Annotated in this window: 106 protein-coding genes and 1 pseudogene (1 of these 107 only partly in view); 60 read left to right on the top strand and 47 right to left on the bottom strand. The window is 70.6% G+C overall.

Translation table 11 applies throughout. From position 1 onward, the window contains the following. From ACXNSR_RS24570 to ACXNSR_RS24595, 6 genes are all read left to right on the top strand, one after another. Window positions 1-345, top strand: the end of a protein-coding gene (locus ACXNSR_RS24570) for a DUF5936 domain-containing protein (RefSeq protein WP_458637628.1). Its footprint begins 549 nt before the window's first position; only the last 345 of its 894 coding nucleotides appear in the window; its start codon lies beyond the left edge, outside the window; its stop codon occupies window positions 343-345. A gap of 3 nt (window positions 346-348) precedes the next feature. Further along, window positions 349-1035: a response regulator gene (locus ACXNSR_RS24575; protein ID WP_458637629.1), complete on the top strand. Its 687-nt coding sequence runs from the start codon at window positions 349-351 to the stop codon at window positions 1033-1035. A gap of 110 nt (window positions 1036-1145) precedes the next feature. Beyond that, complete coding sequence (locus tag ACXNSR_RS24580) at window positions 1146-1394, top strand: hypothetical protein (protein ID WP_458637630.1); 249 nt, start codon at window positions 1146-1148, stop codon at window positions 1392-1394. Beyond that, window positions 1391-2017, top strand: a complete 627-nt coding sequence (locus tag ACXNSR_RS24585) for a pilus assembly protein TadG-related protein (RefSeq protein ID WP_458637631.1) — start codon at window positions 1391-1393, stop codon at window positions 2015-2017. The genes ACXNSR_RS24580 and ACXNSR_RS24585 overlap by 4 nt, the downstream gene beginning before the upstream one ends. 27 nt (window positions 2018-2044) lie before the next feature. Continuing rightward, complete coding sequence (locus ACXNSR_RS24590) at window positions 2045-2629, top strand: hypothetical protein (RefSeq protein WP_458637632.1); 585 nt, start codon at window positions 2045-2047, stop codon at window positions 2627-2629. A gap of 4 nt (window positions 2630-2633) precedes the next feature. After that, complete coding sequence (locus tag ACXNSR_RS24595) at window positions 2634-3269, top strand: OmpA family protein (RefSeq protein ID WP_458637633.1); 636 nt, start codon at window positions 2634-2636, stop codon at window positions 3267-3269. Here ACXNSR_RS24595 and ACXNSR_RS24600 read toward each other — a convergent pair. From ACXNSR_RS24600 to ACXNSR_RS24610, 3 genes are all read right to left on the bottom strand, one after another. Next, the gene (locus tag ACXNSR_RS24600; protein WP_458637634.1) at window positions 3244-3582 is read right to left on the bottom strand and encodes an SCO4225 family membrane protein; all 339 of its coding nucleotides are present in this window, start codon (window positions 3580-3582) and stop codon (window positions 3244-3246) included. The genes ACXNSR_RS24595 and ACXNSR_RS24600 overlap by 26 nt on opposite strands. Before the next feature lie 165 nt (window positions 3583-3747). Next, window positions 3748-4221 (bottom strand): carboxymuconolactone decarboxylase family protein, encoded by a 474-nt coding sequence (locus ACXNSR_RS24605; RefSeq protein ID WP_150258987.1) that lies wholly within the window; start codon window positions 4219-4221, stop codon window positions 3748-3750. A gap of 94 nt (window positions 4222-4315) precedes the next feature. Beyond that, a complete protein-coding gene (locus ACXNSR_RS24610; RefSeq protein ID WP_458637635.1) occupies window positions 4316-4891 on the bottom strand; it encodes a TetR/AcrR family transcriptional regulator in 576 nt (191 codons plus the stop codon). A 107-nt stretch (window positions 4892-4998) separates the two neighbouring features. On the opposite strand from ACXNSR_RS24610, the gene ACXNSR_RS24615 reads away from it, so the two are divergent. Beyond that, window positions 4999-5409: a nuclear transport factor 2 family protein gene (locus ACXNSR_RS24615; RefSeq protein ID WP_458637636.1), complete on the top strand. Its 411-nt coding sequence runs from the start codon at window positions 4999-5001 to the stop codon at window positions 5407-5409. A gap of 36 nt (window positions 5410-5445) precedes the next feature. Here ACXNSR_RS24615 and ACXNSR_RS24620 read toward each other — a convergent pair whose 3' ends face one another. Continuing rightward, window positions 5446-6027 carry a TetR/AcrR family transcriptional regulator gene (locus ACXNSR_RS24620; RefSeq protein WP_458637637.1) on the bottom strand — a complete coding sequence of 194 codons (582 nt, stop codon included), beginning with the start codon at window positions 6025-6027 and terminating at the stop codon, window positions 5446-5448. Window positions 6028-6158: 131 nt separating this feature from the next. On the opposite strand from ACXNSR_RS24620, the gene ACXNSR_RS24625 reads away from it, so the two are divergent. After that, window positions 6159-7745, top strand: a complete 1587-nt coding sequence (locus ACXNSR_RS24625) for an MDR family MFS transporter (RefSeq protein WP_458637638.1) — start codon at window positions 6159-6161, stop codon at window positions 7743-7745. Between the two features lie 77 nt (window positions 7746-7822). Here ACXNSR_RS24625 and ACXNSR_RS24630 read toward each other — a convergent pair whose 3' ends face one another. Then, a complete protein-coding gene (locus ACXNSR_RS24630; protein WP_458637639.1) occupies window positions 7823-8131 on the bottom strand; it encodes a hypothetical protein in 309 nt (102 codons plus the stop codon). A 253-nt stretch (window positions 8132-8384) separates the two neighbouring features. Between ACXNSR_RS24630 and ACXNSR_RS24635 the strand changes: the two genes are divergently transcribed. The 3 genes from ACXNSR_RS24635 (at window position 8385) to ACXNSR_RS24645 (ending at window position 10400) form a co-directional block, all read left to right on the top strand. Next, entirely contained in the window at window positions 8385-9269 is an 885-nt protein-coding gene (locus ACXNSR_RS24635; RefSeq protein ID WP_458637640.1) for a polysaccharide deacetylase family protein, read from the top strand. A gap of 103 nt (window positions 9270-9372) precedes the next feature. Continuing rightward, on the top strand, window positions 9373-9702 hold the full coding sequence (locus ACXNSR_RS24640; RefSeq protein ID WP_030011500.1) for a hypothetical protein: 330 nt from the start codon (window positions 9373-9375) through the stop codon (window positions 9700-9702). 71 nt (window positions 9703-9773) lie between these two features. After that, window positions 9774-10400 carry a hypothetical protein gene (locus tag ACXNSR_RS24645; RefSeq protein WP_458637641.1) on the top strand — a complete coding sequence of 209 codons (627 nt, stop codon included), beginning with the start codon at window positions 9774-9776 and terminating at the stop codon, window positions 10398-10400. Between the two features lie 178 nt (window positions 10401-10578). On the opposite strand, the gene ACXNSR_RS24650 is transcribed toward ACXNSR_RS24645, so the two are convergent. The 3 genes from ACXNSR_RS24650 to ACXNSR_RS24660 all read right to left on the bottom strand — a co-directional run bounded on the left by ACXNSR_RS24650 (window position 10579) and on the right by ACXNSR_RS24660 (window position 13184). Continuing rightward, window positions 10579-11865, bottom strand: a complete 1287-nt coding sequence (locus ACXNSR_RS24650) for an extracellular solute-binding protein (protein WP_458637642.1) — start codon at window positions 11863-11865, stop codon at window positions 10579-10581. Between the two features lie 267 nt (window positions 11866-12132). Then, complete coding sequence (locus tag ACXNSR_RS24655) at window positions 12133-12750, bottom strand: SMI1/KNR4 family protein (RefSeq protein ID WP_458637643.1); 618 nt, start codon at window positions 12748-12750, stop codon at window positions 12133-12135. Between the two features lie 59 nt (window positions 12751-12809). Then, the gene (locus ACXNSR_RS24660) at window positions 12810-13184 is read right to left on the bottom strand and encodes a DUF192 domain-containing protein (protein ID WP_458637644.1); all 375 of its coding nucleotides are present in this window, start codon (window positions 13182-13184) and stop codon (window positions 12810-12812) included. Window positions 13185-13213: 29 nt separating this feature from the next. On the opposite strand from ACXNSR_RS24660, the gene ACXNSR_RS24665 reads away from it, so the two are divergent. After that, entirely contained in the window at window positions 13214-13987 is a 774-nt protein-coding gene (locus ACXNSR_RS24665; protein ID WP_458637645.1) for a prepilin peptidase, read from the top strand. A 142-nt stretch (window positions 13988-14129) separates the two neighbouring features. Here the strand turns inward: ACXNSR_RS24665 and mgrA are convergent, their stop codons facing one another. Then, window positions 14130-15167 (bottom strand): L-glyceraldehyde 3-phosphate reductase, encoded by a 1038-nt coding sequence (gene mgrA, locus ACXNSR_RS24670; protein ID WP_202199943.1) that lies wholly within the window; start codon window positions 15165-15167, stop codon window positions 14130-14132. Between the two features lie 129 nt (window positions 15168-15296). Here mgrA and ACXNSR_RS24675 point away from each other — a divergent pair, with 129 nt between their 5' ends. From ACXNSR_RS24675 to ACXNSR_RS24700, 6 genes are all read left to right on the top strand, one after another. Continuing rightward, window positions 15297-16058, top strand: coding sequence for an isoprenyl transferase (locus ACXNSR_RS24675; protein WP_150259000.1), 762 nt, complete (start codon window positions 15297-15299; stop codon window positions 16056-16058). Window positions 16059-16380: 322 nt separating this feature from the next. Beyond that, a complete protein-coding gene (locus ACXNSR_RS24680) occupies window positions 16381-17697 on the top strand; it encodes a PhoH family protein (RefSeq protein ID WP_030011185.1) in 1317 nt (438 codons plus the stop codon). 414 nt (window positions 17698-18111) lie between these two features. Beyond that, complete coding sequence (locus ACXNSR_RS24685; protein WP_458637646.1) at window positions 18112-18816, top strand: aggregation-promoting factor C-terminal-like domain-containing protein; 705 nt, start codon at window positions 18112-18114, stop codon at window positions 18814-18816. 136 nt (window positions 18817-18952) lie between these two features. Then, on the top strand, window positions 18953-20362 hold the full coding sequence (locus tag ACXNSR_RS24690) for an AI-2E family transporter (protein WP_458637647.1): 1410 nt from the start codon (window positions 18953-18955) through the stop codon (window positions 20360-20362). 103 nt (window positions 20363-20465) lie between these two features. Beyond that, entirely contained in the window at window positions 20466-21155 is a 690-nt protein-coding gene (locus tag ACXNSR_RS24695; protein WP_458637648.1) for a hypothetical protein, read from the top strand. An 8-nt stretch (window positions 21156-21163) separates the two neighbouring features. Beyond that, a complete protein-coding gene (locus tag ACXNSR_RS24700; RefSeq protein WP_458637649.1) occupies window positions 21164-21865 on the top strand; it encodes a hypothetical protein in 702 nt (233 codons plus the stop codon). Between the two features lie 61 nt (window positions 21866-21926). Here ACXNSR_RS24700 and ACXNSR_RS24705 read toward each other — a convergent pair whose 3' ends face one another. Together ACXNSR_RS24705 and ACXNSR_RS24710 are read right to left on the bottom strand one after the other, a co-directional pair. Next, on the bottom strand, window positions 21927-22463 hold the full coding sequence (locus ACXNSR_RS24705) for an alkyl hydroperoxide reductase (protein ID WP_382518461.1): 537 nt from the start codon (window positions 22461-22463) through the stop codon (window positions 21927-21929). Window positions 22464-22466: 3 nt separating this feature from the next. Beyond that, window positions 22467-23021 carry a peroxiredoxin gene (locus ACXNSR_RS24710; protein ID WP_458637650.1) on the bottom strand — a complete coding sequence of 185 codons (555 nt, stop codon included), beginning with the start codon at window positions 23019-23021 and terminating at the stop codon, window positions 22467-22469. Between the two features lie 135 nt (window positions 23022-23156). On the opposite strand from ACXNSR_RS24710, the gene ACXNSR_RS24715 reads away from it, so the two are divergent. After that, complete coding sequence (locus ACXNSR_RS24715) at window positions 23157-24104, top strand: hydrogen peroxide-inducible genes activator (RefSeq protein WP_458637651.1); 948 nt, start codon at window positions 23157-23159, stop codon at window positions 24102-24104. A gap of 54 nt (window positions 24105-24158) precedes the next feature. Here ACXNSR_RS24715 and ACXNSR_RS24720 read toward each other — a convergent pair whose 3' ends face one another. From ACXNSR_RS24720 to ACXNSR_RS24740, 5 genes are all read right to left on the bottom strand, one after another. Then, a complete protein-coding gene (locus ACXNSR_RS24720; protein WP_458637652.1) occupies window positions 24159-26543 on the bottom strand; it encodes an ABC transporter permease in 2385 nt (794 codons plus the stop codon). Beyond that, window positions 26540-27229, bottom strand: a complete 690-nt coding sequence (locus ACXNSR_RS24725) for an ABC transporter ATP-binding protein (RefSeq protein ID WP_458637653.1) — start codon at window positions 27227-27229, stop codon at window positions 26540-26542. Before ACXNSR_RS24725 ends, ACXNSR_RS24720 begins: the two co-directional genes overlap by 4 nt. Next, window positions 27226-27750: a PadR family transcriptional regulator gene (locus tag ACXNSR_RS24730; RefSeq protein WP_458637654.1), complete on the bottom strand. Its 525-nt coding sequence runs from the start codon at window positions 27748-27750 to the stop codon at window positions 27226-27228. The genes ACXNSR_RS24725 and ACXNSR_RS24730 overlap by 4 nt, the downstream gene beginning before the upstream one ends. A 135-nt stretch (window positions 27751-27885) precedes the next feature. Next, window positions 27886-28119: a type II toxin-antitoxin system antitoxin gene (locus tag ACXNSR_RS24735; RefSeq protein ID WP_030010967.1), complete on the bottom strand. Its 234-nt coding sequence runs from the start codon at window positions 28117-28119 to the stop codon at window positions 27886-27888. Further along, entirely contained in the window at window positions 28116-29024 is a 909-nt protein-coding gene (locus tag ACXNSR_RS24740) for an SPFH domain-containing protein (RefSeq protein WP_458643381.1), read from the bottom strand. The genes ACXNSR_RS24735 and ACXNSR_RS24740 overlap by 4 nt, the downstream gene beginning before the upstream one ends. 232 nt (window positions 29025-29256) lie before the next feature. On the opposite strand from ACXNSR_RS24740, the gene ACXNSR_RS24745 reads away from it, so the two are divergent. After that, window positions 29257-31527: a transglycosylase domain-containing protein gene (locus tag ACXNSR_RS24745; RefSeq protein ID WP_458637655.1), complete on the top strand. Its 2271-nt coding sequence runs from the start codon at window positions 29257-29259 to the stop codon at window positions 31525-31527. An 81-nt stretch (window positions 31528-31608) separates the two neighbouring features. On the opposite strand, the gene ACXNSR_RS24750 is transcribed toward ACXNSR_RS24745, so the two are convergent. The 3 genes from ACXNSR_RS24750 to ACXNSR_RS24760 form a co-directional block, all read right to left on the bottom strand. After that, the gene (locus tag ACXNSR_RS24750) at window positions 31609-33873 is read right to left on the bottom strand and encodes a SpoIIE family protein phosphatase (protein WP_458637656.1); all 2265 of its coding nucleotides are present in this window, start codon (window positions 33871-33873) and stop codon (window positions 31609-31611) included. Window positions 33874-34180: 307 nt separating this feature from the next. Further along, window positions 34181-34900, bottom strand: a complete 720-nt coding sequence (gene fomD, locus ACXNSR_RS24755) for a cytidylyl-2-hydroxypropylphosphonate hydrolase (protein WP_458637657.1) — start codon at window positions 34898-34900, stop codon at window positions 34181-34183. Window positions 34901-35012: 112 nt separating this feature from the next. Next, window positions 35013-36416, bottom strand: a complete 1404-nt coding sequence (locus tag ACXNSR_RS24760) for a class II fumarate hydratase (RefSeq protein ID WP_458637658.1) — start codon at window positions 36414-36416, stop codon at window positions 35013-35015. 133 nt (window positions 36417-36549) lie between these two features. Here ACXNSR_RS24760 and ACXNSR_RS24765 point away from each other — a divergent pair, with 133 nt between their 5' ends. Next, on the top strand, window positions 36550-38055 hold the full coding sequence (locus tag ACXNSR_RS24765) for a ricin-type beta-trefoil lectin domain protein (protein ID WP_458637659.1): 1506 nt from the start codon (window positions 36550-36552) through the stop codon (window positions 38053-38055). A gap of 89 nt (window positions 38056-38144) precedes the next feature. Here the strand turns inward: ACXNSR_RS24765 and ACXNSR_RS24770 are convergent, their stop codons facing one another. Further along, on the bottom strand, window positions 38145-38912 hold the full coding sequence (locus ACXNSR_RS24770; protein WP_458637660.1) for a glycerophosphodiester phosphodiesterase: 768 nt from the start codon (window positions 38910-38912) through the stop codon (window positions 38145-38147). A gap of 52 nt (window positions 38913-38964) precedes the next feature. On the opposite strand from ACXNSR_RS24770, the gene ACXNSR_RS24775 reads away from it, so the two are divergent. Then, a complete protein-coding gene (locus ACXNSR_RS24775) occupies window positions 38965-39381 on the top strand; it encodes a hypothetical protein (protein WP_458637661.1) in 417 nt (138 codons plus the stop codon). Here ACXNSR_RS24775 and ACXNSR_RS24780 read toward each other — a convergent pair. Then, window positions 39338-39961 (bottom strand): hypothetical protein, encoded by a 624-nt coding sequence (locus ACXNSR_RS24780; protein ID WP_458637662.1) that lies wholly within the window; start codon window positions 39959-39961, stop codon window positions 39338-39340. The genes ACXNSR_RS24775 and ACXNSR_RS24780 overlap by 44 nt on opposite strands. Before the next feature lie 148 nt (window positions 39962-40109). Then, entirely contained in the window at window positions 40110-41774 is a 1665-nt protein-coding gene (locus ACXNSR_RS24785) for a fumarate hydratase (RefSeq protein ID WP_458637663.1), read from the bottom strand. 150 nt (window positions 41775-41924) lie between these two features. Between ACXNSR_RS24785 and ACXNSR_RS24790 the strand changes: the two genes are divergently transcribed. From ACXNSR_RS24790 to ACXNSR_RS24800, 3 genes are all read left to right on the top strand, one after another. Further along, window positions 41925-42620: a DUF1707 SHOCT-like domain-containing protein gene (locus tag ACXNSR_RS24790; protein ID WP_458637664.1), complete on the top strand. Its 696-nt coding sequence runs from the start codon at window positions 41925-41927 to the stop codon at window positions 42618-42620. 78 nt (window positions 42621-42698) lie between these two features. Continuing rightward, the gene (locus ACXNSR_RS24795; RefSeq protein WP_458637665.1) at window positions 42699-43298 is read left to right on the top strand and encodes a TIGR03086 family metal-binding protein; all 600 of its coding nucleotides are present in this window, start codon (window positions 42699-42701) and stop codon (window positions 43296-43298) included. 132 nt (window positions 43299-43430) lie between these two features. After that, window positions 43431-43829: a WhiB family transcriptional regulator gene (locus ACXNSR_RS24800; protein WP_375137951.1), complete on the top strand. Its 399-nt coding sequence runs from the start codon at window positions 43431-43433 to the stop codon at window positions 43827-43829. 114 nt (window positions 43830-43943) lie between these two features. Here ACXNSR_RS24800 and glpX read toward each other — a convergent pair whose 3' ends face one another. Further along, window positions 43944-44975: a class II fructose-bisphosphatase gene (gene glpX, locus ACXNSR_RS24805; RefSeq protein WP_030011229.1), complete on the bottom strand. Its 1032-nt coding sequence runs from the start codon at window positions 44973-44975 to the stop codon at window positions 43944-43946. Between the two features lie 305 nt (window positions 44976-45280). On the opposite strand from glpX, the gene ACXNSR_RS24810 reads away from it, so the two are divergent. Then, window positions 45281-45799, top strand: a complete 519-nt coding sequence (locus ACXNSR_RS24810) for a DUF4245 domain-containing protein (RefSeq protein WP_458643382.1) — start codon at window positions 45281-45283, stop codon at window positions 45797-45799. A gap of 176 nt (window positions 45800-45975) precedes the next feature. Here ACXNSR_RS24810 and ACXNSR_RS24815 read toward each other — a convergent pair whose 3' ends face one another. From ACXNSR_RS24815 to ACXNSR_RS24830, 4 genes are all read right to left on the bottom strand, one after another. Continuing rightward, entirely contained in the window at window positions 45976-46569 is a 594-nt protein-coding gene (locus tag ACXNSR_RS24815) for a malonic semialdehyde reductase (protein WP_458637666.1), read from the bottom strand. A gap of 149 nt (window positions 46570-46718) precedes the next feature. Then, window positions 46719-46937, bottom strand: coding sequence for an exodeoxyribonuclease VII small subunit (locus ACXNSR_RS24820; protein ID WP_030385819.1), 219 nt, complete (start codon window positions 46935-46937; stop codon window positions 46719-46721). Between the two features lie 54 nt (window positions 46938-46991). Then, window positions 46992-48263, bottom strand: coding sequence for an exodeoxyribonuclease VII large subunit (gene xseA / locus ACXNSR_RS24825; protein ID WP_458637667.1), 1272 nt, complete (start codon window positions 48261-48263; stop codon window positions 46992-46994). Window positions 48264-48296: 33 nt separating this feature from the next. Further along, on the bottom strand, window positions 48297-49676 hold the full coding sequence (locus tag ACXNSR_RS24830; protein WP_458637668.1) for an APC family permease: 1380 nt from the start codon (window positions 49674-49676) through the stop codon (window positions 48297-48299). A gap of 96 nt (window positions 49677-49772) precedes the next feature. On the opposite strand from ACXNSR_RS24830, the gene ACXNSR_RS24835 reads away from it, so the two are divergent. Together ACXNSR_RS24835 and ppgK are read left to right on the top strand one after the other, a co-directional pair. After that, window positions 49773-50777 (top strand): 4-hydroxy-3-methylbut-2-enyl diphosphate reductase, encoded by a 1005-nt coding sequence (locus tag ACXNSR_RS24835; RefSeq protein ID WP_046775937.1) that lies wholly within the window; start codon window positions 49773-49775, stop codon window positions 50775-50777. Between the two features lie 21 nt (window positions 50778-50798). Beyond that, window positions 50799-51554 (top strand): polyphosphate--glucose phosphotransferase, encoded by a 756-nt coding sequence (gene ppgK, locus ACXNSR_RS24840; RefSeq protein WP_458637669.1) that lies wholly within the window; start codon window positions 50799-50801, stop codon window positions 51552-51554. Window positions 51555-51563: 9 nt separating this feature from the next. Here ppgK and ACXNSR_RS24845 read toward each other — a convergent pair whose 3' ends face one another. Continuing rightward, a complete protein-coding gene (locus ACXNSR_RS24845) occupies window positions 51564-52007 on the bottom strand; it encodes a DUF6542 domain-containing protein (protein WP_458637670.1) in 444 nt (147 codons plus the stop codon). Between the two features lie 213 nt (window positions 52008-52220). Here ACXNSR_RS24845 and ychF point away from each other — a divergent pair, with 213 nt between their 5' ends. Beyond that, window positions 52221-53309, top strand: coding sequence for a redox-regulated ATPase YchF (ychF, locus tag ACXNSR_RS24850; protein ID WP_458637671.1), 1089 nt, complete (start codon window positions 52221-52223; stop codon window positions 53307-53309). 108 nt (window positions 53310-53417) lie between these two features. Here ychF and ACXNSR_RS24855 read toward each other — a convergent pair whose 3' ends face one another. Together ACXNSR_RS24855 and ACXNSR_RS24860 are read right to left on the bottom strand one after the other, a co-directional pair. Then, the gene (locus ACXNSR_RS24855; RefSeq protein WP_392721549.1) at window positions 53418-54536 is read right to left on the bottom strand and encodes a tyrosine-type recombinase/integrase; all 1119 of its coding nucleotides are present in this window, start codon (window positions 54534-54536) and stop codon (window positions 53418-53420) included. Between the two features lie 24 nt (window positions 54537-54560). Then, window positions 54561-55061 (bottom strand): helix-turn-helix transcriptional regulator, encoded by a 501-nt coding sequence (locus ACXNSR_RS24860; RefSeq protein ID WP_403312047.1) that lies wholly within the window; start codon window positions 55059-55061, stop codon window positions 54561-54563. 121 nt (window positions 55062-55182) lie between these two features. On the opposite strand from ACXNSR_RS24860, the gene ACXNSR_RS24865 reads away from it, so the two are divergent. From ACXNSR_RS24865 to ACXNSR_RS24880, 4 genes are all read left to right on the top strand, one after another. Continuing rightward, window positions 55183-55377 carry a helix-turn-helix transcriptional regulator gene (locus ACXNSR_RS24865; RefSeq protein WP_123974439.1) on the top strand — a complete coding sequence of 65 codons (195 nt, stop codon included), beginning with the start codon at window positions 55183-55185 and terminating at the stop codon, window positions 55375-55377. Between the two features lie 520 nt (window positions 55378-55897). Continuing rightward, window positions 55898-57178 (top strand): DUF3631 domain-containing protein, encoded by a 1281-nt coding sequence (locus ACXNSR_RS24870; RefSeq protein WP_392721552.1) that lies wholly within the window; start codon window positions 55898-55900, stop codon window positions 57176-57178. 312 nt (window positions 57179-57490) lie between these two features. Next, on the top strand, window positions 57491-58066 hold the full coding sequence (locus ACXNSR_RS24875) for a MobC domain-containing protein (protein WP_458643383.1): 576 nt from the start codon (window positions 57491-57493) through the stop codon (window positions 58064-58066). Then, window positions 58056-59753, top strand: coding sequence for a relaxase/mobilization nuclease domain-containing protein (locus ACXNSR_RS24880; protein WP_458637672.1), 1698 nt, complete (start codon window positions 58056-58058; stop codon window positions 59751-59753). The genes ACXNSR_RS24875 and ACXNSR_RS24880 overlap by 11 nt, the downstream gene beginning before the upstream one ends. A 319-nt stretch (window positions 59754-60072) precedes the next feature. On the opposite strand, the gene ACXNSR_RS24885 is transcribed toward ACXNSR_RS24880, so the two are convergent. The 4 genes from ACXNSR_RS24885 to ACXNSR_RS24900 are packed head-to-tail and all read right to left on the bottom strand — an operon-like array spanning window position 60073 to window position 66806. After that, complete coding sequence (locus ACXNSR_RS24885) at window positions 60073-63183, bottom strand: type I restriction endonuclease subunit R (protein WP_458637673.1); 3111 nt, start codon at window positions 63181-63183, stop codon at window positions 60073-60075. After that, entirely contained in the window at window positions 63180-64433 is a 1254-nt protein-coding gene (locus ACXNSR_RS24890) for a restriction endonuclease subunit S (protein WP_458637674.1), read from the bottom strand. The genes ACXNSR_RS24885 and ACXNSR_RS24890 overlap by 4 nt, the downstream gene beginning before the upstream one ends. Next, the gene (locus ACXNSR_RS24895) at window positions 64430-65203 is read right to left on the bottom strand and encodes a hypothetical protein (RefSeq protein WP_458637675.1); all 774 of its coding nucleotides are present in this window, start codon (window positions 65201-65203) and stop codon (window positions 64430-64432) included. Before ACXNSR_RS24895 ends, ACXNSR_RS24890 begins: the two co-directional genes overlap by 4 nt. A gap of 22 nt (window positions 65204-65225) precedes the next feature. After that, complete coding sequence (locus tag ACXNSR_RS24900; RefSeq protein WP_458637676.1) at window positions 65226-66806, bottom strand: type I restriction-modification system subunit M; 1581 nt, start codon at window positions 66804-66806, stop codon at window positions 65226-65228. Between the two features lie 307 nt (window positions 66807-67113). Between ACXNSR_RS24900 and ACXNSR_RS24905 the strand changes: the two are divergent. Beyond that, window positions 67114-67500: pseudogene (locus tag ACXNSR_RS24905) on the top strand (cytochrome P450); the annotation flags it as partial. Between the two features lie 277 nt (window positions 67501-67777). On the opposite strand, the gene ACXNSR_RS24910 reads toward ACXNSR_RS24905, so the two are convergent. The 4 genes from ACXNSR_RS24910 to ACXNSR_RS24925 form a co-directional block, all read right to left on the bottom strand. Next, complete coding sequence (locus ACXNSR_RS24910) at window positions 67778-68323, bottom strand: HAD domain-containing protein (RefSeq protein WP_458637677.1); 546 nt, start codon at window positions 68321-68323, stop codon at window positions 67778-67780. A 33-nt stretch (window positions 68324-68356) separates the two neighbouring features. After that, on the bottom strand, window positions 68357-69049 hold the full coding sequence (locus ACXNSR_RS24915; RefSeq protein ID WP_458637678.1) for a class I SAM-dependent methyltransferase: 693 nt from the start codon (window positions 69047-69049) through the stop codon (window positions 68357-68359). Between the two features lies 1 nt (window position 69050). Continuing rightward, complete coding sequence (locus ACXNSR_RS24920) at window positions 69051-69962, bottom strand: phosphotransferase family protein (protein ID WP_458637679.1); 912 nt, start codon at window positions 69960-69962, stop codon at window positions 69051-69053. A 78-nt stretch (window positions 69963-70040) separates the two neighbouring features. Continuing rightward, window positions 70041-70790 (bottom strand): hypothetical protein, encoded by a 750-nt coding sequence (locus tag ACXNSR_RS24925; protein WP_458637680.1) that lies wholly within the window; start codon window positions 70788-70790, stop codon window positions 70041-70043. Between the two features lie 223 nt (window positions 70791-71013). On the opposite strand from ACXNSR_RS24925, the gene ACXNSR_RS24930 reads away from it, so the two are divergent. The 8 genes from ACXNSR_RS24930 (at window position 71014) to ACXNSR_RS24965 (ending at window position 80595) form a co-directional block, all read left to right on the top strand. Next, entirely contained in the window at window positions 71014-72369 is a 1356-nt protein-coding gene (locus ACXNSR_RS24930) for a tetratricopeptide repeat protein (RefSeq protein ID WP_458637681.1), read from the top strand. 1 nt (window position 72370) lies between these two features. Continuing rightward, window positions 72371-72907 carry an NUDIX domain-containing protein gene (locus ACXNSR_RS24935; protein WP_458637682.1) on the top strand — a complete coding sequence of 179 codons (537 nt, stop codon included), beginning with the start codon at window positions 72371-72373 and terminating at the stop codon, window positions 72905-72907. After that, on the top strand, window positions 72904-73212 hold the full coding sequence (locus ACXNSR_RS24940; protein ID WP_458637683.1) for a hypothetical protein: 309 nt from the start codon (window positions 72904-72906) through the stop codon (window positions 73210-73212). Before ACXNSR_RS24935 ends, ACXNSR_RS24940 begins: the two co-directional genes overlap by 4 nt. Before the next feature lie 750 nt (window positions 73213-73962). Next, a complete protein-coding gene (locus tag ACXNSR_RS24945) occupies window positions 73963-75582 on the top strand; it encodes an endonuclease NucS domain-containing protein (RefSeq protein ID WP_458637684.1) in 1620 nt (539 codons plus the stop codon). A gap of 708 nt (window positions 75583-76290) precedes the next feature. Continuing rightward, on the top strand, window positions 76291-77472 hold the full coding sequence (locus ACXNSR_RS24950) for a DUF262 domain-containing protein (protein WP_458637685.1): 1182 nt from the start codon (window positions 76291-76293) through the stop codon (window positions 77470-77472). Then, complete coding sequence (locus tag ACXNSR_RS24955; RefSeq protein WP_458637686.1) at window positions 77469-78590, top strand: AAA family ATPase; 1122 nt, start codon at window positions 77469-77471, stop codon at window positions 78588-78590. The genes ACXNSR_RS24950 and ACXNSR_RS24955 overlap by 4 nt, the downstream gene beginning before the upstream one ends. Next, window positions 78571-79623 (top strand): hypothetical protein, encoded by a 1053-nt coding sequence (locus ACXNSR_RS24960; RefSeq protein WP_458637687.1) that lies wholly within the window; start codon window positions 78571-78573, stop codon window positions 79621-79623. Before ACXNSR_RS24955 ends, ACXNSR_RS24960 begins: the two co-directional genes overlap by 20 nt. 267 nt (window positions 79624-79890) lie before the next feature. After that, window positions 79891-80595 (top strand): Crp/Fnr family transcriptional regulator, encoded by a 705-nt coding sequence (locus ACXNSR_RS24965; RefSeq protein ID WP_458637688.1) that lies wholly within the window; start codon window positions 79891-79893, stop codon window positions 80593-80595. On the opposite strand, the gene ACXNSR_RS24970 is transcribed toward ACXNSR_RS24965, so the two are convergent. Next, the gene (locus tag ACXNSR_RS24970; protein ID WP_458637689.1) at window positions 80575-81114 is read right to left on the bottom strand and encodes a Pycsar system effector family protein; all 540 of its coding nucleotides are present in this window, start codon (window positions 81112-81114) and stop codon (window positions 80575-80577) included. The genes ACXNSR_RS24965 and ACXNSR_RS24970 overlap by 21 nt on opposite strands. A gap of 297 nt (window positions 81115-81411) precedes the next feature. On the opposite strand from ACXNSR_RS24970, the gene ACXNSR_RS24975 reads away from it, so the two are divergent. The 7 genes from ACXNSR_RS24975 to ACXNSR_RS25005 all read left to right on the top strand — a co-directional run bounded on the left by ACXNSR_RS24975 (window position 81412) and on the right by ACXNSR_RS25005 (window position 91031). Further along, window positions 81412-82251 (top strand): hypothetical protein, encoded by an 840-nt coding sequence (locus ACXNSR_RS24975; RefSeq protein ID WP_458637690.1) that lies wholly within the window; start codon window positions 81412-81414, stop codon window positions 82249-82251. A 213-nt stretch (window positions 82252-82464) separates the two neighbouring features. Further along, complete coding sequence (locus ACXNSR_RS24980) at window positions 82465-84645, top strand: hypothetical protein (RefSeq protein WP_458637691.1); 2181 nt, start codon at window positions 82465-82467, stop codon at window positions 84643-84645. Next, a complete protein-coding gene (locus tag ACXNSR_RS24985; protein ID WP_458637692.1) occupies window positions 84642-86345 on the top strand; it encodes a hypothetical protein in 1704 nt (567 codons plus the stop codon). Before ACXNSR_RS24980 ends, ACXNSR_RS24985 begins: the two co-directional genes overlap by 4 nt. Beyond that, complete coding sequence (locus ACXNSR_RS24990; protein ID WP_458637693.1) at window positions 86335-87705, top strand: DUF4407 domain-containing protein; 1371 nt, start codon at window positions 86335-86337, stop codon at window positions 87703-87705. Before ACXNSR_RS24985 ends, ACXNSR_RS24990 begins: the two co-directional genes overlap by 11 nt. A 133-nt stretch (window positions 87706-87838) precedes the next feature. Further along, the gene (locus tag ACXNSR_RS24995) at window positions 87839-90025 is read left to right on the top strand and encodes a DEAD/DEAH box helicase (RefSeq protein ID WP_458637694.1); all 2187 of its coding nucleotides are present in this window, start codon (window positions 87839-87841) and stop codon (window positions 90023-90025) included. A gap of 53 nt (window positions 90026-90078) precedes the next feature. Beyond that, window positions 90079-90459, top strand: coding sequence for a PadR family transcriptional regulator (locus ACXNSR_RS25000; protein WP_458637695.1), 381 nt, complete (start codon window positions 90079-90081; stop codon window positions 90457-90459). Then, window positions 90456-91031 carry a hypothetical protein gene (locus ACXNSR_RS25005; RefSeq protein WP_458637696.1) on the top strand — a complete coding sequence of 192 codons (576 nt, stop codon included), beginning with the start codon at window positions 90456-90458 and terminating at the stop codon, window positions 91029-91031. The genes ACXNSR_RS25000 and ACXNSR_RS25005 overlap by 4 nt, the downstream gene beginning before the upstream one ends. A 62-nt stretch (window positions 91032-91093) precedes the next feature. Here ACXNSR_RS25005 and ACXNSR_RS25010 read toward each other — a convergent pair whose 3' ends face one another. Continuing rightward, a complete protein-coding gene (locus ACXNSR_RS25010) occupies window positions 91094-92173 on the bottom strand; it encodes an SMP-30/gluconolactonase/LRE family protein (protein ID WP_458637697.1) in 1080 nt (359 codons plus the stop codon). 79 nt (window positions 92174-92252) lie between these two features. Between ACXNSR_RS25010 and ACXNSR_RS25015 the strand changes: the two genes are divergently transcribed. The 4 genes from ACXNSR_RS25015 (at window position 92253) to ACXNSR_RS25030 (ending at window position 96132) form a co-directional block, all read left to right on the top strand. Continuing rightward, window positions 92253-92690 carry a MarR family winged helix-turn-helix transcriptional regulator gene (locus ACXNSR_RS25015; protein ID WP_458637698.1) on the top strand — a complete coding sequence of 146 codons (438 nt, stop codon included), beginning with the start codon at window positions 92253-92255 and terminating at the stop codon, window positions 92688-92690. 166 nt (window positions 92691-92856) lie between these two features. Continuing rightward, a complete protein-coding gene (locus tag ACXNSR_RS25020; protein ID WP_458637699.1) occupies window positions 92857-94086 on the top strand; it encodes an alpha/beta hydrolase in 1230 nt (409 codons plus the stop codon). A 244-nt stretch (window positions 94087-94330) separates the two neighbouring features. Further along, entirely contained in the window at window positions 94331-95344 is a 1014-nt protein-coding gene (locus ACXNSR_RS25025; RefSeq protein ID WP_458637700.1) for an alpha/beta hydrolase, read from the top strand. Then, window positions 95341-96132, top strand: coding sequence for a trypsin-like serine peptidase (locus tag ACXNSR_RS25030; RefSeq protein ID WP_458637701.1), 792 nt, complete (start codon window positions 95341-95343; stop codon window positions 96130-96132). Before ACXNSR_RS25025 ends, ACXNSR_RS25030 begins: the two co-directional genes overlap by 4 nt. Window positions 96133-96155: 23 nt before the next feature. On the opposite strand, the gene ACXNSR_RS25035 is transcribed toward ACXNSR_RS25030, so the two are convergent. The 3 genes from ACXNSR_RS25035 to ACXNSR_RS25045 form a co-directional block, all read right to left on the bottom strand. Further along, window positions 96156-97100: an EamA family transporter gene (locus tag ACXNSR_RS25035; protein WP_458637702.1), complete on the bottom strand. Its 945-nt coding sequence runs from the start codon at window positions 97098-97100 to the stop codon at window positions 96156-96158. Between the two features lie 44 nt (window positions 97101-97144). Then, complete coding sequence (locus ACXNSR_RS25040) at window positions 97145-97963, bottom strand: isocitrate lyase/PEP mutase family protein (RefSeq protein ID WP_458637703.1); 819 nt, start codon at window positions 97961-97963, stop codon at window positions 97145-97147. Window positions 97964-98091: 128 nt separating this feature from the next. Beyond that, window positions 98092-99186: a threonine synthase gene (locus tag ACXNSR_RS25045; protein WP_458637704.1), complete on the bottom strand. Its 1095-nt coding sequence runs from the start codon at window positions 99184-99186 to the stop codon at window positions 98092-98094. Window positions 99187-99451: 265 nt separating this feature from the next. Between ACXNSR_RS25045 and ACXNSR_RS25050 the strand changes: the two genes are divergently transcribed. From ACXNSR_RS25050 to ACXNSR_RS25080, 7 genes are all read left to right on the top strand, one after another. Further along, window positions 99452-100618 carry a DUF4190 domain-containing protein gene (locus tag ACXNSR_RS25050; RefSeq protein ID WP_458637705.1) on the top strand — a complete coding sequence of 389 codons (1167 nt, stop codon included), beginning with the start codon at window positions 99452-99454 and terminating at the stop codon, window positions 100616-100618. A 137-nt stretch (window positions 100619-100755) separates the two neighbouring features. Beyond that, window positions 100756-101508: a GntR family transcriptional regulator gene (locus ACXNSR_RS25055; protein ID WP_328788905.1), complete on the top strand. Its 753-nt coding sequence runs from the start codon at window positions 100756-100758 to the stop codon at window positions 101506-101508. A gap of 440 nt (window positions 101509-101948) precedes the next feature. Then, window positions 101949-102134 (top strand): SPOR domain-containing protein, encoded by a 186-nt coding sequence (locus ACXNSR_RS25060; RefSeq protein ID WP_189732832.1) that lies wholly within the window; start codon window positions 101949-101951, stop codon window positions 102132-102134. A 39-nt stretch (window positions 102135-102173) separates the two neighbouring features. Continuing rightward, window positions 102174-102584, top strand: coding sequence for a (deoxy)nucleoside triphosphate pyrophosphohydrolase (locus ACXNSR_RS25065; protein ID WP_458637706.1), 411 nt, complete (start codon window positions 102174-102176; stop codon window positions 102582-102584). Window positions 102585-102736: 152 nt separating this feature from the next. Next, window positions 102737-103165 carry an ATP-binding protein gene (locus ACXNSR_RS25070; RefSeq protein WP_458643384.1) on the top strand — a complete coding sequence of 143 codons (429 nt, stop codon included), beginning with the start codon at window positions 102737-102739 and terminating at the stop codon, window positions 103163-103165. A gap of 200 nt (window positions 103166-103365) precedes the next feature. Further along, window positions 103366-105984, top strand: a complete 2619-nt coding sequence (locus ACXNSR_RS25075) for a SpoIIE family protein phosphatase (protein WP_458637707.1) — start codon at window positions 103366-103368, stop codon at window positions 105982-105984. Window positions 105985-106052: 68 nt separating this feature from the next. Beyond that, window positions 106053-107264, top strand: a complete 1212-nt coding sequence (locus ACXNSR_RS25080) for a hypothetical protein (protein WP_458637708.1) — start codon at window positions 106053-106055, stop codon at window positions 107262-107264. Here ACXNSR_RS25080 and ACXNSR_RS25085 read toward each other — a convergent pair. The 4 genes from ACXNSR_RS25085 to ACXNSR_RS25100 all read right to left on the bottom strand — a co-directional run bounded on the left by ACXNSR_RS25085 (window position 107242) and on the right by ACXNSR_RS25100 (window position 112899). Then, window positions 107242-107961, bottom strand: coding sequence for a PspA/IM30 family protein (locus ACXNSR_RS25085; RefSeq protein ID WP_458637709.1), 720 nt, complete (start codon window positions 107959-107961; stop codon window positions 107242-107244). The two genes, ACXNSR_RS25080 and ACXNSR_RS25085, sit on opposite strands and share 23 nt — an antisense overlap. A gap of 38 nt (window positions 107962-107999) precedes the next feature. Then, window positions 108000-110114, bottom strand: a complete 2115-nt coding sequence (locus ACXNSR_RS25090; protein WP_458637710.1) for a TPM domain-containing protein — start codon at window positions 110112-110114, stop codon at window positions 108000-108002. A gap of 119 nt (window positions 110115-110233) precedes the next feature. Beyond that, window positions 110234-111004: a succinate dehydrogenase/fumarate reductase iron-sulfur subunit gene (locus ACXNSR_RS25095; RefSeq protein WP_458637711.1), complete on the bottom strand. Its 771-nt coding sequence runs from the start codon at window positions 111002-111004 to the stop codon at window positions 110234-110236. After that, window positions 111001-112899 carry a fumarate reductase/succinate dehydrogenase flavoprotein subunit gene (locus ACXNSR_RS25100; protein WP_458637712.1) on the bottom strand — a complete coding sequence of 633 codons (1899 nt, stop codon included), beginning with the start codon at window positions 112897-112899 and terminating at the stop codon, window positions 111001-111003. The genes ACXNSR_RS25095 and ACXNSR_RS25100 overlap by 4 nt, the downstream gene beginning before the upstream one ends. Between the last annotated feature and the right edge of the window lie 142 nt (window positions 112900-113041).

Here is a 113041-nt window from a genome sequence, read left to right on the forward strand (position 1 = left end):
GACGAAATCCGCATCACGCTGCAGCAGATGAACATGGGCGTCAGCCGCCGTCAGGCCTTCGACGAACTGCGCCGCCGCAACGACAGCGAACAGGTCGCCCAGTTCGTCACGGCCCTGCAGCAGGGCGAGGAGCTCGGCTCGCCGATCGTCGAGACCCTGATCGCGATCGCCGAGGACATGCGCCGCACGGACGCCCAGAACGCCCGGCGCCGCGCGGCCCGGGCGGTCCCGAAGGCGACGTTCGCGGTGACCATGTTCATGCTCCCCGGCACGCTGATCCTGCTGGTCTGCGGCTTCGTCTACGGCGCGAACGTCGACTTCGACGCACTGTTCGGGGGTGGCTGAGCGATGGCCCGGCTGAGCGTGCTCATCGCGGACGGCAACCCGGTCGTCCGGGCGGGTCTGGCGGCCATCCTGGGCGCGGCCGAGGACCTCGACGTCATCGCCCAGGCGGCGGACGGGCGCGAAGCACTGAGCCTGACCCGCCGGCACGCGCCGGACGTGATCCTGCTGGATGTGCGCATGCCGGGGGTGGACGGCATCTCGGCGCTTCCGCACCTCGTGCAGCTCGCTCCGGTACTGATACTGACGTACAGCAGGGAAGCCGAAATCATCTGCGAGGCGCTGCTGTTGGGCGCGGGCGGCTACCTCGTGCACGGCGAGTTCACGACGGACGACCTGCTGAGGGCGGTGCGCGACGCCCCGCTGGGCCGCCCCCACTTCACCCCGACGGCGGCGAGCGCCCTCCTCGCGGAGCTCCGATCCTCTTCGCATCCGCAACGAGATGTGGCACAGTCTTCTGAGCGGATACACAACTCTGTTGTCTTCGGGCTGAGTTCCCGAGAGGTGGAGATCATGGATCTGATCGCGTCCGGGATGAGCAACCAGCGGATCGCGGCGGCCTGCTTCATCAGTGAGAAGACCGTCAAGAACCACATCAACCGCATCTTCGCGAAGCTCCAGAGCGCCACGCGCAGCGAGGCGATAGCCCGCTGGCTGGGAACCGCCCGTCCAGGAGTGACCGGTCATGGGTAGACAGAGTGCGCAGTGGGTCCGTAATTGGGCCCCGGGACCCTTGGTGACGACTGGTGACTCGCCGTACCGTCCGCAGATCGACACCGGTACCGGCCCGGGAGGGAACCCCCATGTCACAGAACACGCTGCTGAAGGCCGCCGTGGAGGCACGGATCAGGGTGAACGGCTGGACGGACACGGCCGTGACGAGACTCCGCAAGCGCCACACGAACCCCGACCGCGGCCAGACCGCCTTCGAATACCTGGGCATCATCCTGGTGGTCGTGGTGATCATCGGCGCGATCATCGGTACCGGCATCGGCCAGGCCATCACGACCAAGATCACTGCTGCCGTTGCGAGCATCACGGCAGGAAGGTGACATGGCGCCGATTCGGCGGTGACCGTGGTCAGGCCTTCCCGATCTACGTCGTAGTCGTGGTGGGTCTGCTCTTCGCTGCTCTGGCGTTCTTCACCATCGGTAAGGCGGGGATCGTGCGCAGCAATGCGCAAGGAGCTGCCGACGCTGCCGCACTCGCGGCGGCGCGCGAGGCCCGGGACACCCTCGCGCCCGGCATCGACCTCGCCACGCTCTCCCCGGAAGAGTGGGAGCAGGTTCTGCTGGGCCGTCGGTTCGGCGTTCCCGGCAGTGCCTGTGGCGCAGCGCACGACTTCGCCGCGATGAATGACGCGACGGTGACGTGCAGCGCGTCGGGTACCCGCTTCACCGTCCGGTCGACTACGAACGGGACGGTGGGGGACTCTGTCGTCCCAGGAGCGAGCGGGAGGCACGGTGAAGCAGAGGCGAGAGCGGAGATCGTGCCTCGCTGTCACGTCGAACCCGGGGGTTCGGGGGGCGGAGGCGGCTCGGCGCCGACACCGGGCCCGCCCGGGCCGATCAAGTTCTCCTGTGCCAAAGGGGTCGTCGTGGACTACGACCCGGCTAGACCGCGCGCGTGGCGTTCGCTGGCCGTGGCCCTGTTCGACGTACGACTGATCGACTGACGACCGAGAGACAAGGAAGCCAAGTACATGAGTGTTCGGCGGCGCGCGGCCCACGGGAAGGCGGCTGTGGGGATGGTGGCGGTCCTGGCCCTTGCCCTGACCGGGTGCGGGGGCGAGGGGAAGTCGGACAAGCCCGCTGCGTCGACGTCGACGAAGCCGCAGGGCGGCGGCGAGGCGTCCCCGCCCGGGGCGGTCAAGAGTGCGGACGCCCCACCGACCCAGATCCTCGCGACGGTGAACGGCGAGGCGGGCATGGTGTTGACGATCAACAAGGCTGCTCGTGATGCCGGAGGATTCCTCACCGTCGAGGGGCAGTTGAAGAACGCCGGCAGTGCCGCCTACGTGAACACCGCGCCTTGGCGCGGCAATGAGCTGAACTCCAGTGGTGTATCCGTGGCCGGCGTGACCCTGGTCGACAAGGCCGGCAAGAAGAGGTACTACGTACTCCGGGACACCGACGGCCGGTGTCTGTGCACGACTGGGCTGAACATCATCGAAGCCGGCCAGACCATGCCGTTCTTCGCGCAGTTCCCCTCTCCGCCGAGCAGCACGGTCGAGATGGACCTCAGCCTCCCCACATTCGCCACGGCAACCGTCAAACTCTCCGGGTGACCCCATGACCAAACGCCACCGCGTCCTCGCCGCCACAGCCGTCGTCGGGCTCGTCATCGCCGGCGTTCAATCGGTTGGTGCGGCGGCAGCTCACGCCGACGACGTCAAGCCATCCGTCCCCCCCGGAACAGAGCCGTCCGCCGCCGCGCCCGTGCAGATCGACTCCAACGCCCCCGGGTTGAAGATCCCGCAAGGGGGAACGCTCGCCCCGATCAAGGTGCTGGACATCGCCGAGGTCGTCGAGGACCTCGGGGGTGAGCAGCGGCGGCAGGAGACCAATCAGACCGTCATGATGGCGCTGCAGTCCGAGGTGTTGTTCCCCGAGGACAGTGCCGTGTTCAATGCGCAAGCCGCCGCCCGGATCCAGGCCATCGCGCAGGAGATCAACCAGCAGAAGGCCACCCGCATCCGTGTCTTCGGGTTCACCGACGACCAGGGCAGCTACGAGCACGGCAAGGAGCTCTCCAAGAAGCGGGCCGATGCCGTGCAGGCCGAGCTGGCCAGGACCGTCACCGATCCGAACGTCGTCTTCGACGTCCGCGGCTACAGCGAGGACTACCCGATCGCCGACAACGGCACCGAGGAGGGCCGCAAGAAGAACCGCCGGGTCGAGATCACCTTCCCCCGCGGCGCCGGATAGGCCGCCGGAGGCGGCCGCGCGAGGCCTCCACGATCGTGCCGAGGACGAGCGACTGGGCCAGTACGCAGAGGACCAGTTCGGCGAGGAGGAGCCATAGCGCCGGCTGGCCGTCCGCGGGGGCCGTGCCGGGGATCAGCGTCACGAAGAGGAACAGCGGGAACGCGAGCAGCGCGGGCAGTACCCATACGAAGCCGGGGTCCGGGGCGAACAGCGTGACGCCCGTCGCGACGGCCACCGCGGCGCCGACGAGCCCCAGGTAGATTCCCGAGGCGGGGTTCGCGAAGGTCAGGCGGACGAGCGTACGAGCGGTCATCGTTCCCCCAGGGGTGTGTGGACTGCCTCCATGGTCGGGAACGTCCGGGGCCTTGTCGTGAGTACCCGTACCCAGGCCGTGCACCCAACGGCACCCGATGGCACCCAGTGGCGCCCGCTGTCCGGCCCCTCCCCTGTGGGGGCCGGACCCGTGCGCGGCGCGGGATCAGCCGAACTGGCCCGGCTGGTAGTCGCCCGCCGGCTGCTGGACGATCACGTTCATCCGGTTGTACGCGTTGATCAGCGCGATGAGGGTGACCAGCGCGGCCAGCTGGTCCTCGTCGTAGTACTTGGCCGCGTCGGCCCATGCCTCGTCCGTGACCCCGCCCGCCGCGTCGGCGATGCGGGTGCCCTGCTCGGTCAGTTCCAGGGCCGCCCGCTCGGCGTCGGTGAACACCTTCGCCTCGCGCCAGGCGGCGACCAGGTTGAGGCGCACCGGGTCCTCCCCGGCGTGCGAGGCGTCCTTGAAGTGCATGTCGGTGCAGAACCCGCAGCCGTTGATCTGGCTGGCCCGGAGCTTCACGAGCTCCTGCGTGGCGTGGGGCAGGGTCGAGTCCGAGATGACCTTGCCCGCGGAGTTGATGTACCGGGCGAACTTGGTCGCGACCGCGTTGCCGTAGAAGTTGAGGCGCGCTTCCATCGTGATCTCCTTGCCGTGTCGGTCGATACACAGCTCTGACGGAAAACGCGGCCCGGATGTGACAGCCCCGCGGGACGGTGCGGCGTGACCTGCGTCACTCCCCCAGGAGGAGTTCCGCGATCTCCCGGGCCCGGTGCGCCGGCTCCGGGCCGGGGGTGAGGGCGGCCACCGCCGTCGCCCCCTCGGCCAGGATCAGGAGCCGGTCGGCGAGGGCGGGGTCGGCGGCGGGGCCGGCGGCCGGACCGGCGGCCGGGCCGGCGGTCAGGCCGGCGGTCAGGTCGGCCAGCAGGGCGTGCAGTCCGGCCTTGTGGATGCGGACGATCTCCGGGGCGGCCGCCCCCAGCTCCCCGTGCGCGTTGAGGAACGCGCAGCCGCGGAAGCCGGGTTCGGTGAACCAGTCCGCCAGCCAGTCGAAGACCGCGAGCACGCGCGCCCGCGGCTCGGCCGGGGCGAGGGCCGCGGTGCGCAGGGAGTCCAGCCAGCGCCGGTCGCGGCGTTCCAGATAGGCCGTGACCAGGGATTCCTTTGCGGGGAAGAGGCGGTAGAGGCGCTTGAGGGGCACCCCGGAGGCGGTGCGGATGCGGTCCATGCCGACGGCCTGGATGCCGTGCCGGTAGAACAGCTCCTCCGCCGCGTCCAGCAGTCGGGTACGTGCCTCTTCGTCGTCCATGAGGGCAGGGTAGCCCGTTTCCCCTTGCGGCGAGAACGGTCGTTCTCTTACGGTGGGGGCAGCGGGGAGAACGACCGTTCTCGCCCTTTCCTTCCGGAGGTTCCGCCGTGACACGTCCGCCCCTGCCGCCCTTCACCGAGGAGTCCGCGCGCGCCAAGGTCCAGGCCGCCGAGGACGCCTGGAACAGCCGCGATCCCGAGCGTGTCGCCCTCGCGTACACGGAGGACTCGGTCTGGCGCAACCGCGACCGCTTCCTCACCGGCCGCGCCGAGATCCGTGCGTTCCTCGCCGACAAGTGGGAGCGCGAGCTCGACTACCGGCTCCGCAAGGAGCTGTGGGCCTTCACCGGCAACCGCATCTCGGTCCGCTTCGAGTACGAGTGGCACGACGCCGGCGGCCAGTGGTTCCGCAGCCACGGCAACGAGCAGTGGGAGTTCGACGACGACGGCCTGATGAGGCGGCGCGAGGCGAGCATCAACGACGTCCCGATCGCCCCCGGGGACCGCCGGCTCGGCTGAGCCCTCCGCCCGGAGGGCCGCCGACTCGGCCGCCGGTCAGGAGTGTTCGTGGTGGGCCTGGGTGATGAGGTCCGTGGCGACCTCCAGGGCCGCCAGGCGGGTCTCCTCCGGGTCGCCCTCGACGTGCTGGAGGAACATCATCCCGGCGTGCAGCGTGAACAGCGCGCTGACGCAGCGGACCTGGTCGGTGAGCGGGCCGTCCTGGGTGCGGAGCAGTTCCACCAGGGTGAAGAGCCGCTTCTTCACCGTCTCGCCGATGGCGAGCTCGCGCATCGTCGCCTGGTTCTCCTGCATGAAGCGGTACAGCACGGCGCCGGACGCCATCGCCTCGCTGTAGCGGCGCAGTACTTCGCGCTTGGTCTCCAGGGTGCGCGGCTGGCCCTCCGCCCACGTGATCAGCTCGTCGATGGGCCGGGTCAGGTCCTCGAAGATGCTGATGATGATGTCTTCCTTGGTCTTGAAGTGGTAGTACAGCGCCGCCTTCGTGACCTCCAGCCGCTCCGCGATCTCGCGCAGCGACGTCTTCTCGTACCCCTGCTCGGCGAAGAGCTCCAGTGCGACGTCCTGGATGCGCTGACGCGTGTCGCCACGGCGCCGCTGCGGACTGCTGCTGGACATGGCTCTCCCCAATTACTTACTTGACGCCCGGCTAGTTGCGGGTCTACCGTCCCCATTGTAATGAACTAGCCGGGCGGCAAGTAAGTTCCGGTGCGGGACGTAGTGCGAGCGGTAGGGCCAGGGGAGTGGACATGGTGGACAAAGTCAAGCCTGCGGGGACCTCGGAGGAGGTGAAGCCGCGCAGCGTACGGGTCGTCCTCATGGCACTCATGATCGCGATGCTGCTGGCCATGCTCGACAACATGATCATCGGCACGGCGATGCCCACGATCGTCGGCGAACTCGGCGGCCTGGAGCACCTCTCCTGGGTGGTCACCGCCTACACGCTGGCCACCGCGGCCTCCACCCCCATCTGGGGCAAGATCGGCGACATGTACGGGCGGAAGGGCTCCTTCCTCACCTCGATCGTCATCTTCCTCATCGGCTCCGCGCTCAGCGGCATGGCCCAGGACATGGGCCAGCTGATCGGCTTCCGCGCGATCCAGGGCCTCGGCGCCGGCGGTCTGATGGTCGGCGTCATGGCGATCATCGGCGACCTCATCCCGCCCCGTGAGCGCGGCAAGTACCAGGGCATGATGGCCGGCGTCATGGCCCTCGCCATGATCGGCGGCCCGCTGGTCGGCGGCACCATCACCGACCACATGGGCTGGCGCTGGTCCTTCTACATCAACCTGCCGCTCGGCGCGGTCGCGCTGGCCATGGTCACCGCCGTGCTGCACCTGCCCAAGAAGCGGGCGCAGGGCAAGATCGACTACCTCGGCGCCGCGCTGCTGACCGTCGCGATCACCTCCACCGTCCTCGTGACGACCTGGGGCGGCACCGAGTACGCGTGGGGCTCCGCCGAGATCCTCGGCCTCATCGTCGTCGGCGTCCTGTCGACCGCCGCGTTCCTCTACGCGGAGACCAAGGCCGCCGAACCGGTCATGCCGCTGCACATCTTCCGCAGCCGCAACTTCACCCTCATGTCGGTGATCGGCTTCCTCGTCGGCTTCGCGATGTTCGGCGGCGTGCTCTACCTCCCGCTGTTCCAGCAGTCGGTGCAGGGCGCCTCCGCCACCAACTCGGGCCTGCTGCTCCTGCCCATGCTGCTCTCGATGATGGTCGTCTCGCTCATCGCGGGCCGGGTCACCACCAGCAGCGGCAAGTACAAGGTCTTCCCGATCGCCGGCGGCGCGCTCATGGTCGTCGGGATGTTCCTGCTCGCCACCATGGACACCGGTACCACCCGCCTCGTGTCGGGCCTCTACATGGCCGTCCTCGGCGCGGGTCTCGGCTTCCTGATGCAGATCACCATGCTGGTCGCGCAGAACAGCGTCGAGATGAAGGACATGGGCGTCGCCTCCTCCTCCGCGACCCTCTTCCGTACGCTCGGCGGCTCCTTCGGCGTGGCCCTGATGGGCTCCCTCTTCACCACCCGGGTCACGGACACCATGGCCGAGCGCCTGGGCCCGGAGGCCGCCGGAGCCGCGGGCTCCGCGCAGCTGGACGCCGCGAGCCTGGCCAAGCTCCCCGAAGCGGTGCGCGACGCCTATCAGCACGCGGTGGCCGCCGGTACGCACTCCGCGTTCCTGCTCGGCGCGGCCATCGCCGTACTGGGCTTCGCGGCGGCCTGGTTCGTCAAGGAGGTGCCCCTCCGCGGCGCGGGCCCGGCCGCCCCGGCCGGTGCCGCGGACGGCGAGAAGGCGGCCCCGGCCGCCCAGGAGTCGCTCGCGCACTGACACCGAGTACGCGCCGCCGGGAAGGCGGCACCACCGGGACGACCGGGGGTGCCGCCTTCCGGCACGTCCGGGCGCGGCTATCGGGGGTCGCCGGTCTCCCAGGGGTAGGCGAAGGCGCCGGGGCGCAGCCCCCACGCGGTGAGCACGGCGAGCAGGCCGGCCTCGTCCGCGGCCTCGGCGGACGCGACGAGGACCGCGCCGATGTCGTAGTCGAAGCCGTCGAGGCGTTCGCCGTCGTACTCCCGGCGCTTCAGGCCGAAGCGGTGGCCCGGTCGGGACGCCGGGACTTCTGTCACCAGTCTCCGGCCGAGGCGGAGCGCGGCGAGCTTGTCCGCCGGCCGGTCGGATCCGGTGTGCGGGGTGTCCGGCGAGTCCGTGGGCGCCATTCTCGTCGAGCGTCCCGGCGGTGAACCTCCGTGCGGGTGCGGCGATTTGGGATGCGGGACGGATGTCCTCGAAGACCTGTCCGTTTCGGGTGTGTTCGGGCGGGCAGGCGTCAACTCCATGCAGGACTAAAGTCCCATCGGTCCCAACAGTCCCATAACAGGGAATTTATGGGTTATTCGGCTGGAACTCCTCGGCGGCGACGGACGTCCTGATCCACAGAACGCTCACAAAGCGGATGGGGAGGGACCGTTCATGAGTTTCTTGGCGCGCGCGAACAACAAGGGCGTCCGGACCGGCGCCGCCGTCGTGGCCTCGGGCGCCGCCGTGGCGGCCGTCGTCTGGGGCGCGGCGGCCCTGTTCGGGCCGGACGGAACCGCTGCCTCCCAGCAGCACATGGCCCGCCCCGGCGCCACCGACCACTCCGGCCGCGGCGACGACGGCCGGTCCGGGCAGCAGCCGCAGGGGATACCCGACGGCATAGCCCACGCGTCCGAGAGCGGCGGCAACGCCGTCAACATCACCATCGACGACGGCCCCGACCCCCGCTGGACCCCGAAGGTGCTGGACGTCCTGCGGCGGCACGACGTCAAGGCGACCTTCTGCATGGTCGGGCCGCAGGCAAAGGCCCACCCCGACCTGGTGAAGAAGGTGGTCGCGGCCGGGCACCGGCTCTGCGACCACACCATGAACCACGACACGGCCATGGACAAGAAGCCCGTCGTCTACCAGGAGCAGCAGATCCTGGAAGCGAAGAAGCTGATCGAGGAAGCCGCGGGCGGCGGCGCGAAGGTCGAGTACTACCGGGCCCCCGGCGGCGCGTTCACCCCCGACAGCCGGCGCATCGCCGCCGCGCACGGCATGCGGCCGCTCGGCTGGAACGTCGACACCAAGGACTTCGACAAGCCGGGTACGGCCGCCATCGTGAACGCCGTCAAGCGCGAGATCGGCAACGGCCCCACCGTGCTCTTCCACGACGGCGGCGGCAACCGCGCCCAGACCGTCGACGCCCTCGACCAGGTGCTGGCCTGGCTGAAGGAGCAGGGCCGGCCCACCGGCTTCCCCGTCCGCACCGCCCCGGACGCCCCGGACACCCGCGCCGCGGACACCCGCGCCGCGGACGCGCCCGCCGGCTCCTGACACGCCGTCCGCCGGGCGAACGGGTGACGGTCGACGACGCGGACCCGCCCGCGTTGTTCCCTGGTCGGGCACGGACGAACGTACGCCCGACCAGGAGGCTCCTGTGGCCATCGCCCCCGCCAGACTGTCCGACCCGGTGGTCGGCGCTCTCGTCGCCGCCGTCAACGCGCACGACAAGGACGCCTTCCTCGCGGTCCTGACCGCCGACGCGACCATGTCCGACGACGGCTCCGACCGCGATCTGCACGACTGGATCGACCGGGAGATCTTCGACTCCGGCGGCCACATGGACGTCCAGTCCGAGTCCGACGGCGGCCGCACCCTGCTCGTCAACTACCGCAACGACACCTGGGGCGAGATGCGCACCACCTGGCGCTTCGTCATCGCCCCCGGCGGCGGCCGGATCAGCCGCTTCGAGACCGGCCAGGCCTGAGCGGACTCCCGTACGGGTGAATGCGCGCCCGGCATCGTTCCGGCCCGCCGGAAGGTTCCGTTGGGCCGGGCATGAAGCGCACCCGCATCGCCGCTCTCGCCCTCGCCACCGCCTCCGCGGCCCTCGCGCCCCTCCTGGGCCAGGCCGCCACCGCCGCGGAGGGAACGGCCTACCTCCAGGACCCGGCAGGCGGCGAGAAGAGCATGAAGTCGATGTGGACCAAGGACGAGATGCACAAGGTGGAGGCGCAGTTCCGCTTCCACCCCGGGATCCAGTACCGGACGGTCACCCGCCCCGGCCCCTCGGCCGCGCCGGACTTCGAGCGCAGGGTCGCCGACCCCAAGACCCTGGCGTGGCTGCCCGGGTACGAGTTCGCCTGGTCGGTGTCGGACTCGACGGTGGTGAAGAAGGCGCTGACGGTGAAGGAGGGCGAGCACCCGATCGTCGTGCACGCCGTACTGCGCTCCGCCGACCGGGCCAAGGTCGCCGAGGTGCGCAGGGAACTGACCGGGAAGCCGGCGACCGGGCGGGAGAAGGTCGCGGGCGACAAGCGGATCGCGTGCGACACCGGGGAGTACACGGTGGAGTGGTCGGTCACGCGCTCGGGCTACGGAACGCTGGTCGGGACGCTGCGCTGGAACTCCAGCTGCGAGCAGTACCGGACGGCGTTCGCCTCGGAACACGGGCAGCAGCGCTGAGGTTCCGGGTGGAGGCCGGCCGCCCCGTGCACCTTGTGGGTGCTCGTCGGGCGACTGGGCCGAGGCCTTGGATCAAGGGCCGTAGGGGCCATGGTGCCGCACGGGATGGTCTGCGGCACGGGTCGAAGGTCCCGTGTCGGGAAACTTCTCGGCGCTTCTCGGCGCGTCTCGGTGCGTCTCAGCGCTTCTTGGCGGCCTGGGCGGCCTGTCCGGCGATGTCCTCCAGCACGCCCTTCGGACTGCCGGTCGGCTCCACGGCGCGGCCGATGTTGCGCTTGATGGTGTCGCTGACCGTCAGCCAGGACGGGTCGTTGACCGGGTAGAGCTGTGCGCCGCGCAGCGCGTTGAGGAACTGCGTGTCGTTCTTGTCCAGGCCGCCCCCGGCTGGGGTGCGCGAGGCGGTGACGGTGGACGGCAGCAGGTGGTAGCGGTCGGCGAAGTCCGACAGGTTCTTGTCCTGGTAGATGAACTCCAGGAACTTGCCGATCTCCGCGCGCTTGCCGTTCTGCTTGAAGGCCATCATCCAGTCGGCGACGCCGACGGTGGGCGGCGGCACACCGGTGCCGAGGTTGTCCGAGACCGGCATGGAGGTCGTCGAGACGCTGATGCCCTTGGCGCGCGCCTCGTGGGCGAGCGAGGGATAGCCGTTGACCATGCCGACCTCCCCGCGCAGGAAGGCGGCGAAGGCGTCGGCGCGGTTCAGCTGGGACGGCGGGGTCGGGCCGGTGAACCCGGGCCCGACCATCTCCCTCTTGACCCAGTCCCAGGTCGCGATGTTCTGGTCGGAGGCCAGGCTGTAGTTGCCGCTGCTGTCGGCGTAGCCGCCGCCGTTGCTCAGCTCCCAGATCAGCGCCTCGGCGTGCGCCTCCTCCGGGCCGAGCGGCAGGGCGTAGGGGTACTTCACGCCCTTGTCCTTGAGGGCCTTGGCGTCGGCCTTGAGGTCGGACCAGGTCTTGGGGGGCTCCTTGATGCCGGCCTTGGCGAAGAGCGCCTCGTTGTAGAAGAGGAGGCGGCTGCTCGCCACGAAGGGCAGGCCGTAGAGGGTGTTGCCGACGGAGCCCGCGTCGGCGAGCGGCTGGAGGAAATTCGCCTCGGCGGTGACCGAGAGGAGTTCGTCCGCGGGATACAGCTTTCCCTGGGCCGCGAAGTCCGAGTAGGACCCCATCAGTGCCACGTCCGGCGCCTTGTCGGCCTTGACCATACGAGAGACCTCGCGGTCGATGTCGGCCCACGGCAGGAGCTTGACGTCGAGCTTGATTCCGGGGTTCGCCTCGGTGAAATCGGCCGCCATCTTCTCCCAGTAGGGCTTGGAGCTGGTGGCCGGACTGTCGCCGTATTCGGCGGCGACCAGATGCAGCGTACCGCCGTCACCTGCGCCGTCTCCGGAGCCGCCGCATCCGGCCAGCGGTATCAGCAGACCGAGCACGGCCGTGGTGGCGGTCGTGCCGGAAATTCTTCGTCGCACGGGTGTATTCCCCTGATTTTCTTTTGGATCCAGTTATTACTTATGAGTTGCTCCGGGCAGGGGTGTCCCTCGATGGCCCGTTGGCCGGAATTCTCTCCTGAGGGAGGGGTGGTTGATTCCATTGGGGGCGCACTTGTGGGCAATGCTCCAACCGGGCCTTTTCTCAATGGTGTTTTCCGATATGTGATCCAAATACTGGACGCGCGTAGACATGCCGAAAAGCCCGTTTCCGGTATCGGAACGGGCTCCGGGGTTTCTTCTCGGTTGCTAGTCGGCGAACTCGCCCGCGTACGGGTCGGGTTCGCCCGTCTCCGGGTTGCGGCCCTCCTGCCAGCGCCGCTGGGCCTTGCGCCAGTGCACGAAGCTGAGGTGGCCGCCGTCCCAGAAGGTGATGCTGACGGGGCTCACGTCGAACTCGTCGGAGCACAGCCGGTAGAGGAACTCGGCCATGCCGTACGGGTACACCGCGAAGGAGTCGGCGGTGTGCCGCCCGCAGACCAGGACCGGCCACCGGTCCGGGTCGGGGTCGGAGGTGAGCCAGCACAGGATGTCCGACCCGCCCGTGACGCCCCAGGCGACGATCGACTCGGGGTCCACGTCGAAGGCGGAGCGGCCGCCCTCCGCCTCCCAGATCTGGCGGGCGTTGTCGGTCTCCTCGGCCATCCCCGCCGGGTCCCACTGGAGCCCGGGCTTGGGCAGCGGCAGCAGGATGCTGGCCTCGCCGTTGATGGAGCCCGCGCCGAAGCGGCCCATGAACGCGACGAAATCGGCCGGGAAACGGGTCCCCCAGACGGCCTCCACCGCAGGCCAGTCGATGTCCTCGTCGGCGCCGTGCGTCGCCGGCATGATCTGCTCCAGCGCCTTGATCCGCGCGTTCTCCGTCATGCCGCTCCCCTGATGCCCCAGCTCAACCGCCCCAACCTACTGCCAGCGATGGGCCTCGCCTAGCGGGAGGTGAGACGCCCGGGTACGTCCACCTCGAGGACGGTCCCGGCCCGCAGACCCCAGCCCGCCATGGCTCCGGCCGCCGACTCCAGGACGTGCCGGGAGCGCAGCCGCGGCAGCCCGAGCCGGCCCGGCGCCATGGTGACCACCGCGAGCACGCCGAGTTCGCGGTCGAGGTACGCCACGTCGATCGCGAACCGCATCCGGAAGGTGTGCACGCTCGCCGCGGGCGTCAGCAGCATCGCGCCGTCGATCCCGTCCCGCCCGAGCAGCCCGCGGGTCCGCGCCCCGTACGAGGCGGCGACCTCCAGCGGGATCTCCGTGGGGTCCGTGCCGACCCGCAGGGTGCCGTTGCCGTCACGCCAGTTCGCCATGGCGGCCAGCCTAGGCCTACCGTCGCCGCATGGGTGTCGCCCCGATCGTTCTCGCCGCCGGATACGGCGCCGCCGCGGGATGGCTGCTGCCGCGCGCCGCGTACCGGTTCTCCGTCGAGCCGGGGGAGCCCTGGCGCGACCGCTGCCCGCAGGGGCACCGGGTGCGCGGCTGGCTCGGTCCGGCCCGCTGCCGGTTTCCCGCGGAGGTCGTCGCGCGGGGCCCCGGCGGCCGGCCCCCCGAAGCCGCGGTGCCGCACGCCTACGGGAGGCGCGCCGTCCCGCTCGCCGCCCTCGTCGCGGCGCTCTGCGCGCTGCTCGGGGCCGCCGTCGGGGCGCGGCCCGAGGCGCCGGTCCACGTGGGACTCGCCCCGGTGGTCGTGCTGCTCTCGCTCGTGGACCGCGCCGTGCACCGGCTGCCCGACGTACTGACCCTGCCGCTCGCCGCCGCGGTCGCCGCCGGGCTCGGTGCGGCCGCCCTCCTGCCCCGGGCCGGAGGCGGCTGGCGGCTCGCGCTGCTGGGCGGCGGCGCGCTCGGAGCGGCGTACCTGCTGCTCCATCTGATCAACCCCGCCGGGATGGGCTTCGGCGACGTCAAGCTGGCGCTCTCACTGGGGGTCGCTCTTGGGTGGTACGGGTGGGGGGTATGGTCCGCCGGGGCCTTCCTCGGCCTGCTCTACGGGGCCCTGTACGGGCTGATCCTGCTGCTGCGCCGCCCCGACGAGCGGAATCGGGGCTACGCCTTCGGCCCCTTCATGGCGGCCGGAGCACTCACCGGAGTGCTGCTGGGCGGTTTCGGAGCGTAATCATCGTGCGCCAATGCACGCAACATGCTTTACGAAGGGTTATGGTGGAACCCCCCCCTCGGGCCGGTCCGTATCCCCCCCACGGACCGGCCCGTTTTTTGTTTTCCGGCCCCTCGGCCGCGCTGCCCGCTAAAAGCGCAGGTCAGCCGCGTTGGGCCCAGATGTTGGTGCCGGGGGTGGAGACGGCGAGGGAGTCGATCTCCTTCAACTCGTCCTCCCCGAGCGGCGCGGACGCCAGAGCGGCCACGTTCTCCTCCAGCTGCGGCACGCTCGACGCGCCGATCAGGGCCGAGGTCATCCGGTCGTCGCGGAGCACCCACTTGAGCGCCAGCTGGGCGAGGGACTGCCCGCGGCGGGCCGCGATCCCGTTCAGACCGGTCAGCCGGCGGAGCACCTCGTCCGAGAGCAGGTCCGGGTTGAGGGACTTGCCCTGGGCGGCCCGCGAGTCCGCCGGGATGCCCTTCAGGTACTTGCCGGTCAGCATGCCCTGGGCGAGCGGCGCGAAGGAGATGCAGCCCATGCCGGCGTCCTCCAGGGTGTCCAGCAGCCCGTCCTCCTCCGTCCAGCGGTTGATCATGGAGTAGGAGGGCTGGTGGATGAGCGGGCGCACGCCCATCCCGCGCAGGATCCGCACGGCCTCGGCCGTCTGCTCCGCCGTGTAGGAGGAGACGCCCACGTACAGGGCCTTGCCCTGCTGGACCGCGGACGCGAGGGCGCCCATGGTCTCCTCCAGCGGGGTCTCCGGGTCGAAGCGGTGCGAGTAGAAGATGTCGACGTAGTCCACACCCATCCGCTTCAGCGAGGCGTCGAGCGAGCTGAGCAGGTACTTGCGGCTGCCCCACTCGCCGTACGGCCCGGGGTGCATCAGGTAGCCGGCCTTGGTCGACAGGATCAGCTCGTCGCGGTAGGACGCGAAGTCCTGCGAAAAGATCTTGCCGAAGTTCAGCTCGGCCGAGCCGGGCGGCGGGCCGTAGTTGTTGGCCAGGTCGAAGTGGGTGATGCCGAGGTCGAAGGCCCGGCGGAGGATTGCCCGCTGGGACTCCAGGGACCGGTCGTCACCGAAGTTGTGCCAGAGGCCGAGGGAGATGGCGGGGAGCTTGAGGCCGCTGTGGCCGGTGCGCCGGTACTCCATGGAGTCGTAGCGCGAGGGCTCTGCCCGATAGGGATTGGTATCAGTCACGTTGTCCTCCCTATCACGGACTTGTGACAGACCGAGTTGGGTACCCGATCCCACCGCGCAGTAATGTGGCGGACTCGGGGGAGGGACCGCATTTCGCACGGGGGCAAGGCACGGAGGGGCTGGAAGATCGTGAAGCTGCGCGACCTGGTGTACAGGCTTTACGCACGCCGGGTGGAAGGCCGCCTCGACCATGACGCGGCGCCCAAGCACATCGGCGTCATCCTGGACGGAAACCGCCGCTGGGCGAAGGCGTCCGGAGGAACCACGGAGCAGGGCCACCAGGCCGGCGCCGACAAGATCTCCGAGATGCTGGGCTGGTGCACGGAGACGGACGTCGAGGTCGTCACCCTGTGGATGCTCTCCACGGACAACCTGGACCGGCCGGAGGTCGAGCTCCGCCCGCTGCTGAACATCATCGAGAACACCGTGCGGGGCCTCGCCGCGGACGGCCGCTGGCGCGTCCACCACGTCGGCAACCTCGACATCCTGCCCACCCGGACGCAGACCGTGCTGAAGGAGGCCGAGCAGGCCACCCACGACGTGGACGGAATACTCGTCAACGTCGCCGTCGGCTACGGCGGCCGCCAGGAGATCGCCGACGCGGTGCGCTCGCTGCTGCTGGAGCACGCGCGCAAGGGCACCTCCTTCGAGGAGCTCGCCGAGATCCTCGACATCGACCACATCGCCGAGCACCTCTACACGCGCGGCCAGCCCGACCCGGACCTCGTCATCCGCACCAGCGGCGAGCAGCGGCTGTCCGGATTCATGCTCTGGCAGAGCGCCCACAGCGAGTACTACTTCTGCGAGGTCTTCTGGCCGGCCTTCCGCAAGGTCGACTTCCTGCGGGCCCTGCGCGACTACGCGGCTCGTCACCGGCGCTACGGCACCTGAGTCGGCGTAGGGGATTTTTCGCCTCCCGCGTCCCGCCACCCCCTCCCCTCGAAGCCTTCACCAGGGATTCACCGAGCGTCCGTCATATGCCATGGCATGGCCTGGCTTGTTCGGGGAATATCCCTTTCAGGTCGATGCCCGATCCACGGGTGTCGAGTCTCAGCGGACGGCATGGGGTCGTCCGCCCGGGAGGCCCTTTGCACCAGGACGCACGTGCGGTTCGCACGGACGACGTGGAGGGCCGGAAATCGGCCCTGGCATGGGTGCCGATGACCGGTCCGGTCTTCATGGCCCGACCTCTTCCGAGGGGGTACGTCCTTCCGTGGTGACCAGCACAAAGAGCCGCCTGCCCGACAGGCGGACCTACGTCCTCGACACCAGCGTCCTGCTGGCAGACCCCAACGCGATCTCCCGCTTCGACGAGCACGAGGTCGTGCTCCCGATCGTGGTGATCACCGAGCTGGAGGCAAAGAGGCACCATCCCGAACTCGGCTACTTCGCGCGCCAGGCCCTGCGCCTGCTCGACGACTTCCGGGTTCGCAACGGTCGCCTGGACGCCCCCATCCCGCTGGGCGATCTGGGCGGCACCCTGCGCGTCGAGCTCAACCACTCCGACACGAGCGTCCTGCCCGCCGGCTTCAGGTTGGGGGACAACGACTCGCGGATCCTCGCGGTCGCCCGCAACCTCCAGGCCGAGGGCTACGACGTCACGGTGGTCTCGAAGGATCTCCCGCTGCGCATCAAGGCCTCCTCCGTGGGGCTGATCGCCGAGGAGTACCGCGCGGAGCTCGCGATCACCGACGCCGGCTGGACGGGCATGAGCGACCTCGCCCTCTCCGGGGAACAGGTGGACCTCCTCTACTCGGAGGACCGTCTCTACGTGCCGGAAGCCGCGGAACTGCCCGTGCACACCGGACTGGTCCTGCAGTCCGAGCGCGGCAAGGCCCTGGGCCGGGTCACGGCGGACGGCAACGTCCGGCTCGTACGCGGCGACCGCGAGGCCTTCGGGCTGCACGGCCGCAGCGCCGAGCAGCGCATCGCGCTGGACCTCCTCCTCGACCCCGAGATCGGGATCATCTCGATGGGCGGCCGGGCCGGCACCGGAAAGTCGGCGCTGGCGCTCTGCGCGGGGCTGGAAGCGGTCCTGGAGCGCAGGCAGCACCAGAAGGTGATGGTCTTCCGGCCGCTGTACGCGGTGGGAGGGCAGGACCTCGGCTACCTGCCCGGGGACGCCTCCGAGAAGATGAGCCCCTGGGCGCAGGCGGTCTTCGACACCCTCTCGGCGGTCGCCGGGCGCGAGGTCATCGAGGAGGTGCTGAACCGCGGGATGCTGGAGGTCCTGCCGCTCACGCACATCCGCGGCCGCTCGCTGCACGACGCCTTCGTGATCGTGGACGAGGCGCAGTCGCTGGAGCGCAATGTCCTGCTGACCGTTCTGTCCCGGATCGGGGCCAATTCGCGGGTCGTTCTGACCCACGATGTCGCCCAGCGGGACAACCTGCGGGTCGGCCGGTACGACGGAGTGGTCGCCGTGGTCGAGAAGTTGAAGGGCCACCCGCTCTTCGCGCACATCACGCTGACGCGCTCGGAGCGCTCGCCGATCGCCGCACTGGTCACCGAGATGCTGGAGAACCTCTGACGGTCGTATCGGTCAAAAACCCCATAGCGGGAGGGTGAGTTGGCGCCGCCCGGCAAAGGCCCCAGAGCCTAGCCGGGCGGCGTCGTGCTGCACAGGTCTTTTCCCGAATCGGTGGCGACATGCCAGGTGTGATCTTTCACACGCAGTGGAGAATTGCCTTGCGGTGTGGCGTTCCGGCAGAGTCTGGTTTCCGTCAGGCCCCGCATACGGCACACCTGTATCTCCCGTGAGGTACGCGCAGCACCACAACTCCACAGTCGTTCGCCGTATGCCGCCCGGAGCATCACGCGGCAGTCCCCGCAAGGGGGTTGCCCACGGGCCCGCGCCTCCAGTGACCGTAGAACCACGGAGGCCAGTGTCGAGGGCACTTTTGCGCCCGCGCGGTCACTGCGGACGCTGCTGGAAGGACACCGTGTGAGCCGGATCTCGGTCCGGGGGTTCGCCGTGGCTTCGGCCACCGCGGTAACCACCGTCGGCGCAGTCGTGGGCGTTGCCACCGGCGACCCCACGAACGATCTCGAGACGACCGCGTCCGGCGCGACTCTCCTCGCCGAAATCCCGGTCGGCGACCAGGCAGAGGTCCAGAGCGCGTCCCTGGCGCAGCAGGCCGATGCCATCGCCCACGCCGCCGATGCCGACGCCAAGCGTTCCGCCGAGGAGGCCGCGCGCGTCCAGGCCGCCGAGGACGCCAAGACCAAGAAGGCGGAGGCCGAGAAGGAGAAGGCCGAGGCCGAGGCCAAGCTGAAGAAGGAACGCGAGGAGAAGGAGCAGGTCGCCAGCCGCTCCGCCGCCCGCGACGCCGGGGACTTCGCCCCGCAGAGCTCCTACACGGTCGCCCAGGTCAAGGCCATCGCCCAGCAGATGGTCCCGGCCGGGCAGTTCCAGTGCTTCTCGAACATCATCAACCAGGAATCCACCTGGAACTACAAGGCCGTCAACTCCTCCTCGGGTGCTTACGGTCTGGTCCAGGCGCTGCCCGGTTCGAAGATGGCCTCGGCCGGCGCGGACTGGCGCACCAACCCCGCCACGCAGATCAAGTGGGGTCTGAACTACATGGAAGACCGCTACGGCAGCCCCTGCGGCGCCTGGAGCTTCCACCAGGCCAACGGCTGGTACTAGAGGCACCGCGACGCCACGGGCGCCGCAGCACCGCACAACCCGGGGGAGCCCCGCACCGTCCTACGGTGCGGGGCTCCTCGCGTGTACGGTCTTCGGGGTGAGCCCGTAGACCGGGGGGCGGGGGAAGGAAAGCGACATGGCGAAGAGGGAAGGCTGGCTCGGCCGGCTCGGGAACAAGCTGAACCGGATGGAGGCGCGGCTCAACGAGCGGCGCGCCGAGGTCGAAGCCGAGACCAGTGGTGATCTGCCGCGCCCCGGCGAGCCCGGCTGGGCACCGCAGTCCGGGGCCGCCGGGGCGTCCGCCGCCGGGGCGGCCACCATGACGACCGTTCCCGCGCCGCCCACCTACCCGCCCGTGGTCCCCGCGCCCCACCTCACCGCCCCGGCCGTTCCCGTGCGCCCCGACCCGGCGAGCGTCGTCCCCTGGGGGATGCGCGTCGCCGCCGAGGCCAGCTGGCGGCTGCTGCTGCTCGCCGGGATGCTCTGGGTGCTGATGAAGGTGATCAGCGAAGTCCGCCTGGTCGTCCTCGCCTTCGCCGCCGCCATGCTCGTCACCGCGATGCTCCAGCCCTTCGTGGTCCGGCTGCGCAGACTGGGCCTGCCGCGCGGACTGGCCACGGCCGTCACGGCGATCCTCGGCTTCGTGGTCATCGGGCTCGTCGGCTGGTTCGTGGTCTGGCAGGTGATGGAGAACCTCGACGACCTCTCCGACCGGGTCCGCGACGGCATCAACGAGCTCAAGCTCTGGGCACTGGACAGTCCGTTCCATGTGACCGAGAAGCAGATCAACGACATCGCGAAGAACCTCAGCGAGACCATCGGCACCAACACCGAGCAGATCACCTCCGCCGGACTGCAGGGCGTCACCGTGCTCGTCGAGGTCCTGACGGGCATCCTGCTCGCGATGTTCTCCACGCTCTTCCTGATGTACGACGGCAAGCGCATCTGGAACTGGGCGCTGGGCCTGGTCCCCGCCGCGGCCCGCGCCGGTGTCGCCGGCGCCGGTCCGCGCGCCTGGCGCACGCTGACCGCGTACGTGCGCGGCACGGTCATCGTCGCCCTCATCGACGCCATCTTCATCGGCCTCGGCATCTACTTCCTGGACGTGCCGATGGCGGTTCCGCTGGCCGTCTTCATCTTCCTGTTCGCCTTCATCCCGCTGGTCGGCGCCGTGGTGTCGGGAGCCCTCGCGGTGGTCGTGGCGCTCGTGACCCAGGGCGTGTTCACCGCCCTGATGGTGCTGCTGGTGGTCCTCGCGGTGCAGCAGATCGAGGGCCACGTGCTCCAGCCCTTCATCCTCGGCCGGGCCGTACGGGTGCACCCGCTCGCGGTGGTGCTCTCGGTGGCCGCCGGCGGCATGATCGCGGGCATCGGCGGAGCGGTCGTCGCGGTGCCGCTGGTGGCCGTCACCAACACGGTGGTGGGCTACCTGAAGGCGTACTCGCGCGAGCAGCACCACCTCGGCTCCGGAATGATCGGCCCCGCCCCGCACGGTTCGACGGCCCTGAGCGTGGCCCCCGGGGACGAGGGGCACGTCACACCCTGACCGTCCCCCCGGAACCGAATCTTCCGGCGATCTGGGCTGCGATGATCGAATTCATTCGCGTGCCGACGGCATCGCAGGGAGAACAGGAACACGGGGGACAGGCATGATCAGCGATCCGGAGTTCGGCGGGGAATGGCAGACCGAGGCCCTGGAACCCACCGGGCCCGCGCGCGCGTCGGGCGGTCCGGGCCCGGGCCCGAGGCCGTGGCTGTGGGCGCTGGGCGGCATCGTGGTCGCGTCGGCGGTGTGGGGCGGCGGGCTGTACGCCTTCGGGGACCGGTCGGCCGAGCCGGAGATCGCCTACCGGGCACCCAAGAACCTGTGCCAGGACTTCAGGGCCGGGGCGCTGAGCGGGATCACCGGGGACATGCACGCGAAGAAGCCTGTGAACCTGGAGAGCGACCACCGGGCCGTGTACACGGCCCGGTGCGGCCTGGCGAACGCGGGGAAGGACGGGGTGGCCCCGGACTTCGACGTGATCGCCCAGGTCGCCCTGCACAAGAAGACCGATCCCTCGGCCGAGTTCGACGCGACGGACCTGCGCACCATCGCCTACGCGGGCGGCGTGCGCACGGCGGCGGTGCCGGACCTCGGGGAGCGTGCCGTGATGAACGTGATGTCCGGCGACACCTGGCTGATCCTCAAAGTGCTCGACGGCGGCGCGGTGTTCACCCTCGAGGCGGGCGCGAACACCTTCGCGGAGACGAACGGCCGACCGGCCACCGACGCCGACGCGGTCCAGGCGGCGATGATCGAGGACATGCGCGAGCTGCTGTCGGCACTGAAGAAGTAGGGGCGGGGATGATCACCGAGCCGGAGCTGGACGGGGAGTGGGAGCCGGCCGGGCCGCCCGAGGTCGTGCAGGACACCGAGGTGCGCGGGGCGCGGGCACCGCGCCGGCCGTGGCAGTTGATCGCGGCGGCGGTGGTGGCCACCTCCGCGCTGTGGGCGGGCGGACTGTACGCCTTCGGGGACCGGATGGGTGAGCCGGAGATCCGCTACCGGGTCACGGACGACATCTGCGGCCAGTTCAAGGCCCCGGCCCTGGACGGAGTGCTGGGAGGCCTTTCGTCCGTCACACCGGAGAAGGGCAGCCGGCATCCGGCGCTGGACTGGGCGAGGTGCTCCCGAGGCAGCGACAGGCCGGCCCCCACCAGGAACGCCCATGCGATGGCCACGGTCGAGCTGCACAAGAAGACCGATCCGGCGGTCGAGTTCGCGCTCGACACCCCGATCAGCCGGCGATACGGCGACGAGGCCGGGTGGGAGTCGGTGCCCGGCCTCGGGCAGGAGGCCGTAGTCACCGCTGCCGGGCCCGGTGACGATCTCCAGCTGCGGGTCCGGGACGGCGGCGCGGTGTTCACGGTCACCGTGATGGTCTTCGAGGAGACGAGCGGGTCCGGCACCGGGGCGGAGGTCCCGCCCGCCCCCGACCGGGACGCCCTGGTGGCCGCGGCCGTCGAGGACGCGCGGGCGCTGATGACCGCTCTGCGCAAGGGCTGACGACGCAGGGCCCCGCGACCGTGTCCGGTCGCGGGGCCCTGCGTCTTCGTACGGGGTGCCGTTACTCGCCGGCGAGGGCGGCCTCGGCGTCGAGGGTGACGCCGACGGCCTGGATCACCGAGGCGATCTTGAAGGCCTCCTGGATCGTCTCGCGGTCGACGCCGGCCTTGCGCAGGACCTGCTCGTGCGAGTCCAGGCACTGGCCGCAGCCGTTGATCGCGGAGACCGCGAGCGACCACAGCTCGAAGTCGATCTTCTCCACGCCCGGGTTGCCGATGACGTTCATCCGCAGGCCCGCGCGCAGCGTGCCGTACTCCGGGTCGGAGAGCAGGTGCCGCGTGCGGTAGAAGACGTTGTTCATCGCCATGACCGCGGCCGCGGACTTGGCGGCGGTGTACGCCTCCGGCGAGAGGTTCGCCTTCGCCTCGGGCTCCAGCTCACGCAGGACGATGGCCGAGCGGGCGGCGATCGCGCAGGACAGGACGGTGCCCCACAGCTGCTGCTGCGGGAGGTCGCTGTTGCCGATGACCGAACCGAGGTTCAGCTTCAGGTCCTTGGCGAAGTCCGGTATGGCCGACTTCAGGGAGTCGAGGGACATACGTCACTCACCGGCCAGCAGCGCGCCGGCGTCGATGGTGGCCTCACCCTTGTTCCAGTTGCACGGGCACAGCTCGTCGGTCTGCAGGGCGTCGAGGACCCGCAGGACCTCCTTGGGGTTACGGCCCACGGAACCGGCGGTCACCATCGAGAACTGGATCTCGTTGTTCGGGTCCACGATGAAGACGGCGCGCATCGGGAGGCCGTCCTCGCCCAGGATGCCCAGCTCGGCCGACAGCTCGCGCTTGATGTCGGACATCATCGGGAAGGGCAGGTCACGCAGGTCGGCGTGGTCCTTGCGCCAGGCGTGGTGCACGTACTCGGAGTCGAGCGAGAAGCCGAGGACCTGCGCGTCGCGGTCGGCGAACTCGTCGTTCAGCTTGCCGAAGGCGGCGATCTCGGTCGGGCACACGAAGGTGAAGTCCAGCGGCCACGCGAAGACGACCTTCCACTTGCCCTCGTAGGTCTTGTGGTCGATCTGCGTGAACTCGCTGCCGGCCTCGAGCGAGACACAAGCGGTCAGGTCGAAGGCGGGGAACTTGTCACCAACAGTGAGCACGCGCTCTCCTTAAGGAGTGGAAAATAACCCTTTTGGGGGTTTTCCGATGGGGTTGGACGTATCTCACATGCTGACACACCTGCATTGATTACAGAAATAGCTACTCTTGTGCCGGGTGATCGGAGGTACCTATCAGTGGCTGTCAGTAGTAGGGGAACGAAGCAACCGACGCTCGCGCAGCTGCGCGCCTTCGCGGCCGTCGCCGAGCACCTGCACTTCCGGGACGCCGCCGCGGCCATCGGCATGAGCCAGCCCGCGCTCTCCGGAGCCGTCTCCGCCCTGGAGGAGGCCCTCGGGGTGCAGCTGCTGGAGCGCACCACCCGCAAGGTGCTGCTCTCCCCGGCGGGCGAGCGGATCGCGGCCCGCGTACAGGTGGTCCTCGACGCCATGGGCGGGCTGCTGGAGGAGGCCGAGGCGGTACGGGCGCCCTTCACCGGGGTCCTGCGGCTCGGGGTGATCCCCACGGTGGCGCCGTACCTGCTGCCGACCGTGCTCGGGCTCTTCCACCGGCGCTACCCGCGGATGGACCTCCAGGTGCACGAGGAGCAGACCGCCTCGCTGCTGGAGGGCCTCGGCGGCGGGCGCCTGGACCTGCTCCTGCTGGCGGTGCCGCTCGGGGTCCCGGGGGTGACCGAACTGCCCCTCTTCGACGAGGACTTCGTCCTGCTCGCGCCCCGGGAGCACGCACTGGCCGGGCGCCGGGACATCCCGCTGGAGGAACTGCGCGGACTGCAGCTGCTGCTGCTCGACGAGGGGCACTGCCTGCGGGACCAGGCCCTCGACATCTGCCGGGAGGCGGGCCGGACGACCGGTGCGGACGTCACGACGACCGCGGCCGGGCTGTCCACCCTCGTACAACTGGTCGCAGGGGGACTGGGGGTGACGCTGTTGCCGCGCACCGCGCTGCGGCTGGAGACGGCCCGCAACGAGTACCTGTCCACCGGGTACTTCACCGAGCCCGCCCCCTCCCGCCGGATCGCCCTGGCCATGCGCACCGGGACCGCCCGGCAGGAGGAGTTCGGGGCGATCGCCGCCGCGCTGCGCGAAGCCGTGCGCCCGCTCCCGGTCTGGCCCACCGACTAGGGGGCCGTCCCGGGAACGGGCGGACGGGGTTCAGGGTTCAGGAGGGCGCCGGGATCACTCCGTACGCAGGCCGTCCGGGCGCATCAGCCGCAGCAGCGGCGGCAGGCTGAGCAGGGTCACCACGACCACCACGCCCGCGCCGGCCGCGGTCATCCCGAGCACCGACGCCCAGTCGATCCGGACGGGCTGGGCGGCCATGCTCATCAGGACGGCGCCCAGCCCCGTGCCGACCCCGGCCGCGAGCACCAGGCCGAGCACGATCGGCACGGCCGTCTGCCACAGCACCGACAGGCTCAGCGTGGAGCGCTTGGTGCCGAAGGCGACCAGGGAGGACAGCAGCCGCCGGCGCTCGCGCAACTGCTCCAGCTGGGAGACGAGCAGGCTGCCGCCGATCAGGACCAGGACGGCGGTGGCGCCGAAGAACAGCCCCGTGCGGATCGAGGAGAAGCCGGCGGCCTGCGTGGAGTGCCGCAGCGTCATCGCCGTGACGAGCGGGTCCGCCTTGAACACGGCGTTGCGCGCCCGGTCCAGGGCGTCCGGACCCGATTCGTCGACCTGGACGAAGATCCGGGCGTCCGGGAAGGCACCGATCTCCTTCGGCGCGGCCGACGGCGTCACCAGCAGGCCGGTGCGCAGGTGCCCGGCGGGATCCTCCCGGCTGGGGACCGTACGGGCGCCGGCCGGGAGGAGCCACTTCGCCGGAGCGGGCCGGTCGGCCGTTCCGGCCTCGGACGCGTACATCCTGACGTTGCCGACGAACAGCTCGTCACCGGGCTTCGCCGTGCCCCCGTAGGGGCTCCACGCACCCTGCGGGTCCTGCGGGGCCGGTGCGGTGGAGCCGGTCAGCACGAAGGCGTCGCCGTCCTTGCAGGAGTCGAGCGCCGCGACCTCACCGAGCGCGTCGCAGGTGCCGATGGTCACCTCGACCGTCTGCTCCGTCGCGGGCAGTTGGTGGGCGGCCTGCGCGGTGGTCAGCGGAACGGCGCGGGTGACGCCCGGTACGGCGGCGATCCGCTGCGCGAGCTCGTCCATGCGCATCTGCGTCTCGCGGGTCACCATGACCGCGACGGTGGCCCTGCCGGGATCCTGGCCGGTCGACTTGGTGTAATCGCCCTCGACGCCCGCGAAGAGCATCTGGAGGGCGATGGCGCCCGCGACGGCCACCGCGATGCCGTTGACGAGGCGGGCGGCGGCGCCGCTGTTGACCTGGAGCCGGCGCACGGCCAGCTGCCAGGAGACCGGGCCGCCGGACACCTTCGCGACGAACCGTTCCAGCAGCCAGGGCAGCAGCACGGTGATCCCGACCAGCAGCAGCACCACACCTGCGCCGACCTGCCACTGGTTGAACCTGCCGTGGTCGTTGCCGCGACCGCCCATGGGCACCAGCAGGCCGAGCCCGATCAGCGGGAGCAGCAGCCGCCACCAGACGCGGCGCCGGGAGGGCCTGGCCGTACGGACGACGCCCAGCGGCTCGATGACCACGCTGCGCAGCGCGAACAGGGTCACGGCCACCGCCGCCGCGGGCACCGCGAGGGCGACCAGGGTGGCGAGCCAGGGCGCCGGGTCGAGGTCGGCGGGGAAGACGCTGCGCTGCCGGAGGCTGACGCTGCCGACCAGGGAGCGGCCGACGGCGAAGAAGCCGCTGCCCAGCACCAGTCCGACCAGGGAGCCGGCCAGCGCCTCGCCGGCCGCGATCCGGCGCACCATCCGGCTGTCGGCGCCGACCAGTCGCAGTGTGGCGAGCCGCCGGTCGCGCCGGTCCCCGCCGAAGCGGACGGCGGTGGCGATGAACACGGCGACGGGCATCAGCAGGGCGACGAAGGTCAGGACGACCATCAGCATGAGCACGGGGTCCAGGCCCTCGCGGTCCGCCTCGTAGCCGAAGGTGGTGACGCGTTCGACGCGGTAGTCCTCGGGGCCGCTCTTCTCCAGGGTGTCGCTGCCCAGGTAGAAGAACAGCTCGCCGGGGCCGACCAGGCCGGGGTCGCCGATGAGCTCGCTGACCCGCGCGTCCAGCCGCTCGCGCAGCAGGGCGCCGTCGGAGGACTTCAGCAGTGCGTCGAGCGCCGGGGAGATGGCCATCTCGCCCGGCCCCGGAATCCGCTTCAGGCCGGGCGGCAGCGGGGCGTGCGGACCCTCGGCCCGGAGCACGTGCCCCTCGATGTCCGTGTGCCGGTACGTCTGGCCGGTACGGGCGATCAGCAGGGTGTCGGGGCCGGGGGCGTCGGCGGTCTCGGAGCTCATCGTCGACCGCGCGTCGCCGCGCTCGTAGCGCGCGGCGAGGGCGCCGGGGATGGCGGTGCTGATCAGCAGCAGTGCGACGCCGAGACCGACGCCGACGCCGGTGAGCAGGGTGCGGATCCACCCCTCGCGGCCGCCGCCGAAGGCGAAGCGGGCGCCCATGCCGAGGTCGCGGGTCCAGACCTGGAGCCGGCTCATACGATGCGCTCCATGTCGCGGGACCTGCCGTCGCGTACGACGATCTCGCGGTCGGAGTAGGCGGCCACGCGCGTCTCGTGCGTCACGAGGACGACGGCGGCGTTCGCGGACCGGGCGGCCTCGGTGAGCAGCTGCATGACGAGTTCGCCGTTGAGGGAGTCGAGGGCTCCGGTGGGTTCGTCGGCGAAGACCACCCGGGGGCCGGTGACGAGGGCGCGGGCGACGGCCACGCGCTGCCCCTGGCCGCCGGATATCTCGCCGGGCCTCTTGGCGCCGAGGTCCTCCACCTGGAGCTGCTCCATGCGGTGCAGGGCGATGCGTTCGGCCTCCTTGCGCTTGACGCCGGTCAGGCGCAGCGGGAGGGCGACGTTCTCCACGCAGGTCAGCTCCGGTACGAGCTGGCCGAACTGGAAGACGAAGCCGAACTCGGTGCGGCGCAGCGCGCTGCGCTCGGCGTCGCTCATGGAGGTGAGCTCGCGGCCGGCGTAGGTGATGGAGCCGGAGTCGGGCGGGACGATGCCCGCGAGGCAGTGCAGCAGGGTCGACTTGCCCGAACCCGAAGGGCCCATGACGGCGACGACCTCGCCGGCGTGGATGGAGAACTCGGCGCCGTCGAGGGCGTCGGTGCTCCCGTACGCCTTGCGCAGGTCCGTGGCCGCGAGCAGCGAGCCGGCCGGGGGCGTCATCGGCCCACCTCCCGCGCGAGCTGGTCGAGACGGGCCGCGGTGAGCTCCAGCCACCGCAGGTCCGCCTCCAGGTGGAAGAGGGCGTGGTCGCACACGAGCTGGTCGGCGATGTCCCCCTTGCGCTTGCGCTGGGTGAGGATGCGCATGAGGCGCAGGTGCTCGGCGCGTTGGGTGTCCAGCAGCTCGTCGGCGCGGCGGCCGGTGAGCAGGGCGAGGACGACCTTCGTGTAGAGGGTCGAGTGGAGGTAGGGCTCGGGCTTCTCGGGCTCGGCGAGCCAGGTCTCGACGTCGGTGATGCCGGCGTCGGTGATGGCGTACCGCTTGCGGTCGGGGCCGCCGCCGCTCTCGATCCCGTCGACCTCGACGAGGCCGTTCTTCAGGAGGCGGGACATGGTCGAGTAGACCTGCCCGTACGCGAGGGGGCGGTCGTGGCCGAACTTCTCGTCGAAGGTGCGCTTGAGGTCGTAGCCGTGGCGCGGGCCGGCCTCGAGGAGGCCCAGGAGGGTGTGACCGATGGACATGACCGCGACTCTACACCGTGTGTATACGCGGAGTGTATAGAGGGCGGGGGTGAGCCCGACGGGGGTGTTCGGGGCGGGGCGCGGAACGCCGCACGCCCGGTGGGGCCGGATGGCCGGCCCCACCGGGCGTGCGGGTCACTCGGTGGGCTTGGGAGGGCGTCCCCGGCGCGGGATGGGGCCGGGGGCCGAGGGGAGGCGTCCGGCCTCGGCGAGGGCCCGGCGGAGCAGGAACTCGATCTGCGCGTTGGCGCTGCGCAGTTCCTCGCCCGCCCAGCGGGCCAGCGCGTCGTACACCTGCGGGTCGAGCCGCAGCAGCACCTGCTTGCGCGCCTGCCGGCCCGCCGGCTTCTCCTCGCCGCCGGGGGTCACTGGTAGAGGGTTCCCGTGTTGACCACCGGCTGGGCGGCGCGGTCGCCGCACAGGACGACCATCAGGTTCGAGACCATGGCCGCCTTGCGCTCCGGGTCCAGGTCCACGATGTCCTGCTCCGCCAGTCGGGTCAGTGCCAGTTCGACCATGCCCACCGCGCCCTCCACGATCTGCTTGCGGGCCGCCACGACCGCGCCCGCCTGCTGGCGCTGGAGCATCGCGGAGGCGATCTCCGGAGCGTACGCGAGGTGCGTGAACCGGGACTCGATGATGTGGACACCGGCCGCGTCGACGCGGTCGCGCAGCTCCGCCGCCAGCTTCTCGGTGATCTCCTCGGCGTTCCCGCGCAGCGACAGGCCGCCTTCCTCGTGGGCGTCGTAGGGGTACTCGATGGCGATGTGCCGGACCGCCGCCTCGGCCTGGGTCTCGACGAACTCCGTGAAGTCCTCGACCTCGAAGGTGGCGCGGGCCGTGTCCTCGACCCGCCACACCACGACCGCCGCCAGCTCGATCGGGTTGCCGTAGGCGTCGTTGACCTTCAGGACGGCGGTCTCGTGATTGCGCACGCGGGTGGAGATCCGCTCGCGGGAGGTCAGCGGGTTGACCCAGCGCAGCCCGTCGGTGCGGATGGTGCCCCGGTAGCGGCCGAACAGCTGGACGACCCGGGCCTCGCCCGGCGCCACCGTGTTCAGCCCGCACATCGCGAACGTGGAGACGAGGCTCAGGAGTACGCCGAGGGTTATCAGGGCCGCCTTGGCCGCGGTGGCCGTGGCCAGCGAGCCGGCCACGACGAGGCCCGCGCTCGCCAGCAGACCCAGCAGGCCGAGCAGCAGCGCCAGTCCGCCGCCGACGCTGTGCGCGGTGAACTCCCGTACTCCGTCAGGGGTGGCGTTTTTGTTTGTCATCATTTGCCCCGTTTCTCAGCTCACGGCCGGTCGGGCCGTCTAGCAAAGTGATATCACTTTTTTGCGCTTCGGCAACCCTTCGGCTTAGGTGAGCGTCGGTTCCCATGACGGGGGTGCTGATTCTCACGTCCGAAATGACCATAATTAGTCATGGTTGGCCAACTTTTGTCACAGCCTGCGGTGTTAGCTTTCTGAGCTGACGTCGGGGGGGTAATCGAGCGGAGCGGGAGCGATGGGCCGAGCAGAAGTGCGTAAGGCGCAGCAGCAGCGCGGTGCGCGGCGTGCGCCGAGCGGACGCGCGCAGGGCACCGAGGGAAGCGGAAGTACCGGCAAACGCACGGGTATACGCCGCTTCTTCACCTGGAAGAAGATCCTGGGCACGTTCTTCGGGCTGGCCCTGCTCGGCATGGGCGCACTCGTCGCGCTGTACTTCTACGTCGACGAGCCGGACCCGAACAAGCAGGCGCTCCAGCAGAGCAACGTCTACAAGTACTCAGACGGCACGATCATGGCCCAGAAGGGCAAGGTCAACCGCGAGATCCTGCCGATCGACAAGATCCCGATGGACGTGCAGGAGGCGTTCATCGCGATCGAGAACAGGTCCTTCCGCAGCGACCAGGGCGTGGACTTCAAGGGTCTGGCCCGCGGTCTGTGGAACACGGCCACCGGGCGGGGCAAGGCCGGTGGCTCCACGATCACCCAGCAGTACGTCAAGAACTACTACCTGACCCAGGATCAGACGGTGAGCCGCAAGCTCAAGGAGCTGGTGATCTCCCTCAAGGTCGATCAGAGCAAGGAGAAGCCCGAGATCCTCGCGGGCTACCTGAACACCAGCTACTTCGGACGCGGCGCGTACGGCATCCAGGCGGCAGCCCAGGCCTACTACGGCGTCGACGCCAGCCAGTTGACGCTGGAGCAGGGCGCCTACCTCGCCACCCTCGTCCAGGCGCCCAGCCAGTACGACTGGTCGACCGCCAGCGAAGAGACCAAGAAGCGGATCATGATCCGCTACAACGCCACCTTCGTGAACATGGTCGAGAACGGCAAGCTCGACGAGGCCAAGCGCAAGACGCTGAAGCTCGTCGAGCCGCAGCCGCCGCAGCCGCCGACCGGCATGGACGGCCAGAAGGGCTACCTCGTCCAGGCGGCCGAGGCCGAGCTCAACGCCCAGGGCGTCGAGCGGAAGCTGATCGACGCCGGCGGCTGGACCTTCACGCTGAACATCGACGCCAAGAAGCAGGAAGCGCTGGAGAAGGCCGTCCAGGACGAGCTGGAGTCCAAGCTCGACCGCAAGGACACCAAGGGCAAGCCCCAGGACCAGAGCGTCCAGGCCGGCGCCACCTCCGTGGACCCGAAGACCGGCGCGATCGTCGCGATGTACGGCGGTACGAGCCTGAAGGACCACTGGTCGAGCAACGCCCTGCGCAAGGACTACCAGCCGGGCTCGACCTTCAAGCCGATCGTGCTCGCCTCCGCGCTGGAGAACGGCGCGAAGACCCAGGACGAGAAGCCGATCACGCCGAACGCGCTCTACGACGGCACCAGCAAGCGCCCCGTCGTCGGCAGCGACATCCCCTTCGCCCCGCAGAACCAGGAGGACCGCAACTTCGGCAACCCGATGATGACGGTCCAGGAGGCGACCAACTACTCGGTCAACTCCGTCTACGCGCAGATGATCGTGGACGTCGAGCCGCGCAACGTGAAGAAGACGGCCCTGGCCCTCGGCATGAAGGACCGCGAGGGCTGGCCCGAGGACAAGCCGGCCATGTCGCTCGGCACCATGAGCGCCAACACCGTGGAAATGGCGGGCGTCTACGCCACCTTCGACAACCACGGCAAGAAGGTCACGCCGACCATCATCAAGAAGGCCGAGCACAAGGACCGCGAGGTCGAGCCGGCCCAGCCCATCGGCTCCCAGGCCATCAGCCGCAAGACCGCCGACACCGTCACCAAGGTGCTCACGGGCGTCGTCAACGACGACGGCGGCTCCGGCAACAAGGTCCGCAGCAGCGCCTACGAGGCCGCGGGCAAGACCGGTACCACCGAGAACAACGTCTCCGGCTGGTTCTCCGGGTTCACCCCCGAGCTGGTCACCGTCGTCGCGATCTTCGGCGAGGAGCCCGTCACCGCCAAGCAGGTCACCCTGACCGGTACGGCCGGCCTCGGCCGACTGGGCGGTTCCAGCTTCCCGGCCTCGATCTGGAAGGCGTACACGCTCGCCGTCCTCAAGGGCAACGCGGGCAAGTTCCAGCTGAGCGAGGCGGAGATGGGCGCCGTGCAGACGCCGTCCCGCAGCGCCTCGCCGACGCCGTCGACGTCGCCGTCCTCCAGCGCCCCGGCGGCCACCACCAGCCCGACGCAGTCCCCGACGACGTCCCCGACGCCCACGGCGACCAAGACGACCACGACGTCGCCGACCCCGACGACGCCGACCCCGACGCCCACGGCGACCAAGAGCGGCGGTCCCAAGCCGCCGGACCCGCCGCTGCTGCCCGAGAACTAGGCACTCCCGGCACACGAAAGGACCGCCGCCCCGCAGCCTGCCAAGGCTTGCGGGGCGGCGGTCCTTTCGCGTGCCGCGCGATCAGCGACGCTCGGGCGTCCCCGGCAGCGTCAGCTCGAACCAGACGACCTTTCCGCTGCTGAGCCGTGTCGCACCCCAGCGCCGGGCCATCCGGTTGACCAGGAACAGGCCGCGGCCGCCCTCGTCGGTGTCCCGCGCCCGCCGCTGGCGCGGCAGCTGCGGCGAGTCGTCACCGACCTCGCAGCGCAGGACGTCCGTACGCAGCAGACGCAGGGTCACGGGCCGCTCCGCGTACCGGACGGCATTGGTGACCACCTCGCTGACCAGCAGCTCCAGCGAGTCGCTCAGCTCCTCCAGACCCCACCGGGTCAGGGCGCGGCGGGCGAACCGGCGGGCCCGGCCCGGGGCGGTCTCCTCCGGGTCCAGGAACCAGTACGCGACGTCGCTGGGCGCGATCCCGTCGAACCGGGCCGCGAGCAGCGCGATGTCGTCGTCCCGGTCACCGGGGCCGAGCATGTCCAGGACGTCGTCGCAGAGCGCCTCCAGCGGCGGCGGGTGGTCCAGGCCCGTCAGCTGGGCGGTGGTGGCCAGGCGCTCGCGCAGCTGCTCGATGCCGGTCCACACGTCCCGCAGGCGCGATTCCACCAGGCCGTCGGTGTACAGCAGCAGGGTGCCCCCGGCGGGCGCGTCCAGCTCCACGGCCTCGAAGTCGACGCCGCCGACGCCGATGGGGGCGCCGGGAGGCACGCGGAGCACCTCCGCGCGGCCGCCCAGGTGCAGCAGGACCGGCGGCGGATGACCCGCGTTGGCGATGGTGATCCGGTGCGCGACGGGATCGTAGACGGCGTACAGGCAGGTGGCCATGCGGTCGGAGCCGAGGCGCTGGGCCTGCTCGTCCAGGTGGTGCAGGACCTCGGCGGGCGGCAGGTCCAGCTGCGCGAGGGTCTGCGCGGTGGTGCGCAGCTGGCCCATGATCGCGGCGGAGGTCATGGAGTGGCCCATGACGTCGCCCACGACGAGCGCGACGCGGCTGCCCGGCAGCGGTATGGCGTCGTACCAGTCGCCGCCGACCCGTGCCGTCTCGGCGGCGGGCAGGTAGCGGGAGGCGAGCCGCACCCCCGTGGGCTGCGGGAGGCCGTCGGGCAGCATCGTGCGCTGCAGCTCGTCGGCGATGTACGCCTCACGGCCGTACAGGACGGCCTTGTCGATGCCCAGCGCCGTGTGGGTGGCCAGCTGGGCGGCGACCAGGAGGTCGTTCTGCTCGAAGGCGGGACGCTCGGGGCTGCGCAGGAAGACGGCGGCGCCGATCACCCGGCGGCGGCCGCGCAGGGGCGCGAGGACGGCCCGGTTGCCGCGCGGCAGCGGGTGGTCCACGCCGAGCAGCTCGGGCAGCGCGGCCCGGGCGGCGGCGGAGGACCCGAAGACGGGCCGTACGCCGCGCAGCACCTCGGCGAGCGCGCCGCCGGGCCGGATCTCGCACAGCTCGGCCGCGGGCAGGTCACCCTGCGGGCCGACCAGCGGCAACTGGCTGAAGTCGAGCTCGCCGGTGGCCCCCGCGGCCCCGGCGAGGTCCATCCCCGCGCCGATGGTGCTGCTGATGTCCGTCAGGTCGTCGATCGGCCGGAGCCGGTCGGTGCGCCGGAGCCTTAAAACGACCGGGCCGACGGGCCGCTCGTCCCCGACCGGGAGCGGGTCGCGCAGGTAGACGAGGATGGCGTCCGAGAAGGTCGGCACGGTGGCCCGGCACAGGCCGAGCACGATCTCGTCGAGGTCGATGCCGCGGGCGATGCGCCTCGTCGCGGCGCCGACGAAGCGCAGCCGGTCCCCCTCGCGGCGCGCCGCGGTCGCCTCTCCGGCGGGCACGGCGCCACCACCCCCGTGGCGTCCGGCTCCGCCGTCACCGCCCGCGATCGGGCCGGCCACGGGGTCTTCGCCGTCATCGCCGATGTCGTCGCTCCCGCCGCGCGGGCGCGGGGCCTCGGCGGGACCACCGTGCCCGGCCGCGCCGGCCGACGCGTCGAGGGCGTCGGCGCCGGGCTGGGGACGCGCGCTCCGGCCGGGCTCGGCCGCGGCCGGCACCTCGCCGGAGGCGGCGGTGTTGCGGCGGGGCCGGGGGAGCCCGGCGCCGCCGCCCGCGCCCGCCGCGGAGCGGGCCGCGCGCGCGTCGGAGGCCGCGGCGGCGCTGCCGCCCGGCTCCGCGCCCGGCGCATGCGTGCGTACGGCCTCGGTGGCGGCGATGGGCGCCTTGCCGTGGCCGGCCTCGTCCGTACCTCCGCCGGAGGCGACGGGCTGCGGGCCCTCCTGGGAGGTGGGGTACTCCGTCACGCGTGGATTTCCGTCCGTTTGCGCTCGATGTGCGCTGCACTCAACTCGGTCAGTCGCGGTATACCCGCTCAGCGGCCCGGGCACCATCACCCCGAGGTTCCTGCCCCAAACTTCTCTCCCAACCTCCGGCCGGGAGGTGCCCTGACGGACCCCCGCCCCTCGTCGCCTCTCGTCGTGCGTCCGACCTCCGGTCAGATCCCGTGTGCGGAGCGGCACTTGCCCGGTGGTGCGGCGACCGCACCGTCCCGCGCGCGTGACCTCGTGGAGGACGATCCTACGTTTGAACCCTGGGGGCGCATCAAGGGTCTCATGAGGTCATATGCGCCGGGGTGGTGTCCCAGTCATCCGGAAGGGCCGGAATCCTCCAGGCCGGATCCGGCCGCCAGTCCTCCCAGCCGCCGGAGAAGGGGGCTCCCCATTCCTCGATCACACCGACGGCGGCCCGGCCCGACTCCCGCACCCGGTCCGCCTGCTCACGGTCCATCAGGCCGCAGCGCTGCGCCTGCTCGAACTCGTCCTCGTCCAGCCACTTCCAACTGCGGTCCGGGTAGACGGCGATGTCCAGGAAGTGGTCCACGGAATCCACCCCGCCGGCCCAGCGCGAGCGCGGCTCCTCCAGGTTCACGTACCAGTTCTTGAACTGCCAGCCGGGGCCCCAGAACAGCCACACCGACCAGGAGTCCCCGGGCCGGGCCAGTTTCAGGACACCGCCGCCGAACCAGCGCGACCGTACGGTCGTCCGCTGCGCCGTGTAGCGGGTGGCGAGCGGTTCCGCGTGGACGGAGGTGCCGTCGGCGAGGACCGGCTTGACGCACTCGGTGCCGGGGGCCATCCACACCGCCAGCAGCTCGTCGGTGTCCTGGACCACGGTCACCGGGCGGCAGATGTGGACCGGGCCCTTCGGCCCCGGGGCGTGATCGCGGTAGCGCCAGAGGATCTGCTCCCCGGGCGCCCAGCGCGGACCCCGCGCGGGGCTCCGCGGCGCGCTCCGCGCCGCGGAGGGCCCGGGCTTGGAAGTACCTGTCATGCGCAGATCTTAGGGCGGGGGTCCCCGCGCCCGCTGCGGCGCAGGTCACCGGGGGGTTCGGCGGGGACAATCGACCGGATCCGGACCCCGCCCGCGGGCGCGGCCGCAGGGGTCAGGGATGCGTCATCCGCAGCACGTCGAGGGCCTCGTCGAGCTGCTCCAGGGTGAGGGCGCCGCGCTCCACGTAACCGGACTCCAGGACCACCTCCCTGATCGTCCTGCGCTCGGCGAGGGACCTCTTGGCGACCTTGGCGGCCTCCTCGTAGCCGATGTAGCGGTTGAGCGGGGTGACCACGGAGGGCGAGGACTCGGCGTATTCCCTGGCCCGGGCCTCGTTGGCGGTGATCCCGTCGATCGTGCGGTCGGCCAGCAGGCGGCTCGCACTGCCGAGCAGCCGGATCGATTCGAGGAGGTTCCTGGCCATCACCGGGAGCATCACGTTCAGCTCGAAATTGCCGGCCGCGCCCGCCACGGCGACGGTCGCGTCGTTCCCCATGACCTGTGCGGCGACCATCAGGACGGCCTCCGGGACCACCGGATTGACCTTCCCGGGCATGATCGAGGAGCCCGGCTGGAGATCCGGGAGATTGATTTCGGCCAAACCGGTGCGCGGTCCGGAAGCCATCCAGCGGAGGTCGTTGGAGATCTTGGTGAGCGAGACGGCGATGGTGCGGAGCATCCCGGAGGTTTCCACGAGGGCGTCCCTGGCCCCCTGCGCCTCGAAGTGGTCGCGGGCCTCGGTCAGCGGCAGCCCGGTCGTGTCGGCGACCTCGGCGATCACCGCGGCGGAGAAGCCGGGCGGGGTGTTGATGCCGGTGCCCACCGCGGTGCCGCCCAGCGGCAGCTCGGCCAGCCGGGGCAGGGCCGCCCGCAGCCGCTCGGCGCCGTAGCGGACCTGGGCGGCGTACCCGCCGAACTCCTGGCCGAGGGTGACCGGGGTGGCGTCCATCAGGTGGGTCCGCCCGGCCTTGACGACCTGCGCGAACTCGGCGGCCTTGCGCTCCAGCGCGGCCGCCAGGTGCTCCAGGGCGGGGATCAGCTCGCCGGTGACGGCGGCGGTGGCGGCGATGTGGATGGACGACGGGAACACGTCGTTCGAGCTCTGCGAGGCGTTGACGTGGTCGTTGGGGTGGACCTCGCGGCCCAGGCGCTCGGTGGCCAGGGTGGCGATCACCTCGTTGGTGTTCATGTTGGACGAGGTTCCGGAGCCGGTCTGGAAGACGTCCACGGGGAAGTGGTCGTCCCAGCGGCCGTCCGCGACCTCGGCGGCGGCGGAGCGGATCGCGTCGGCGACGTCCTGGTCCACCACGCCGAGCTTCGCGTTCACCACGGCCGCGGCGGCCTTGATCCGGGCGAGCGCCTCGATGTGGGCGCGCTCCAACCGCTGCCCGGAGACGGGGAAGTTCTCCACCGCGCGCTGGGTCTGGGCCCGCCATTTGGCGTGCCGGGGCACCCGTACGTCGCCCATGGAATCGTGCTCGGTCCGGAACGCGTCGTCCTGCTGGTCATCCGTCATTTCTGTGACCTCCTCGAGAAGTTGAGCAATTGTCTTGTTCGAAGTGTTCCCAACTCCCCTACCGGCCAGTAAATACCGGGGGTAACACCCAGATCCGGGGAGGCGTTCCATGGCACGTGCCCGTACCAGACCCATGCTCAGATCTACCTTCGCGGCCGCCGCGGCGATCGCGGCCGCCCTGGGGGGTGTCACCGCCGTCACCCCCTTGGCCCAGGCGGCACCCGCCCCCGGGGCGGTCGTCGTGCCGCTGTCGCCCGAGCTGGAGGCCGTCCGCGCAGCGGAGGCGACCAAGATCTACGGAGATCCTGCCCCACGTCCGATGGGCGAGCGCAAAACCGGCTTGATCTCGCTGGGCGACAGCGAGATTTCGGGCGAAGGCGTCGGCGACTACGACCCCGCGACCAACACGCCGAACAACCAGTGCCACCGCTCGCCCGACGCGGCGATCCACCGCACCGGCATACCGGCCGACCTGACCTTCAACGTCGCCTGCTCCGGCGGCTACACCGGCAACATCAGGATCGGCGGCACCAAGCAGTACGCCGACGAGCTGGTGCAGAGCGACAACCTGGCCGTCAAGGCGCGCAACACGAGGATCAAGATGGTCCTGCTGGTCGCCGGAGCCAACGACGACCTGCAGTTCGGCCCGGTCATGACCGACTGCGTGACCCGCTGGGTGCTCATTCAGGGCACCTGCGAGCCCAAGTACGGGCCCGGCTGGCAGGCGCGCGTCGACGGCCTGAAACCCAAGGTCGAAGCCACGGTCGCGGACCTCAGGACCGTCATGCGCGACGCCGGCTACGCCGACTCCGACTACAAGCTCGTCGTGATGGGCTACCCCAGCCCCATCGGGCCCGACTTCTACGACAACCCGAACTTCCCCGGCAAGCTGCCCGGCGGCTGCGCCGGCTACGACTCCGACGCGGCCTGGGGCCGCAACCACGCGGTGCCCGCCTTCGAGAAGGGCATGCGTGCGGCGGCCCTCGCCTCCGGCGCGCTCTACCTGGACAACTCGCGGCTCTTCCACGGCCACGAGGTCTGCATGGAGGACACCTGGGCCCGCGGCCTCTACCTGGACCTCGGGGACCACTTCCCGTGGGACGAGAACACCGCCCGCCAGTCCTTCCACCCCAACTACCGCGGCCACGGCGCCTTCGCGTCGTGCCTGACCCAGTTCTACGGCTCGGGCCTGCGCGAGGCCTCCTGCGCCGACCCCGCGAGCACCGGGACGCCCGTCCTGCAGGCCGGAGCCTGGGACGACGGGTTCAAGGCCCTCAAGAACGAGGCGACCGGCAACTGCCTCGACTCCTTCGGCGGCGCCAGCGCGAACGGGACCGAGGTCGTCGGCTGGGACTGCCACGGCGGCCGCAACCAGGGCTGGTGGTACGACGGCGTCCGCAGGTCCGTCCACGTCGAACTGACCCAGGACCGCTGCCTCGACGTCCCCGGCGCCAACCACGGCTCCGGCACCGGCCTGATCATCTGGAACTGCCACGGCGGCGCGAACCAGCAGTTCGTCCGCGACGGCGCCACCCTCCGCCCCGCCGCCGCCCCGGGCATGTGCCTGACGGTGGCCGCCGCCCACGAGCCGCTGCGCCTGCAGACCTGCAACGGGTCCGCCGGCCAGCGCTTCGTGTGACCGCCCCGCACCCGCAGACCCCCCACGCCCGGCCGGCGCACCCCGGCCGGGTGTTTCCATGCCGGGCCGCCGCACCGACCGGTCGCCGGTCAGCGGCCCCCGAGCTGCTCCCGTACCTGCCGGGGCCGGTTGGTGATGATCGTGTCCACGCCGAGCCGTACGCACAGCTCCACGTCCTCGGGCTCGTCGACCGTCCACACCCGCACCCGCAGCCCCTTGGCCTTCAGCCGCCCCACCAGCCCCGGATCCGCGCGCACCAGGTCGATGCCCGGCCCAGCGTGCCCCGCGAACGGCGGCCGGAGCGGCCGCAGACGCCGCTCGATCAGGTAGACGGCCGGCAGACCGGGCGCGAGCCGGTTCAGCCTGATCAGCGCGTTGCGCGAGAAGCTCATCACCTCGACCAGGCCCGCCCGGCCGTCCGCCAGCCCGTGGTCCTTCAGGACCCGTACGAGCTCGGCCTCCAGACGGCCGCCGGCCCGGGTGGGGTGCTTGGTCTCCACGGCCAGCCCGACGGGCCGGCCGGCGGCCAGCGCCTCCTTCAGCAGGTCCTCGAAGAGCAGCACCCGCGCCCCGCGGTGCTCCGCGCCCTTCCAGCCGCCGAAGTCCAGGGCGGACAGCTCCTCGTACGTCATCTCCGACACCACCCCGCGCCCGTCGGAGGTGCGCTCCACGGTCCGGTCGTGCACACAGACCAGCTTGTGGTCGGCGGTGAGCCGCACGTCGCACTCGAGGGCGTCGGCGCCGTCCGCGATGGCCTGCCGGTAGGCGGCGAGGGTGTGCTCGGGGTGCTCGTGGGAGGCCCCGCGGTGGGCGACCACCCGGACGGCGCGGGCGGTACGGAACTGCGTGTGCGTCATGCCCCGACGTTATCGGCATGCGCGCAACGCCCCGGTACCGCATCCTGCCCGGATGGCGGAACAGCGGATGTACGGGTGGACGCACTGCGGCCCCTGCGAGGACTGCGTCGAGGAGGACTGGCAGCTCGTCCAGGACGGAGAGCTGCGCTGGGAGGGGTACCAGCACTGCCCGCGGAACGAGGTCTACGCCTGCGACGGGGGCCGCGGCGTCCCGCCGCCGTGGGTCCGGGAACGCATCCTCGCCCGGGAGGGATCGGTCCACCTGCCGGTCGGCGGGCCCGACGGGGTGCCGATCGCCCTGCTGCGCCGGGTGTACGGGCTGACCATCGCCGAGGTCGTGGCCGCGCGGACGGAGGGGTACCGGGCCACCCCCGTTGAGGCCCGGTACCTGTCAGTGGCGGCCGCGACGGCCGCGGCGGCTACGGCTACGGCTTCGGCCGCGGGGCCAGGGGTGCCGGGGCGACCTTGAAGCCGCCCTTGGTGACCTCGGTGAAGGGGGCCGGGGCCATGCACGTGCCCACGCGGGGCTCGGACACCGAGCCGTCGGCCTTCACGTCGACGTTGGCGATGCCCCACGAGAAGCCCACCCGGTCGGGCCCGCCGCGCTCCCCGTCCTGGACGCTGATCCCGATCCGCTTGCCCTCCCAGCCGACGTTCGAGGACGTGACCACGGCGGTGACCGTGGCCGTCCTGCCGCCGGTGACCATGCAGTCCACCTCTGCCTCGGCGACGGCGGTGAAGTTCTCGCCGGGCATGGCGTGGTAGACGGTCACCTTGCCGCGCGCGTCGACCGGCATGCCCTGCTCCCCGCCCGGGGCCGGGAAGGGCCTGCTCCACGGGGCGGCGTCGGCGTCGACGGTGAAGCGGATGTCGTGCTCCTTCGGGACGTAGGGGTAGGCCACCGTCCCGCCGCCGTGCACCGAGGCGACCCTCGATGCGGCCGCCGCCTCGGGCGCCGGCGCCGCGGGGGCCGGGGCGGCGGCGATCAGCGTCGCCGCCAGGGCGGCGGCGGTCCCGGCCAGGACGAGGGCGCGCTTGCGGTTCTTCATCGTGAACTCCCTTTGAAAGTGCAGCCGTTCGGCTACGGGAACAGCCTCGCCGGGAGCCCTTCGGCCTGCCATCTGCCGATGGGCGGATATGCCTGAGGGCCTCTCCCCCGAACGGGGGAGAGGCCCTCAGGCATATCGGGCCGTCGTGCTACAGACCCGGGCCGCGCACCGGGATGTGGGTGAACGTCGGCTCCGGGGCCGGGTTCTGGAAGAAGTCGTTGCCCTTGTCGTCGACCACGATGAAGGCCGGGAAGTCCTCGACCTCGATCTTCCAGACCGCCTCCATGCCGAGCTCCTCGTACTCCAGGACCTCGACCTTCTTGATGCAGTCCTGGGCCAGGCGCGCCGCCGGGCCGCCGATCGAGCCCAGGTAGAAGCCGCCGTGCCGGCCGCACGCGTCCGTCACCTGCTGGGAGCGGTTGCCCTTGGCCAGCATGACCTTGGAGCCGCCCGCCGCCTGGAACTGCTCGACGTAGGAGTCCATGCGGCCGGCCGTGGTCGGGCCGAAGGAGCCCGACGCGTAGCCCTCGGGGGTCTTCGCGGGACCGGCGTAGTAGACCGGGTGGTCCTTGAGGTACTGGGGCATCTCCGCGCCCGAGTCCAGCAGTTCCTTGATCTTGGCGTGCGCGATGTCGCGCGCCACGACCAGCGGGCCGGTCAGCGACAGACGGGTCTTGACCGGGTGCTGCGTGAGGGTCGCGAGGATGTCGTCCATCGGCTGGTTCAGGTCGATGGAGACGACGTCCGAGGCCTCGTTCAGGTGCTCGTCGGTGGTCTCCGGCAGGAAGCGGGCCGGGTCGCGCTCCAGCTGCTCCAGGAAGACGCCCTCGGCGGTGATCTTCGCGGTGGCCTGGCGGTCCGCCGAGCAGGACACGGCGATGGCCACCGGCAGGGAGGCGCCGTGCCGGGGGAGGCGCACGACGCGGACGTCGTGGCAGAAGTACTTGCCGCCGAACTGCGCGCCGATGCCGATCTTCTGGGTCAGCTCGAAGACCTGCTGCTCCAGGGCCTCGTCGCGGAAGCCGTGGCCCAGCGGGGAGCCCTCGCGCGGCAGCTCGTCCAGGTAGTGCGCCGAGGCGTACTTGGCGGTCTTCAGCGCGTGCTCGGCGGAGGTGCCGCCGACCACGATCGCCAGGTGGTAGGGCGGGCAGGCCGCCGTACCGAGCGAGCGGATCTTCTCCTCCAGGAACTTCATCATGGAGGCCTCGTTGAGGACCGCCTTGGTCTCCTGGTAGAGGAAGGACTTGTTGGCCGAGCCGCCGCCCTTGGCCATGAAGAGGAACTTGTACGCGCCGCCGTCGGTCGCGTACAGCTCGATCTGCGCGGGCAGGTTCGAGCCGGTGTTCTTCTCCTCCCACATGGTGAGGGGGGCCATCTGCGAGTAGCGCAGGTTCAGGCGGGTGTACGCGTCGTAGATGCCGCGGGAGAGGGCCGCCTCGTCGCCGCCCTCGGTGAGGACGTTCTGGCCGCGCTTGCCCATCACGATCGCCGTGCCCGTGTCCTGGCACATCGGCAGGACGCCGGCCGCCGCGATGTTCGCGTTCTTCAGGAGGTCGAGCGCGACGAACTTGTCGTTCGAGGAGGCCTCGGGGTCGTCGATGATGCGGCGCAGCTGCGCGAGGTGCGCCGGGCGCAGGAAGTGCTGGATGTCGTGGATGGCCTCTTCGGCGAGCTTGCGCAGCGCCTCCGGCTCGACCTTGAGGAACGTACGGCCGTCCGCCTCGAAGGTGGACACGCCCTCGGCGGTCACCAGCCGGTACGGGGTGGTGTCCTCGCCCAGGGGCAGCAGGTCGGTGTACGCAAACTCTGGCATGACGGCAGTCATTCCTCACTCGGCAGACGGCGCTGGCGACCAATTGGCAGCGCGGTTAACCAGCGTAGGACCTCCCCGCGGGGGCGTGTCTGTGAGGTAAGGCTCACTCGGCAGTATCGCGATCTATCGTGTCTGGCTATGCTGGGCGTCGTGGACCTGGAAAAGCACCCCGCCGCCCCCGCACCCGCACCCGTCCCCGAGAGCGCCGCTCCCGCGACCGCCGCCCCCGCCGGGCTGCGCGCCTCCGACGCGGACCGGGACCGGATCGCGCAGATCCTCGGCGACGCCCTCGCCGAAGGCCGGCTGACGGCCGAGGAGCACTCCGACCGGCTGGACACGCTCTACGCGGTCAAGACCGTCGGCGAGCTGGAAGTGCTCGTACGGGATCTGCCCGCGCCCGGCGGCGTCCGTGCCCCGTACGCGTACGCGGCCCCCGCGACCTCCCCGGGCGGCCCGGCCGAGACCATAGTGGCCGTGTGCAGCAGCTCCGCGCGCAAGGGCCGCTGGCGTCCCGGCGCGCACACCCGCGCGATCTCGGTCATGGGCGACATCAACATCGACCTCACCGAGGCGGTCTTCGAACAGCAGGTCACCGAGATCAACGTGACCTGTGTCCTCGGCAACGTCGAGGTCCTGGTCCCGGAGAACGTCACCCTGCGCGGCTACGGCAGCGGGGTCCTCGGCAACTTCGAGGTGCGCGGCGAGGGCCGTGGCGAGAGCGACCCGCACGCGCCGGTGGTGATCGTGCGCGGCTTCGCCCTGCTGGGCAACATCGAGGCCCGGCCCAAGCTGGGCGCCCGCCTGGTGGACCTGGCCCGCAAGCTGCGCAAGCGCCTGGACGGCTGAGCCCCCGGGCCGGACGGGGCCGCGGATCCGGCGAAATCCGGCCGCCCGCCCGCACCGACACCCCCTAGGGTCCGGACCATGACGACAACCGAGTGGGAACTGCTCGACCGGGCGTACGCGACCCTGCGCGAGGCCGTCGCCGGGGTGCCCGCCGACGGCTGGGACCTTCCGACCCCCTGCGCGCAGTGGAACGTCACCCAGGTCCTCCAGCACGCCGCGGGCGACCAGCTGGCCTACGCCGCCCGCCTGACCGGCGGGTCCGGGCCCGCCGAGGATCCCTTCGCGCCTTCCGGCACCCTGGCCGGCACGCCGGCGGGCCTGCTGGAGCCGGCGCTCGCCGCCGCGGCCGAGGCCTTCGCCGGGGTCGCCCCCGGCGACGCCGAGGTCGCCGTGCCGCTGCCGCCCTTCTCCGTACCGGCCGCGACGGCCGTCGGCGCCGCCGCACTCGACGCCGCCGTGCACGCCTGGGACATCGCCGTCGCCACGGGCCGGCCGCCGGGTCTGACCGATGAGCTGGCCGCCGCCCTGCGCCCGGCCGCCGACGTCCTCACCGATCCCCTGCGCGGCTTCGCCTACGGCCCGGCCCTCACCCTCGCGCCCGGCGCGGACGACGGCGCGGCGGCGCGCCTGCTGGCCTTCCTCGGCCGGGATCCCGGATGGGCCGCACCCGTGGCGTGACGGCCCGCCCGGCGGGGTCTCGTTTCGGACGATCCCCCGGCGGCCCGTGGCGCGCGGTGCATAGGGGCGCGTACAGCGGGTAGGGACAGGTGCGTCGTCTCTCGCTCACGTATACGTCGTCAGGAGTAGACCGTGCCGCATCCGCCGCATCAGTCCTTGCAGGTAGCCGCCGTCCAGAGTCTTCCGGGGCGTGCTGCCGCCGTGCCGAAGCCGCGGGTGCCGGCGAGGACGGAGGACGGCCCATGGCATGCGGAGGCGGTCTGCCGCCGCGACGAGGCGGGGCTCTTCTTCGCGCCGTCCAAGGAGCCGACCGCGGCCCGGCTCTCCCGCGAGGAGGCAGCCAAGCGCGTCTGTGCCCGCTGCCCGGTGATGGTCGCGTGCCGGGAGCACGCGCTGCTCCAGCCCGAGCCCTACGGGGTGTGGGGCGGGCTCACCGCGGCCGAGCGCCGGGTGGTGCTGGCGCGGATGCGGCGCAGGGCCGCCGAGCTGCGCCAGGCCCCGGGGGCCGGACCGATCGCCGCGGCGGGCTGAGCCGGCCGCGGGCCGCGGAGGCCGGACCCGGGCGCCGGACGCCGGACGTGGACGTGCGAGAGGGGCGGTACCGCCGCACGCGGTGACCGCCCCTCTCGCTTCCTCACGCCGTGACTAGTGGGCGCGGTCGAAGTCGATCGCGCTGTACGCGCGCAGCTTCGACAGGCGGTGCGTGGAGTCGATCCGCCGGATCGTGCCCGACTTCGAGCGCATGACCAGCGAGGACGTGGTCGCGGTCTCCGAGCGGTAGTGGACGCCGCGCAGCAGCTCGCCGTCGGTGATGCCGGTGGCGACGAAGAAGACGTTCTCGCCGGACACCAGGTCGTTCGTGGTCAGGACGCGGTCGAGGTCGTGACCGGCGTCGAGCGCGCGCTGGCGCTCGGCCTCGTCCTTCGGCCAGAGCTTGCCCTGGATGGTGCCGCCGAGGCACTTTATGGCGCACGCCGAGATGATGCCCTCGGGGGTGCCGCCGATGCCGAGGAGCAGGTCGACGCCGGTGCCCTCGCGCACCGCCATGACCGAGCCCGCGACGTCGCCGTCGGAGATGAACTTGATCCGGGCGCCGGTCTCGCGGATCTCCTTGACGATGCCCTCGTGGCGCGGGCGGTCCAGGATGACCACGGTGACGTCCTCGACGGCCATGTTCTTGGCCTTGGCGACCCGGCGGATGTTCACCGAGACGGGCGCGTTGATGTCGACGAAGTCGGCGGCCTCGGGGCCGGTGACGAGCTTCTCCATGTAGAACACCGCGGACGGGTCGAACATGGTGCCGCGGTCGGCGGCCGCCAGGACGGCGATGGCGTTCGGCATGCCCTTGGCGTTCAGGGTGGTGCCGTCGATCGGGTCCACGGCGATGTCGACCTCGGCGCCCGTGCCGTCGCCGACCCGCTCGCCGTTGAAGAGCATGGGGGCCTCGTCCTTCTCCCCCTCGCCGATGACGACGACGCCGTTCATCGAGACGGTGGAGATCAGGGTGCGCATCGCGTTGACCGCGGCACCGTCCGCGCCGATCTTGTCACCGCGTCCGACCCACCGGCCCGCGGCCATGGCGGCGGCCTCGGTCACCCGGACGAGTTCCAGTGCGAGGTTGCGGTCGGGGGCCTCCGGAGAGACTTCGAGCTGGGGCGGCAGGTTGTGCTCGGTCATCGGAGCGCACCTTTCTGTACGGCGACGGCCGGGAAGTGAGGGTGCTGGAACTCTATCGGTACGTCGACATATTGAGCAGGGCGGGTCACGTATGAGCGGCATATCGGTCAGTCGATTGTCCTGAGCGGACGTCTTGCGGTCCTCCGGGGCTTCCCGCGCCGCGCCGCACCTCGCGGCGCTCACCAGGACTCTCCGGAACTCTCCGGAACTCTCCGGACTCTCCAGGGTCCGCCGGGGCGCGCCGCACCGCGACCCCGGCGGTGATCGCCGCCCCGGGATGCGGGACGATGGGTTCCGTGGCAGGTATGAAAGGCAAGCAGACGGTCTGGGACATGGTCCGGTCGCTGGGGGTGATCGGCGTCGTCGTCGCCGGGATCTATCTCTTCGTCCCCCATGACGACAAGGCCGATCCGACGCGCACGGTCGACTACCGGGTGGAAACCCTGACGGCCCGGCGCGCGGCCCCGTATCCGGTGGCGGCCCCCGTGGGGCTCCAGGAGCAGTGGCGGGCGACCTCGGTGACGTACGAGCGCAAGAACGCCGACGCCTGGCACCTGGGCTTCCTCGACCCGGAGCAGCAGTACGCGGCGGTGGAGCAGTCCACGGACACCTCGGCGAAGTACCTCGCCAAGGTCACCCAGCACGCGAAGGCCACCGGGCAGACGCAGCAGATCGGCGACCTGACCTGGGAGCGCTGGGACGGCGAGAAGTACGACGCCCTCGTGCGGCAGGACCAGGGCCACGTCACGGTGGTGACGGGCACGGCCTCCTTCGAGCAGCTCGGCGCGCTCGCGGCGGCGCTGGAGTTCAAGCAGGGCAAGTAGGCCACGCGGCGCGGGCAGCGCGGGCGGCGCGGGCCCGGGCGTGCGGGCCCGGGCCCGCAGGCGCGGCCGGGCCTCGTGCGCCTGCGCCGCCCGCGCGCAGCGCTGACGCGAGAAGGGCCGTGCGCCCCGGGATCCCGGGGCGCACGGCCCTTCTGCGTGTGCTGCGGCGGCGCCGGTCAGACGGTCGTGATGACCTCGTCGAAGCCCAGGCGCGGGGAGCGGTCGAACCAGGCGCCCTCGGCGGCCGGCTTGCCGATGTTGATGACCATGATCGGGGTGTGGTCGGCATCCAGGAACTCCTTCTGGATGCCGGCGAAGTCGGCGCCGGTCATCGGGCCCGCGGCCAGGCCGGCGGCGCGGATGCCGATGATGAAGTAGGCGGCCTGCAGCGCGGAGTTCAGCAGCGCGGACTGCTCGCGGACCGGACGCTCGGAGAAGAACGCGTCCTTGGCCTGCGGGAAGTGCGGCAGCAGCTGCGGGAGCTCCTCGTGGAACTCGTTGTCCGCGGAGAGGATCGCGACCAGCGGGGCGGTGGCGGTCTTGGCGTCGTTGCCCTTGGCCATGTGCTTCACGAGGCGCTCACGGGCCTCGGGGGAGCGGACCAGGGTGATGCGCAGCGGGGTCTGGTTGAAGGCGGTGGGACCGAACTTCACCAGGTCGTATATCGCCTGGACCTGCTCCTCGGTGACCGGCTCGTCGGTGAACGAGTTGGCCGTGCGGGCCTCGCGGAACAGCAGGTCCTGCGCGGCGGAGTCAAGAACGAGAGACATCGGAAAGCCTTCTTCCATACGGAGGTGAAGCGATGTCCCAGACTCTACGGCGGAGGTAGATGAATTTTCAACTAAATCGGCCTCCGGGTGACCGGGATCACTCGCCGGTCGCCCCTCGCCGGTCGCCCCTCCCCGGTCGAACCCGCCGGTCACTCCTCCTCGGCCGGCTCGCGCGCCGCCAGCGCCGAGTCCAGCCGGGCCCGCGCCCCCTCCAGCCAGTGCCGGCACACCTTCGCCAGCTCCTCGCCGCGCTCCCAGAGCGCGAGCGAGTCCTCCAGCGAGGTCCCGCCGGCCTCCAGCTTGCGGACGACCTCGATGAGCTCGTCGCGGGCCTGCTCGTACCCCAGCGCCGTTCCGGCCTCTGTCATTCCCGTATCCATCCTCTGCGTGTCGTGCGACCACGTGATTGCGGCCGTGTGTCGCTATTCCGAAGCGGCTGCCGCGTCCGCCGGGGCGTCCGGGACCTCCCGAGCCTCCGGGGCGTGCTGCGCGGAGACCTCCACGGAGAACGTGCCCTCCGCCACCCGCGCGCGCAGCACGTCGTGGGGAGCCACCTCCAGCGGCGAGCGCACCACATGGCCGTCGGCCCGCTGCAGCACGGCGTACCCCCGCTCCAGGGTCGCGGCCGGGGACAGCGCCACCACCCGGGCGAGGGTGTGCGCGAGCTCCGAGTCGGCCCGGTCCAGCAGGTGCCCCAGCGTGCGCCGGGCCCGGGCCAGCAGGGCGTCCAGCTCGTCCTCGCGGATCTCCACCATCCGCTGGGGATGGACGAAGACCGGCCGGGCCAGGGCGTGCGCGAGGCCCCGTTCCTCCCGGTCGAGCAGCCCGCCGACCGCGCGCAGCCCCCGGGCCTGCAGCTGGCGTACGCGCTCCAGCTCCTCACCGACGTCCGGCACCACCTTCTTCGCCGCGTCCGTGGGCGTGGAGGCCCGGACGTCCGCGACCAGGTCCAGCAGCGGGGAGTCCGGCTCGTGGCCGATCGCCGACACCACCGGGGTACGGGCCGCCGCGACCGTCCGGACCACCTCCTCGTCGGAGAAGGGCAGCAGGTCCTCCACGCTGCCGCCGCCGCGCGCCACGATGATCACGTCGACCTCGTCCAGGGCGTCGAGCTCCTTGACCGCCTGGACCACCTGGGGCACCGAGTGCACCCCCTGGACGGCGACGTTGCGCACCTCGAAGCGGACCGCCGGCCAGCGGCGCCGGGCGTTCTCCAGGACGTCGCGCTCGGCCGCCGAGGCCCGCCCGACCACCAGCCCGATCAGCTGCGGCAGAAAGGGCAGCGGCTTCTTGCGCTCCAGCGCGAAGAGCCCCTCCGAGGCCAGGGACCGCTTGAGGCGCTCCAGCCGGGCGAGCAGCTCCCCGATGCCGACCGGCCGTATCTCCGTGGCCCGCAAGGACAGCTGCCCGCGCGGGGCGTACCACTCGGGCTTGGCCAGCAGGACGACCCTGGCACCCTCGGAGACCACGTCCGCGACCTCGTCGAAGACCTGGCGGAAGCAGGTCACGCTGACGGAGATGTCGTGCGAGGGGTCGCGCAGCGTCAGGAAGACCACCCCCGCTCCCGGCCGCCGCGAGAGCTGCGTGATCTGCCCCTCCACCCACACCTGGCCGAGCCGCTCGATCCAGCCCCCGATGAGCCGGGACACCTGGCCCACCGGCAGCGGCGCCTCGGCCGACGTATTCAGACCCATGCACGCAGGCTATCCGGCGCCGCCGACAGTGCGTCAGGCTCCGGTGCCGGTGTCGTGGGGCACCTCCCGGCGGCCGCGCTGCACGAGCAGCACGACCAGGCCCGCCGCCAGCCACACCGCCCCCACCAGTTGCGCCGTCCGGGAGGCCTCGAAGATCACGGCGACGGTCACGGCCGCGCCCAGCACCGGCATCACCAGGTGCGCGAACCAGTTCGGCGGGCCCCCGCGCCGCTTGACCACGAACCAGCCCACCACCGAGGCGTGCAGCAGGGTGAAGGCCACCAGCGCCCCGACGTCCACCACCGACACCAGCTGGTCGAGCCCGTCGTCGCGCCGGGCCGCCCACACGGCCGCGACCAGCGTGATGGCGGCCGCCGTCAGCAGTGCGGGCCGCGGGGTGCCGTCCGAGGTCCGGGCGAGCAGGCGGGGCAATCGCCGCTCCCGGGCCATCGCGAACACCAGCCGGCCGGCCGCCGCCTGCCCGGCCAGCGCCGCGAAGGCCGCCCCGATCGCCTTGCTGACCGCCACCAGGTCGTGCAGCCAGGAGCCGACCGCGGACTCCACCGCGTCGTAGAAGGCCGGTCCCTGCAGCGCAGGCCCGGCCGCCAGCTCCGCCGCGGACACGGGCATGAGCAGCGCCGCCAGATAGCTCTGGGCGACGAACAGCACCCCGGCCAGCGCCAGGCAGCACAGCACCGCCCGCGCCACCCGCTCCGAGCCGCCCGTCACCTCCTCGGCGAAGGAGGCGATGGCGTCGAAGCCGAGGTAGGACAGGACCGCGACCGACACCGCGCCCAGTACCGCGGCCGTGCTGAAGCCGAGCGAGCCGTCGCCGGTCAGCGGGGACAGCCAGCCGCGCCGCGCCCCGCCCTGGACCAGCACGGTCACCGCGGCCACCAGGAACACGAGCAGGACCACGATCTCCATGGCCAGCACGGCGAAACCCACGCGCGCGGCCGCCCGTACGCCCCACAGGTTCAGCAGGGTGGTGATCACGACGGCCAGGGCCGTCCACACCCACCGGGAGACCTCGGGGACCAGCGCGTTCATCGCGATCCCCGAGAAGAGGTACGCGACCGCCGGGATCAGCAGGTAGTCGAGCATCGCCATCCACCCGGCGATCAGCCCCGGCCCCTCGCCGAGACCCTTGCGGGCGTACGTGAAGACCGAACCGGCCTGCGGGGCGACCCGCACCATCTGCGCGTAGGAGAAGGCCGTGAAGGCCATCGCCACGGTCGCGCAGAGGTAGACGAGGGCGACCGCGCCGCCGGACTTGGCGTCGAGCGTGCCGAAGACCCCGACCGGGGCCATGGGGGCGATGAACAACAGGCCGTAGACGACCAGATCCCGGAAGCCGAGGCTCCGCCGCAGCGCCGTGGGCGCCGCCGCGCCGGGATCCGTAACGGAAGCCATCCGTCCTCCGGGGTGGGGGCAGGTGCTCGCGGTGGGGGCTTTCGGGCAAGTGTGTGCCGTACGGGGGACGCCCGGCCTCCTGGAGACCCCCGTACGATGGAGCACATGACTGCTCCCGCCCCCGCTCCTGCTTCCCGCCGTGTCCTGCTCGCCGCGCCCCGCGGCTACTGCGCGGGCGTGGACCGAGCCGTGATCGCCGTCGAGAAAGCCCTCGAGCAGTACGGTGCGCCGGTGTACGTCCGCCACGAGATCGTGCACAACAAGTACGTCGTCCAGACGCTGGAGCGGAAGGGTGCCATCTTCGTCGAGCGGACGGAGGAGGTGCCCGAGGGCAACATCGTGATGTTCTCCGCGCACGGTGTGGCCCCCGTCGTCCACGAGGAGGCGGCGCGCGGCAAGCTCGCGACGATCGACGCGACCTGCCCGCTGGTCACCAAGGTGCACAAGGAAGCCATCCGGTACGCGAACGAGGACTTCGACATCCTCCTCATCGGCCACGAGGGCCACGAGGAGGTCATCGGCACCTCCGGCGAGGCCCCGGACCACATCACGATCGTCGACGGCCCGCACGACGTGGATAAGGTCACCGTCCGTGACGAGTCCAAGGTCGTCTGGCTCTCCCAGACCACCCTCTCGGTCGACGAGACCATGGAGACGGTCGACGCGCTGAAGACCAAGTTCCCGCTGCTGGTCTCGCCGCCGAGCGACGACATCTGCTACGCCACCTCGAACCGGCAGGCCGCGGTCAAGGTGATGGGCGCCGACTCCGACCTGGTCATCGTGGTCGGCTCGAAGAACTCCTCGAACTCGATCCGGCTCGTCGAGGTCGCCAAGGACGCCGGCGCCAAGGCCGCGTACCTGGTCGACTTCGCCAGCGAGATCGACGAGGCCTGGCTGGAGGGCGTCACCACGGTCGGCCTCACCTCGGGCGCCTCGGTGCCGGAGGTCCTGGTCGAAGAGGTCCTGGAGTGGCTGGCGGCGCGCGGATACGCGGACGTGGAGATCGTCAAGACGGCGGAGGAGCACATCACCTTCTCCCTGCCCAAGGAGCTCCGCCGCGACCTGCGTGCCGAGGCTGCCGAACTGGTCGCCGACAAGTAACTCGTTTCGTACGGTATGTCCATGCAGATCTTCGGCGTGGACATCGGCGGAACCGGGATCAAGGGCGCTCCCGTGGACCTGGAGCGCGGCGACCTGGCTCAGGAGCGCCACAAAGTACTGACACCGCATCCGGCCACCCCCGAGGGGGTGGCCGGATGCGTCGGCGAGGTGGTGCGCCACTTCGAGTGGGACGGGCCGCTCGGCGTCACCTTCCCGGGCGTGGTCACGGGCGGCGTCATCCGTACGGCGGCCAACATGGACAAATCCTGGATCGGCGTCGACGCGGCGTCGCTGATCGCGCGCGAGGTGGGCGGAAAGCCGGTCACGGTGCTCAACGACGCGGACGCGGCGGGCGTCGCCGAGATGACGTACGGGGCCGGGCGCGGGCGGGGCGGCACCGTCCTCCTGCTCACCCTGGGGACGGGCATCGGCAGCGCCCTGTTCACGGACGGGCGGCTGGTCGCGAACTCGGAGCTCGGCCACCTGGAGCTGAAGGGCCACGACGCGGAGACGCGGGCGTCGGTGAAGGCGAAGGAGGACCACGACCTCACGTGGGAGCGCTGGGCGCACCGCGTGCAGAAGTACCTCCAGCACGTGGAGATGCTGTTCTCCCCCGACCTCTTCATCATCGGTGGCGGAGTCAGCCGCAAGCCGGAGAAGTTCCTGCCGCTGATCGAGGGCGTGCGGGCCGAGATCGTCCCGGCGAAGCTGCAGAACAACGCCGGCATCGTGGGAGCGGCGATGGCGGCGAAGGCGGCGAAGGCGGCGGGCGAGTAGCGGCCGGACTCAGTGGGTGAGGCGGCGGGGCATCCGCCGCCTGCCGATCAGCACGGCCTTGCGCACGACGGCGATCAGCGCGGCGACCAGCGTCCCGGCGTACAGCCAGCCGGCGTGCAGGGACAGTGCGGACACCAGCCCCATCAGCTGCCCGCCGATGCCGCCGGAGCCGCCCGAGATGGGCCACACTCCGGCGGCGAAGGCGATGGGCACGCCGATCGGCGCGGTGATCAGGTCGGCGGGCCGTACCCAGAGCGCGGCGGCGGCCGCGACGGGCAGGAACAGCAGCCCATAGACGAAGAGCGAGGAACCGAACAGCAGCCAGCAGATCCCGCCCACCAGCACCATGGCGGCGCACGCGAACAGCCCGCAGCCGAGCCCGGTCAGCCGGGGCCGGGGCATCCGCCGCGCGAGTGCGGACCGGCGCGGACCGCCGCCGGCCTGGGCAGGCACGGCGGCGGGCCGGGGACCCTGGCGCTGGGCCGGGGGTCGCTGCGGGTGAGGGGCCGATCGCGTCCTGTATTGCTCCACCCCACCAAATTAGGCGGGGAGCGGGCCGGATCGGGCCCCGGACACGCGTACATCCACCCCCACTCATCGGAAAGTAAACTGTCCGGTGGCCCACTCCCGGGCCGCCGCCCCCTCCAGCTACGGGAAGTCGCCAACGTGTCGCTCACGATCGGAATCGTCGGCCTGCCGAATGTCGGCAAGTCGACCCTGTTCAACGCCCTGACCAAGAACGACGTGCTGGCGGCCAACTACCCGTTCGCCACCATCGAGCCGAACGTCGGCGTCGTCGGCGTCCCGGACCCGCGCCTGGCCGTCCTCGCGGGCATCTTCGGCTCGGCGAAGGTCCTCCCGGCGACGGTCGACTTCGTCGACATCGCGGGCATCGTGCGCGGCGCCTCGGAGGGTGAGGGCCTGGGCAACAAGTTCCTGGCGAACATCCGCGAGTCGGACGCCATCTGCCAGGTCATCCGGGCCTTCAAGGACGAGAACGTCGTCCACGTCGACGGCAAGGTCTCACCGAAGGACGACATCGAGACGATCAACACCGAGCTGATCCTCGCCGACCTCCAGTCCATCGAGAAGGCCGAACCGCGCCTGACGAAGGAGTCCCGCCTCCAGAAGGAGAAGGTCGCGGTCCTCGCGGCCGTCGTCGAGGCCAAGAAGATCCTCGAAGCGGGCGACACCCTCTTCTCGAAGGGCATCACCAAGGGCACGGAGCAGGGCGACCTCCTCCACGAGCTCCACCTGCTCACCACGAAGCCCTTCCTCTACGTCTTCAACGTGGACGAGGACGAGCTGACGGACGACGCCTTCAAGGCCGAGCAGAGCGCGCTCGTCGCCCCGGCCGAGGCGATCTTCCTCAACGCCAAGCTGGAGCAGGACCTCTCCGAGCTGGACGAGGAGGAGGCCCTGGAGCTCCTCCAGTCGGTCGGCCAGGAGGAGCCCGGCCTCGCGACCCTCGGCCGCGTCGGCTTCGACACGCTGGGCCTGCAGACCTACCTGACGGCGGGCCCGAAGGAAACCCGCGCCTGGACGATCAAGAAGGGCGCCACGGCCCCCGAGGCGGCCGGCGTGATCCACACCGACTTCCAGCGCGGCTTCATCAAGGCCGAGGTCATCTCCTTCGCGGACCTGGTCGCCTGCGGCTCGGTGGCCGAAGCCCGCGCCAAGGGCAAGGCCCGCATGGAGGGCAAGGAGTACGTCATGCAGGACGGCGACGTGGTGGAATTCCGCTTCAACGTCTAATACGTTCGGCGAAAGGCCGTCTGACCTGCGACGGAGCGGGTTGGGCGGCCTTTGCGGTCCGTATGGAGTCCGCAGCGTGCTGGAGGGGTCCGGCACGCGGGAGAACAGTTACGCCGCTTCGTCGACCTGCGGCTGAGCCTCGGCGGACTGGTCCGCGTACGCCTTGTCGACGGCGGCCCGGGTCCGCTCCTCGGAGTCGGGCCACAGGTGGGTGTAGATGTTCAGCGTCATGGCCGCGTTGGTGTGGCCGAGGCGCTCGGAGACGGTCTTCACAGACTCGCCGTGCTTGATCAGCAGGCTGGCGTAGTGATGCCGGAGAGCGTGGGGTCCGGTGCCCTTCGCTATGCCGGCCTTCGCGCAGGCGGGCCGCCAGGACCCATCCATGAAGTGCGTGTAGACCACGGGTCCGCCTTGCGGCGCCGTGAAGATCCAGCCCTCGGGTCCATCGGCGGGGAAGTCCCGCAGGTGGGCCTTCATCGCGTCCACCGCCATGCGGGGGAGCGGGACCGCGCGGTGCGAGCGAGCGGTCTTGGGCGGGCAGACGTACACGCCGTGCTTGGCGGTCTGCTGGATCTGCTGCTCGACCGAGACGGTCGCGTGCAGTAGGTCCACGTGCCGGAGCTGGAGGCCGAAGAGCTCGCCGGGGCGGAGCCCGGTGGCCGCGCCGAGTAGCACGAGGCCCTTGTAGCGGGCGGGTATCTCCTCGGACAGCGTCCGCACCTGCTCGACGGCCAGGGGCACGATCTTCTTCCGTGGCACCGAGGGAAGCTTCGCCTCGGCGCACGGGTTGTGAGGGATCATCCGGTCACGGACGGCCGCCCGGAACACGGCGTTGACCGTGTTGAAGACCGTCCGTGAGGTGCTGGCGGCCAGCCTGTGCGTGGTGGTCAGGCTGGTGACCCAGCTTTGTACGTCGCCGGGCTTGATTGCGCCGAGTGCCCGCTTCTCCCAGGCCGGGTAGACGTAGCAGCGCAGGTGCTGGGCCACCGCCTTGGCCGTGGAAGGCCGGTGAGGCTGGATGGCCCGCCATTCCTCCGCGTACTCCTTGAAGGGCTTCTTCGCCGATCGCGGGTCGACGTACTGACCGGTGACCAGGCTGGCCGTGACCTCGTCGATCCACCGCTGGGCGTCGATCTTGCGGTCGAAGTGGCGGGCGTGTTCCTTACCGTCGAGATCGCGGTAGCGGGCCCGCCATTTGCCGTTGGGGCGCTTCTGGATGTTGGCCAAGTGGCCTCTCCTTCGTGTCGGTTGTCAGTAGTGGCCGCCGTCCTCGATGTCACTGCTGAGGGTGCGAGCGTCCCGCTCGTCGCCCATGAGGCGGAGGCACTGCTCGTGGATGGCCCGCGAGCTGTCGGGGTGGGCTTTGATGTGGTCGGCGATGGCGACCACGGCGCGATGAAGCCGGTCTCGTGCGTCGCGGGTCTCGTAGAACGCCTCGACGGCTTCTTGGACGAGGCGCCGGCTGTCGATGTCGAGCCCTTCCAGGGGCGGTGACATGAGCTCTTCGAGGGGGAGTTCGAAGACGCGGGTGAAAGCGAGAGCCTCGTCGAGGTTGATGCGCCGGCGGGGGGTGCCGTTCTCGATGCGCCAGACGGCTGTCTGGTTCATCTTGACACCGGCTCTGGTCACCCGCTCCGCCAGCTCGGTCGTGCTCCACCCTCTGACCTCGCGCTCCAGGGCCACACGCGCGGCCACATTCCCCTCGCTGTAGAGCAGCGGCACCTCGCCGCCCTCGGGCCTGTCGCCTGCCATCGAACCTCCATGGTCACCGTCGCTATCCCAATTGAAACATGGGCTTCCCGATTTGGGTAACCGCCGATCCTGGGGTACAACTTTATGCAGATCGAATCACAACCTAGCCGAATGGGAATGCATGCGATACCTGACCACCGCCGAGGTCGCCGAGCGCTACCGCACAGCCGAGAGCACCGTCCGCTACTGGCGCCACATCCAGAAGGGGCCACGCGGCATCAAGGTCGGGAAGCGGGTGCTGTACCCCGAGGCCGAGCTGCTGCGCTACGAGCGCACCCTGATCGACGGCCAGGAGGAATGGGGCCTGGCCTCGTGAGCCACCGACAGGCCCAGACACAGCAACGGCCCCCGGCGCGCCAACGCCGAGGGCCGGAGATTCCCCTGCACGTCGCCCATCCCTGAACGAACGAACCGGTGAGGGGCGGGACCTTGCCCGTCCCGTCCTTCACCTGAGAGGAACGTCGATGGAGGACTCTACGTCCCCCTCCACCTCGAACACATCCCACAAGGTCGTCTGGCCTGCCGCTGCGGTCCCCGGCCAGGGCATCCCGTGGCTCGGCCCAGACCGAGCGGACGTCCGGTCCGCCTCTCCGGGGACCGGAGACCGACCGGACCGTGCTGCTGGTCCGGTCGGTCCGGAACCGGACCGGTCCGCGACCGGAACCCGGACCGGAGTTCCGGTCAACCCGGACCAGGAACCCGGACCGACGGAGAACGCGCAGCTCAACGGCCTATCGGACCGGACCGGAAACCCGGACCGCGGACCCGGTCCGGAAGCCGAGGACCGGGCGGAGGGTTCCGGTCGGTCGGCCGGCGAACCCGGACCGCCGGTCCCGGTGGACCACGGTGCTCCGGGGACGGTCCCCGAACCCGGACCGGGAACTGGGGACCGCGAGAGTGCCAGCCTCAATGCATACCGGGACCAGGCCGGGACCGTCGTGCTGGACGAGCTGCGTGCCGCGATCGGCCGGTACGTCGTACTGCCGAGCGAGGAGGCACTGACGGCGGTCACCTTGTGGGTGGCGGCCTCCCACATCCAGCCCGCCCTCCAGCACGCACCGCGCCTGGCGGTGGTGGGACCGACCAAGGGATGCGGAAAGTCCCGCGTCCTGGACGTGCTCCACGAGACCGTGCACAAGCCGATGATGACGGTGAACACCTCGCCGGCGGTGGTCTTCCGGATCATCGGCGAGGACCCGCCGACGCTGCTGGTGGACGAGGCCGACACCATTTTCGGCCCGAAGGCGGGCGACAAGGAGGACCTGCGTGGCCTGCTGAACGCCGGACACCAGCGCAACCGCCCTGCCTGGCGGATATCCGGCCCGGAGCACAAGCCGACCGCGTTCCCGACCTTTGCCATGGCCGCGCTGGCAGGCATCGGCGACCTGCCGGACACGATCATGGATCGCGCCGTCGTGCTCCGCATGCAGAAGCGCAAGCCCGGCGAGAAGGTCGCTCCCTTCCGCTCCCGGCACTCCGTCCCGGAACTGAACGCGCTGCGCGACCGACTGGCCGCGTGGCTGACCCCACTGCGCGGGGCAGCTCACCGGCTGGTGCCACCGATGCCGGTCGAGGACCGGGCCGCGGACACCTGGGAGCCCCTGGTCATCGTCGCCGACCTGGCCGGCGGCCACTGGCCCGCCCAGGCCCGCGCCGCCTGCCTGGCGATGACCCGCACCGAGCTGGTCCAGGACGAACAGACGACGCTGAAGACCCGGCTGCTCCGGGACATCCGCCGCGCCTTCGAGCAACACGGCGACCAGGAAGCGCTGCGCAGCCACGACCTGCTCGCCTCCCTCCTCCAGGATGCCGAGGCACCGTGGGCCGAGCACGGCACCAAGGGCCTGAACGCCTACCACCTGGCCAACCTGCTGCGCGACTTCGGCATCAGCCCGGCCAACCACCGCTTCGAGAACGGCAGGCAGGCCAAGGCGTACGCCCGTAACCAGTTCCTCGACGCCTGGGCCCGCTACTGCCCCGCCCCCGCCCCACCGGCACCCACAGCCGGCGAGGCCGCGCTCGCACGTCGAGCCCAGGGCAAGCCACCGGCCCCTCCGTCCGGGACGCTGCCCATCGGCCCGCCCGACGGACCTGCCGGCCCCAAGCCCACTCGCTGACCCCAGCTCCGTACCGATCCGTCGCATCCGTCCCCGCGCAGGTCAGCGCGGGGACGGAGTTCCTCGCCGATACGGATCACTCCGTACCTGCGACAGCCTCCGTACCTGTCCTGACCAGCTACGGGACGGATGCAACGGACGTGACGAAGCCCCACCCCACACGACCGGAGCACCACCATGCCCGAAACGAGCACCGACAACTCCCCCACCCGCCGCCGCAAGGGATTCTTCGGCCTGACCCGCCGATCAGCAGCAAGCTGGAGCGAACGAGCCTCTAACGAGGCTTCGTCCGCGCTTGCCCCCGCCCCAGGGGTGGCGGAGGAGAAGGCCGAGCGCCAGGGGGCGCCCGAGCCGGAGGAGGGTGCAGCCGAGACCGGCTGCCCGCCCGCAGCCGACTCCGTCGCCCCTCGCCCTCAGATGCCGACCGATATCCCACCGCCGGTCGAGCAGCTCTCCTGGCGGGATCTCGATGCCCCCGTCCTGCCCGCGCTGATGAACCGCAAGCGGACGGTGGAGAAGCGCGACCAGGAGAAGACCATCCGCTTCACGCGGACCGCTGTGAGCGTGATCAGCGCCGCCGCTCACCAGCGCGGCCAGAAGTTCGCTGGATTCGTCGGGGACGCCGCCTTGGCCGTCGCCCTGGGCAAGGCGGGGCTGGTCGGCAGCCCGGAGGACGACCCGGTCCGCCCGCTGATCGAGGCTGTCGAGGCGCACACGGTCGCGCTGAACCGCATCGGTGGCAATCTCAACCAGATCACCGCAGCCATCCACCGAGGAACCGTGCCCGAACGCGCCGAGGCGGTACTGGACCGCGTCGAGCAAGCCGCCGAGAACAGCTACCGACTGATCGACCAGCTCCTGACGGAAGGCACCGCACATGGTTCCTGACGTCTCCACCGGCTCCGACACCCGCGGACTGATCGCCTACCTCTTCGGCCCCGGCCGCCGAGACGAACACACCAACCCGCACATCGTCGCCGCCTGGGACATGGCCGGCGCCCCCGACCCCGGCCGCGACCCGGCAGCCACCTACTCCCAGCTCTCCAAGCGCCTCGACCACCACGTCGACCTGCGCACCCGCGAGCTGGGCGGCAAGAAACCACCCCAGCACGTCTGGCACTGCCCGGTCCGCACCGCGCCCGGCGACCGCTACCTCACCGACGCCGAGTGGGCCGAGGTCGCCCGCCGCATCGTTCACGCCACAGGCATCGCCCCCGAAGGCGACGAGAAGGCATGCCGGTGGATCGCCGTGCGCCACGCCGACGACCACATCCACATCATGGCCACCACCGTCCGCGCCGACGGGCGCCGCCCGCGCACCCACCACGACGGACAGCGGGCCCAAGCCGAGTGCCGCAAGATCGAAGCCGAGTTCGGCCTGCGCCGCCTGAAGTCCGGCGACCTCACCGCGCCCCGCACCCCCACTGGCGCCGAACGCGCCAAGGCGGAACGCCAGGGCCAGACGGTCACAGCACGGCACTGGCTGCGCGAACAGGCGTACGCGGTCGCCGCCGCCGTACACAACGAAGCCGACTACTTCACCGTGCTGCAGTCCCTCGGCATCAAGGTCAAAACACGCCTCGGCCCCGAGACCGGCGACGTGATCGGCTACAGCCTCGCCGCACCCGGCGACACCAACGCAGCCGGCGAACCCGTCTGGTACGGCGGCTCCAAACTCGCCCCCGACCTCTCCATCAACCGCCTACGCGAACGCCTCCCCGACCAGAAGGTGGCCGACCACCCCCGGTATATGCCGGACCCTGCCGAGCCGTGGCGCCACACCACCACCGCCATCCACGCGGCCCGCACCGTACTCGACGCCGGTGACGATGCCGCCGCCCAGGGCCACCTGGCAGCCTTCGGCGACGCCCTGTACAACATCGCCAGTGCCACGACCGGCCCCCACCGGGCGGAACTGCGGGCGGCGGCGATGGCGTTCAACCGCGCCCGCCGCTCCGCCACCCGCGCCGACCACCAGGCCGCCACCGCCCTGCGCAAGGCCGCCAAGGAACTCGCCTACGCCTCCAGCGAGCCGGGCGGACTCGCCATCGCCCTGCTCTTCGCCACCGTGCACCTGGCCCGCGCCGCCGCCAAGTGGCACGAGCAGCACGGCCACGAACAACAGGCCGCTGCGGCCGAAGAAGCCTTCCGCCACCTCCAGGCGGGCTACCAGCAGGCCGCCACACCCGTCTTGGCGGACCTGGCCCGCCGCGCACCACGAGCCGCAACCGCCAGCCGCTTCGAGCAGGACATTCGTGCGGCCCTCCCCGACCACGCCGACCGGATCTTCGCCGACCCCACTTGGACCGCCCTGACCACAACCCTCGCCCAAGCTGAGACCGCCGGCCACAACCCCCGACGCCTCCTGGCCGAGGTGGGCACCCAGCGGGAACTCGACAGCGCCGAGCACCCCGCCGAGGTCCTCAACTGGCACATCACCGCTCAACCGAACCGGCGGACGCAAGCAGCTAGCAGCCGAAGCACCATCAGCGGAACGCCGTCCATGTCCGCCACGCCACACCCTCCGGCCACGCCAATGGCCACGAGGCCCGAAGAGCGCAGTCGACACCGCTGACCCCGGATTCGCCCAGCCAGATTCCCGACGAAGGGTGCGGCCGGCGAAGGCTGGCACAGACCCTGGTGCGACACGTTCCCCAAGGGAACACTTCCAGTGTTCCCTTGGGGAACGCCCAACCCTGAGGAGACGGCGCTTTCCGTTCAGTTCTGGATGGCGTACCAGATCAGCTGGAGTGCTGAGCGGTTGCCTGAAGGCGCTCTCAAAGAAAGCGGGCGTCGAGACGTGTGTCGATGACATGATCGCGCACGTTGATGAGAAGCCACGCCGAGTACGCGTTCTTTCAGATTGCCAGCCATCAAGGGACCCGTCGCATCGGTTAGCCGTTTCCTCCAGCGCCCAGCCCAAAGAACCGCTCGAAGAACTGTGTCAATGTTTCGATCACACGCTTCTTCTTGTCGCTGTGGCCGCCATCACGACTGAAACGAGAGACGGGGGGAAGGATCTTCGTAATCTCCGTACCAGTCGTACGGATCTGCCCGTCACGGAACGCAGCCGTGATGAACGCCCGGGTCTGCTCGGGCTTGAGTTTTTGCTCCTCGATGATCGCCGCGAGTTCAGCATCTCGCTTCGCCCCCACGTATGCCTGCCACTGTTCATCGACAGCGCCGTGCACAGACAGCGAGTTCACGAAGTCTTCAACAAGGTCACGCTTGCTCCGCAGGCTCGGGCTAGCGTCGACCGCACGCGAGATCTGGGCACGAATCTCCTTGTCCTCACCGTTCCCACGCTCGGCCCGCATCTTCTCAACGAGCATCAAGATGTAGTCGACGTTGATCTCGACCTGCTTGACCAGTTCGATCTCGAAGACGACATCCTCGTTGATGCGTTCCTTCTCCGCGGCGGTCTCCGCACGGAACTCGGCGTACAAGTTGAGGTAGATACTGCGGTAGTCCTGGTGCTGGCGATCTGCCAACAGGTCCTGGCCGACGAAGTCGTCGAACTCGGTCAGGATGTTGTGCAGCCGCAGTACGGCACCGAAAAGGTTGATGAAGGCCTTCTGGGCCTGCTCCCCAATGATAGGGGTGCCAAGCGGGAAGGTCTGTAGCAGCTCGGTGACCTTCTCGGCGTACTCACTGTAATACTCGCTGTAGGACGGCACGATGACGATGCCCTTGGTGTCCTTGTTCCCGAACAGCTCGAGCGCCGCGTTCGTCTCCTCTTCGAGGTCACGGAAGACGACGATATTCCCGTGGCGCTTGACGGAGTTGAGGATTCGATTGGTGCGCGAGTATGCCTGGATCAAACCATGCATCTTCAGGTTCTTGTCGACGAACAGAGTGTTGAGCGTGGTCGCGTCGAAGCCGGTGAGGAACATGTTCACCACGATGACCAAGTCGATCTCGCGGTTCTTCATTCGCTGCGACAGGTCCTTGTAGTAGTTCTGGAACTTGTCGGCGCTGGTGTCGTAGCTGGTGCCGAACATCGCGTTGTAGTCCCGGATCGCATCTTCCAGGAACGTGCGTGCGTCTCCGCTCAGTCCGTCGGTGTCAAACGCCTCGTCGTCAAGGATCCCGTCATCGGTGGCCTCGTTCGCGCCGTAGGAGAAGATGATGCCCACCTTCAGCCGCTGATCCGGGGTGAGCGCCTCTTGCTGAAGCTTGAACTGCAAGTAATAGCGCTGCGCTGCCTCGATTGAGGCGGTGGCGAACAGGGCGTTGAAGCCGCGGACGCGCTTCCTCTCGCGAAGCGCCTCTGCCTGACGCCGCGGCCGGGTCGACTCCGCAACATTGGTGACAACCACGTGCTCATAACTCGTCTGCCGCTTCGTCTTCTGATCGAAGTGCTCCAGGACGTACGTCGTGATCTCGCGGAGCCGGCGTGTATCCAACAGAGCGCGCTCCCGATCGATCGCCGAGACCTGCTTGTCGTCTGGGTTGCCAACCTTGATCGTGTTGATGTAGTCGATTCGGAACGGCAGGACATTCCTGTCCGTGATCGCGTCTATGATCGTGTACGTGTGCAGCTTGTCGCCGAAGGCCTGCTCAGTGGTCTTCAGCAGCGGGTTCCCGCCGTTCGAGGAGTTGGGGGGGAAGATCGGGGTGCCGGTGAAGCCGAACAGGTTGTACCGCTTGAAGGCTCGCGTGATGTCGGTGTGCATGTCGCCGAACTGCGACCGGTGGCACTCGTCGAAGATGATCACGGAGTGGCCCGAGAACACCTCGTGTCCCCGGTTTGCCTTGATGAACGTCGACAGTTTCTGGATTGTCGTGATGATGATGCTTGCGTTCGGATCCTCCAGCTGCTTCTTCAAGATCGCCGTGGACGCGTTCGAGTTGGCGGCGCCTTTCTCGAAGCGGTCGTACTCGCGCATCGTCTGGTAGTCGAGGTCCTTGCGGTCGACGACGAACAACACTTTCGCGACATCAGGTAGCTTCGATGCCAGCTGCGCAGCCTTGAAGGATGTCAACGTCTTGCCCGACCCGGTCGTGTGCCAGACGTACCCGCCCGCCTCGACGGTGCCAAGCGTCCTGCGGTTCGTCGAGCACTCGATCTTCCGCAAGATCCGCTCCGTCGCCACGATCTGGTACGGCCGCATCACTAGCAGGTCACGGTCGGCTGTCAGCACGCAGTACTTCGTCAGCACGTTCAACAGCGAGTGCTTGGCGAAGAACGTCTTGACGAACGCGGTCAGCTCCGCGATCGGCTTGTTCTGCGCGTCCGCCCACCACGACGTGAACTCGAACGAGTTACTGGACTTCTTCCCCTTGCCCGCGCCGCCAGCTTTCTGGCTATCCTTCAAGTGCTTCGAGCGGGTGCTGTTGGAGTAGTACTTCGTCAGCGTGCCGTTGCTGATCACGAACAACTGCACATACTCGAACAACCCAGAGCCTGCCCAGAAGCTATCGCGCTGGTACCGGTTGATCTGGTTGAACGCCTCGCGGATGTCCACCCCACGGCGCTTGAGCTCGATATGCACCATCGGCAGACCATTGACTAGCACCGTCACGTCGTACCGGTTCGCGAAGCTCGCACCGCCCTCGCCCCGGTCAACCTCGTACTGGTTGATGACCTGCAGACGATTGTTGTGGACGTTCTTCTTGTCGATGAGAGTGATGTTCTTCGTCGAACCATCGTCACGGTTCAGAATTTGAACGTGGTCTTCCTGGACCCGCACCGTCTTCTCTGTGATGCCCTCGCTCTGTCCGGCAATCTTGGTGGAGAAGAACGACTCCCACTCAGAATCCGAGAACGACATGTGGTTTAGCGCCTCAAGCTGGATCCGCAGGTTCGCGACAAGCTGCGCCTCCGATGCGATCGGGAGGTACTCATACGCCTGCGCCTCCAGCAGACGGATCATCTCCTGCTCAAGCGCCGCCTCCGATTGGTATGTCGCGGCTCCAGAGGCATCGGGGACGTACTCAGCAACGACGGTGCTTTCAGCCGAGACGGCGATCGGGTCGTACTTGCGCGCCTGCGCTTCCCTCATGCCGCAGCCTCCGTGAACGTCAAGAGCCGATCACGGTAGTGCTCGTACTGCTTGCGGCGAAATGAGATCTCAGCAGGTAGCTCGAAATCGATGTCCTTGACGAGGGCATCAAAATTGTCGAGCGTCTCAACGATCTTTTCCTGCACTGCCAGATTCGGGACCGGGATCTTGATATCGGCGAGCCCAGCCGCTGAGAGCCTCTTCACCTTGGCCCGCGACACATGGCGTTCCTTCTGGCGATGAAACTCCCTTGTCTGCACCGCATAAGCGACATACTTGGGGTTCAACGGAGAGGTAAACACGAATGTGTCGTCGTGCGTCGCCACTGGTTCGTTTCCTAGCCACGCAACAGCTTTACCCACGTCTTCAACCGTCTCGCCAACACCGGCGAATACTACGCTCCCAGGTTTCGCATACCGAAGTTGATCGCGAAGCTCAACACGGACCTGCCTAACGGCCTTGTTAGTGGAGGTTCCGTATTCGGTATAAATCTCACCGTAGTGGATGCTTGGAATTCCAGAATCCACCACATCGTTCTTGGTGAAGCGACGTCCACGGACAAAGGAACCAACGTCACCTAGGCGAAGATGCTCTGCCCCGACAGCCTCGCTCACCAGCTTGTCTCGGTAGTACTGATACTGGCGGCGGCGCGCCTCCAGCTCCGCCTCCAGCTCCGCCTCCAGCTCCGCCTCCAGCTGAGTGAACTGATCCAATACTCTCACGATCTCCCGTTGCACCTCGAGGGGTGGCATGGGTACTCGCACCTTCGCGAGGCGCGCCTTCGATACGTTGAAGCGAGTCACACCGTTTGCAGTCTTGATGATTTGGGAGCGCATCCCGCTTGATCGGAACAGGTACTTGGAGAAATCTGGATCGAGCAGGTCTGGATCGTTCGGCCTGAACCCAATGCAGAAGCTATTTAGATAGAGAGGTTCGTTCACCTTTGCAGTCACTACAGACGTCATACCGACTTCGTCAGCAGACTCCGACGAGCCAGTGAAAATCACATCGCCGTGCTTGAGCATCCGTTGCCGTTCGCCGGATTCGACTTTCACGAAGTCATTAGCCTCGACGTCGACTGCGATGTTGCTGAACACGTTCGTATAAGACACGTAACGGGCGTTGCCATCACTAAAGTCAGCCTTCGACTTGCCCGTTAGTCCGCCGAAGACCGTACCTGAATCACCAAGCTCCTTGAAAACTACACCGCCCGGGCGCAGCTCATGAAGCATTTCATCGATACGGCTCACGAGACGCCTCCTCCTGTGATCTCACTAATATTCTCGACGTTCCAGCCTAGCTCTTCGATCGCTTGCGCGTATTCGTTGTCACGGCTTACTTCGTCAACAACGCCTAGGACCAGCTGGAGGCAGGGCTTGTATTTCTGGAGCGCTTCCTCTTCGCTTGACTCGCCATGGATAATTTCACTGAGCTCGCGAAATAGCTGGTAGCCGTCACTTGAGAAACGTCGCGGAATGATGTTGCGAACTTGATTCACATTCTCCAGCACCACGGAAAATGGGAGATTTCGTCCGTTATGCTTCTTTGTCTCGATCTTGGCAATCTCGGCCACTTCGAACGTAACGAGCTCGAAGATTTTACGAAGGTAGACGATCGACCCGGCACCGAGCTGGTTCTCATACGCGAGCTGCGCTCGTTTGACCAGATCCGAGAACGGGCCACGATGGCTATCAACCCTGTCAGCGCGGTCACGAAGATTTTCCGTGTAGCGCTCGACACGCACTTCCGGCGCAACACTGGAAATATCGCTGTTGCTGCCGATCAGGAACCATATCTCCACAGATGACTGGCACTCGATGCACTGCAGTGTGGCGTCGATACTGATCTGATTGTTGCCAAGACCCAAGCATGACAGCTCATCTCCAGACATGAAGGTTCGCTGAGCGTCACAGGCGCGGCAATGGAAATTTCGGAGGACCTTCCCTACTTTGATCCTCTTGTGCCTACCCCACTTCAGTGCGTGCCCGTCGAGAAAACCATCCACTTGCATGGTTTCCACAGCGGGAGCGTCGGATAGGAGTTTAGACAAGCGCATTTCCCCCCGCTTCCAGCTCGGAAACGATCGCGTCGATCGACGTGCGCAGCTTCGCCTGCCGCGCCACGATGCGGGCGATCTCGGCGTTCAACTCGACGATGTCGACCTCTGTGCGCTTGTCCTCCGACTCCACATAAGAGGACACAGCGATGTTGTAGTCGTTCGTCGCGATGTCCTCGATGCTGACGAGCGTGGTGAAGTGATCTTCCGGCTCACGCGTGGTGAACGCATTGAGGATCCTCGCCTGGTGCTCCTCGAGCAGCTTGTTCTTGTTGCCGACACGCTTGTACTCGGCTGAGGCGTCGATAAATAGCACATCGCTGGAGTTTTTCGACTTCTTCAGCACAAGGATGCACGTGGCGATCGTGGTTCCGAAGAACAGGTCGGCGGGCAACTGGATGACTGTGTCGACGTAGTTGTTGTCGATCAGGTACTTACGGATCTTCTTTTCCGCACCCCCGCGGTATAGCACCCCAGGGAACTCGACGATCGCAGCCGTGCCGTTGACGGCGAGCCAGCTGAGCATGTGCATCGTGAAGGCCAGATCGGCCTTCGACTTCGGCGCCAGCACGCCCGCCGGCGCAAACCGCTCATCATTGATCAGCAGCGGGTTCGCGTCACCTTCCCACCTGATCGAGTACGGCGGGTTGGAGACGATCGCCTCGAACGGTTCATCGTCCCAGTGCGCCGGGTCGATGAGAGTGTCGCCGTGCGCGAGGTTGAAGTCGGAGTAGTTCACGTCGTGTAGGAACATATTGATCCGGGCAAGGTTGTACGTGGTCAGGTTGATCTCCTGACCGTAGAAGCCCCGGCGGACATTGTTCTTGCCGAGCACCTTGTCGAATTTCAGCAGCAGCGAGCCTGACCCGACCGCCGGGTCATAGACCTTGTTAACCTGCTTCTTGCCGACGACCGTGATGCGCGCCAGCAGTTCCGAGATCTCCTGCGGCGTGTAGTACTCGCCACCGGACTTGCCCGCGTTGGCCGCGTACATCTGCATCAGGTATTCGTAGGCATCGCCGAACAGGTCGATCGAGTTGTCCTCAAACCGCCCCAGCGGCAGATCGCCGATGGCGTTGAGCAACTTCACGAGCTTCTCGTTGCGCTTGGCGACCGTTCCTCCGAGCTTGTTGCTGTTGACGTCAAGATCGTCAAACAGCCCCTTCAGATCGTCCTCGCTGTCGGTTCCCAGCGCCGAGCCTTCAATGTTCTTGAAGACTCGAGCGAGCGTTTCGTTGAGGTTCTCGTCCCGCGCGGCGCGCTCGCGGACATTGGCGAACAGTTCAGACGGCAGAATGTAGAAGCCCTTCTCTGCCACCACCTCGTCACGAGCGAACTCGGCCTGCGCGTCGGGAAGCACCTTGTAGTCGAACGACTCATCTCCAGCTTCATGTTCGCCGTGGTTGATGTACGCCGTTAGGTTCTCGGAGATGAAGCGGTAGAAGAGCATGCCCAGCACGTAGCTCTTGAAGTCCCAGCCGTCGACACTGCCGCGCAGGTCGTTCGCGATACGCCAGATCGTCTTGTGCAGCTCTGCCCGCTGGCCTTCTTTGGTGGTCGGTGCCATGTTGCAGTTGCTCTCCTCCGCGCCACGGCGCGATCACGTTGCTTCGAAGTGTGCAGCCAGGGTAACGGCGGCGGCACAGCCGCGGTGGCTGCAGTTCCGATCTTGGCGCGCTCTGGCGTCGGTGGCCTTGCTGGTGACAGGGGGTGGTGTCCTGGGCCCTAGCGTTTGCCTGAGTCGCCCAGGCCTGGATCGATCAGCCCTGACGAGCGGACCCGGAGATGAACGAACACGGCCCCTTGTGGATCATGGAGTTCTCTGCACTTCAAGATCCATGAGGGTGCCGTGTCCGTCCCGCCATCATCTCCCACTCCTCGACCGCCTTATCTCAGCTCGCGACGGCGACGACCGGCTGAGCGAGGAGAGGCTGGTCTCTCGCGGTGCTCCTGCTCGTGGCCGGCCACGAGGTCACGACCGACTTCCTCGGCAACGCGACCCTGTCCCTGCTCCAGCACCCGGCCGAACTCGACCGCCTCCGCCAGAACCCGGACGGCATCCCTGCGGTACTGGACGAGCTGCTTTGATTCGACTCCCCTGTCAGCACGGCCACTTTCAGGCACACCACCGAGGCCACACTGACATCCCGGTAGACGCACCGGTACTGGTCGCCCTCGGAGCTGCCAACCGCGACCCGGAACGATTCCCGCCACTAGGCCAATTCGATACGGAACGGGACGCTGCCGGCTACCTCGCCTTCGTCCGTACCCTGACGGGGATTACTGCATCTACCTCTCGGAAGACTTCCGTATGGGCAGTTTTTAGTACCCACGGGAAGAGTCCCTCTGTCTGTTTGGTCAGAAATTCCTCGACGCTGTATCTGCGGAAGTAGACACGCTTCTCAGACAGCCGAGCCGTAGGTCCGGCAGGGCAGTCGGTACCGCCCGAGTTGGTCCTGACCCCACAGGCACCCAGGTAGTCAGCCCCCGCAGCGCATCCTGATGCCCTCGCTGCTCGTGGCAGCGAGGGCTCAGCCGTCAGGCGGTGCGGGCTGTGTGTAACTGCGCGACCCACCTCACGACCTCGGTCAGGTGCTCGGGCTGTAGACCGAGGTGCGGGTCGGGTTGAACGAGGAGCGTCGCCGTTCCCTTGGCTGTGCGCTCCTCCGCCCAGGCGTGGTCGAGGCCGGTGAAGTCGTCGTCGATCCAGATGGCGGGAGCGTCGCCGAGCCAGGCGTCGACGTGGTCGCGCTTCCAGAGGTAGCCGTTGGGGTGGCTGGTGGTGATCTGGGGACGTGGCAGGTCGACGTGCGGCAGGGCCGGGAGGTCGAGAAGGGGCCCGATGAGGGTGGTGGCGTCCTGGCGCCAGCTGGTGCACCAGACGGGAGTGACCAGGCCGGTGCGGATGACGTCCATGAGCAGGCGGCCGTGGTCGGGGTTGAGCCAGACGGTGAACGGGTTGTCGGCGCTGCGGCCAGTGGGGACGACGTCGTGGCGGACGTGGGTGGCCGGGGCCGAGCCCTCTGCGTCGGGGAAGGGTATGAGGACGCCGTCGATGTCGAGGAGCAGGTAGGGCGGGCGCATCGGTTCCTCCAAGGGAAGCCGGGCGATGGCTGGTCAGAGCTTGCGGGCGCGGATCAGCAGGGTGGTGGGCCAGTGGCCCCTGCGGGGGTCGTGGAACTCCTGGGCCGAGGTGAGCCAGAAACCCGCCTGGCTTAGGTGCTTCTCCCACCGGTCCGTGGAGAACTCCCAGCGGGCGATGGGTAGGCGGGTGCGATCGGGAAGAGTGACGTGGTCTCGACGAGGCCGGTCGTCACCCGAGGGGCTTCGGCCGCCACGCTGCGGGTGCGGGACGGAGAAGGCGAGCACCCGGCCCGGCGTGAGGCGCTGGGCGATGGCCGGTAGCAAGAGCTCGGGGGCGACGAGCCCGACGGCGCCGAAGACGGAGTAGATCGCGTCGAACTGTTCGTCGGAGGCGTGCAGGTAGTGCAGGGCGTGGCCGGCGACGAAGGTGAGGTTGTTCAGCCGTCCGTAGTGGGAGCGGGCGCGGCGGACCTGGAGGCCGACCAGGTCGACGCCTGTGACGTGGGAGCCGTGGCGGGTGGCGAGGTGGGCGGCGTTGTGGCCGGGGCCGCAGCCGAGCTCCAGGAGTCGCTTGCCGCGCAGGTCGGGGCCGAGGATCTCGGCTCCGGGCCCTCGGCCGGGTCTCGTGGTCCACTCCAACCGGGCAGGCACGGAGAGGGGTTCGGCGAGTCCGGCAGCGGTGCGCTGGAGCGCGTGGGCATGCCAGGGGGATGCCTGGGCGAGCACGTCAGATCTCCAGGAGGTGGAGGACGTCGGTGAGGTGGCGGCGGACGGCCTTGATATAGGCGGGGTCGGTGGCCGGGTCGTTGATCCAGCGGATGGACTGCTCCATGAACCACTCGACGGCCCACATGCGGTGCCAGCCCAGGGCCCAGTTCTCGGCGGTGAGCCCGCCGCGTGGGGCGAGGGCGTCGGGGGTGCCGCCGGCGGTGACGTACTGCTCCAGGAAGACGCGCAGGCGCACGGGGTGCGGGGGTTCGATGGTGCCGTGCCAGCTGGCGAGGTCGAGCAGGCCGGGGCCGGTGAAGGCGCGGGCGAAGTCGAGCAGCCTCCATCCGCGCTCCCCGATGTGGAGGCTGGTGGGGTGGAACTCGGAGTGCATCCAGCCGAACGGTTCCAGTGTTGCTCCGGCCGAGCGGGCCTCGGCGGCCTGGGCGATCCGGTCGAGCGCATCCTCGACGTCGTCGGCGTCCTGCCACCGGTCGACCTTACGCAGCCGTTCGAGGTGTTCCAGCGCCCGGGCCGGAAGTGCGCGCAGGCGCTCCTGGCCGAGGACGGGCAAGGGCGGAGCCGTACGGGTGCCGTGCAGGATCACGGCCGCGGCGACGCCGTCGAGGTCGTCGGCCTCGCGGACGGACGGGCCGAGGTCCTCCATGAGCATGCCGAGCCAGCCGTCCAGGACGGCGGAGGCGTGGACCTGGGGGACGGGTACGCCGAGGGTGTGGGCCAGGCGAAGGGCCTGGTCCTCGCTGTCGAAGGGCTTCTTGGCGTACTTGAAGATGGCCGTGGAGCCGTCGGGGAAGGCCACGCGCTCGACGCCGGACATGGACCACACGCGCACCTCCTCCCGTACGGCGGTGGTCTGGCCGGTCGCGGTGAGCAGGTTGTCGAGGAGTTCGACGCTGGGGTTCGCGGTCACAGGAGGGCTCCGGGGAGATGGTGGCGTCCGGGGCGGGCGAGGGATGCCGGCCCGCCCCGGAGCCTGATCGGGTGGTGGTTACGCGGCGGGGTTCACGCGGTGGGCGTAGACCTGCTCGATCCAGCCCGCCTTGAAGGCCGCGAGGTCGTCGCGGAAGTTCGCCATCGAGGCGCCGTAGGGTGCGACCACGCCGCCGGACTGGTCCGGCACGGACTGGCAGCCGTGCACGAGCCGGCCACCGAGGGCGGCGTGGGCCTTGATGGACTCGATCCGGCGGTGCTCGTTGAACCAGCCGCCGTGGTAAACCTCGTCTAGCATCCCGCCCGTCTCGTCGTCCAGGTCGAAGACGACGGAGGTGGCGGCGGGGAAGAACCAGCACGGGCCGACGTTGGAGATGTGTCCGTCCAGCTCGACCTTGTTGAGCGCCATGAGCGTGGCCGCCTCGCGGAGCATCCGCAGGTGGTCGGCGGTGATCTGCGGCAGGCCGAGGCCGGCCAGGTGCTCCTCGCGGAAGAGGTAGGCGTACACCTCGTACGCGATGGCCAGGACGCGGGACGCGTCGGACGTGGACTCGCTGTGCTGTTTGATGAAGTCGAGCGCGAGCTGCTCGACCGCGCTCTCGGTCGTCTCGTCCACGTCCAGGAGCTGGGACTTGACCAGCTCCCAGTCGGCGACGAGCCAGGTGCTCGACTCGAAGCGGAAGAAGTACTCGGCCGGGTCGATCGTGATGCGCCGGCCGTCGACCTGGATGCCGGGCAGGCGGCTCCAGCGCGGGTCGAACGCCTCGGGCAGCTCGACCGTGATGGCCGTGGTGTCGATGGTGGTCACCGTGTCTCCGTCTCTGATCGGCCAGGCTCGGGCACAGGAATGCCCGAGCCTGGTGTGGGCGTACGGAACTTCGGGGTGCCGCCCGGACCAAGGGGGAACCTGGATCACGGTCGCGCCGTTCCGGGCGGCTGCCGATAAGTGAACCGGTGGTCACGCTCAGTGGGTACGGTGGAAGGCAGTTGAAGCGGTATACGCGGTTTACAGCTCCAGGGCGGAGGCGATCGTGGCGGCGCAGAGAGAACCCAACTCCCATCTGCGTGACGTCATCGCGGCGGTCGACTGCACGTACGAGACCCTCGCCAGAGACGTGCGGCGCATCGCGGCCGAGAACGGCGAGATCCTCCAGACCAACAAGTCGGCCATCTCGCACTGGGCGAACGGCGCCCGCGCCCCATCGGGCCGGGTAGGCCAGTACCTGGCCGAGGCACTGTCCCGGCGAGCAGGGCGCACGATCACCCAGACCGAGATCGGCCTACAGACCAGCGATGACGAAGCACCGACGGAATCCGACCCGGTCCTCGCCGCCACCGACCTGGGCCGCGCCGACGTCGAGCGCCGCCGCTTCCTCGCCATCGCAGCCTTCACCACTGCCGGCGTCGCCATGCCCCTCGTCTATGACCACGAGGTCACCGCCCGCATGCTCCGCGCCCGCACGGGCACCTCCGTGGTCGGGGCGGAGGACGTGGACGTCGTACGCCAGATCACCGCGGCCTTCAGCGCGGCCGACGAGCGCCTCGGCGGCGGTCACGGCCTGACCACCGTCACCGCGTACCTCGCCGATACGGCCGCCCCCATGCTGCGCGGACGCTTCCCCAGCGAAGCCTTACGCCAGGCCGCCTTCGGCGCTGTCGCCGAACTCGCCTACCTCGCAGGGTGGAAACACCACGACCTCGGCCAGGAAGGCGCTGCCCAGCGCTACTACCAGGTCGGCTACAAGCTCGCCTGCGAAGCCGACCCCCACGGCCACGCCGCCTGGATGATGCGCGCCCTCGCCCACCAGGCACTGAGCCTCAAGCAGCCCCACCACTGCGTCGACCTCGTCGAAGGCGCCCTACGCGCAGGTCTCGGCCACGTCGACGGCCAGACTGAGGCACTCCTCCACATCACCCATGCCCGCGCCTACGCCGCCACCAACGAGAACCCGTCGGCCGCACGTGCCCTGCTCGCCGCCGAGGACGCCCTCCTACGGGACGACGGCCTCCAGCCCAGCTACTCCCGTGTGAGCGGCCCCGCCGCCGGCACCGTGGCCAGCCACACCGCCCGCACCCTGACCGACCTCGCCGACCACATCGGCACCGAACAGCAGCACCGCGACGCCCTCACCCGCTGGGACCCGGTGAAGTACAAGCGCGTCCACGCCCTCACCCATGCCGATCTCGGCGACAGCCTGGCCGCCCAGGCCCGCGCCGACGAGGCCGTCGCCGCCTGGACCCAGGCCCTGGTCCTGATGGAGGGCATGACCTCCGACCGCACCCGTAAGGCGATCACCTCGATCCGTTCCACCCTCGCGGTCTATCAGCGGCGCCGCGTTCCCGGTGCCGCCGATCTCGCCCGCCGCGCCCGCGAGGCCCTCGCCTAACATGCCCAACACCCCGCCCGACGAAGGGAACACCGTGACCCAGCAGACCGACGACCAGCCCAAGGCCCTCAAGCCGGCGCTCGAATCCATGACCCTGCTGGTCGCGGCCGTCATCGTCCACGACAAGGCGACCAACCGCGTCGTCCTCCTCCAGCGCAGCGAGAACGCCAAGTTCGCCCAGGGCATGTGGGACCTCCCCGTCGGCAAGAGCGAACCGGGCGAACCCATCACCGAGACCGCGGTGCGCGAGCTCTACGAGGAGACGGGCCTCACGGTGAAGCCCGAGTCTCTAAAGGTCGCCCACATCATCCACGGTGCCTGGGGCGTCGAAGCTCCCAACGGCTTCCTCACGGTTGTGTTCGCCGCTCACGAGTGGACCGGCGAACCCGAAAACCGCGAACCCCGCAAGCACTCGCAGGTCTGCTGGGTCGACGCCAACGCCATCCCCGAAGCGTTCGTCGACACCACCGCCAGCGCCCTCCACCACTACCTGAATGACGGCTCGGAGGTATCGCTGGACGGCTGGTCAGCAGCGTGAGCATCACGCTGCTCCATCTCATACCCACGGACCCGCGCTTTTCGCCCGCGCCTGCTGCGAGCGAGGCCGCGCAGGCCCGGCTACAGCAACTGGTTCCTGAGGCGTTGGGCGGTTACGACGTTTGGGACATCCCCGGCACAGCCTTCATTGATCCCGGGGAAAACTGGTGCGGTGTTCGGTGCCCCGTATGCAGCTCCGACATCGAGGACTGGTGGGGCGACGCGATGGACACGGCAGCCCTTCCGGACGGCTATTTCGACGCGCGTACCGTGACGAGCCCTGTTGCTCTGCCCAGACGGACTTGAACCCCTCGACTACGTCGAGGCTGCAGGTTTCGCCAGGTACAGCCTCGTCACCACAGACCCAGAATGCGAGCTGCCGCTACCGCCGGCGAGCGTCCAGACGCTGGAGGACCTCCTGGGCACGGACCTGCGACAGGTCGTCGCCCGGTACTGACGACAAGCGCTGGCTTCGCTATGAGGGGCCGCTCGGAGACAGGAGCTCGTACGGCAGGTAATCGTCGTCCGGTACGCGCGGCACGTAGTCCGGGGCCGTGTGTGCAGCCACAGCCAGCAGGCAAGCGGCAGCCTCCTCCTCGGAGACGGAGACAAGCCCGAGGGCGTGCAGAAGGCGGTCGCGCTCGGCGTCGAAGTCCGGGTGGTCGGCCCGAAGGTCCGAGCCAAGCTCGCTGATCGCGAAGCTCTTTGCCAGGTCGCGCCAGAAGGGCAGTACGGCGATGAGTGTGATGGCCTCGACGAGGTCGGCCGCCGATCAATGTGGCCTGGCCCTCCGAGTTGGCGTACAGGACGGGTCTCTCCTCGGCCCCAGCCTCACCACACAGGTAGTACGTGCCGCCAGCGCCGCAACCGGCTATCGGGTGTAGGGGGATCCTGGCAGGAAGGGCAGGTTCCTCAATGGGATCCCTGGGCTCGATGAGGAGCATGGGTAGCCCGAGATGCGGTTGTGCTCGCCAGGATGGCGGATGAAGTACAGAAGACTCGCCAACTGTGTTCCACCGTAGTGTCGTTGTCAGTCCTCCGGTTTAGCCTTCGGCCATGCGACCGCCTCTTGAAAACGTTCTGCGCGACGCGCTCGTACAGAACCTGCAGTTGATCGAGCCAGGGCTCCGGCCGGTTCAGTTCAAGGAGTACCCGCTGCCCAACGCACACGGCACCAGGGGGAGCATCGACATCCTGGCCCGTGACCGCCATCACATGTGGGTGGTCATCGAGCTAAAGCGGTCCCGGTCCAGCGCACGGCAAGCCCTGCACGAGGTCAACAAGTACACCGAGCTTCTCTGCCGGGAGAAGAACCTTGCGCCGGACCGCATCCGTGCAGTGATCGTTGCCATGCCGGATGACTGGGAAGAACTCCTGATCGCGGTCAGTCACGCCGCGCGCGACTGGAGTCATGATCTTCGCGGGTACCGACTGCTCCTGGACAGCAGCGGTACCCCCATCGGGACCGAGCGGGTGGAGCTTCTGCCCCGGGCATTCGAGCCCCGCGTCACCCCCATCCACAACCTGTTCTTCTTCACCACGGAGGAACAGCGTGAGCAGGGCTGGAGGATCATCAGCAAGGTCGCGGACGAGCTGGGGGCGCTCGACCTGCTGGCGGCGGATCTGGACCGGGTAGCGGAGAAGCACTACATCCCTGCGCCTTTCGGCCTGTACCTGGCGGTAGGCCGGGTGAACGAGGAACTCACCTCGACGGATCTCCTGGGTGGTTACGACGGGCCCGAGCCATTCGCCGCCGAGCACCAGGCTGAGTACCTGGCCCTTTCCGAGATCTGCAACCGCCTTGCTCGCTGCAAGCTGCGTGGAATGAACATGGAATCTGCCCGGCCAGGGCTCTTGAAGAATCTCGCCGAGAACCCCAACTGGGCCATCCAAGGCTTCCGAGGCACCGGCGCCTACGACGACACAGCCGCCTTCGAACAGCAGGACCTGTTCCGCTTCCTTGCCGGGGACGAACGAGGAGACAGCCAGATCCTCTACACGGGCACCGCCAGCCCGCAGGTAGCCAGCCGTTGGAAGGCGTTCCGGCAGGAGACTCGGCAGAGCCTGGCCGGCAACCACGAGTGGGCGTCACTCGTGGACGGCTGGCTCGACGAAGTGGGGCCGAAGGCCGGTGAGGGAGACGTGGGATTGCACGTCTACAACCCCTGCGACCTCCTGCAAGCAATCATCCATGGGTGGCCGGACCGCATGGAGAATCTCCTGCCCATGGTGATGGGCGAAGCCGTACCCCGCCAAGGGCTGCGGCACTCGGTACGTGGCGCCCTATGCTGGAACGGTCGAGGCATGTCCTTCCCCGATGCCGTGCGGCTCGTGTACCGAGACCCGCTGTTCCTGATGAGCAATATGTACGCGGGGACAGTGTGGGAACGTGATCGAGAGCTACTGGACCTCCTGGGGCTGCACTATGTGCTCCTGGAGAAGGTCGGACCCGTTTGGGCCGAGGCGACTATGGCCGACGAGCACCGCATCTGGGTACATCAAGATCAGGGTGCTCGCGTCTACTCCTCGGACACGGACCCTCGCGGGTACGCACAGGCGTACGCAAGCATTGCGGCTGATGGCGAGATCGTCTCGATCGGGCAGTATCTCAACAGGCATTCCCGCGAGGTGGAGCTGGCGGCCAGGGAGTACCGCGCCTTCGTTCATGCCGTCTAGTCCTTACAGGGGCCAGTTGTGACTGGCCCCAGAGGGCTGCAATGGGCGGGTCAGCGCGCGACAGGCCAAAAGGCTGGACTGATCCCATTGCTCCGATCCTTGGTACGACTGACCTGACCGGCGGCGAAGCCGCTGACATCGTCGGGTGCTTCCTGCACGCCTTTGTTCCCGCCCAGCACCTCGTCTGGTTCGCGAGCAGCCTTGCTGTGGCGAACGTCGAACAGAAATCATGGCCACTGCCCAGTTGAGGGCGGCAACGAAGGCATCGCGGCGGAGTTGCGCAGGCACGTCGACTCCTTCGAACCTCCGTAGGCCAGTCCGCAGACAGTCCGCAAGACACCCGTAAGAGACCGTCGGACCCCAACGCTCGCCAACGAAGAAGCACCTGGTCAGGGCGCACTACGGGGCTCCGTCGCAGGTCAGGATCAGCCTTCAGGCGTTCCGCTTCAACGTCTGAGCGGATGGCATGACACCGCGTCACTGACGTGGTGACCGTGCGGGTCAGAAGGGGCCTGCCTCTCCGGAGGCGGGCCCCTGGCGTTTCCCGTGCTGGGGGGTGTCGAGCACGCCAGCGCCGTGCTCGACGTCCGGGGCATGCACGTCGAGGGCGGGGGCGGCCCGTCGGGTAGGGCGGCACACTGCCTGGGGTGCGCAGGGAGATCGTCGCAACGCCCCCGTGCCGTGGGCCCGCTCTCTAGGATGGCCTGCATGGTTACGTACGGCACGCAGGCGGTTCCGGAGGCTCCGGACATTGTGGAGGACGTGTTCGACGGACACGCCACGGACATCGAAGTGGAGGACGCCGGCGAGGACACCACCCGCATCCACCGGCCGTGGAACCCGGACCAGATCCGGGTGAACACCAGTCAGTTCTCCCTGCGCAACATTCTCGACCAGATCGACGAGGGTTCGATCGAACTCGCTCCTGACTTCCAGCGGTTGCGGGTATGGCGGGCCGACCAGAAGTCACTGCTGGTGGAGTCCTTGCTGCTGCAGATTCCGCTGCCCGCGTTCTACTTCGCCGAGGACGTGGACGGGTCGTTTCGGGTCGTCGACGGCCTGCAGAGGCTGTCCACGCTGCACGCCTTCGTCCGGGGCGGGGCGGCCGAGGGTTTCACCCTCGGGAAGTTGGAGCACCTGGACGACCTGAAGAACCTCCGTTTCGGTGATCTCCCGGTGCCGTTCCAACGCCGGATCAACAACACCCAGTTGATCGTCAACGTGATCGACCCGACCACGCCCCGTGGCGTCACGTACGAGATCTTCAAGCGGATCAACACGGGCGGCACCCCGCTCAACGGCCAGGAGATCAGGCACTGCATGAGCAGTCCGCGCAGCCGGGACATCCTGCACCGGATGACCCACACGGACGCCTTTGCGAAGGCCACCGGGGGTCGGCTGACGGACCACATCAGGATGAACGACCGGGAGATGGCCCTGAGGTTCACCGCGTTCTGGCTGAAGGGCTTGGGGGCCTACCAGGAGCGGCCGGTGATGGAAACGTTCCTGATGGACGCCACCGAGATGCTGGACGATCCCAAGCAGGTCCCGGACGGGCAGGTGGCCGAGCTGGAGGCTTCGTTCGAGCGGGCGATGTCCCACGCGTACCTCGTCTTCGGCGATCACGCCTTCCGTAAGTGGCCCATGGGCGAGAACTGGCGGCGACCGATCAACCGAGCCATGTTCGAGAGCTGGTCGCTGGCCCTGGCCGATCCCGACCACACGGTCGAGGACCTGCGCGCACGCCGTACGGCCATCGTGAAGGCCGCTCGCACGCGGATGACGTCCGATGTCGGTTACCTCAATGCCATCACCTCTTCCACCGCTGACCGGGGCCGGGTCGACTACCGCTTCAAGGCCGCCGTCGCGGATGCCGGAGCCGGCCGGTGATCACCTCCCTGGAGATCCGGGGTTTCAAGCGCTTCGAGGTGGAATCGTTCGACCTGCGTCCCCTGACCGTCCTGACCGGCGTCAACGGCGGTGGCAAGAGCACGGTGATCCAGTCCCTGCTGCTCGCGCGGCTGGCCGAGGCGGCACGCGGCACAGCAAGTGGCGCCGTCCGGCTGAACGGCCCGTTGGGGCTGGCCCTCGGCGAGGCCAAGGACGTGCTGAACTGGGCGATCGACACGCGCGAGATCACCGTACGGTTGGGTGGTCCGAAGGGTGAGGCGTGGGTGTACGCCCTGGGTCTGCCGGACTCCGAGCAGGCATTGCATCTTCAGACGTTGCGGTTGCCGGTCCAGTCGGCTCCTGGCGTCGGGCGGGATGTGAAGGACCCCGCGTTCACCTATCTGAGCGCTGAGCGGCTCGGCCCCCGTGACACCCTGGCGGTGTCCGCCGAGGAGCCCGACCGGATCGGGGTCGGCGTTCGGGGCGAGTACACCGCACAGGTCCTGGCTCTGCGGGACACACGCGCGGTGACCAGCCGCAGGGCGGTCCGCGAACCGCTGCGGAACCCGGGGGCCGCCGGACCGCAGCTCCGGCTCCAGGCCGAGGCGTGGGCCTCGGAGATCATCCGTCCGCTGCGGATCACCGCACGGGTGGCCGTGGGCATCATGGCCGGGACAATCCGGTTCGGTGAGCCGGGCCTGGGCGGTGAGGAGATCCGTCCCGTCAACACGGGCTTCGGTGTCTCGTACGCCCTGCCGGTCATCGTCGCGGGCCTGCTCACCGAGCCGGGCGACCTGCTGATCGTGGAGAACCCGGAGGCGCATCTGCACCCGGCGGGACAGTCCCGCCTGGGCCGGTTCCTGGCCCGTGTGGCGGGCAGCGGGGTGCAGGTCGTGGTGGAGACGCACAGCGACCACGTCCTCAACGGCGCGCGGCTCGCGGTGGCACAGGACCGCACCCTCCGGGCGGAGGACATGATCACTCACTACTTCGACCACGACCAGGTGCTGCCCGTCACCATCAGCGACAAGGGCGAGCTGAGCCACTGGCCCAGCGGCTTCTTCGACCAGATCGAGACCGACCTCGGAGGGCTGGCTCGTGCCCGACGCGGCAGGTGAGACCGGCCGGGGTGAACAGGACGCCTCAGGCGGCCTCGGAACTGGGTGCGACGACCGGACGACCGACGACGACTACCGTGTGGTCATCGGCGAGGAGTGTTTCGACTGGCGGGAGCTGACAGATCCCGGTTCGCTGCGGGACGCACTGGCCGCGTTGGCCGAGTCCCTTCAACCACTGGCCGATGGGCGCACCACCGCGTTCGTCGATGCCGCGTACGACTTTGAGTGCCTGCCGTCCACCAAGTTGATCGATGCCCTGTACTCGCCGGGCGGCGGACTGTCCCACGACGACCGGATCCGGCTGCAGAAGCTGTTGGACAAGTGCCGAGTCGTGCAGCCCGCCGAGTCGGATCTGCCGCGGCCGGTCCGCGTGGCCGACGGCCCTGAGCGGGAACCCTCCTGGGGCGTAGCCCACGCCCTGGCGCGCGCCGCCGACGGACGTGCCATGTCCGTCTTGCTCGCGCCGTACGTCTTACAGCCCGACTGGCCGTCCGGATGGCTCACTGTGGTGCGGCTGACGGAGGAGGGGTGCGACGAGGTACGGGCGCACGTCCTGAGGTGCCCCGGGGACGCGCCCGGTTTCTGGCGCGGGCTGTACGCCCACGAGCGCGTTCCGGCCGAGCGCTTCTTCACGCTGGCCCAGGACGCCTTTCCCCGGCTGCTGTTCGCCGAATCCCTGCGCCTGCACCACTTCAAGGGCTCCTACGCCGAGGTACTGCCTTGGCTGGTCCGGCTGCTGGGGGCCCTCGACGACCACTTCGCCCGGACCCTGGCCGAGTGCGGTGGGGACCAGAACCAGGTCATACGCCGATTCGCGGCCCTGGACCTGGAGATCTCCCCGGAGAGCCCGAACACGAGGAGGAACGCGAAGGCCTGGGAACAGCGCAATGTCGGTCACGAAGGCGCCACCTACCGTTGTGAATGGCACGGCAAGCGACTGTGGGACCGGGACCGAGTGCACTTCTCCCTGCCCATCCCCGACCGCGACGACCGGGTCCTGGTGGGGATCTTCACGGCGCATCTCGGGACATGAAGCAGGTCGAGTGGCCGCTCTCCGTCAAGGAGGCCGCTCCCGGGTGCCGCCCGCCGCGACATCGATCAGGCCCGAGGTCCGGTGGGCCCGGTGCTCCCACGGCGTACGCGCCCTTCTGCTCGCCGGCACGGGCCGCGCGGGTGGGGGCAATTCGTGGGGGAGGGCCTAGCCTTTGCGGGCGTGGGGTGTGGGTGCGGAGGCGGAGGCGGAGGGGTGGGCGTGGGGCCGGGTGCGCAGTGGGAATGGCCGGGTCGGAGTCTGCTCGGGGTGTTGTCCGCTCCCGCGCGGGCGGAACTGCTCGGTCTGGGTTCGGAGTTGACGCTCCAATCCGGCGGTGTGCTGCTCACCGAGGGCGCCACCGACCGGCATCTGTACGTGATCCTCAGCGGGTTCGCCAAGGTCACCGCGACCGTCGAGAACGGGCAGGAGTCGCTGCTCGCCGTACGCGTCGGCGGGGACAGCGTGGGCGAGATGGCCGCGCTCGACGGCGCCCCGCGGTCGGCCGGGGTGGTCGCCTGCGGGCCGCTACGGGCGCGGGTCATCGGGCCGGGAGCCCTGCACGGGCTGATGCTGCGGCGGCCCGAGGTGGCGATGGCGCTGACCCGGATCGTGGCCGACCGGCTGCGCTGGGCCAACCGGCGGCGGCTCGAGTTCCGGGGGTATCCCGTCAAGGTGCGCCTCGCGCGGCTCCTGGTGGAGCTCGCCGTGGCGTACGGGCGGCCCGAGGCGGGTGGTGGTCATGTGATCGGCTTCCAGCTCACCCAGCCCGAACTCGCCGCGCTCACCGGTGCCGCGGAGACCACCGTGCACAAGGGGCTGCGCGAGCTGCGGGACGAGGGGCTGCTCGGCACCGGTTACCGGACGACCACCGTGCACGACCTCGCCCGGCTCGCCCGGGTGGCCGAACTCGCCGAGCCCGTGGCGCCGCCCGCCCCGCGCCGCCCCCACGGGTCAGCCGAGCAGCGGCCGTAACAGCAGGCAGAGGCCCGCGGTGGTGCCCATCACCGCGGTGCACACCACGGCGGCGGTGACGCAGCGGTACTTCCGCAGGGCCACGTCGGAGAGGAAACGGATCATCGCGTGCAGCTGCCGCTCGTCCTCGGCGGTGGTGGCGGACGGCGGCGGGTCGGCGGCGGCGGCCAGCCGGACGAAGCTGTAGTCGTTGGGGCCGGTGGGCCGCCAGACGCGCGGCCGGAGCGCCAGCGCGAGCGAGGCCGCGCCGCCGAAGAGGCCGCAGGCGAAGAGCATCAGCAGCACCCCCGCCAGCCAGCCCAGTGGGCCGCCGCGCCGCCAGCCGTCGAGCGCCGCTTCGCTCCACGCTCCCGCCGTCCCCACGAGCGCCGCCTGCACGGCGGAGAGGATGCCGGCCTTGGCGTCGGCGTGCTGGTGCGTCGTCTGCAGGACGGTCAGCATCGTGCGCGAGGCGGAGCCGGGCGCACCCGCGGCCGGGGCGGGCGGCGCCGGGGGTGAGGTGGGCGGGACGGATGTCACGGAATCTCCAACGCGGCTCGGACGGAATTCCATTGAGCCGCCCGCCCGCGGGGCGGACCAGGCACTTCTACGGGATCGGACGACGTCGTGACGACTACGCCGGATCCCGTATTTCGACGGGGTGCGAGTGGCTGGTTCCGGTGTACGACTGGCAGGGCGACCGGAGCCCCAGGGGGGTGGGCAACGGTCCGGGAGCGGCATGCCGCATCACCCTGGATCTCGTAACTCTCTTGGTTCGCGAGTGAGTTGGAGGTGCGGCATGCTGTCCTTCCCGATGGCGCGGACGAGGAGGACGGGATGTCCGTAGGTGCGATGGGTGTGTTCGGCAGGCGGCTCCTGCTCGCTGTCGACGCGCGAGGTTACGGCAGCGCGGACACCGCGCGACAGCGCGAGATCCAGACAGCTTTGCCCCGGCTCCTTTCCGAGGCCGCCGAGGCGGCCGGGCTCGACCGGGCCTCCTGGATGCGGCAGGCCGCCGGGGATTCCGAGTTCGCCGTGCTCCCGGCCGGCTCCGACGAGCAGGCGCTCGTAGAGCCGTTCATGCGCAGGCTGGACGCCGGACTGCGGGCCCACAACCGCGACCGGGTGCCCGGCGCGCGGCTCGCCCTGCGCGCCGCCGTGCACTTCGGTCCGGTGTCCGAGGCCCCCAACGGCTTCGCGGGTCCCGGCCCCGTCGAGGTCTCCCGCGTCCTGGAGAGCGACCCTCTGCGCCGGGCGCTCGCCGCGGCCCCGGACGCCGCGCTCGCCGTCGCGCTGACCGCACCGGTCTTCACGGATCTCGTCGCCCAGGAGTACACCAACTTCCGGCCGGAGGAGTACCGCGAGGTCGTCGTCGAGAAGAAGGAGTACCGGGGCCGGGCCTGGCTGTGGGTGCCGGGGTACGACGTCCACGCGCTGGACCTCAGTGATTCCGGCTCCGATTCCGGTTCCGATTCCGGTTTTGGTTCCGGTTTTGGTTCCGGTTCCACTGCCGGTTCCGGTGTTGATTCCGGTGCTGGGGCTCGTGCGGACTCCGATGTTCCCTCCGGTTCGGATTCAGGTTCTGCCGCGTCCGGCGCCGGTGGCGGCGACTCGGTCACCAACAACCTGCACGGAACCGTCATCAACGGGAACGTCGTCTTCGGCATCTCCAAGTGAGCAGAGCGGACGGGGAGACGGGGTGCACACGTGAGATCCACGGATCGGCCCACGGAGAACCACGGAAGCGGTGGGGAAGGAGACGGCGTGCCCGGTGAACCCCGGCAGTTAACCGAGGAGGCGAACGGCGCCGCCGATCCCCGCCCCGCCCCCGAGCCGTCGGTGAGCCCGACCCCGACCCCGTCCACACCCCCGCCGCCGTCACCCTCACGAGTGAATTCCGGAGCGAATTCCGGAGCCGATCCCGGAGCCGATCCGACCGACGGCGACTACCGCGTCTACAACAACTTCTACGGCCCGCAGTACCACGGCCGCGCCCACTTCGGCATCGCCACCGCCGCCGAACGGCCCGGGCGGGCCCGCGCCACCGGCCTCCTCGACGGCGACGAGATCGACGCGCTGCTGCGCTCCTACATCCGCCCCGACTGCTTCGACGAAGCGGCCCGCGAGCTGTCCCGTACCGGCATCGTCGTCCTGACCGGCCCCCAGGGCACCGGCAAGCGCTCCGGCGCGGTCGCCCTGCTCCGGGAGACCGTCGGACCCTGCGCCGACTACGTGGTGCTCTCACCCGACATCGGCCTCGACCAGCTCGCGGAACGCACCTTCGACGCGGGCGTCGGCTACGTCGTCCTCGACCGCACCGGAGCCGTCGCAGGCGTGGGAGCCGACGGATCCACCGGGACCGCCGGGACCGGCGCGGACGCCGCGGGCCCCTCCTCCGACTTCGACTGGCGCCGGGTGCGCGACCAGCTGCGCCGCCACCGCGCCCATCTGGTGATAACCACCGTGCACGGCGTGGCCGGCCGGTCGCCCAAGGCCGTACGCCATCTGCCGTGGCGGCCCCCGGTCCTGGACAAGGTGGTACGGGCCCGGCTGGTCCAGGCCCGTATCCCGCAGGAGATCGTCGACCGGGCCGTGGCCGGCATCCCACCCCGCTGCCCCATCGCGGTCGTCGCCGACGCGGCACAGCGGATCGCGGCGGGCGCCGACCCCGACCAGGCGTGGAAGGAGCACAGCGGCAGCGCGCCGCAGGCTGTCCAGGAGTGGTTCGGCGCCGAGGACGAGCGGAGCCTGCGCGAGATCGCCGAGGTCACCACCCTCGCCTTCGCTCCCGGCATCGGACGGCGCGCCTTCGAGTCGCTCCAGGACCTCCTCGAACGGCTCCTCGGACCGGTCTACTTCGCACCCGAGGCCGCGGTCGGGTCCGGGGCGGGGGCCGCCGCCGACGGCGCCGCGGCCCCCGACGCCACGGGCCAGGCCGCCGCCCCCGACGGCCAGGACGAGCGGCAGCGCCGCCGCGCCCGCCCGGTGGACCGGCGCCGCTCCCTCTCCCGCAACGCCCTGATCACCACCGAGATGCAGATCTACGGCGCGACGACCCGCGAGGTCATGGTCTTCGCCGACTCCGAGCTGCGCCGCTGGGTGCTGCAGGCACTGTGGCGCGATCACCCCACCGAGTACTGGGACGCGGTCCGCCACTGGCTGGAGGCGCTCGTGGACGCCGACCCCGACCCCGCCCTCCAGCTCTCCATCGCCTCCGGACTCACACTGCTGGGGCACATCGCCTTCGACGAGGTCGTGCAGAGCTACCTCGACCCGTGGGCGCGCGGCGAGAGCGGCGAGACCGGGCAGACCCTCGCGGTGTACGTGCTCTGGTACATGTGCCTGGAGGAGACCCAGGCGGCCGCCGCGCTCACCCTGGCCCGCACCTGGGCCCAGTCCCTCCACCCCACCCTGCGGGGCACCGCGCTGATCGCCTTCAGCGGCCAGCTCGGCGTCACCTTCCCCACCGACGCGGTGAAGTGGCTCTGGGCCGTGCTGCGCACCAGTGCCATCGAAAAGCGGGAGGAACGCGAACACGGGCTGCGGGCCTGGGCGCAGCTGTTCCTGACGCTCGTCGACTGCCAGGAGGACGCCGGCATCGTGCTCGACGCCCTGGCGCACCGGATCAGGAAGGAACGGCGCACCCGGTCCGCCGCCTACTCGGCGACCGGCCTGCTCGTCCTCGAAACCACCCTCTGGATCTTCACCGCCACCGAGCGGCTCTCGGGCCGCCCCGCCGTCGCCCGCTACGTCGCCGACCGGCCCGAGGAGGCCGACGTCGTCGCCGAGTTGTGGGCGGCGGTCCTCTGCTACCGGCCGCTGCGCCGCAGCGCCCTGTCCGCCCTGCTCGTCACGGCCCGTGGCCTGCACGCCGTGACCTCCGACCCCACCGCTGCGGCCGCGCGACTCGGTCACGCCCTCGCCGCCGCGCTTCCGCAGGTCGAGCACCCCTTGCTGACAAGCGAGCTGGGCCGACTCGCGGTCCCCCGTCCCACTCGCGCCACGGGTCCCGACTGCGTCGCGACCCTGCTCGGCGCCTTGAACCGTGTGAAGGACACCGAACCACGATGACCACGATCCACAGGTCCTATCCCCTGGTCGAGGAGCGTGTGCTGGCTCCCGCGCCCCGTACCGGACGCCGCTTCTGGAACCAGCCGACCCGCTCGCACGACGAACTGCCCCGCGTCTCCGCCCACCAGGTCCTCGTCTACCGCACCGGTGACCAGTACCTCACCGACCACGGGGTGCGCGGGCCCGCCGACGAGACCGTCCTGAACGCCGGCTCGGTCACCGTCGTCGACTGCCGTACCGCCGTGCCCGTCACCGTCGGCACCGACGTGCCCTCCGCCGAGACCGACGGCTTCACCGTCCAGGTCGCCTTCCACTGCACGGTCACCGACCCCGTGGCGGTCGTCCGCGAGGGCGTCGTCGACGTGGAGTCCCGGCTGCTCGGCTACCTCCGGGCGCTGCCCGGACTGACCGACGTCACCCAGGAATGGCCGCTCGAAGCGGGCAAGGAGGTGTCCCGGAGGCTCACCGCGCGCCTGATCTCGTACCTGGAGATGGAACCGCCGCGGATCGCCGGGCTCTCCGTCGGCGACCCGTACCTGACGGTGCTCACCCCGCAGGAGTTCGCCGACCAGCAGCGCCGTGCCGACGAGGAGCGGCGCGAACGCGAGCACGACCGCGTGAAGGAGGCGGTACGCCGCGAGCGCGAGCAGATGGAGCACGAGCGCGAGAAGGAACGCAAGGCGATGGAGGCCGAGCGCAAGTCGCTCGAAATGCGCCACCAGCAGGAACTGGACGACCTCCGGCGCTCGTACACCCAGCGGACCGACGCCGAGGACCAGCACTACACCCACAACCTCAAGCGCAAGGACTACGAGTTCGAGCGCACCGAGGCGCTCAAGGACCTCGAGGACTTCGGCACCGACCCGGCCAACACCGACATCCTCGCCCAGCGCCGGGGCGAGATCGGGTACTCCGAGCTGTCCGAGCGGCAGCGCGAGAGCGACCGGGTGCGGCGCGAGCGGCAGCGCGAGGACGAGGAGCGCCACTGGGAGAACGCCGAACGGCGCCGCCAGGCCGAACGGGAGGACCTGCGCTACAGCCTGGAGCGCGAGGACCGGCACCGTGAGGTCGACCGCCAGGACCAGCGCGCCGCGCTCGACGCCGCCCGCGAGGAGCAGCGCGAGCAGCGGGCCGCGGACCGCGACGACCGGCTGCGCCGGCGCGCGGAGCAGCGCGAGGACGTGCTGGCCGAACGGGTCGAGCGGCGGCACCGGGCCGACCGGCGCGACAACATCAACCAGGAGCTGGGCCGCCAGATGATCAACCGTGGCCTCCTCGACAACGCGCCGCTGGACGCCCGCGCCTTCGTCGAGCGCCTCAGCACCGGGCAGGGCCTCCTCGACCAGGACCCGCCGGCCGCCGCGCAGGTGGCCGGCGCCGCCGAGACCCCGCAGCTGAAGGAGGGCACCGGCACGTCGTCCCGGGACCGTTCCGGCGAGGAGGACCCGTACGAGAAGGAGGAGTACGGGCGGGACAACGGCGGGCGCGACGCCCGGCGTGACGATCCGTACGGGGGCGATCCCTACGGGGACGATCCGTACGGGGACGACCGGTACGGGGACGACCGGTCCGCCCGCGACGGCGGCACCGACCGGGACCGCGACGGCGGGGGCGACGACGACGGCGCCCGCGCCGCGCGCCGCCCCCTGATCGCCGACGACGACCTCGGTGAAGCGGGGAGGGAGGAGCGTGGCCGCTGACACCCCCGTACGCCCGCCCGAGGAGGAGTACGACGCGTGGGCGGCCGAGTCCCGGCCCGCCCACCGGTCCCACCGCGCCCGGGGCGGCCGCGGCCGCGGCCCCGGCCCCGCCGCGTACCTGCGCCGCCTGATCGGCATCCGCGAGGAGATCCTCGACCGCGAGAGCGCCGAGCGCGCCCGCTACACGTGGTACGGAGCGATCGTCCTCAACACCGCGCTGCTCGGCGGCGCTTCCATGGCCATGGCGATCTGCACGGTCCGCGAGGGCACGCCGGTCGCGGTGGCCGTCCTCGTCGGCATGGTGTGGGCGTGGATCGTGCTGGCGCTGGACAGCTGGCTGGTCTCCAGCACCCACGGCTACACCGGCGGCCGGGCGTTCCGCACGCTGGTGCCCCGGCTGTTCCTGTCCGTGGTGCTCGGGCTCACCATCGCCGAGCCGCTGCTGTTCCAGATCTTCGACCGGGAGATACGCCAGGAGATGGCGGTCAGCAGGGAGCGCGACCTCGCCGACTTCCGCGGGGACCTCACCGCCTGCAACCCCCTCGACGGCCAGGACACCACCACGCGCGACGAGTGCGGCGACTTCCATCTGACCGTGCAGGGCGCGCCCGCCTCGATCAAGCAGGACATCGACGACAACACCGCCGCCACCAACCGCCTCGGTCAGCAGATCAAGGACTACAACGACGTCCTCGGCGGGAAACTGGCGACCGAGCGCACCGAGTGCGCCAAGGAGCGATGGATTTGGCGCGGCAACGGCTGGGACACCACCGAGACCTGTGAGCGGGCCCGCGCCGACACCAGCGCGTACAAGGCGACGAGCAAGGTCGCCGAGTACGAGGCGAAGCGCGCCGAGCTCGTCGCCAAGGGGAACGTCCTGAACGAGGCGCTGCTCACGACCGGCACCGCCTACCGCGCCGACGTCAAGAAGGCGATCGACGCCAAGGTCGCCGAGCGCCAGACGTCGCAGCAGCACGACGGACTGCTGATGCGCGCCGACGCGCTGTCCACGGTGGCCTGGTCCGACGGCTTCGCGCTCTTCATGATGTTCCTGCTGCACGCCGTGCTGCTGCTGGTCGACGCCATGCCGGTGCTCGCCAAGCTGATGAGCGGCCCGTCCGAGTACGACCGCAGGCTCGCCGAGCGGCGCGAGGCCAACAAGCGCATCCACCTCGAGGACCAGGAGGCACAGCGCCGGGTCGACGCCATCGACCACGAGGTCCGGCAGTACGCGGCGGAGGTGTGGGCCGAGGAGGACAAGGCCCGGCTGGGCCACGACCACTACAAGGCGCGCACCGAGCACGACCGCATGGTCCGCGAGGAACTCGACGCCCGCACCGCCCGGCTCCTGGGCGAGTGACGCCCGGCGGTGACCGGTCGCCCCGCCTGCCCCGGCGGTCGCGGTGACCGGTCACCGCCGCATCCGGCGATTCCCGCGGCGGGGCGGGCCGGTGGGAGGATGCGGGGGACACGCAGAGAGAGGCCGGGGCCGGATGGGGCGCAGGGAGCGGGAGGCGTTCGCCGGGGGAGAGCTGTTGTACGCGGCCGCGCAGGCGGTGGTCGGCGACCACCGGCGGGCCGTCGAGGCGGTCCGGGAGGCCCTGGAGCCGATCCACGACGACGCGGCGGAGCAGGCACTGGCCGCCATCCCCGTGGCCCGGCTGAAGGAGGTCACCGAGGGCCGGCTGCGGCTCGGCGAGGTCGAGCGGAGCGGGCTGCGCTCGGTCGGGCAGGTGCTCGACGCCGGGTCGTACCGGCTGCGCCAGATTCCCGGTGTGGGGCAGCGGACCGCCGATCAGGTCATCGCGGCGGCCCGCCAGATCTCCGATGCCGTCCGGGAGACCATCGCCGTCCACATCGACGTGGACCGGCCGGAGCCCCGGACCACCGCGCTCGTCGTCGCCCTGCACGTCCTGGTGGAGGCGGGCCCCGACGCGCGGCGCGCCCTCGACGCTGCCGCGGTGCTCGCGGAGCGGCTCGGCCCGCTGCTCGCCGAGGCCGGGCCGGCCACCGGGCGGCTGCGGATGCTGCTGGCGGGGCGGGCCGGGCGGGACCGGGCGCTCGGTGCCGTCGCCGAGGTCCGCGGCCTGACCGAGGAGGCGGTGCAGGGCGGGGTGTCCGAGCTGCTCGCGCAGGCTTCGGTGGATCTGCTGCGCGGTCCCTCGACCGAGGTGGCGGCCTGGGTCGACTTCGAGCTGAGGTCCGCCGAGTACTACAGCCTGCTCGCGGAGATCTCCGGCCGCAGCCCCGACGCGGCCGCCGCCGAAGGGTTCCTGCCGGACGAGGTCGCCGAGCGGGTCCACCGCCAGTTCCTCGACGACACGCACCGCAGGGTCTCGCTGCGCGGCTACCAGTCCTTCGGGGCGCGCTTCGCGCTGGCGCAGCGCAAGGTGATCCTCGGCGACGAGATGGGGCTCGGGAAGACCATCCAGGCCATCGCCGCCCTGTCCCACCTCGCTGCCGAAGGGCAGAGCCACTTCGTGGTCGTCTGCCCGGCCAGCGTCCTGATCAACTGGACGCGTGAGATCGAGGCCCGCAGCAAGCTGCGTGCGATGTGCCTGCACGGCCCGGACCGGCAGGAGGCGTTCGCCGACTGGAAGGGCCGGGGCGGGGTCGCGGTGACCACCTTCGACGCCCTGCGCGGCTTTCCCGCGCCCGGAGGCGGCGAGATCGGGATGCTGGTCGTGGACGAGGCGCACTACGTGAAGAACCCGAAGACCCGGCGGGCCCAGGCCGTGACCGAATGGTCCGGGCGCTGCGACCGCGTGCTGTTCATGACCGGGACGCCCATGGAGAACCGGGTGGCCGAGTTCCGCAGCCTGGTGAACATCCTCCAGCCCGACCTCGCCGCGGCCGTCGGTGACCGGGACGGCGTGGCCGGATCCAAGGCCTTCCGGAAGGCCGTCGCCCCGGTCTACCTGCGCCGCAACCAGCAGGACGTGCTGACCGAACTGCCCGCGCTCCAGCACACGGACGAGTGGGAGGAGCTGAGCGCCTCCGACGAGGCCGCCTACCGCGAGGCCGTGCGCTCCGGCAACTTCATGGCGATGCGCAGGGCGGCGTACGCGCACCCGGAGAGGTCGGCGAAGCTGAACCGGCTGCGCGAGATCGTCGAGGACGCCGCCGAGAACGGGCTGAAGGTGGTGGTGTTCTCCAACTTCAGGCAGGTCCTGGGCGTGGTGAAGGACTCCCTGGAGGGCGCTCCGGGCCGGGGCGGCGGGGGCCGGGTGTTCGGTCCGCTCTCGGGGAGCGTGCCGCCCGCCCGCCGTCAGCAGGTGGTGGACGAGTTCGCCGCGGCTCCCGGGCACGCGGTTCTGGTGGCGCAGATCGAGGCGGCGGGGGTGGGGCTCAACATGCAGGCCGCCTCCGTCGTGATCATCTGTGAGCCGCAGGTCAAGCCGACCGTCGAGAACCAGGCGGTGGCGCGGGCCCACCGGATGGGGCAGCTGCGCCCGGTCCGGGTGCACCGGCTGCTCGCCACACGCGGAGTGGACGAGCGGATGGTGCGGATGCTGAAGAACAAGAGCCGCCTGTTCGACGCGTACGCACGGCGCAGCGCCGTCGCGGAGTCCACGCCGGACGCGGTCGACGTGTCGGACGTCGCGATGGCCCGCCGGATCGTCGAGGAGGAGCAGGCGCGGCTGGGCACGGCCGGCCTGCAGGGCGCCGGAACGGCGTGAGCGGGGCCTAACTGTCTTGCGGCACAAGGGAGTCGATGACTATCTTGTACCGCATGACAAAGGAGCCGAACGCGACCGCCGACCAACGGCGCAGCCAGCTCCTGCGCGGAGTGCTCGACCTCTGCCTGCTGTCCCTCATCGCCGAACGGCCCAGGTACGGCTTCGAGTTCGTGCAGGCGCTCGCCGACGACGGGCTCGACCTCGTCAGCGAGGGCAGCATCTATCCGCTGCTCGCACGGATGGAACGGGCGGGGCTCATCTCCTCGTACCGTGCCCCGTCCCCCAGCGGCGGCGCCCCGCGCAAGTACTACCGACCGACAGAGGCCGGGCACGCCGAGCTGACCGGGGGGCGGGCCGACTGGCAGGCCTTCGCCGGGCCCGTCGGCCGGATCCTGGGCGCCGGCACGCACTCCACGGGGGAAGGCACACCATGACCAACGAGCAGATACTCTCGGCCTGCCGCAGCAACTGGGAGTACCGCGGCGTCGGCGAGGCCGCCGTGCGGGAGATGCTCGACGAGCTCTCCGCGCACCTGGAGGACGCGGAGGCCGCCGGGCGCACCGCGCAGGACGTCGTCGGCCCGGACGTACGGGCCTTCGCCGCGGCCTGGGCGCGCGAGCGGGCCCCGTTCGCCCGGCGGGCCCTGCGCACGCTCGCCATGGCCTGCTTCATCCTCGGCTGCCTGCCGGTCCTCTCGCATCTGATCCGGTGGACCACCCAACTGCCCGTGACCGCCGACTACCTCGCCTTCTGGCTGGCCATCGGCTCGATCACGGTCGCCTGGGAGCTGCGGCGGGGCAGCATCCCCCTGCACCGGCACTGGCTGCTCTCCTTCGCCGTCGGCCTGCCCGTGATGGCCCTCACCAGGTGGCTGACCGGAGACGGGGTGCTGTTCACGCTCCCGCTGTGGGGTGCGGCGCTCCTGCTGCTGCCCGGTCTGCCGTACGCATTCGCCGACCTGCGGGCCCGCCGGAAGGCCAGGAGCAGTGTGACCGTGCCCGCCTGAGCGTCACTCGACGGTATGCCCGGTCCGCGCGCGGCCGGTCCGGCGCGCTCCGGCGGCGCGCCTCACAGGCCGCGGACCGAGGCGACCGTGAACGTGGTGGGGGTGCCCGCGTCCGGGGACATGGGGCCGCCCTTGTCGAACTGCGAGCGGACCACCAGCGTGCGGCCCGGGGTGTGCGCGAGGGTCGTGGGGATCTGCAGGGACGGGTCGGTGATCGTGCGGGTCAGGCGGGCCCGGGTGCCGTCCGCGCAGACCTGCCAGCGCGTCAGCGTGTTGGTGGTGTTGTGCGCCACGCGCAGGGTGCCGTCGGGGGAGAGGTCGAGGCCGTCGGCGGCCTTCAGGTCGCCGCCGCCGAGGTCGACGCGGCGGACGGCGCCCGTGCGCAGGTCGACGCGGTAGAGGTCGCCCTCCGGCATGTCGACGGTGAGCAGGTAGCGGCCCGCCCGGTCGGCGACGATGCCGTTGAGGCTGAAGCCGCCCGCCGGCCGGGGGCGCAGGGCCCCGGAGAGGTCGTAGGCCTCGGTCAGGGTGCCGCTCCCGGCGGCCAGTTGGCCGGGGGTCACCCGGTAGATCACGCCGCGGACGCTGTCCGTGAGGTACGCGGTGCCGTCCGGGGTGAGGGCCAGGTCGTTGATGAAGTGGGCGGGGGCACCGGCTCCCCCGGCCACCTCGAAGTGGGCCAGGCGGGACCCGTCGGCGGTGTCGTAGACCGCCACGCCCGTGGTGGAGTCGGTGACCCACAGACGGCCGAGCGCGTCGACGCGCAGGCCGTTCGCCGTGCGGCGGCCGTCGGTGCCGGAGGGCAGGAACACCTCGGCCTCGGACCGGCCGGGGCGGGCCCGGTAGACCGTGCCGTCCGCGTACGAGCCGACGTAGACCGTGCGGGTGCGGGGGTCGGAGGCGATGCCCTCCGGGTAGACCTTCGCGCCGGGCAGGGTGAAGGCCGTGGATATCCGGGCGTCGCCCGCCGGCGCGTGCGCCTGCGCCGGGGCCGCTCCCGGGCCGAGGGTCACGGCCAGGGCCGTCGCCAGGGCCGTGGCCAGAGCCGCGGTCCAGGCCGTGGTGCGGGCGGCGGTCCGGGCCGTTTCCGGGGTCGGCGCGGCCGGCAGGAACGACGCGGGCAGGAATGACTTCGTCTTCATGGGTGTCCTCTGATGAGCAGGTGAAGGCGAATCTATGTTAGAGCTCTAATGCTTGCAAGGGTGGCCGTAGGATGCGGGCATGACCTCCATGGCCCCCGAGGAGCGCATCGGCTCTCACCTCAAGCGTGCCGAGCAGGCGCTTCTCGCGGCGAAGAACACGGCGTGCAAGCCGGCCGCAGTAACGGTTCCGCAGTACGCCGCGCTGCTCTGGCTGGCCGAGAAGCCCGGTATCTCGGCCGCCGCGCTCGCCCGGCTGTGCGGGGTGACGCCGCCGACGATGAACACCGTGCTGAAGAACCTCCAGGAGCGCGGACTCATCGAGCGGACCCCGCACGAATGGCACCGCAACGTGCTGGAGACCCGGCTCACCGACGAGGGGCGCACGGCGATGGAGCTGGCGGACTCCGGCGCGGTGCGGGTGGAGCGGGCACTCGCCGCCGCCTTCACCCCCGAGGAGCGGGAGACGCTGATCCAGCTGCTCGGGCGGTGCGCGGAGGCGCTCGAAGCCCAGCGCTGAGCCGGTCGGCCGGCCGGGAATCCGGCAGGACTTTGCTCTCTCTTGGAACTGTGCGGGGCTCGCGCACATCAGAACCAGGGGGGCGTGTCCGACCGGCAGGACGCCCTCCGGGGGATGCCCAGCCGTTCTGCCCTGGGGGCAGTCATGACCGTTCGGAGCGAAGTCCGTGCACCAGTACCCGCAGCGCCCGCGGCCCGATGAGCAGCCGTCGTACCAGGAGTACCCACCCCGGGAGCCGTACCGGGGGCACGAGGACTTCCCCGGGTACCCGGGCCCGCCGCAGCTGCACCGGCCCCGCGGCGAGCGGCCCGGCTCCGCCCCGGCCCCGGAGCCGAAGCGCTCCCGGCGCCGAATATGGACCGGCGCGGCGGTCGCCCTCGCGCTCCTGCTCGGCGGCGGCGGGTTCGGCGCCTGGAAGCTCGACTGGTTCTCCGGCAACGGCGAGGAGGTGAGCTTCGGGAAGAACGCCACGCCTGCGGCCACGGGCGCGGCGCAGCCGAGCGCCCCGGCGACCGCCGCGACGCCCTCCGGCGACCCGGACGTGCTCATGCCGGCCGGCCCCAGGTCCGGCTTCCGGCAGACCACCAAGCTCGACGACGGCACGGTCATCGCCAAGACCCGCCTCACCGGCGCGAAGTCCGGCTTCGAGGGCGACGTATGGGTGTGGGCGCCCAAGGAGTACGAGGACCCCAAGTACGCCAAGAGCGGCTTCCCGGTCCTGATCGCGCTCCCCGGCGGCAACGGCTTCCCGGACAACTACTGGTCCGACCGCAGCCTCGGCCTCCAGAAGGCCATCAGCGACGGCGCCAAGGCCGGCACCAGCCTGCCGTTCGTCGTGATCATGCCGGTGCTCAACCCGGACGCCAAGTACTACTACGACGGCTCCGACATCCCAGGCCAGGCCAGGATGGGCACGTGGATCGCCGAGGACGTCCCCGACTTCGCCCGGGCCAACTTCCGTACGTACAAGTCCCGTGACGGCTGGGCCTTCATGGGCTCCTCGTCCGGCGCCTTCGTCGGCATGAAGACCGTCCTGCAGCACCCGGACCGGTTCAAGGCCGTGATAGCCAGCGGCGGCGAGATCGTCCCGGACTCCCCGCTCTGGAAGGGCCACCAGGCCGAGATGGACGCGAACAACCCGGAGAAGCTCGCCCAGAAGCTGATCGACACCAAGGGCCCCGAGGTCTACATCAACTTCCAGATCGGCACCAAGGAGAGCGGGAAGGAGCGGATGACGAAGTTCCAGCAGCAGTACGGCAAGGGGCCGGTCAAGACGACCATCCGCGACATCCAGAACGGTGAGCACAACGGCTGGCACTACGTCCGGGGCATGAAGGAGGGCTCCCTGGAGTGGGTCAGCAAGGTCCTGAAGGGGCCGAAGCCCGAAGCCGGCTGACCTGCACGCCCGCACCGGAGCCGCGCGTCCCGGCCGGCCGCGTGGCGCGCGCCACGTCACCCCCGTCCCAGGCAACCCATCCCGTCGTTCATACCTCTGTAAAGGGTGTAAGGGGGACCGATCGGTCCGGCCCGCGCTCCTGGTGGGCGCCGGAGAAGGAACGGGACAAAGAACCGTGCAGCAAGACCAGCAAGGCGACGGCAGCCCTGTGACCGAGGGCGGCCGTCGCCCCCATCGCCTGCGCATGATCCTCATCAGCGGCGGGCTCGCGCTCACCCTCGCCGCGGGCGGAACCGCGGCGTACAAGTTCGGCCTCTTCTCGGACATAGGGGATCCGGTCTCCTTCGGCAAGGTCCAGGAGAAGGCCGGCGCGGCCGCCGAGCTGCCGCCCGAGGTGCAGCTGCCGACCGGGCCGAAGGCCTCGTTCGTCCGCACCTCCCGGCTGCCGGACGGCACCCAGATCGGCCGCACCACCCTCACCGGCAAGAAGTCCGGCTTCACGGGTGACGTGTGGGTGTGGGTGCCCAAGCAGTACGACGACCCGCGGTACGCCAAGAGCGGCTTCCCGGTCCTGATCTCCCTGCCCGGCGGCCGCGGCTACCCCACCAACTACTGGGGTACGGGTCCCGGCCTCGGCCTCCAGCAGGCCGTGAGCGACGGGGCCAAGGCCGGCACCAGCCTGCCCTTCATCCTGATCATGCCGGTGCACAACGCGGACACCAAGCACCACTTCGACGCCTCGGACATCCCCGGCCAGCCCAAGATGGGCACCTGGATGGTCGAAGACGTCCCGGATTTCGTGAAGGCCAATTTCCGGACCTTCACCTCCCGCGACGGCTGGGCCTTCATGGGCTCCTCCGCCGGCGGATTCGGCGCCTTCAAGCACGTCCTCAAGTACCCCGACCGGTTCAAGGCGGCCATCGCGAGCGGGGTCGACATCGTCCCCGACTCCCCGCTGTGGCAGGGGAACACGCAGGCCATGGACGCCGACAACCCGGAGAAGCTCGCCGCGAAGCTGATCGCGGCGGGCGGTCCGGACGTCTACATCAACTTCCAGATCGGGACGGCGGAGAGCGGTCGCGACAAGGCCGAGAAGTTCATGAACGACTTCGGGAAGGGCCCCGTGCACACCTCGCTGCAGGTGATCCAGGATGGTGAGCACAACGGAAAGTCGTACGTGCGGGGTATGAGGGAGGGCTCCCTGGAGTGGATCAGCAAGGTGATGAAGGGACCGACACCCGATCCCGCCGTGCGATGAGCACGGTGGCCAAGGGGGCGTCGGCGGCGGCCGCGGCGGGGATCGCGGCGGTGTTCGCCGTCGCCTTCCTCAAGGCGCCCGGCGAGCGGCCGGTGCTCCCCTTCCCCACCGTCGGAGTACTCATGGCGGGCGGCGAGCACTGGTGCACGGCGAGCGTCGTCGACAGCCCCCGGGGCAACGTCGTCGCCACCGCCGCGCACTGCGTTGCCCCCGCGGGCGAGGACGGCCGGCCGGGCGAGGTGGCCCACGACGGGCTGGCCATCGGCGAGCTCTCCTTCGCCCCGGCCTTCTCCGGCGAGGGCGCCGGCACCCGGCCGCTGGGGGTGTGGAAGGTCAGGTCGATCCACGTGGACGACCGCTGGACCAAATGGGGCGAGGACACCGCCGACTTCGCCTTCCTCACCATCGAGCCGGACGAGGACGGGCGCAGCATCCAGGACGCGGTCGGCGGCGGCGCCGAGGCCCCGAAGCCCGAGTGGACCTCGGGGTACGAGCGGGACGTGACCGTCGTCGGCTACCCCGAGTCCGAGCACAACCCGCAGAACAAGCCCGTCTCCTGCACCACCCAGACCCGCCACGACGACGAGGACCCCGACATGCTCTACATGAGCTGCGCCGGGTTCTGGACGGGGACCAGCGGCAGCCCCTGGATCGCGGACCGGGGCGGGCCGGACCGGGCCGGCCGGCTGATCGGGGTGCTGAGCGGCGGCGACACGGACGTGGACTCCACGGCCGCACTGTTCGACGAGCACGCCAGGGCCCTGTACGAGGCCGCCGCGCGGGGCTGAGCGCCCCGCGCCGCCCGCTGCCGCTACTTCTTCCGCTCGGTACCGACGATCACGCCCACCGCCGCCACGACGATCGCACCGCCGACCAGGATCTGCCAGGTCAGGGCCTCGTCGAGGATCAGCGTGCCGAGCGCCACGGCGACGACCGGATTGACGTAGGCGTACGTGGACACCAGCGACAGCGGCGCGGCCTGGAGCAGCCACACGTACGCGGTGAAACCGACGAGCGAGCCGACGACCGTCAGATAGCCGAGGGCCAGCCAGGAGGCGGTGGAGAACGCCGCCGGGTCCAGGCCGTGGTGCTCACCGCGCAGCAGGCCGACGACCACGGCGGCGGCCCCGCCCGCGAACATCTGGTAGGCGCTGCCGGTGAAGGGGTTCTCCGGCAGCTTCAGCCGCGGCGCCGAGAACGAGCCCAGCGACCACAGGACCGAGCCCGTCACCACCATCAGCACCCCCGACAGCCGCACCGAGCCGCTGAGCCCCGGGCTGGTCAGCACCGCGAGCCCGGCGAGACCCATCAGCACCCCGGCCAGGGTGCGCGGCGGGGGCCGGTCCCCGGTGCTCGCCCGCAGCACCACCACCCACATCGGCACCGCCGCCACCAGCAGCGCGGCGAGGCCGGACGGCACCGAGGTCTCGGCGAGGACCACCAGGCCGTTCCCGCCGAGGATCAGCAGCAGCCCGACCAGGACCGCCGAGCCGAGCTGCGCCCGGGTGGCCCGCAGCGCGGCCGGACCGTGCCGCCGGGCGACGACGGCGCACAGCAGCAGGCCGGCGGTGATGAAGCGGGCTCCGGCGGAGAGGAAGGGCGGCATGGTCTCGACGACGATCCGGATGCCGAGGTAGGTCGAGCCCCAGACGACGTAGACGACGCCGAGGGCGGCCCAGACCGCGCCCGGGATCCTGCCGCGGGGGGTGGCGGCCGGACCGGCGGCCCTGCCGTCGACCGGCGTTGAGGTGCTCATGCTCGGATCCTAAGGTCGTTGGCCCATGCACGCTTCCCGGTATCTCAGCCCTTGAGCAGGTCGTTCAGCTCGCTGTAGGGGAGGGAGTGCGCGAGTGCTCCGTAGGTGCCCTCGGAGAACAGCTCCTCGGTGGCACGGCGGACCACGGCGTACGCGGCTTCGGCGACCCAGGAGCCGAGGCTGACGCGGGAGACCCCGAGGGCGCCGAAGGCCGCGACGGTCGGGGCGCCCGGGCCGAGCAGGATGTTGAGGGGCGCGTCGATGCCCTTGGCGAGCTCGGTGACGGTGGCCGGGTCGAGGACGCCCGGCACGAAGACGCCGGTGGCTCCCGCCCGCAGGTACGCGGCGGCGCGGGCGAGGGTGTCGTCCAGGCGGGTGGCGTCCTCGCCGAAGCCCCGCAGGTAGGTGTCGACGCGGGCGTTGATGTAGAGCGGGACCCCGGCGGAGTCGGCCGCGGCGCGGGCCGCGGCCAGGCGCTCGACGTGTTCGGCGGGGTCGCGGTGGCCGTCCTCGATGTTGATGCCGACCGCGCCGGCGGCGAGGACCCCGGTCACGGTCTCGCCCACGGCGGCCGGGTCGGCGCCGAAGCCGCCCTCGATGTCGGCGGTCACGGGCACGAGAACGGCGGCGACCACGCGGGCGACGAGGTCGAGGGCCCGGTCCCGGGCGAGCGCGTCGCCGTCGGGGGACCCGAGGGACCAGGCGACGCCGGCGCTGGTGGTGGCGACGGCGGGGGCACCGGCGGCCGCGACGATGCGGGCGCTCGCCACGTCCCAGGCGTTGGCGAGGGCGAGCGGGGCGGCGGGGGTGTGCAGGGCCGCGAACGCGGCGGCCTTGGCGGCGAGATCAACATGGCTGGTCATGGGGTCAGTTCATCAGACCGGGCCCGTCCGGTCGCGCGGAATTCCGACATGGATGGGGGAGACGGCGGGGCGGCGCGGTGCCACGCCTCCCCCAGCCCCAGCCCCAGCCCCCGCGGCCCAGCCGTCCCCTATCCGCCCGCGCCGCACAGGGGGATCACGGCGCTGCGGCCCTCCAGGGGATCCCCGGGGGCCGACGGGCCCACCGCGGCCCAGCAGGCCGCGGCCGTCGGCTCCACGGAGAGGCCGCGGCGGGCCAGGTCGCTCCGGGCCTCCTGCAGCCGGTCGTCCGGGACGGTCAGGACGGTGCCGCCGGACTTGCGGACCGCCGCCAGGATCTGGCGCGCGCGGGGCGGCGCCGGGATCGCGATCCCCTCGGCCAGGGTCGGCCGCTGTTCCACCGGTGCGGCTTCCTCGGCGCCCGCCGCGAAGGCCCGCGCCAGCGGGGCCACCGCCTCCGCCTGGACCGCGATCAGGGCCGGCGGCCGGACCCCGCGCCGGGCCAGTTCCTCCACGGCCAGGGCGGCGCCGAGCAGCAGGGTTCCGTTGCCCACGGGGACCACCAGGGCCTCCGGGAGCCGGCCGCCCAGCTCCTCCCACACCTCGTACACGTACGTCTTGGTCCCGTGCAGGAAGTACGGGTTGAACACGTGGCTCGCGTAGAAGACCCCGGGTGCGTCCGCCGCGGACCGGGCGGCCTCCGCGGCGGCCTCGCGGCCACCGGGGACCACCCGGACGGTCGCGCCGTGCGCCCGCATCCGTTCCGTCTTCTTCTCCGACGTGCCTTCGGGCACGAAGACTTCGCAGGTCAGTCCCGCCCGCGCGCAGTACGCGGCCACCGCCGTCCCGGCGTTGCCGCTGCTGTCCGCCACCACCCGCTGCGGCGCGAGCCGCCGCGCGAGCTCCACGAGCATCACCGCGCCCCGGTCCTTGAAGGACCGCGTGGGCATCAGGAAGTCGAGTTTGGCGTGGATCCGCTCCGCCAGCGGGACCAGCGGGGTGTGCCCCTCGGCCAGCGACACGGAGAACGCCCCGGGCAGGGGCAGCACGGACCCGTACCGCCACAGCGAGTTCGGCCCCGCGGCCGGGTCCAGTGCCGCGGCCGGGTCCGGCGTGAAATCGAGGTCCCAGGGCCCGCCGCAGACCGGGCACCCCCACGGGGCGGTCCGGACGTCCGCGCGGGTGCCGTCCTCGGAACAGATGTAGCCGGGGAGTGCGTGCGTCATGTGAGGAACACCTTTGCTCGGTCATGGCCGGTGTACGGCACGGATGTTACGCGCCGGTGATCACCGGCGGGGTCCGTGTCACGCACCGCCGCGCGGGAGCCGCGGGCGCCGGGCGGGCCGCGCGCGGCGGCGGGGGGCGACCGACCCGCCGGGCACCCCGCTGCGTACTATTTCGCGCATTCGTTCGCGCCTTCCGCGGCGCGCCCCGCGCTGCCCGCCCTGCGATGCCGCCCTGCGATGCCGCCCTGCGATGGAGTCCGCCCCCTTGAGCACCCCGCCGAATCCCCCTCCCGGACCGGGCCACTCCTGGCCCCCGCCGCCCCAGTGGCAGGGCTGGGGACCGCCGCCCGGTCACGAGCAGCAGCCGCCGGCGCTCAACGGCTTCGCGCTCGCCTCGCTGCTGTCCGGACTGCTGTGCTTCCCGCCGCTCGGCGTGGCCTTCGGCATCGCGGCCCTCGTGCAGATCGCGAAGCGGGGGGACCGGGGCAAGGCCCTGGCGATCGTGGGCCTGGTGGTGTCCGTGGTGATGACCGGCGCGCTGGTCTTCACCGCCGGGCGGGTGCTGAGCGCCGCTGACCGGCTCCCGTCGCTGCACGAGTTCACCGATGTCGAGGGCGAGCTCACGGACCTGGGCGACCTGCGGGCGGGCGACTGCTTCAACGTTCCCGGCGGAGACCTGATCGACGAGCGGCCGGTGACGTACCGGATCGACTGCGCGCGGGTGCACCACGGCGAGGTCACCGCCGCCAGGACGCTGGACGTGCAGGAGGTGCCCGAGTCGTCCGAGGCCGACCGCGCGTCCGAGGACGCGTGCTGGAAGGCCCAGGACGAGTACGCGATGGACACGTGGGCGCTGCCCGAGTACGCGGAGATGTTCTACTACGCGCCCTCGCGCCGGTCCTGGCGCGAGGGGGACCGGACGCTGCTCTGCGTCATCGGTACGACCGAGGAGGAGTGGCGGGGCAGTCTGCGCAAGGACGCCGGGATGCTGAAGCCGGAGCAGTCGGCCTTCCTGCGTGCCGCCAACACCGTCGAGTTCGTCATGAGCCGGCCTCCCGAGGACGACGTGGAGGACGCGCTGCCCGACCACCAGGCGTGGGCGCGCGAGGTGAACACGGTGCTGGGCGCCGAGGCGAAGCTCCTCCAGGGGGACGCGGCCCGGCCGGGAATGGAGAAGGCCGTGGCGGCGCAGCTGAAGGAGATCGAGGCGGCGCGCACGCAGTGGGAGCGCGCCTCGCAGGCCAGGACGCCGGAGGACTTCAACCGGTCGTGGCGCGGGGCGGAGCTCGCCCTGTCCTTGGAGACGGAACGGGCGCTGCGCGGTGCGTACGGGCTTTCGACGGTGATCCCGCAGTGGCTGCAGGACGTCGAGGACGACCTGGAGGCCGGGGACGGCGGGTTCGGCGGGGGGCCCTCGTCCGAGTCGGTGTGACCTCGCACGGGTAACGCACGGTAACGGGTTTGAGTGACCTGGCTTCATCACTTCGAGTGAAACTCTGGCCCTTGCTTGCGGTCTTCAACCGTCGGTTGCCAGGGTGTGGCTGTCTGTCAACCTGATGGGAGTGGCCAGTGACTTTCGGTGAGCAGCCGGCCTATCTGCGCGTGGCCGGGGATCTGCGACGGAAGATCGTCGACGGTTCTCTGCCCCCGCACGCCCGGCTCCCCTCCCAGGCACGCATCCGCGAGGAGTACGGGGTCTCCGACACCGTGGCCCTGGAGGCGCGCAAGGTCCTCATGGCGGAGGGGCTGGTCGAGGGCCGGTCCGGATCCGGCACGTACGTACGCGAACAGCCGGTCCCGCGGCGCGTCGCCCGCGCCGGCTACCGCACGGGCGGCGCCTCGACGCCGTTCCGGCAGGAGCAGGCCGACGCGGAGGCGCGCGGCACGTGGGAGTCCAGCAGCGAGCAGACGGGCGCGCCCGCGGAGATCGCGAAGCGGCTCGGCATCGAGCCGGGCGAGCGCGTGATGCGGACGCGGTACGTCTTCCGCGACGCGGGGGAGGCGATGATGCTGTCGACCTCCTGGGAACCGCTGGCCGTGACCGGCCGCACCCCCGTGATGCTGCCCGAGGAGGGGCCGCTGGGCGGCTCCGGGGTGGTCGACCGGATGGCCGCGATCGACGTCGTCGTGGACAACGTGGTCGAGGAGGTCGGCGCCCGGCCCGGTCTGGCCGAGGAGATCCTGCTCCTCGGCGGGGTGCCGGGGCACGTGGTGCTGGTGATCGGCCGTACCTACTACGCCTCCGGCCGCGCCGTGGAGACCGCCGACGTGGTGGTCCCGGCGGACCGCTACCGCCTGGCGTACCACCTCCCGGTGCGTTAGCGGCTCCCGCGGCGGTCCGAACCCCCGGGCGCCGCCCGGGGGTTCGCGCGCGCTCGCGCGACGCCCGCGACCCGGCGGATTTCGGCGCGATGGCGGACGCCCGCGCCCGCCCGGCCCCGGCGTCCCCGGACCGTTCGGTCCGCATGCCGGGATCCCCGCCCGGCGCACCGCCGCCAAGATCGCGCCGGACGCTCCGCCGCCCCCTCGGCGCCACCTGCGCCGATGCCCGCCGTGCGGCGGCGCGGCGGCCCCGCCCCGGCCTCCCGCGCGCCCCGTTCGGACCGGCGCGCACGGCCCACTCGTACGCGTGGCCGGATGCGTACGCCTGTGAGGTACCTCTTCGTGAAAAACCGTATCCGCTCCGTGAAGGTCGGGCGTAAGCTCGGGCATATGCGCAGTGCGGTTTCCCGGACAGATACGTCGGCGGAGGGTGAAACGCAATGAACGACGGCGGGGCCCTGCTTCCGTGGCTGGTCATACGCGAGGACGACAACGGCAACCGCTACCGGGTGGGCCGGTACGCCACCCGGGCCGAGGCCCAGAAGGTCGCCGACAGCCTCGAGGACCGAGGACACAAGCAGCTCTACTGGGTCGAGCGGATCGGTCAGACCGCCACGATGAACTGAGCGTCGCAGCGCCCCGCGACGCTGGCATAGGCTCCGCCCATGACGGTACGAGTGGTCGTGGGCGGAGCCCTTTGTCATGAGGGGCGCCTGCTGGCCGCCCGCCGCAGCGCGCCGCCCGAGCTCGCCGGACGCTGGGAGCTGCCGGGCGGGAAGACCGAACCGGGTGAGTCCGTCCCCGACGCGCTGGTGCGCGAACTGCGCGAGGAACTCGGCGTGGAGACCGAACCGCTGGAACGGATCCCGGGGGAGTGGCCGCTGCGTCCCGGGTTGGTCCTGCACGTGTGGACCGCCCGGCTGCTCTCCGGAGTGCCGGCCCCGCTGGAGGACCACGACGAGCTGCGCTGGCTCGGGCCGGAGGAGCTGGAATCGGTGGACTGGCTGGACCAGGACCGGCCCGCGGTCGCCGAGGCCGGACGCCGGCTGCGCCACGGCGGTGACGGGGGCGCGTGACGCCGTGGTCTAGGCCGTCTGCGCCACAGTGCGCCGGTGGGCGGGGATCGAGTGGTACGACGCCCCGAATATCGGGTATGTCGCTATTAATCCCTATCTCGTCCCCCTTTCGTCCCCGACGAACCGGACTGGGGTCGCTGTTGGCCCGGGAAGTGATCGGCGTGATCGACACAGACGGTGAGTGCGCCGAGTGGGCCTTCCCCGCCGAGCCCGGTGCCGTCCGCACCGCCCGCCACGCCGTCCGCGGCACCTTGCACGACTGGGGCCTGGAAGCCGTCGGCGACGTGACCGTCCTGCTGGTCAGCGAGCTCGTCACCAATTCCCTGCGGTACGCCTCCGGCCCCATCGGAGTGCGCCTGGAACGGCGCAATCCAGCCGTCGGCAGCCCCGCGGGCGGCCCCGCGCTGCTCGTGGAGGTTTCGGATCCGCTTCCGGATCCGCCCCGCGAACGGGTCGCGGACCACGACGACGAGGGGGGCCGTGGCCTGCACCTCGTCGCCACCTCCTCGCAGCGCTGGGGGACCCGGCACGGGAAATCGGGCAAGACTGTGTGGTTCGAATTGGCTCTTCCTGGTGAGTAACAAGGAGAACGGTGGCGTGTGACCTTCCGGAAACGCCTCCCGGCGACAGCCGGGGGGAGGGACTCGGGAGAGAACCCGCGACATGGCTCGAAATCATCGAGACCGTGCTGTGATCGTGAACGCCGTGCCGTCCGGGGCCGTGGTGCTGAATACTTCGGTCATGGCCGGTCCGGTTGCGGTGAGCTGGAGGGGACGGTCGCGTGAGCGAGATACCTGCGCAGGCACATCAGGCCGACGTGCCGCGAGAGACATGGCACGACGCCCTGTGGCACAGCAGTCCGCCTGGCTCGATATATGACTACATAAAGGTCGCCTCCTTCTCGATCGGCCCGGACGGGCTCATCGACCAGTGGAGCCTGCGCGCCGAAGAACTGTTCGGGCTGAGCGCCTCCCAGACCGTGGGGCGCGACCCGGTCGACGCCTTCATGCCGCCCGAGCTGCGTCCCGACGCGCACCGCAAGGTCGCCGAGATCCTCGACGGCAAGGAATGGACGGGCCTGATCCCCTTCCGGATCCCGGGCGGGAACGGCGCGCACGGCGTGGCCGAGATCTATGTGATGCCCACCCAGACCGAGACCGCCGAGCGGGCCGCGCTGTGTGTCGTCGTCGACGTACGCGCGCTGCGCCGGATCGAATCCGACCTCGCGGCTTCACAGGCGATATTCGGCCAATCCCCCTTCGGATTCCTCCTCTTCGGCACGGACCTCACCGTGCAGCGGGCCAACCGCCGCTTCGCCACCGTCTTCGGGGGCCCCGTCGAGGAGCACCGCGGCCGCACCGTGCACGACTACCTGCCGGCGCACGAGGCCGACCGGATGACCGAAGCCCTGCGCCGGGTACTGGAAACCGGGGACTCCGTCACCGACCTGCACATCACCGGCGCCACCCCGCGCAGCCGGGAGAACCGCCACTGGTCCATCAACCTCTACCGCGTCCACGGCGGCAGCGGCCGTCCCATCGGTGTCGCCGGGATCGGCACCGACGTCACCCGCCGCCACCTCGCCGCCCGCGAGGCCGCCGGGGTCCGGCGCAACCTGGCCCTCCTCAACGAGGCCGGGCACCGCATCGGCAACTCCCTCGACCTGGAGACCACCGCCCGCGAACTCCTCGACGTCACCGTCCCCGGCTTCTGCGACCTGGCCGCCGTCGACCTCTACCAGGGCCTGCTGCTCGGCGACGACGACCGGCCCGCCCGGCCGCAGGGCCCCGGCGTGCCCAGCCTGCCCGGCCAGGGCCCGGCGCGGACCCCCTCGGCCGCCCTGCGCCGGGTGGGCTTCGCCTCCGCCGTCTCCGACGCCCCGCTGTCCGGAGCCGGCGCACCGGTCTCCGTCGGCGACATCCACCGCTACCCGGCCGCGTCGCCGGGCGCGCTGGCCCTGCGCACGGCGCGGCCCCGGCTGATCGAGGGCGGCGGACCGGAGGACCTCGTCCAGTCCACGCTGGTCGTACCGATGGTCGCCCACGACACGGTCGTCGGGCTCGCGCAGTTCTCCCGTACCAAGGGCAGCGAACCCTTCGGCGAACGCGACCGCGCGGTGGCCGTGGAACTGGCCGCACGGGCCGCCGTATGCATAGACAACGCCCGCCTCTACCGGCGCGAGCACGAACGGGCACTGATCCTGCAGCGCAGCCTGCTGCCCCCCGGCGACCCGGAGGCGGCCGGCCTCGACATCGCCTGCCGGTACCTGCCCGGCAACGCGGCCACCGAGGTCGGCGGCGACTGGTTCGACGTCATCGAGCTCCCCGGGCACCGCACCGCGCTGGTCGTCGGCGACGTCATGGGCCGCGGCCTGCGGGCCGCCGTGGCCATGGGAGAACTGCGCACCGCCGTACGCACCCTCGCGCTGCTGGACCTCGAACCGGCGGAGGTCCTGACCGCGCTCGACGAGATCGCCCGCGGCCTCGGCGCCCCCGGCGGCTCCCAGCAGGCTTCCCGGGCGGCCCTGCACTCACGGGACGCGGACCGCTCCGAGGTGTACCTGGCCACCTGCGTGTACGCCGTCTACGACCCGGTGACACGGCGCTGCACCATCGCCAACGCGGGCCACATGCCGCCCGTGCTGGTCGAACCCCCCGACGAGGCCGGCGTCCCACGGCCCGCGCTGCTCCTGGAGGTGCCGCCCGGAATGCCGCTGGGCGTGGGCGGCGAACCCTTCGAGGAGGTCGAGGTCGACCTGCCGGAAGGCGCCCTGCTGGCCCTCTACACGGACGGGCTCGTCGAATCCCGCGACCATCCCCTGGAGGAGGGACTGCGCGGACTGCGCGCTGCCCTCGCGGACCCGGTCCGGCCGCTGGAGGACGTCTGCGACCACGTGCTGAACACCCTCGACACCCGGCACGGCGAGGACGACATCGCCCTGCTCATGGCACGGGTGCAGGGCCTGCCCCTGGACGCCGTCGGCGACTGGCAACTGCCGCGCGAGGCCCGCTCGGTGGGCCGGGCCCGCGAACTGGCCCGGGCCAAGCTCCCGGCCTGGGGCCTGGAGGGCCTGCTCGACACGACCGAACTGCTGGTCAGCGAACTGGTCACCAACGCCCTGCGCTACGGGGAGGGCGAGATCCGGCTGCGGCTGCTGCTGGACCGCACGCTGGTCTGCGAGGTCTGGGACGCGAACCTGGTCCAGCCCCGCCGCCGCCGCGCCCGTGACACCGACGAGGGCGGCCGCGGCCTCCAGCTGGTCGGCCTGCTCTCGGCGGGCTGGGGCACGCGCCGCACCCACCGGGGCAAGACGGTCTGGTTCGAACTCCCGCTGCCCGGCGCGGCATCGGAGGCCGTCGCCGAACTGTCGGCGGAGCAACTGCTGAGCATGTACGGCTGAGCGCCGCCGCCGGGGACGGGCCGCAATCGCGTGGCGGCCGCCTCCCCGGTCGGGCAGGGTGCGGGGTGATGAGCGACGACGAGATGTTCTACGCCCCGCACGACAGTCTCGAAGGACTGCTGCAACGAGGCCGCGGCCTGGGCGCCGTGCGGGCGCTGCAGGACCCGGCGGCGGCCGCGCCGTTCGTGTACGACGGGATCCGGCGGGACTGGCGGTGGGACGGGATCGACGAACGCTCCCTCTACCTGGCCCGCCTCGTCCGGGACCTGGAGATGTCACCGGCGCCGGTCGTGGAACAGCTGGCGGGGGACGAGGACGCGTGCCTGCGGGCCACCCGCGTGCTGGAGCTGCTCGCGCTCTCCGGCTCGGCCGAGGCCCGGGACGGGCTGCGGGCCCACATCCGGGAGGGCGAGCACTGGGCCGACGTACTGGAGTCGGTGGCGGAGCGCTGGCCGGCCGACTGGTGGGAGGACCTGGGCGAGGTCGCCCGGGCCCGCATCGGCGGGGAGGCGCAGCCGCCGTGGCCCCGCGAGCCCTGGATCCGGTTCGGCATCGGGACGCGGGACGTCCCGGCACGGCCGGGGCAGGGCCCGGACGACCGCAGCGACGGACAACTGCTCTCGCTGCTGGCCGACGTCCGCGCCAGCAACCTCGCGAAGGCGGACGCACTGCGCGAGCTGGCCGACCGGCCGGCCACGGAAGACCTGATCCCGCTCGTGCCGCTGCTCGGTTCCTCCCCCGGCGGACGGCCGCTCGCGCCGCTCCGCCGGGCGGTCGAACGCCTCGGAACCCGGGCCGTGCCCGCCGCCCGCGGGTGGGCGGCGGACGACCGGGAGTGGCTGGCGGAACTCGGGGTGGACGCGCTGGCCGACCACGGGGAGGCCGAGGCGCTGCCCGCCCTCGTCCGCCGGCTCGCGGACCAGTGGGAGGTACGCGCCTGGTGCGGCCCCGCCCTGACGGCCGGACGGCTGGCCCGCTTCGGCCCCGCCGCCGCCCAGGCAGTGCCCCACCTGAGGCTCTACTGGCTGCGGAACCCGCACTCCTGCGAACGGCCCGACTACCTGGAGGCGCTCGCCGCCGTCGACCCGTCCGGCCTGGACCACGCGCACACCGAATCCCTCTGGGACTGCCAACAGCGGGCGCGCCTGCTGGGCATCGCGCACGCCCCGGACATCCCGGAGGTGCGCGAGCGCGTCGCCGCGCTGCGCGCCGACCCGATGGAGGAGCCGGCCGTCCGGGCGGCCGCCGCGAGACGGTTCAAGCGGCCTTGCGGGACTTGAGGGCTGCCAGGCGGTCCTCGATCTCCGAGGCCCTGCCCAGGTCGTCCAGGGCTTCGAACTGGGCGTCCAGGGAGGAGGCGGCGAGCTCCTGCCGGCCCAGCGCCCGCGCCTCCTCCCGCCGCACCTTGTCCTCGAAGCGCGCCAGGTCGCTCGTCGGGTCCATGACGTCGATGTTCTTCACCGCGTCCAGCATCGTGTTCTGCGCCTGGGCCGTCTTCGCCCGGGCCACCAGCTCGTCACGCTTGGCCTGGAGCTCCGTCAGCTTGTTCCGCATCGCCTCCAGGCCCGACTTGAGCTTGTCGACGACCTCCGTCTGGGCGGCGATCGTCGGCTCCGCCACGGCCGCCTCCTTCTCCGACCGGATCTGCCGGCCCAGCGCCACCTTCGCGAGGTTGTCGAAGGTGTCGGCGTCCGCCGCCGCCCCCGACGCCCGCAGCTCGTCCGCCTTCCTGCTCGCCGCCAGGGCCTTGCCGCCCCACTCGGCGGCCGCCTCCACGTCCTCCTTGTGGTCCGCCTCCAGCATCCGCAGGTTGCCGATCGTCGTCGCGACCGCCTGTTCCGCCTCCGAGATGTTGTTCGTGTAGTCGCGGATCAGCTGGTCCAGCATCTTCTGCGGGTCCTCCGCCTGGTCCAGCAGCGCGTTGATGTTCGCCTTGGCGAGCTGGGTGACGCGGCCGAGGACGGTCTGCTTGCTCATGGTGGGTCTCTCCTGGTCAGGGCCGATGTATGTGCCGTTCAGAAGCGGCCGCCGCCGCCCATGCGGCCGCGGGTTCCGCCGCCGCCGAAGGAGCCGGGACCGCTGCCGCCGCCCCCGCCCCCGAAGCCCCCGCCCCCGCCCCCGAAGCCACCGAATCCGCCCCCGCCGCCCCGCAGGATCTCGCCGAGGATGATCCCGCCCAGGACGGCGCCGCCCTGGCCGCCGCCGTGCCGCCGGCCCGCGTACGGGTCCTGGAACGCCCGTACGTCCTGCTCGGCCAGCTGCTGCGCCTGCCGTGCCAGCCCGTCCGCCCGCTGGGCCTCCGCCAGGGCCCCCGCCGGGTCGGCCGCCGCCACCGACACCGCCCGCTCCAGGTGCCGGCCCGCCTCCGCCAGCCGGGTGCGGGCCTGGCTGCCCACCGCGCCCCGGGTGGTGGTGATGTAGTCCGTCGCCGCGCCGCTCGAGCTGCGCGCCGCGAGCAGGGCCTGGTCGAGCAGGGCCACCGCCCGCTGCCGCCCCGACTCCCGTTCCCGCGCCCCGGCCAGCGCCTCGTCGAGGGCCGCGTCGGCCTCCTCGACCCGGCGCAGGGCGTCGATCGGGTCGTACCGGCCGGCCGCCTCCGCCCGCCGTACGTCGGCCAGTACGGCCTCCGCCCGGCCGATCCGCCCGCGCAGGTCCGCCGTCGAGGTGCCCTCCGCGGTACCCGTGAGCAGCCCGCGGGCGTCCGCCAGGTCGGTGTCCGTCTCGGTCAGCGCGCCCGGCAGCTTCCCGGCCGCCTCCGCCAGTTCCTGCGCCCGCCGCTCGACCGCGTCCACCAGGGTCGCCGCCTGGTCCACCGCGCCCTCGGCGGCCCGTACGTGCACGGCCGCCGTGCCCCTCTCGCCCGCGTCGAGCGCCGCGTGCGCCAGGCCCAGGTTGGTCGCGGTGAACAGCAGCCGGTCCTTGGCCTGTTCGGCGTTGGAGGCCACGGGCGCGGACGCCGAGTCCGCGTACCGCCGGGCGAGCGCCGTCAGCGTCGCCTCCGCGGTGGCGGCGCGCCCGGTCAGGTCCAGGTAGCCCTCCTCCACGGAAGCCAGGGCCTGCGGGGCGTTCTTCTCCAGGTCCCGCAGCCGGTCGAAGTCCGCCGACTCGGCGTCCAGCCGCCGGTTCGCCTCGGTGCACCGGGCGACGATCTCGTCCAGCATCCGGCGCCGGGTCGCGTCGTCCTCCGGGTAGGCGTCGTCGAGCTGCTGGCGCAGCCGGAAGGCGTGCGTCAGCTCGTCCTTGGCGTACGCCACGGCCACGGTGAACGGGCGGGCCGCCTCCTCGCCGAACTGGGCCGACGCGAAACCGAGTTCCTCGGTGCTGGTGCGGACCGCGTCGTCGGTCTCCACCAGCAGGGCCTTGGCCGCGGCGTCCAGCTCCGGCAGCGGGAGCCGGTCCGGCGCCCCTTCGGGCCAGCCCGGCCCGGTCTTCGTACCGCGCCCGCCCCCGGCGGCGTCCCTGCGCTTGCGGCGGGTGTACGTGTACGCCGCGAGCGCCCCGGCCGCGCCGACGGCGACCACCGGGAGCACGAAGTCCCCGACCCCGCTCTCGCCGCTCCCCGCGCCACCGGGATTCGCCGGGCCGGGGGTGATGGTGGGCACGGGGATCGGCTGACCGCCGAGGACGGCGTCGTAGCCGTTGGCCGCGCCGATGGCGGCGCCCGCCCAGTCGTTCTGCTTCAGGGCGGGCTCGATGGCGGTCCGCGCGACGTCGGCCAGCTGCTGCTCGGTGAAACCGGAGTCGACATCGGCCGAATAGGCGTACTGGCGGGCCCCGGTCGCCACGGCCAGCAGGACGTCGTTCTGGCCGAGGCCGTTGCGCTGGGCGGTGGCGTCGGCCCAGCTCTGGGCGGAGCGCCCGGAGAAGTCCCGTACGTAGGCGACGAAGAGCTGGATCTTCCGGTCGGCGTACAGCGTGTCGAGCGCGGCGGTGACGGCGCCCTGCCGGTCGCCCAGGGCCCCCACGAGGTCGGTGATCTGCCCCTGCTGGGACAGGGTGACGGGATCCTCGGCCCGGGCGGGCACCGCCCCGACCGTGCCCCAGCCGCCGACCGCGAGCAGCCCGGCCGCCAGGGCGAGCGCGGCCCGTACGGCGGTCCTGCGGCGCGGCCTGCTTCTCGGCGGAATCACAATTGGGAGGTTATGGGGGGTTTCCCGCCCTCGCATTCGGAGTCGTGCCGGTGCCCCCACTCCTGAGCGTGGCGGCGGCCGCCGGCCCGGGCCCTCCCGAGGGGGCCCGGGCCCGGCCGTCAGCCCTGGCGGCGTCCGATCTTGTTCCCCAGCCACACCAGCGGGTCGTACTTGCGGTCCACCGCCCGCTCCTTCAGCGGGATCAGCGCGTTGTCCGTGATCCTGATGCCCTCCGGGCAGACCTCCGTACAGCACTTGGTGATGTTGCAGTAGCCGAGCCCGTGCTCCTCCTGCGCGGTGCGTTTGCGGTCCAGGCCCGCCGCCTCCGCCGCGTCCAGCGGGTGCATGTCCAGCTCCGCCACCCGCATCAGGAAGCGCGGGCCGGCGAAGGCGCCCTTGTTCTCCTCGTGGTCACGCACCACGTGACAGGTGTCCTGGCACAGGAAGCACTCGATGCACTTCCTGAACTCCTGCGAGCGCTCCACGTCGATCTGCTGCATCCGGTACGCGCCCGGGGCCACCCCCTCCGGCGGCACGAAGGCCGGCACCTCCCGCGCCTTCGCGTAGTTGAAGGACACGTCCGTCACCAGGTCCCGGACGACCGGGAAGGCACGCAGCGGGGTGACCGTGATCGTCTCGGACCGCTCGAAGGTCGACATGCGCGTCATGCACATCAGCCGCGGCCGGCCGTTGACCTCCGCACTGCACGAGCCGCACTTGCCCGCCTTGCAGTTCCAGCGCACCGCCAGGTCCGAGGCCTGGGTGGCCTGGAGCCGGTGGACGATGTCCAGGACCACCTCCCCGTCGTGCACCTCGACGGTGAAGTCCCGCAGTTCCCCGCCCTCCGCGTCGCCCCGCCAGATCCGGAAGCTCGCGTCGTACGTACTCATTCGTACAGCTCCTCTTCGGCGAGGTACTTGACCAGCTCTTCCTTCTCGAAGAGCGCGAGCAGGTCGGGACGGATGGGCTCGGTACGGGTGCGTTCGAGGGCGATCCGGTCGGCGGCCGGGTCCTGCGGGGCCGGCTCGACCGGGCGGCACAGCAGGTTCACCGGACGCCAGCCGCGCTCCATCGAGGGGCAGTCCTCGCGGGTGTGCCCGCCCCGGCTCTCGGTGCGCTCCAGGGCCGCGCGGGCCACGCACTCGCTGACCAGCAGCATGTTCCGCAGGTCCAGGGCGAGGTGCCAGCCGGGGTTGAACTGCCGGTGTCCCTCCACACCGGCCCGCGAGGCCCGTACGCGCAGGGTCGCGAGCTTCTCCAGCGCCTCGGCCATCTCGCCCGCCCGCCGGATGATGCCGACGAGGTCGTTCATGGTCGTCTGCAGCTCCTGGTGGAGCGTGTACGGGTTCTCCGCGCCCTCGGCGGCGTGGAAGGGGGCCAGCGCCTCCGTCGCCGCCGCGTCGATCTCCGCCCCGGCGACCCCCGGGCGTCCGGCGGAGGCGGCGTACTGCGCCGCGTGCAGCCCGGCCCGCCGCCCGAAGACCAGCAGGTCGGAGAGGGAGTTGCCGCCGAGCCGGTTCGAGCCGTGCATCCCGCCCGCGACCTCACCCGCCGCGAACAGCCCGGGCACCCCGACGGTGGCGGCGGACTCCGAGTCGACCGCGATCCCGCCCATCACGTAGTGGCAGGTCGGGCCCACCTCCATCGGCTCCGCCGTGATGTCCACGTCCGCCAGCTCCTTGAACTGGTGGTACATCGACGGGAGCCGCCGCTTGATCTTCTCGGCCGGCATCCGGGTGGACACGTCGAGGAACACCCCGCCGTGCGGTGAGCCGCGCCCCGCCTTCACCTCGGAGTTGATCGCCCGCGCCACCTCGTCGCGCGGCAGCAGTTCGGGCGGGCGCCGGTTGTGGTCCGGGTCCTCGTACCAGCGGTCGCCCTCCTCCTCCGACTCGGCGTACTTCTCCTTGAAGACGTCGGGGACGTAGTCGAACATGAACCGCTTGCCCTCGGAGTTGCGCAGCACCCCGCCGTCACCGCGCACGGACTCGGTGACGAGGATGCCCTTGACCGACGGCGGCCAGACCATGCCGGTCGGGTGGAACTGCACGAACTCCATGTTGAGCAGGGGCGCGCCCGCGAGCAGGGCCAGTGCGTGGCCGTCGCCCGTGTACTCCCAGGAGTTGGAGGTGGTCTTGAAGGACTTGCCGATCCCGCCCGTGGCGAGGACGACCGCCGGGGCCTCCAGCACGAAGAAGCGGCCGGACTCGCGCTCGTAGCAGAAGGTCCCCGAGACCCGCCGCCCCTCCTTGAGGACCCTGGTGACCGTGCATTCCTGGAAGACCTTGAGCCGGGCCTCGTGGTCCCCGAACTCCTTGAAGTCCTCCTGCTGGAGCTGGACGATCTTCTGCTGGAGCGTGCGGATCAGCTCCAGGCCGGTACGGTCGCCGACGTGCGCCAGGCGCGGGTACTCGTGCCCGCCGAAGTTGCGCTGGGAGATCTTCCCGTCGGGCGTCCGGTCGAAGAGCGCGCCCCAGGTCTCCAGCTCCCAGACCCGGTCCGGGGCCTCCTTGGCGTGGAGTTCCGCCATCCGCCACTGGTTGAGGAACTTGCCCCCGCGCATGGTGTCGCGGAAGTGCACCTGCCAGTTGTCGCCCTCGTTGACGTTGCCCATGGAGGCGGCGATCCCGCCCTCCGCCATCACCGTGTGGGCCTTGCCGAACAGGGACTTGCAGATCACGGCCGTACGGGCACCGCGCTCGCGTGCCTCGATCGCGGCCCGCAGCCCCGCGCCCCCGGCGCCGACCACGACCACGTCCCACTGCTGCCGTTCCACTTCGGTCATGCAGTCTCCTTGCGCGAGTAGCCCCCGGTGCGGACCAGGGGGAGGCACGGATCTCCTGCCCGGGCTGCGCGTTGACGCATACCGATGCGTGAAGCCGTGACCTGGGCTTGTGTTCGGATCGCGACCGCCCCTAGCTTCCGGC

The organism is Streptomyces sp. NC-S4 (assembly GCF_054353315.1).

Bases quoted from the DNA above. Each gene is read 5' to 3' on its own strand.
- ACXNSR_RS24900 (WP_458637676.1), bottom strand. From the start codon at position 66,806: ATGGCACCGACCACCAAAGAAGGCCAGCGGGCAGAGCTGCACAAGACG.
- ACXNSR_RS24725 (WP_458637653.1), bottom strand. From the start codon at position 27,229: ATGACGCCCCCGGCCGGCTCGCTGCTCGCGGCCACGGACCTGCGCAAG.
- ACXNSR_RS24780 (WP_458637662.1), bottom strand. From the start codon at position 39,961: ATGAAGAACCGCAAGCGCGCCCTCGTCCTGGCCGGGACCGCCGCCGCC.
- ACXNSR_RS24885 (WP_458637673.1), bottom strand. From the start codon at position 63,183: ATGAGGGAAGCGCAGGCGCGCAAGTACGACCCGATCGCCGTCTCGGCT.
- ACXNSR_RS24695 (WP_458637648.1), top strand. From the start codon at position 20,466: ATGATCAGCGATCCGGAGTTCGGCGGGGAATGGCAGACCGAGGCCCTG.
- ACXNSR_RS24740 (WP_458643381.1), bottom strand. From the start codon at position 29,024: ATGACAAACAAAAACGCCACCCCTGACGGAGTACGGGAGTTCACCGCG.
- ACXNSR_RS25065 (WP_458637706.1), top strand. From the start codon at position 102,174: ATGACGGTACGAGTGGTCGTGGGCGGAGCCCTTTGTCATGAGGGGCGC.
- ACXNSR_RS25095 (WP_458637711.1), bottom strand. From the start codon at position 111,004: ATGAGTACGTACGACGCGAGCTTCCGGATCTGGCGGGGCGACGCGGAG.
- ACXNSR_RS24815 (WP_458637666.1), bottom strand. From the start codon at position 46,569: ATGTCTCTCGTTCTTGACTCCGCCGCGCAGGACCTGCTGTTCCGCGAG.
- ACXNSR_RS24995 (WP_458637694.1), top strand. From the start codon at position 87,839: ATGGGGCGCAGGGAGCGGGAGGCGTTCGCCGGGGGAGAGCTGTTGTAC.
- ACXNSR_RS24700 (WP_458637649.1), top strand. From the start codon at position 21,164: ATGATCACCGAGCCGGAGCTGGACGGGGAGTGGGAGCCGGCCGGGCCG.
- ACXNSR_RS24595 (WP_458637633.1), top strand. From the start codon at position 2,634: ATGACCAAACGCCACCGCGTCCTCGCCGCCACAGCCGTCGTCGGGCTC.
- ACXNSR_RS24655 (WP_458637643.1), bottom strand. From the start codon at position 12,750: ATGACGGAGAACGCGCGGATCAAGGCGCTGGAGCAGATCATGCCGGCG.
- ACXNSR_RS24985 (WP_458637692.1), top strand. From the start codon at position 84,642: ATGACCACGATCCACAGGTCCTATCCCCTGGTCGAGGAGCGTGTGCTG.
- ACXNSR_RS24645 (WP_458637641.1), top strand. From the start codon at position 9,774: ATGAAGCGCACCCGCATCGCCGCTCTCGCCCTCGCCACCGCCTCCGCG.
- xseA (WP_458637667.1), bottom strand. From the start codon at position 48,263: ATGGGTCTGAATACGTCGGCCGAGGCGCCGCTGCCGGTGGGCCAGGTG.
- ACXNSR_RS24630 (WP_458637639.1), bottom strand. From the start codon at position 8,131: ATGGCGCCCACGGACTCGCCGGACACCCCGCACACCGGATCCGACCGG.
- ACXNSR_RS25010 (WP_458637697.1), bottom strand. From the start codon at position 92,173: ATGAAGACGAAGTCATTCCTGCCCGCGTCGTTCCTGCCGGCCGCGCCG.
- ACXNSR_RS24660 (WP_458637644.1), bottom strand. From the start codon at position 13,184: ATGGCGAACTGGCGTGACGGCAACGGCACCCTGCGGGTCGGCACGGAC.
- ACXNSR_RS24795 (WP_458637665.1), top strand. From the start codon at position 42,699: ATGACGACAACCGAGTGGGAACTGCTCGACCGGGCGTACGCGACCCTG.
- ACXNSR_RS24760 (WP_458637658.1), bottom strand. From the start codon at position 36,416: ATGACGGATGACCAGCAGGACGACGCGTTCCGGACCGAGCACGATTCC.
- ACXNSR_RS24810 (WP_458643382.1), top strand. From the start codon at position 45,281: ATGAAAGGCAAGCAGACGGTCTGGGACATGGTCCGGTCGCTGGGGGTG.
- ACXNSR_RS24635 (WP_458637640.1), top strand. From the start codon at position 8,385: ATGAGTTTCTTGGCGCGCGCGAACAACAAGGGCGTCCGGACCGGCGCC.
- ppgK (WP_458637669.1), top strand. From the start codon at position 50,799: ATGCAGATCTTCGGCGTGGACATCGGCGGAACCGGGATCAAGGGCGCT.
- ACXNSR_RS25035 (WP_458637702.1), bottom strand. From the start codon at position 97,100: ATGAGCACCTCAACGCCGGTCGACGGCAGGGCCGCCGGTCCGGCCGCC.
- ACXNSR_RS24665 (WP_458637645.1), top strand. From the start codon at position 13,214: ATGGGTGTCGCCCCGATCGTTCTCGCCGCCGGATACGGCGCCGCCGCG.
- ACXNSR_RS24950 (WP_458637685.1), top strand. From the start codon at position 76,291: ATGGTTACGTACGGCACGCAGGCGGTTCCGGAGGCTCCGGACATTGTG.
- ACXNSR_RS24910 (WP_458637677.1), bottom strand. From the start codon at position 68,323: ATGCGCCCGCCCTACCTGCTCCTCGACATCGACGGCGTCCTCATACCC.
- ACXNSR_RS25005 (WP_458637696.1), top strand. From the start codon at position 90,456: ATGACCAACGAGCAGATACTCTCGGCCTGCCGCAGCAACTGGGAGTAC.
- ACXNSR_RS24770 (WP_458637660.1), bottom strand. From the start codon at position 38,912: ATGACGCACACGCAGTTCCGTACCGCCCGCGCCGTCCGGGTGGTCGCC.
- ACXNSR_RS24745 (WP_458637655.1), top strand. From the start codon at position 29,257: ATGGGCCGAGCAGAAGTGCGTAAGGCGCAGCAGCAGCGCGGTGCGCGG.
- ACXNSR_RS25085 (WP_458637709.1), bottom strand. From the start codon at position 107,961: ATGAGCAAGCAGACCGTCCTCGGCCGCGTCACCCAGCTCGCCAAGGCG.
- ACXNSR_RS24820 (WP_030385819.1), bottom strand. From the start codon at position 46,937: ATGACAGAGGCCGGAACGGCGCTGGGGTACGAGCAGGCCCGCGACGAG.
- ACXNSR_RS24835 (WP_046775937.1), top strand. From the start codon at position 49,773: ATGGAGCACATGACTGCTCCCGCCCCCGCTCCTGCTTCCCGCCGTGTC.
- ACXNSR_RS24690 (WP_458637647.1), top strand. From the start codon at position 18,953: ATGGCGAAGAGGGAAGGCTGGCTCGGCCGGCTCGGGAACAAGCTGAAC.
- ACXNSR_RS24775 (WP_458637661.1), top strand. From the start codon at position 38,965: ATGGCGGAACAGCGGATGTACGGGTGGACGCACTGCGGCCCCTGCGAG.
- ACXNSR_RS24705 (WP_382518461.1), bottom strand. From the start codon at position 22,463: ATGTCCCTCGACTCCCTGAAGTCGGCCATACCGGACTTCGCCAAGGAC.
- ACXNSR_RS24935 (WP_458637682.1), top strand. From the start codon at position 72,371: ATGCCCAACACCCCGCCCGACGAAGGGAACACCGTGACCCAGCAGACC.
- glpX (WP_030011229.1), bottom strand. From the start codon at position 44,975: ATGACCGAGCACAACCTGCCGCCCCAGCTCGAAGTCTCTCCGGAGGCC.
- ACXNSR_RS24765 (WP_458637659.1), top strand. From the start codon at position 36,550: ATGCTCAGATCTACCTTCGCGGCCGCCGCGGCGATCGCGGCCGCCCTG.
- ACXNSR_RS25100 (WP_458637712.1), bottom strand. From the start codon at position 112,899: ATGACCGAAGTGGAACGGCAGCAGTGGGACGTGGTCGTGGTCGGCGCC.
- ACXNSR_RS25025 (WP_458637700.1), top strand. From the start codon at position 94,331: ATGATCCTCATCAGCGGCGGGCTCGCGCTCACCCTCGCCGCGGGCGGA.
- ACXNSR_RS25045 (WP_458637704.1), bottom strand. From the start codon at position 99,186: ATGACGCACGCACTCCCCGGCTACATCTGTTCCGAGGACGGCACCCGC.
- ACXNSR_RS24730 (WP_458637654.1), bottom strand. From the start codon at position 27,750: ATGTCCATCGGTCACACCCTCCTGGGCCTCCTCGAGGCCGGCCCGCGC.
- ACXNSR_RS24830 (WP_458637668.1), bottom strand. From the start codon at position 49,676: ATGGCTTCCGTTACGGATCCCGGCGCGGCGGCGCCCACGGCGCTGCGG.
- ACXNSR_RS24785 (WP_458637663.1), bottom strand. From the start codon at position 41,774: ATGCCAGAGTTTGCGTACACCGACCTGCTGCCCCTGGGCGAGGACACC.
- ACXNSR_RS24600 (WP_458637634.1), bottom strand. From the start codon at position 3,582: ATGACCGCTCGTACGCTCGTCCGCCTGACCTTCGCGAACCCCGCCTCG.
- ACXNSR_RS25000 (WP_458637695.1), top strand. From the start codon at position 90,079: ATGACAAAGGAGCCGAACGCGACCGCCGACCAACGGCGCAGCCAGCTC.
- ACXNSR_RS24620 (WP_458637637.1), bottom strand. From the start codon at position 6,027: ATGTCCAGCAGCAGTCCGCAGCGGCGCCGTGGCGACACGCGTCAGCGC.
- ACXNSR_RS24880 (WP_458637672.1), top strand. From the start codon at position 58,056: ATGGTTCCTGACGTCTCCACCGGCTCCGACACCCGCGGACTGATCGCC.
- ACXNSR_RS24590 (WP_458637632.1), top strand. From the start codon at position 2,045: ATGAGTGTTCGGCGGCGCGCGGCCCACGGGAAGGCGGCTGTGGGGATG.
- ACXNSR_RS24625 (WP_458637638.1), top strand. From the start codon at position 6,159: ATGGTGGACAAAGTCAAGCCTGCGGGGACCTCGGAGGAGGTGAAGCCG.
- fomD (WP_458637657.1), bottom strand. From the start codon at position 34,900: ATGACAGGTACTTCCAAGCCCGGGCCCTCCGCGGCGCGGAGCGCGCCG.
- ACXNSR_RS24720 (WP_458637652.1), bottom strand. From the start codon at position 26,543: ATGAGCCGGCTCCAGGTCTGGACCCGCGACCTCGGCATGGGCGCCCGC.
- ACXNSR_RS24610 (WP_458637635.1), bottom strand. From the start codon at position 4,891: ATGGACGACGAAGAGGCACGTACCCGACTGCTGGACGCGGCGGAGGAG.
- ACXNSR_RS24580 (WP_458637630.1), top strand. From the start codon at position 1,146: ATGTCACAGAACACGCTGCTGAAGGCCGCCGTGGAGGCACGGATCAGG.
- ACXNSR_RS24605 (WP_150258987.1), bottom strand. From the start codon at position 4,221: ATGGAAGCGCGCCTCAACTTCTACGGCAACGCGGTCGCGACCAAGTTC.
- ACXNSR_RS25040 (WP_458637703.1), bottom strand. From the start codon at position 97,963: ATGACCAGCCATGTTGATCTCGCCGCCAAGGCCGCCGCGTTCGCGGCC.
- ACXNSR_RS25060 (WP_189732832.1), top strand. From the start codon at position 101,949: ATGAACGACGGCGGGGCCCTGCTTCCGTGGCTGGTCATACGCGAGGAC.
- ACXNSR_RS25015 (WP_458637698.1), top strand. From the start codon at position 92,253: ATGACCTCCATGGCCCCCGAGGAGCGCATCGGCTCTCACCTCAAGCGT.
- ACXNSR_RS24860 (WP_403312047.1), bottom strand. From the start codon at position 55,061: ATGGCAGGCGACAGGCCCGAGGGCGGCGAGGTGCCGCTGCTCTACAGC.
- ACXNSR_RS24975 (WP_458637690.1), top strand. From the start codon at position 81,412: ATGTCCGTAGGTGCGATGGGTGTGTTCGGCAGGCGGCTCCTGCTCGCT.
- ACXNSR_RS24865 (WP_123974439.1), top strand. From the start codon at position 55,183: ATGCGATACCTGACCACCGCCGAGGTCGCCGAGCGCTACCGCACAGCC.
- ACXNSR_RS24945 (WP_458637684.1), top strand. From the start codon at position 73,963: ATGCGACCGCCTCTTGAAAACGTTCTGCGCGACGCGCTCGTACAGAAC.
- ACXNSR_RS25080 (WP_458637708.1), top strand. From the start codon at position 106,053: ATGAGCGACGACGAGATGTTCTACGCCCCGCACGACAGTCTCGAAGGA.
- ACXNSR_RS25030 (WP_458637701.1), top strand. From the start codon at position 95,341: ATGAGCACGGTGGCCAAGGGGGCGTCGGCGGCGGCCGCGGCGGGGATC.
- ACXNSR_RS24575 (WP_458637629.1), top strand. From the start codon at position 349: ATGGCCCGGCTGAGCGTGCTCATCGCGGACGGCAACCCGGTCGTCCGG.